The organism is Streptomyces sp. NPDC041124 (assembly GCF_055592385.1).
Genome location: NZ_JBVIYR010000013.1, coordinates 56,707 through 172,049 on the forward strand (window position 1 = coordinate 56,707; position 115,343 = coordinate 172,049).

General features: G+C 72.7%; 91 protein-coding genes and 6 pseudogenes (2 of these 97 only partly in view). 63 read left to right on the plus strand and 34 right to left on the minus strand.

Translation table 11 applies throughout. The features are described from left to right. The 4 genes and pseudogenes from ACZ6A9_RS29330 to ACZ6A9_RS29345 form a co-directional block, all read left to right on the plus strand. Positions 1-264, plus strand: the 3' portion of a protein-coding gene (locus ACZ6A9_RS29330; RefSeq protein ID WP_468991423.1) for an XRE family transcriptional regulator. 528 nt of this gene lie to the left of the window's left edge; 264 of the gene's 792 nt are visible here — the last part of the coding sequence; its start codon lies off the left edge, out of view; it ends in the stop codon at positions 262-264. Positions 265-275: 11 nt separating this feature from the next. Next, positions 276-1,106: a DUF6207 family protein gene (locus ACZ6A9_RS29335; protein WP_468991428.1), complete on the plus strand. Its 831-nt coding sequence runs from the start codon at positions 276-278 to the stop codon at positions 1,104-1,106. 263 nt (positions 1,107-1,369) lie between these two features. After that, positions 1,370-1,664: pseudogene (locus tag ACZ6A9_RS29340) on the plus strand (hypothetical protein). Continuing rightward, positions 1,661-2,339 (plus strand): annotated as a pseudogene (locus ACZ6A9_RS29345) (nucleotidyl transferase AbiEii/AbiGii toxin family protein). Before ACZ6A9_RS29340 ends, ACZ6A9_RS29345 begins: the two co-directional pseudogenes overlap by 4 nt. A gap of 391 nt (positions 2,340-2,730) precedes the next feature. Here the strand turns inward: ACZ6A9_RS29345 and ACZ6A9_RS29350 are convergent. Continuing rightward, the gene (locus ACZ6A9_RS29350; protein ID WP_053637133.1) at positions 2,731-3,201 is read right to left on the minus strand and encodes a nuclear transport factor 2 family protein; all 471 of its coding nucleotides are present in this window, start codon (positions 3,199-3,201) and stop codon (positions 2,731-2,733) included. Positions 3,202-3,360: 159 nt separating this feature from the next. On the opposite strand from ACZ6A9_RS29350, the gene ACZ6A9_RS29355 reads away from it, so the two are divergent. The 3 genes from ACZ6A9_RS29355 to ACZ6A9_RS29365 all read left to right on the plus strand — a co-directional run bounded on the left by ACZ6A9_RS29355 (position 3,361) and on the right by ACZ6A9_RS29365 (position 5,108). Further along, positions 3,361-3,804, plus strand: coding sequence for an Rrf2 family transcriptional regulator (locus tag ACZ6A9_RS29355; protein WP_228967424.1), 444 nt, complete (start codon positions 3,361-3,363; stop codon positions 3,802-3,804). Between the two features lie 449 nt (positions 3,805-4,253). After that, positions 4,254-4,829 carry a hypothetical protein gene (locus ACZ6A9_RS29360; protein WP_468991432.1) on the plus strand — a complete coding sequence of 192 codons (576 nt, stop codon included), beginning with the start codon at positions 4,254-4,256 and terminating at the stop codon, positions 4,827-4,829. A 108-nt stretch (positions 4,830-4,937) separates the two neighbouring features. Beyond that, positions 4,938-5,108, plus strand: a complete 171-nt coding sequence (locus tag ACZ6A9_RS29365; RefSeq protein WP_468991435.1) for a hypothetical protein — start codon at positions 4,938-4,940, stop codon at positions 5,106-5,108. 53 nt (positions 5,109-5,161) lie between these two features. On the opposite strand, the gene ACZ6A9_RS29370 is transcribed toward ACZ6A9_RS29365, so the two are convergent. After that, the gene (locus ACZ6A9_RS29370) at positions 5,162-5,677 is read right to left on the minus strand and encodes a hypothetical protein (RefSeq protein WP_468991437.1); all 516 of its coding nucleotides are present in this window, start codon (positions 5,675-5,677) and stop codon (positions 5,162-5,164) included. Positions 5,678-5,738: 61 nt separating this feature from the next. Between ACZ6A9_RS29370 and ACZ6A9_RS29375 the strand changes: the two genes are divergently transcribed. Next, positions 5,739-6,509, plus strand: coding sequence for a transposase (locus ACZ6A9_RS29375; RefSeq protein WP_468991440.1), 771 nt, complete (start codon positions 5,739-5,741; stop codon positions 6,507-6,509). Between the two features lie 671 nt (positions 6,510-7,180). Then, complete coding sequence (locus ACZ6A9_RS29380) at positions 7,181-7,630, plus strand: nuclear transport factor 2 family protein (protein WP_468991443.1); 450 nt, start codon at positions 7,181-7,183, stop codon at positions 7,628-7,630. Between the two features lie 150 nt (positions 7,631-7,780). On the opposite strand, the pseudogene ACZ6A9_RS29385 reads toward ACZ6A9_RS29380, so the two are convergent. Continuing rightward, positions 7,781-7,981: pseudogene (locus tag ACZ6A9_RS29385) on the minus strand (hypothetical protein); the annotation flags it as partial. Between ACZ6A9_RS29385 and ACZ6A9_RS29390 the strand changes: the two are divergent. After that, a complete protein-coding gene (locus ACZ6A9_RS29390; RefSeq protein ID WP_468991445.1) occupies positions 7,887-8,204 on the plus strand; it encodes a hypothetical protein in 318 nt (105 codons plus the stop codon). The pseudogene ACZ6A9_RS29385 and the gene ACZ6A9_RS29390 sit on opposite strands and share 95 nt — an antisense overlap. 1,192 nt (positions 8,205-9,396) lie before the next feature. Here ACZ6A9_RS29390 and ACZ6A9_RS29395 read toward each other — a convergent pair. Continuing rightward, positions 9,397-10,341, minus strand: coding sequence for a C40 family peptidase (locus ACZ6A9_RS29395; RefSeq protein ID WP_468991447.1), 945 nt, complete (start codon positions 10,339-10,341; stop codon positions 9,397-9,399). 418 nt (positions 10,342-10,759) lie between these two features. Between ACZ6A9_RS29395 and ACZ6A9_RS29400 the strand changes: the two genes are divergently transcribed. The 4 genes from ACZ6A9_RS29400 (at position 10,760) to ACZ6A9_RS29415 (ending at position 12,965) form a co-directional block, all read left to right on the plus strand. Beyond that, positions 10,760-11,293 (plus strand): hypothetical protein, encoded by a 534-nt coding sequence (locus ACZ6A9_RS29400; protein ID WP_468991450.1) that lies wholly within the window; start codon positions 10,760-10,762, stop codon positions 11,291-11,293. Positions 11,294-11,349: 56 nt separating this feature from the next. Then, positions 11,350-11,871, plus strand: coding sequence for a hypothetical protein (locus ACZ6A9_RS29405; RefSeq protein ID WP_468991452.1), 522 nt, complete (start codon positions 11,350-11,352; stop codon positions 11,869-11,871). A gap of 536 nt (positions 11,872-12,407) precedes the next feature. After that, complete coding sequence (locus tag ACZ6A9_RS29410; protein WP_468991455.1) at positions 12,408-12,740, plus strand: Tn3 family transposase; 333 nt, start codon at positions 12,408-12,410, stop codon at positions 12,738-12,740. 84 nt (positions 12,741-12,824) lie between these two features. Next, a complete protein-coding gene (locus tag ACZ6A9_RS29415; RefSeq protein WP_468991458.1) occupies positions 12,825-12,965 on the plus strand; it encodes a hypothetical protein in 141 nt (46 codons plus the stop codon). 391 nt (positions 12,966-13,356) lie between these two features. Here the strand turns inward: ACZ6A9_RS29415 and ACZ6A9_RS29420 are convergent, their stop codons facing one another. Then, entirely contained in the window at positions 13,357-13,716 is a 360-nt protein-coding gene (locus ACZ6A9_RS29420; protein ID WP_468991461.1) for a hypothetical protein, read from the minus strand. Positions 13,717-13,991: 275 nt separating this feature from the next. Here ACZ6A9_RS29420 and ACZ6A9_RS29425 point away from each other — a divergent pair, with 275 nt between their 5' ends. Together ACZ6A9_RS29425 and ACZ6A9_RS29430 are read left to right on the plus strand one after the other, a co-directional pair. Then, complete coding sequence (locus ACZ6A9_RS29425; protein WP_468991463.1) at positions 13,992-14,918, plus strand: helix-turn-helix domain-containing protein; 927 nt, start codon at positions 13,992-13,994, stop codon at positions 14,916-14,918. Between the two features lie 30 nt (positions 14,919-14,948). Then, positions 14,949-15,134: pseudogene (locus tag ACZ6A9_RS29430) on the plus strand (IS110 family transposase); the annotation flags it as partial. Positions 15,135-15,397: 263 nt separating this feature from the next. Here ACZ6A9_RS29430 and ACZ6A9_RS29435 read toward each other — a convergent pair. Together ACZ6A9_RS29435 and ACZ6A9_RS29440 are read right to left on the minus strand one after the other, a co-directional pair. Next, positions 15,398-15,985 carry a hypothetical protein gene (locus ACZ6A9_RS29435; RefSeq protein ID WP_468991466.1) on the minus strand — a complete coding sequence of 196 codons (588 nt, stop codon included), beginning with the start codon at positions 15,983-15,985 and terminating at the stop codon, positions 15,398-15,400. 48 nt (positions 15,986-16,033) lie between these two features. After that, on the minus strand, positions 16,034-16,363 hold the full coding sequence (locus ACZ6A9_RS29440) for a toll/interleukin-1 receptor domain-containing protein (protein ID WP_468991470.1): 330 nt from the start codon (positions 16,361-16,363) through the stop codon (positions 16,034-16,036). A 60-nt stretch (positions 16,364-16,423) separates the two neighbouring features. Between ACZ6A9_RS29440 and ACZ6A9_RS29445 the strand changes: the two are divergent. After that, a pseudogene (locus ACZ6A9_RS29445) lies at positions 16,424-16,972 on the plus strand (Tn3 family transposase); the annotation flags it as partial. A gap of 152 nt (positions 16,973-17,124) precedes the next feature. Here ACZ6A9_RS29445 and ACZ6A9_RS29450 read toward each other — a convergent pair. The 3 genes from ACZ6A9_RS29450 to ACZ6A9_RS29460 form a co-directional block, all read right to left on the minus strand. Beyond that, a complete protein-coding gene (locus ACZ6A9_RS29450) occupies positions 17,125-20,649 on the minus strand; it encodes a HelD family protein (protein WP_468991473.1) in 3,525 nt (1,174 codons plus the stop codon). Between the two features lie 762 nt (positions 20,650-21,411). Further along, a complete protein-coding gene (locus ACZ6A9_RS29455; RefSeq protein ID WP_468991476.1) occupies positions 21,412-21,582 on the minus strand; it encodes a transposase family protein in 171 nt (56 codons plus the stop codon). A 99-nt stretch (positions 21,583-21,681) separates the two neighbouring features. Continuing rightward, positions 21,682-22,083 (minus strand): Crp/Fnr family transcriptional regulator, encoded by a 402-nt coding sequence (locus tag ACZ6A9_RS29460; RefSeq protein ID WP_468991733.1) that lies wholly within the window; start codon positions 22,081-22,083, stop codon positions 21,682-21,684. 255 nt (positions 22,084-22,338) lie between these two features. Between ACZ6A9_RS29460 and ACZ6A9_RS29465 the strand changes: the two genes are divergently transcribed. Next, positions 22,339-23,214: a universal stress protein gene (locus ACZ6A9_RS29465; RefSeq protein ID WP_468991478.1), complete on the plus strand. Its 876-nt coding sequence runs from the start codon at positions 22,339-22,341 to the stop codon at positions 23,212-23,214. A 235-nt stretch (positions 23,215-23,449) separates the two neighbouring features. After that, positions 23,450-23,752, plus strand: a complete 303-nt coding sequence (locus ACZ6A9_RS29470) for a DUF1540 domain-containing protein (protein ID WP_468991483.1) — start codon at positions 23,450-23,452, stop codon at positions 23,750-23,752. 51 nt (positions 23,753-23,803) lie between these two features. On the opposite strand, the gene fdhF is transcribed toward ACZ6A9_RS29470, so the two are convergent. From fdhF to ACZ6A9_RS29490, 4 genes are all read right to left on the minus strand, one after another. Then, positions 23,804-26,491, minus strand: coding sequence for a formate dehydrogenase subunit alpha (gene fdhF / locus ACZ6A9_RS29475; RefSeq protein WP_468991485.1), 2,688 nt, complete (start codon positions 26,489-26,491; stop codon positions 23,804-23,806). Then, a complete protein-coding gene (locus tag ACZ6A9_RS29480; RefSeq protein WP_468991488.1) occupies positions 26,488-27,651 on the minus strand; it encodes an NADH-ubiquinone oxidoreductase-F iron-sulfur binding region domain-containing protein in 1,164 nt (387 codons plus the stop codon). The genes fdhF and ACZ6A9_RS29480 overlap by 4 nt, the downstream gene beginning before the upstream one ends. A 138-nt stretch (positions 27,652-27,789) precedes the next feature. Next, on the minus strand, positions 27,790-28,173 hold the full coding sequence (locus tag ACZ6A9_RS29485; protein ID WP_468991490.1) for an NAD(P)H-dependent oxidoreductase subunit E: 384 nt from the start codon (positions 28,171-28,173) through the stop codon (positions 27,790-27,792). Between the two features lie 368 nt (positions 28,174-28,541). After that, positions 28,542-28,901 carry an STAS domain-containing protein gene (locus ACZ6A9_RS29490; RefSeq protein ID WP_468991492.1) on the minus strand — a complete coding sequence of 120 codons (360 nt, stop codon included), beginning with the start codon at positions 28,899-28,901 and terminating at the stop codon, positions 28,542-28,544. A gap of 525 nt (positions 28,902-29,426) precedes the next feature. Here ACZ6A9_RS29490 and ACZ6A9_RS29495 point away from each other — a divergent pair. The 7 genes from ACZ6A9_RS29495 to ACZ6A9_RS29525 all read left to right on the plus strand — a co-directional run bounded on the left by ACZ6A9_RS29495 (position 29,427) and on the right by ACZ6A9_RS29525 (position 38,526). Further along, on the plus strand, positions 29,427-33,575 hold the full coding sequence (locus ACZ6A9_RS29495) for a SpoIIE family protein phosphatase (protein WP_468991495.1): 4,149 nt from the start codon (positions 29,427-29,429) through the stop codon (positions 33,573-33,575). Beyond that, positions 33,575-33,862, plus strand: coding sequence for an STAS domain-containing protein (locus tag ACZ6A9_RS29500; RefSeq protein ID WP_468991499.1), 288 nt, complete (start codon positions 33,575-33,577; stop codon positions 33,860-33,862). The genes ACZ6A9_RS29495 and ACZ6A9_RS29500 overlap by 1 nt, the downstream gene beginning before the upstream one ends. Before the next feature lie 213 nt (positions 33,863-34,075). Next, a complete protein-coding gene (locus ACZ6A9_RS29505) occupies positions 34,076-35,788 on the plus strand; it encodes a PP2C family protein-serine/threonine phosphatase (RefSeq protein ID WP_468991502.1) in 1,713 nt (570 codons plus the stop codon). A 103-nt stretch (positions 35,789-35,891) separates the two neighbouring features. Next, complete coding sequence (locus ACZ6A9_RS29510; RefSeq protein ID WP_468991505.1) at positions 35,892-36,440, plus strand: gas vesicle protein; 549 nt, start codon at positions 35,892-35,894, stop codon at positions 36,438-36,440. Between the two features lie 34 nt (positions 36,441-36,474). Next, complete coding sequence (locus ACZ6A9_RS29515) at positions 36,475-37,362, plus strand: gas vesicle protein (protein WP_468991507.1); 888 nt, start codon at positions 36,475-36,477, stop codon at positions 37,360-37,362. A gap of 49 nt (positions 37,363-37,411) precedes the next feature. Further along, entirely contained in the window at positions 37,412-37,726 is a 315-nt protein-coding gene (locus ACZ6A9_RS29520) for a gas vesicle protein K (protein ID WP_468991509.1), read from the plus strand. Continuing rightward, the gene (locus ACZ6A9_RS29525; RefSeq protein ID WP_468991514.1) at positions 37,723-38,526 is read left to right on the plus strand and encodes a GvpL/GvpF family gas vesicle protein; all 804 of its coding nucleotides are present in this window, start codon (positions 37,723-37,725) and stop codon (positions 38,524-38,526) included. Before ACZ6A9_RS29520 ends, ACZ6A9_RS29525 begins: the two co-directional genes overlap by 4 nt. Before the next feature lie 122 nt (positions 38,527-38,648). Here ACZ6A9_RS29525 and ACZ6A9_RS29530 read toward each other — a convergent pair whose 3' ends face one another. Next, on the minus strand, positions 38,649-39,479 hold the full coding sequence (locus tag ACZ6A9_RS29530; protein ID WP_468991517.1) for an alpha/beta fold hydrolase: 831 nt from the start codon (positions 39,477-39,479) through the stop codon (positions 38,649-38,651). Positions 39,480-39,648: 169 nt separating this feature from the next. Between ACZ6A9_RS29530 and ACZ6A9_RS29535 the strand changes: the two genes are divergently transcribed. After that, on the plus strand, positions 39,649-40,251 hold the full coding sequence (locus ACZ6A9_RS29535; RefSeq protein ID WP_468991519.1) for a DUF998 domain-containing protein: 603 nt from the start codon (positions 39,649-39,651) through the stop codon (positions 40,249-40,251). A gap of 71 nt (positions 40,252-40,322) precedes the next feature. On the opposite strand, the gene ACZ6A9_RS29540 is transcribed toward ACZ6A9_RS29535, so the two are convergent. Then, a complete protein-coding gene (locus ACZ6A9_RS29540) occupies positions 40,323-41,639 on the minus strand; it encodes a tetratricopeptide repeat protein (RefSeq protein ID WP_468991523.1) in 1,317 nt (438 codons plus the stop codon). A 156-nt stretch (positions 41,640-41,795) separates the two neighbouring features. Between ACZ6A9_RS29540 and ACZ6A9_RS29545 the strand changes: the two genes are divergently transcribed. Next, the gene (locus tag ACZ6A9_RS29545; RefSeq protein WP_468991525.1) at positions 41,796-42,278 is read left to right on the plus strand and encodes a DUF4396 domain-containing protein; all 483 of its coding nucleotides are present in this window, start codon (positions 41,796-41,798) and stop codon (positions 42,276-42,278) included. 10 nt (positions 42,279-42,288) lie between these two features. On the opposite strand, the gene ACZ6A9_RS29550 is transcribed toward ACZ6A9_RS29545, so the two are convergent. Further along, positions 42,289-42,522: a hypothetical protein gene (locus ACZ6A9_RS29550; RefSeq protein ID WP_228968864.1), complete on the minus strand. Its 234-nt coding sequence runs from the start codon at positions 42,520-42,522 to the stop codon at positions 42,289-42,291. A gap of 219 nt (positions 42,523-42,741) precedes the next feature. Here ACZ6A9_RS29550 and ACZ6A9_RS29555 point away from each other — a divergent pair, with 219 nt between their 5' ends. From ACZ6A9_RS29555 to ACZ6A9_RS29575, 5 genes are read left to right on the plus strand one after another with little or no spacing between them, the layout of a single operon-like run. After that, complete coding sequence (locus tag ACZ6A9_RS29555; RefSeq protein ID WP_468991531.1) at positions 42,742-43,596, plus strand: DUF4132 domain-containing protein; 855 nt, start codon at positions 42,742-42,744, stop codon at positions 43,594-43,596. Next, positions 43,593-48,632: a hypothetical protein gene (locus ACZ6A9_RS29560; protein WP_468991538.1), complete on the plus strand. Its 5,040-nt coding sequence runs from the start codon at positions 43,593-43,595 to the stop codon at positions 48,630-48,632. The genes ACZ6A9_RS29555 and ACZ6A9_RS29560 overlap by 4 nt, the downstream gene beginning before the upstream one ends. 35 nt (positions 48,633-48,667) lie before the next feature. Continuing rightward, the gene (locus ACZ6A9_RS29565) at positions 48,668-49,837 is read left to right on the plus strand and encodes an ATP-binding protein (RefSeq protein WP_468991543.1); all 1,170 of its coding nucleotides are present in this window, start codon (positions 48,668-48,670) and stop codon (positions 49,835-49,837) included. Positions 49,838-49,842: 5 nt separating this feature from the next. Then, complete coding sequence (locus ACZ6A9_RS29570) at positions 49,843-53,553, plus strand: DUF5682 family protein (protein WP_468991547.1); 3,711 nt, start codon at positions 49,843-49,845, stop codon at positions 53,551-53,553. Then, complete coding sequence (locus ACZ6A9_RS29575; RefSeq protein ID WP_468991550.1) at positions 53,550-55,310, plus strand: hypothetical protein; 1,761 nt, start codon at positions 53,550-53,552, stop codon at positions 55,308-55,310. Before ACZ6A9_RS29570 ends, ACZ6A9_RS29575 begins: the two co-directional genes overlap by 4 nt. A gap of 11 nt (positions 55,311-55,321) precedes the next feature. Here ACZ6A9_RS29575 and ACZ6A9_RS29580 read toward each other — a convergent pair whose 3' ends face one another. Then, positions 55,322-56,188: an AraC family transcriptional regulator gene (locus ACZ6A9_RS29580; RefSeq protein ID WP_468991552.1), complete on the minus strand. Its 867-nt coding sequence runs from the start codon at positions 56,186-56,188 to the stop codon at positions 55,322-55,324. A gap of 309 nt (positions 56,189-56,497) precedes the next feature. On the opposite strand from ACZ6A9_RS29580, the gene ACZ6A9_RS29585 reads away from it, so the two are divergent. From ACZ6A9_RS29585 to ACZ6A9_RS29605, 5 genes are all read left to right on the plus strand, one after another. Then, positions 56,498-56,947: a ribosomal maturation YjgA family protein gene (locus tag ACZ6A9_RS29585; RefSeq protein WP_468991555.1), complete on the plus strand. Its 450-nt coding sequence runs from the start codon at positions 56,498-56,500 to the stop codon at positions 56,945-56,947. Between the two features lie 123 nt (positions 56,948-57,070). Continuing rightward, a complete protein-coding gene (locus tag ACZ6A9_RS29590; protein WP_468991557.1) occupies positions 57,071-58,255 on the plus strand; it encodes an FAD-dependent oxidoreductase in 1,185 nt (394 codons plus the stop codon). A 61-nt stretch (positions 58,256-58,316) separates the two neighbouring features. Continuing rightward, positions 58,317-58,532, plus strand: a complete 216-nt coding sequence (locus tag ACZ6A9_RS29595) for a hypothetical protein (RefSeq protein ID WP_468991560.1) — start codon at positions 58,317-58,319, stop codon at positions 58,530-58,532. A gap of 87 nt (positions 58,533-58,619) precedes the next feature. Beyond that, on the plus strand, positions 58,620-59,663 hold the full coding sequence (locus tag ACZ6A9_RS29600) for a P1 family peptidase (protein ID WP_468991563.1): 1,044 nt from the start codon (positions 58,620-58,622) through the stop codon (positions 59,661-59,663). A 368-nt stretch (positions 59,664-60,031) separates the two neighbouring features. Further along, positions 60,032-60,469 carry an OsmC family protein gene (locus ACZ6A9_RS29605; protein WP_468991569.1) on the plus strand — a complete coding sequence of 146 codons (438 nt, stop codon included), beginning with the start codon at positions 60,032-60,034 and terminating at the stop codon, positions 60,467-60,469. An 89-nt stretch (positions 60,470-60,558) separates the two neighbouring features. On the opposite strand, the gene ACZ6A9_RS29610 is transcribed toward ACZ6A9_RS29605, so the two are convergent. Continuing rightward, entirely contained in the window at positions 60,559-61,176 is a 618-nt protein-coding gene (locus tag ACZ6A9_RS29610; RefSeq protein ID WP_468991574.1) for a TOPRIM nucleotidyl transferase/hydrolase domain-containing protein, read from the minus strand. A 166-nt stretch (positions 61,177-61,342) separates the two neighbouring features. Here ACZ6A9_RS29610 and ACZ6A9_RS29615 point away from each other — a divergent pair, with 166 nt between their 5' ends. The 4 genes from ACZ6A9_RS29615 to ACZ6A9_RS29630 all read left to right on the plus strand — a co-directional run bounded on the left by ACZ6A9_RS29615 (position 61,343) and on the right by ACZ6A9_RS29630 (position 63,850). Continuing rightward, positions 61,343-62,221, plus strand: coding sequence for a class I SAM-dependent methyltransferase (locus ACZ6A9_RS29615; RefSeq protein ID WP_468991577.1), 879 nt, complete (start codon positions 61,343-61,345; stop codon positions 62,219-62,221). Positions 62,222-62,317: 96 nt separating this feature from the next. After that, on the plus strand, positions 62,318-62,482 hold the full coding sequence (rpmG, locus tag ACZ6A9_RS29620) for a 50S ribosomal protein L33 (protein WP_189559932.1): 165 nt from the start codon (positions 62,318-62,320) through the stop codon (positions 62,480-62,482). A 41-nt stretch (positions 62,483-62,523) separates the two neighbouring features. Beyond that, positions 62,524-62,646, plus strand: coding sequence for a type B 50S ribosomal protein L36 (gene ykgO, locus ACZ6A9_RS29625; protein WP_468991583.1), 123 nt, complete (start codon positions 62,524-62,526; stop codon positions 62,644-62,646). Between the two features lie 139 nt (positions 62,647-62,785). Beyond that, positions 62,786-63,850: an NAD(+)/NADH kinase gene (locus ACZ6A9_RS29630; protein ID WP_468991736.1), complete on the plus strand. Its 1,065-nt coding sequence runs from the start codon at positions 62,786-62,788 to the stop codon at positions 63,848-63,850. A gap of 64 nt (positions 63,851-63,914) precedes the next feature. Here ACZ6A9_RS29630 and ACZ6A9_RS29635 read toward each other — a convergent pair whose 3' ends face one another. The 6 genes from ACZ6A9_RS29635 to ACZ6A9_RS29660 all read right to left on the minus strand — a co-directional run bounded on the left by ACZ6A9_RS29635 (position 63,915) and on the right by ACZ6A9_RS29660 (position 72,177). Next, complete coding sequence (locus ACZ6A9_RS29635) at positions 63,915-65,465, minus strand: FAD-dependent oxidoreductase (RefSeq protein WP_468991586.1); 1,551 nt, start codon at positions 65,463-65,465, stop codon at positions 63,915-63,917. 53 nt (positions 65,466-65,518) lie between these two features. Beyond that, complete coding sequence (locus ACZ6A9_RS29640; RefSeq protein ID WP_468991590.1) at positions 65,519-66,433, minus strand: AurF N-oxygenase family protein; 915 nt, start codon at positions 66,431-66,433, stop codon at positions 65,519-65,521. Positions 66,434-66,631: 198 nt separating this feature from the next. Beyond that, positions 66,632-68,206: a mucoidy inhibitor MuiA family protein gene (locus tag ACZ6A9_RS29645; protein WP_468991594.1), complete on the minus strand. Its 1,575-nt coding sequence runs from the start codon at positions 68,204-68,206 to the stop codon at positions 66,632-66,634. A 5-nt stretch (positions 68,207-68,211) separates the two neighbouring features. Continuing rightward, positions 68,212-70,272, minus strand: coding sequence for a DUF4139 domain-containing protein (locus ACZ6A9_RS29650; protein ID WP_468991598.1), 2,061 nt, complete (start codon positions 70,270-70,272; stop codon positions 68,212-68,214). 201 nt (positions 70,273-70,473) lie between these two features. Beyond that, positions 70,474-70,758 carry a hypothetical protein gene (locus ACZ6A9_RS29655; protein ID WP_468991599.1) on the minus strand — a complete coding sequence of 95 codons (285 nt, stop codon included), beginning with the start codon at positions 70,756-70,758 and terminating at the stop codon, positions 70,474-70,476. Positions 70,759-71,763: 1,005 nt separating this feature from the next. Continuing rightward, on the minus strand, positions 71,764-72,177 hold the full coding sequence (locus ACZ6A9_RS29660) for a DUF4190 domain-containing protein (protein WP_468991602.1): 414 nt from the start codon (positions 72,175-72,177) through the stop codon (positions 71,764-71,766). A 227-nt stretch (positions 72,178-72,404) separates the two neighbouring features. Between ACZ6A9_RS29660 and ACZ6A9_RS29665 the strand changes: the two genes are divergently transcribed. After that, positions 72,405-72,779 carry an ASCH domain-containing protein gene (locus tag ACZ6A9_RS29665; RefSeq protein ID WP_468991605.1) on the plus strand — a complete coding sequence of 125 codons (375 nt, stop codon included), beginning with the start codon at positions 72,405-72,407 and terminating at the stop codon, positions 72,777-72,779. 79 nt (positions 72,780-72,858) lie between these two features. Here ACZ6A9_RS29665 and ACZ6A9_RS29670 read toward each other — a convergent pair whose 3' ends face one another. Then, positions 72,859-73,299: a DoxX family protein gene (locus ACZ6A9_RS29670; RefSeq protein ID WP_468991608.1), complete on the minus strand. Its 441-nt coding sequence runs from the start codon at positions 73,297-73,299 to the stop codon at positions 72,859-72,861. Between the two features lie 401 nt (positions 73,300-73,700). On the opposite strand from ACZ6A9_RS29670, the gene ACZ6A9_RS29675 reads away from it, so the two are divergent. The 7 genes and pseudogenes from ACZ6A9_RS29675 (at position 73,701) to ACZ6A9_RS29705 (ending at position 83,871) form a co-directional block, all read left to right on the plus strand. After that, positions 73,701-74,777, plus strand: coding sequence for a hypothetical protein (locus ACZ6A9_RS29675; RefSeq protein ID WP_468991613.1), 1,077 nt, complete (start codon positions 73,701-73,703; stop codon positions 74,775-74,777). Positions 74,778-75,510: 733 nt separating this feature from the next. After that, positions 75,511-78,372 (plus strand): lectin, encoded by a 2,862-nt coding sequence (locus tag ACZ6A9_RS29680; protein WP_468991615.1) that lies wholly within the window; start codon positions 75,511-75,513, stop codon positions 78,370-78,372. Positions 78,373-78,389: 17 nt separating this feature from the next. Next, entirely contained in the window at positions 78,390-80,147 is a 1,758-nt protein-coding gene (locus tag ACZ6A9_RS29685) for a lectin (RefSeq protein ID WP_468991618.1), read from the plus strand. A gap of 421 nt (positions 80,148-80,568) precedes the next feature. Then, positions 80,569-81,135 (plus strand): hypothetical protein, encoded by a 567-nt coding sequence (locus ACZ6A9_RS29690; RefSeq protein ID WP_468991620.1) that lies wholly within the window; start codon positions 80,569-80,571, stop codon positions 81,133-81,135. 128 nt (positions 81,136-81,263) lie between these two features. After that, positions 81,264-81,506, plus strand: a complete 243-nt coding sequence (locus ACZ6A9_RS29695; protein WP_190101217.1) for a DUF6411 family protein — start codon at positions 81,264-81,266, stop codon at positions 81,504-81,506. 76 nt (positions 81,507-81,582) lie between these two features. Next, positions 81,583-82,540: pseudogene (locus ACZ6A9_RS29700) on the plus strand (DUF1152 domain-containing protein); the annotation flags it as partial. Between the two features lie 140 nt (positions 82,541-82,680). Next, positions 82,681-83,871: a serine hydrolase domain-containing protein gene (locus ACZ6A9_RS29705; RefSeq protein WP_468991624.1), complete on the plus strand. Its 1,191-nt coding sequence runs from the start codon at positions 82,681-82,683 to the stop codon at positions 83,869-83,871. A gap of 48 nt (positions 83,872-83,919) precedes the next feature. On the opposite strand, the gene ACZ6A9_RS29710 is transcribed toward ACZ6A9_RS29705, so the two are convergent. After that, a complete protein-coding gene (locus ACZ6A9_RS29710) occupies positions 83,920-92,100 on the minus strand; it encodes a type I polyketide synthase (RefSeq protein ID WP_468991626.1) in 8,181 nt (2,726 codons plus the stop codon). Between the two features lie 232 nt (positions 92,101-92,332). Here ACZ6A9_RS29710 and ACZ6A9_RS29715 point away from each other — a divergent pair, with 232 nt between their 5' ends. Further along, positions 92,333-94,768, plus strand: coding sequence for a phosphocholine-specific phospholipase C (locus ACZ6A9_RS29715; protein ID WP_468991629.1), 2,436 nt, complete (start codon positions 92,333-92,335; stop codon positions 94,766-94,768). Between the two features lie 275 nt (positions 94,769-95,043). After that, entirely contained in the window at positions 95,044-96,267 is a 1,224-nt protein-coding gene (locus tag ACZ6A9_RS29720; RefSeq protein WP_468991632.1) for an MFS transporter, read from the plus strand. Between the two features lie 59 nt (positions 96,268-96,326). On the opposite strand, the gene ACZ6A9_RS29725 is transcribed toward ACZ6A9_RS29720, so the two are convergent. Continuing rightward, on the minus strand, positions 96,327-96,827 hold the full coding sequence (locus tag ACZ6A9_RS29725) for a GNAT family N-acetyltransferase (RefSeq protein ID WP_468991637.1): 501 nt from the start codon (positions 96,825-96,827) through the stop codon (positions 96,327-96,329). Between the two features lie 354 nt (positions 96,828-97,181). Here ACZ6A9_RS29725 and ACZ6A9_RS29730 point away from each other — a divergent pair, with 354 nt between their 5' ends. Together ACZ6A9_RS29730 and ACZ6A9_RS29735 are read left to right on the plus strand one after the other, a co-directional pair. After that, positions 97,182-97,655, plus strand: a complete 474-nt coding sequence (locus ACZ6A9_RS29730) for an SRPBCC family protein (protein WP_468991640.1) — start codon at positions 97,182-97,184, stop codon at positions 97,653-97,655. 210 nt (positions 97,656-97,865) lie between these two features. After that, complete coding sequence (locus ACZ6A9_RS29735) at positions 97,866-98,444, plus strand: dihydrofolate reductase family protein (RefSeq protein ID WP_468991644.1); 579 nt, start codon at positions 97,866-97,868, stop codon at positions 98,442-98,444. Here the strand turns inward: ACZ6A9_RS29735 and ACZ6A9_RS29740 are convergent. Further along, complete coding sequence (locus ACZ6A9_RS29740; protein ID WP_468991647.1) at positions 98,426-99,136, minus strand: helix-turn-helix domain-containing protein; 711 nt, start codon at positions 99,134-99,136, stop codon at positions 98,426-98,428. The two genes, ACZ6A9_RS29735 and ACZ6A9_RS29740, sit on opposite strands and share 19 nt — an antisense overlap. A 92-nt stretch (positions 99,137-99,228) precedes the next feature. Further along, positions 99,229-100,011: an HAD family hydrolase gene (locus ACZ6A9_RS29745; RefSeq protein WP_468991651.1), complete on the minus strand. Its 783-nt coding sequence runs from the start codon at positions 100,009-100,011 to the stop codon at positions 99,229-99,231. A gap of 523 nt (positions 100,012-100,534) precedes the next feature. Here ACZ6A9_RS29745 and ACZ6A9_RS29750 point away from each other — a divergent pair. The 3 genes from ACZ6A9_RS29750 to ACZ6A9_RS29760 all read left to right on the plus strand — a co-directional run bounded on the left by ACZ6A9_RS29750 (position 100,535) and on the right by ACZ6A9_RS29760 (position 102,508). Further along, complete coding sequence (locus ACZ6A9_RS29750; protein WP_468991653.1) at positions 100,535-101,317, plus strand: ScbR family autoregulator-binding transcription factor; 783 nt, start codon at positions 100,535-100,537, stop codon at positions 101,315-101,317. Between the two features lie 77 nt (positions 101,318-101,394). After that, entirely contained in the window at positions 101,395-101,862 is a 468-nt protein-coding gene (locus ACZ6A9_RS29755) for an SAM-dependent methyltransferase (protein ID WP_468991657.1), read from the plus strand. Positions 101,863-102,142: 280 nt separating this feature from the next. After that, positions 102,143-102,508, plus strand: coding sequence for a transglycosylase family protein (locus ACZ6A9_RS29760; protein ID WP_468991660.1), 366 nt, complete (start codon positions 102,143-102,145; stop codon positions 102,506-102,508). A gap of 86 nt (positions 102,509-102,594) precedes the next feature. Here the strand turns inward: ACZ6A9_RS29760 and ACZ6A9_RS29765 are convergent, their stop codons facing one another. Beyond that, positions 102,595-103,173: a GNAT family N-acetyltransferase gene (locus ACZ6A9_RS29765; RefSeq protein ID WP_468991666.1), complete on the minus strand. Its 579-nt coding sequence runs from the start codon at positions 103,171-103,173 to the stop codon at positions 102,595-102,597. A 265-nt stretch (positions 103,174-103,438) separates the two neighbouring features. Between ACZ6A9_RS29765 and ACZ6A9_RS29770 the strand changes: the two genes are divergently transcribed. From ACZ6A9_RS29770 to ACZ6A9_RS29780, 3 genes are all read left to right on the plus strand, one after another. Continuing rightward, a complete protein-coding gene (locus tag ACZ6A9_RS29770) occupies positions 103,439-104,872 on the plus strand; it encodes a serine/threonine-protein kinase (protein ID WP_468991669.1) in 1,434 nt (477 codons plus the stop codon). Between the two features lie 148 nt (positions 104,873-105,020). Beyond that, on the plus strand, positions 105,021-106,073 hold the full coding sequence (locus ACZ6A9_RS29775; RefSeq protein WP_468991671.1) for a PP2C family protein-serine/threonine phosphatase: 1,053 nt from the start codon (positions 105,021-105,023) through the stop codon (positions 106,071-106,073). A 286-nt stretch (positions 106,074-106,359) separates the two neighbouring features. Continuing rightward, complete coding sequence (locus ACZ6A9_RS29780) at positions 106,360-106,620, plus strand: HU family DNA-binding protein (RefSeq protein ID WP_468991674.1); 261 nt, start codon at positions 106,360-106,362, stop codon at positions 106,618-106,620. Positions 106,621-106,648: 28 nt separating this feature from the next. Here the strand turns inward: ACZ6A9_RS29780 and ACZ6A9_RS29785 are convergent, their stop codons facing one another. Beyond that, positions 106,649-107,227, minus strand: coding sequence for a Dps family protein (locus ACZ6A9_RS29785; protein ID WP_468991677.1), 579 nt, complete (start codon positions 107,225-107,227; stop codon positions 106,649-106,651). Positions 107,228-107,506: 279 nt separating this feature from the next. Between ACZ6A9_RS29785 and ACZ6A9_RS29790 the strand changes: the two genes are divergently transcribed. Further along, positions 107,507-108,385 (plus strand): ABC transporter substrate-binding protein, encoded by an 879-nt coding sequence (locus ACZ6A9_RS29790; protein ID WP_468991679.1) that lies wholly within the window; start codon positions 107,507-107,509, stop codon positions 108,383-108,385. 55 nt (positions 108,386-108,440) lie between these two features. On the opposite strand, the gene ACZ6A9_RS29795 is transcribed toward ACZ6A9_RS29790, so the two are convergent. Both ACZ6A9_RS29795 and ACZ6A9_RS29800 read right to left on the minus strand, forming a co-directional pair. Beyond that, complete coding sequence (locus ACZ6A9_RS29795) at positions 108,441-111,224, minus strand: SpoIIE family protein phosphatase (RefSeq protein WP_468991682.1); 2,784 nt, start codon at positions 111,222-111,224, stop codon at positions 108,441-108,443. A 404-nt stretch (positions 111,225-111,628) separates the two neighbouring features. After that, a complete protein-coding gene (locus ACZ6A9_RS29800) occupies positions 111,629-113,674 on the minus strand; it encodes an AfsR/SARP family transcriptional regulator (RefSeq protein WP_468991686.1) in 2,046 nt (681 codons plus the stop codon). A 169-nt stretch (positions 113,675-113,843) separates the two neighbouring features. Here ACZ6A9_RS29800 and ACZ6A9_RS29805 point away from each other — a divergent pair, with 169 nt between their 5' ends. Beyond that, positions 113,844-114,725: an alpha/beta hydrolase gene (locus tag ACZ6A9_RS29805; RefSeq protein WP_468991689.1), complete on the plus strand. Its 882-nt coding sequence runs from the start codon at positions 113,844-113,846 to the stop codon at positions 114,723-114,725. Between the two features lie 234 nt (positions 114,726-114,959). Further along, positions 114,960-115,343: the 5' portion of a dirigent protein gene (locus tag ACZ6A9_RS29810; RefSeq protein ID WP_468991692.1), read on the plus strand. 234 nt of this gene lie beyond the right edge of the window; the window shows 384 of its 618 coding nt (coding positions 1-384); its start codon is at positions 114,960-114,962; its stop codon lies beyond the right edge, outside the window.

The following is a 115,343-nucleotide window of genomic DNA, read 5'->3' on the forward strand; positions in this document are numbered from 1 at the left end:
GCCGTCTTCTCCACCCGCGAGATCCGCGCCGGCCAGGACCCCGGGCACATGATCGCCCTGTCCGAACTGGTCGATCTCTTCGACGCCATCAGCCGCCTGCCCGACGACCAGATGGACGTCGCCGTCCTGCACTACCTGTGCGGCATCCCCGACCAGCGCATCCCCCACGTCCTCGGGCTGAGCCCCGCCATCGCCCACGCCGTCGACCACCACGCCCGCGCCACCGTCGAGGCCCTCCTCGACGCCCCCGACACCCGGGAGTGACCCCGCCCGCCATGTCTGCCATCGACCAGCTCCTCGCCCGAGCCCGCCTGCACCACCATCCCGACGTCCCCGACGACACCGTCCCCCACGACGACGGCACCTGCCCCGACCACCTCCCGGCCGCCCCCCTGCCCGCCGGCCCCGACCACACCGACCGGGCCGCGGCCCGGCAACTCCACACGCTGTGCGAAACTGCGGTCACCGCTCTCACCCCCGACGTCCTGGCCTTCCTCACCGACCAGGTCCCCGACCACCACAGCGCCTGGCTCCTGGGCTGTGCCCTCCACCTCGCGGGCATCGAGGACGGCGCCCGCTTCTGGTGGCAGTACGCCGCCGGCGACGGCCACCCCCCGGCCTGCTACACCCTCTCCCTGCACCACCGCGTCCGCGGCGAACAGCACGCCGCCGCCTTCTACGCCCAGCAGACCGGCCTCGACCTCACCCCGGAGGCCGGGGCGTCGGAACCCCTCACCGTCGCCGGCACATGCCCGCCCGCGGACATCCGCTTCGACGCCGGACTCCCCACCGTGCTCCGCATCCTCAGCGAACTCGCCGCCCCGGGCCGCCGCCACCGGCCCCACCGCATCGACGCCCTGACCAACTACGTCGCCGACGCCGTCACCCCCCACTACGACCGCCACCCGAACATCGAACTGCCCGTCCCCGAACCCCGGTTCGCCGACAGGATCGACTTCCTCCTCAACACCAAACCACCGTGGAAGGCCCGCACCCGCGCCCCTCGCGCCACCGCACCCGCCCTGCCCGTCCGCACGGACCACGACCGGAACGAAGACTCCCGGGCATGGCCGTCCTGCGCACATCGAGGCGCAGCCGAGTCCTGACCCGGGACACCGGCCGCGCGGCAGCGGGACGATCGCGCTCCGCCGTGCAGTCAGGCCAGGTCAAAGGGCTGATCGGGACTGTGAAGGCATGGCGCGCAATCCGCACGGACGATGTACCTCGACCCTCGCGTCCGGTACCGGGTCCGGCGCGGCCTTCGACGGACCCGATGGACGGAGGGATAATGCCGGGCATGGACCCGTTGCACCACCGCTCGCTCGAACCCTCCGCCGCAGAGGTGCCGCGTGCCCGGTAAGCGGGCCGTCTGCCCGGCCGCCTGGACGAGCTGACCGGACCGGCGCACGGGTGGGCGGGTCGAGCTCCCGCTGCATGTGGCCTGGTCCGGCCTGCGCGCGTACGACCTCGACCGGCCGCGTCAGCGGATGAGCTACCGGACCGTCCTGGCCGAGGGACGGCGCCAGGACCTCCTCGCCTTCCTGAACCGGGACCTGCTCGCCTCCCAGTGGCCCGCGCTGCGCACCCTGATCAGCAGGCACATCCGTGATGTGTGGGAGGACGCCTTCCCCGAGCTCGCCCGTGAGGCGTCCGCCGCCGCGTGAACCTCAGCGACCTGCACCGCCGTCTCCTGTCCGACGTCCTCGCCGTCGGCACGGCCTACCCGCTGGTCAATCACCGGCGGATACGCCGTCCGGGCGCACGGGCTGGTAGACCGGCTCAGCCAGGACCTCGAAGTCGCCACGGAGAACCCCGTCCCCATGGCGGACATCGCCGAGCATCTGCGCCGGGCACTGACCGAACGAGGCTGGCGCGTGACGGTGATCGACGTCGACCCGCTGTCGGCACGCCTCGTGGCGGCCGACCCGGACACCGGCGAGGACTGCGAGGTGGACGTCCTCAAGGAGAACCTGTGGGCCACACCGCTCACCACCGAGTACGGACCGGTCCTCGCCCTCGACGACGTGATCGGCACCAAGGTCCGCGCCCTCGCCGACCGCGGCGCGGTCCGCGACCTGATCGACGTCCACGCCGCCTCCGCCCACCACACGGCCACCGAGCTCGAGCGGCTGGGCGAAAGGCACGGCCGCGACGAGTTCCGCCGCCAGGACCTGCGTGACCGCCTGGCCGGCGCCGAGTGGTACGACGACGAGGAGTTCGCCTCCTACGGCCTCACCGGGGAGCCGATCACGAAGCTCAGGGCATGGGCCCAGCAGTGGACGAGCGACCTCGACCAGCGGCTGGGCGAGGACGAGGACGAAGACCTTCAGGACACCTGAAGGCGGCAGAAGGGTCTGCTCGTGATCGTCACGGACTCATGGCAGGCCGAGCCCTCCGTGATCCGTGCACGCGTGGAACTTGTCCACGGTCAGCGTCGGATGCGCAGGGCTCGGCGGCATGGGGGAGGGTGGTCCGGCCCCGCGTACCTCGATGATCTTTGGGGTGGGGTCTCGTCGCAGCCGTGTGTCTCGTGGAGGCGGGCCCGGAGAACGTCACTCCATGTGGGTCGTTGCCCTACCTGCCGGCCAGGGCTGCTGATACTCGATGAGTCGGCCTGCCGGGTCGTGTCGGCGGTTGGGTGCGAACAACAACTTTGTTCAAGAAGCAGCGCCGGGTATGCGGCCCGAAGAAGGGAGTGTCTTGTCGCATACTCGGCGCTGACCGGCAGAGTTACGCCGTCGTGGCTGCTGTCTCGGTGGCTTCGACTGCGGACTTGAAGTCAGGGTGAACCCCGATTTGATCAAGCCACACGCTCATCGAGTTGTAGCAATTGAACCTTTCGATCTTTCCGTCACGGAGGTACCAGAGGTCCGCCGCCGGCACGTCGATCCGGTTGCCGGTCGGTGGGATCTCGCCGACCGGAGTCGGAAACCCTCCGAGATGCGTGCCCTGGATTCGCAACTCGACGGCGACGACATCACCGAACGCATGTACCTCGAGCAGCTCACGGTGTACATCGGGGAACGAGCGGGCGAGGCCCGCGATCACCTGAGGGATCTGCTCTCCGCGGAAACTCTGCGAGGTCGACATGTCGTTGAACGACCCGTCCTCGGTGAACAAGGCCAGGAAACCGTCACCGTCGAGAACGTTCCCCTCCGCGAGCCGGTAAGCCTCGCGAATGGTCTTTTCGTTACTTTCCATTCCTGTTCTCCTTCGAGTTCGCAACACGCTCACGATCCGCGCTTGTCTTTGATCGACCTCCTGCTGTCGTAACGATAGCCGTTACGACAACGCAGTCGCAACCTTCACTGTTGCGACTGCGCTGTCGTAACATGGAGCGTTGCGACCGGAGGAGGGATCATGAGCGCCAACAGCAGGCTGACCATTGCCGCCCATGCGCTGGCCTGGATCGGTCTCTATCAGCGCCAGGGCCATGAGGTCGCCACCTCCGAGCAGATCGCGACCAGCGCGAACACCAACCCCGTGGTGATCAGACGGCTGCTCGGCGAGCTGCGCAGGGCAGGGCTCGTGGAGTCCCGGCGGGGCGCGGGCGCGGGATGGTCGCTGGCGCGCGAGCTCGGGTCGATCACCCTGCTCGACGTGTACGAGGCAGTGGAACCCGGCCCGCTGTTCGCGATGCACCGCACCACCCCGGACCAGGGATGCGTGGTGGGTCACGGCATCCAGCCGGCAATGCGGGGCATCTACCAGGACATCGAGGAGACCCTGAGACACGAACTGGCCCGCGTCACGCTCGAGAAGGTACTCAGGGACGTACTCGCGGCACCTCGCCAGCCTCTCTGATCAGCTGGCGACCCCGTGCGAACCGCAGGGTTCGGCGTGGGTCCTGCCCACCGGGGCGGAGTGACGTGAGCGTGGAGATGGAACCCCGCGCCGAACGCGTTGGATCCGCCGCCGGAACAGACGGCGGGCGCAGGCGAGCTCACCGCGGACCAGGCCGTGCTCGTCCAGCGGCTCTACGACGACGAGCGGGAGAAGACCGTCCAGCAGATCCCCGACAGATTCGGCGTGCCCCGTTTCACGGTGCACGGACACCTCGACAAGCCCAGACCGTCCCCCGTCAGGCCCAGAAGGCTGCGACCGCCCACCCAGCCGGACAGCCGGACAGACCATCAGCTGCCGCACTTCCTCAGGCCCCGGGTTCCTCCGGTGACGTCGAGTTGAGAACAAGAGCCCAGTTCGTTTCCCCCAAGAGCATGGTCAACGCCTGGTCTCGGAACGAGGATGCAGGCATGTCATCTGAACTGCTGACTGGGGCCGTGGGCCTTCTTGGAGCGGCCCTCGGCGCCGCCGGTGCAGTGTGGGCCGGATCGGTGACCGCCAAGTCGCAACGCCAACAGACGCGGGACCAACTCGAGGCAACCCAAACGCGGTGGGTGTTGGACAACAAGCGCGACGCTTACATGCAGCTTCTGACGCGAGCCTCCATGTGGCAGTCCGCCTCCTGGGAGCTCTTCAACAGCCTCTGCAACGGTATCGGCGAGGAGGAGAAGGCCGAGATCCATCGCCGAAAGCATGGATGCTGGCAGGAGTTTGCCGCAACGTCGACAGCAGCCAAGGTGTTCACGACAGACACAGACGTCCAGGCGGCAACGCGTCGGATGCAAGACGCTCTCCTCGCCCTTGACCGGGTGTCTGAGGATTGGTACCGCGGGACGGGGCACGGCGGGCGGGATAGCCGCGCAGAAGCCTTCCGTGCCAGAAGTCACGAGTGCGAAGTCGTGACCGCCTCTCTCGCGGAGAGAATCGAGGCCGCCCTGAATCTGTCAACGACCAGGCCAAGATCCGGGGCGCCGAACACCCGATGAGTAACTCACCCCATCAGGCGAGGCAAGCACATCACCTACGTCCGCCCAGGCCGGAGGCACCTGGAGGCGGTACCCCTCCGGAGATCACCTGCAGTCACCAGTGGCGACATGATCACCCTCGGCCCGATCGCCCGCACGGCCGCAGACCTGGACGTCCCCCTGGACGTGATCGCCGCCCCGGCCCCCGCCGACGCCGCCGCCTGGAGGATCGACCTCCCGGCCCCGAAGTTCACCAGCCTGCGCCAGTACCGCATCGGCATCTGGGCAGATGACGACTAAGGGTTGTCCCGTAAACCCGAGGAGTTGCGCCACGGCCCTCTGGGCAGGGGGTCTCAGGCTTGGTCGTGGCTCGCTGAGGCACTGTGATCACGCTGCTGGGTGCTGGACGACTTCCGCCACTGGTCCACCACGTCGTCCACTTCGTCCAGGGCAGGATCGCGGCTTCCGCTGGGCGCGTAGGCCGGTGACCGGTCAGCGCGTAGTGGCAGATGTGCGCAGTACCAGGCCCGGCGGGCACCGGCTATCTCTGCGGGCGTGCCCGTGCGGAGGTAGCCGAGCAGTGCTGTCATGACCTTGCGGCGCCCGAATGCGTAGAGCGCCGGCTCGACGAACCAGCGGCAGAAGCTTGGGTCCGGGTCGTAGACAGCAGCGGCCATCAGCGGATCGAAGAACTCCTCGGGCAGGGTGGCGCGTTCCAGCAGTGGCCTTCGTGCGGCTCCGGCCAGGTGCCGGGCACGTCGGTCTTCAGGCACGTCGGCCGCAGCCTCAAGGTGCAGCAAACGGGCCACTTCGGCTGCGCATGCAAGAAATGTACGTGTGGATGCCTCGTGGCGGTCACCTTCGCTCATGGCAGGATTCTCGACCACGGGCCTGAGCAGAAGTGGTCGCATGGGGCGAGATGATCTCGATGTGGCTGGTGTGATTACGGCGTCGGAGCCGTCTTGGATAGCCGCGTTCTCCGGGCTGAGTCCGCGTGCCTTCGGGAAGCTGGTGACGGTGCTGCGCCGCGCAGGTGCGGACACGGCCCGCAAGGGCCGGCCGTGGAGCCTTCCGCTGGAAGACCGGACCCTGCTGGTCACCGCCTACTGGCGTACGAACCTGACCATGCAGCAGCTCGCTCCGCTGTTCGGGGTCTCGAAGTCGGCGGCGGACCGGATCATCGACGACCTGGGGCCGATGCTCGCGCTCCAGCCCCGTAAGCGGTTCGCGAAGGACACCGTGCTCATCGTGGACGGCACCCTGGTCCCCACCCGGGATCACAGCGTCGCCGAGCGGTCGAAGAACTACCGGTACTCCACCAATCACCAGGTCGTCATCGATGCCGACACCCGCCTGATCGTCGTGGTCGGCCGGTCGCTCGCCGGGAACCGCAATGACTGCAAAGCGTGGGAGGAATCCGGCGCCAAGGCCGCCGTCGGCAAGACCACCACGATCGCCGACGGCGGATACCCGGGTACCGGCCTGGTCATCCCGCACCGCCGCAAGCGCGGCCAGAGCGAACTTTCCGACTGGAAGGAAGAACACAACAAGTCCCACAAGCAGGTTCGGGCCCGGGTCGAGCACGTCTTCGCCCGCATGAAGACCTGGAAGATCCTCCGCGACTGCCGTCTCAAAGGCGACGGCGTCCACAACGCCATGCTCGGCATCGCCCGGATGCACAACCTTGCCCTCGCCGGGTAGGCCGGCGGGCCACGGCGACCGAGCATGCCCGAGGTGACTCGAAGATCATTTACGGGACAGCCCTTACTGCCGCGTCGACTCCGCGACCCGCGGCCTTCTCGGCCAGTCGCCCGGCTCGTCCGCGACGCCGGCGCCACCGTCGACGACAACTCCCCGCCCGTCGACCTCGCCACCAGCGACCACCTGTCCCAGCGGCTGATGTACGCCACCGCGGCCGCATCCGCCGGCGACGAGGCCTTCGCCGCCGACTGCGAGGCCGCCGACGCGCTCCCGACGAGACCCCAGCGTCCTCTACCTCAAGTCATGCACCAAGCGGCATCGCGACTGGGCGCGCGCCGACGAGGACCGCCAGAAGCTCCGCGGTCAGTGGGGGTGGTCTCGGTGCGCGGAGTGGACGCCACGCACCTGTTCCTGACCGACACCGTGCGCTGATCATGCCACGGCCCCGTCGGAGCGGGGCCAGCCTTGCAGAGAGTCGCAAATATGGATGATCTTTCACATAAAGGCATGACCAGACGTGACGTTGACGCTCCGGGGTGATGGATCATGCAGAACAGGCCCGAGGCAGCCGCACGCGCCGCCGCTTAGGGCGTGTGGAAGTGCCGACCGCGCGGCACAACGATGTCTGATTGCCGCCAGCAAGGTCCTGCTGTGGTGCTCATGCTGGCGGCATGACGATGTCATCCACTACGGAGTCAGCAACAGTTCTCACCGGCATGTATGCGGCTGAGGCGGAGTACCTGGCGGCGGGAGGCCCTGGCGAGGCTTCGTTCGACCTGCTCGCTCCCTTCTTTGCGCCGGATGTCGAGCTGCATCAAGCAGATGCTCTGCCCTATGGAGGCATTTGGCGTGGGCACAAGGGCATGGCGCAGTTCTTCCTCATGATGGGAGAGGTGTGGGAGTCGTTCGACATGGTGGAGCAGGAGTTCCTTGCCACCGGTGAGACCGCGGTCGTGCTCACACAGGTCCGTGCTCGCGCTCGCGCGACCGGCCGTGAACTCAGCTTCCCGATTCTGCAGGCGATCACGGTCAAGGACGGGCGGATCACCGAGGTCCGTCCGTTCTACTGGGACACGCGGGCTATCGCCGACGCCTGCGCGGTGCCGACACCGACAGACTGAGGTCGACGGCAAACGCTGGTCACAGCCACTCGATGAGGACTGCCACCAGCACGGTCGCCTCGTAACGGACGGCAAGCTTGTCATGGTCGCCTTGATGCCGCGTCTTCGCAGGTAGGCCCGGTTACGGTGGGAGTCGTACGCCTTGTCGGCCCGCACCCGGTCCGGTCGCCTACGGGGCCGACCGGAACCGATGCGCGGGACCCGGATCGCGTCCAGGACCGACTCGAACTGCGGAAAGTCGCCTCGCTGCCCGGCCGTGATCAGCACCGACAGAGGCTTCTGCCCCTGCTCGACGGCAATGCCGCCGGGCGGCTCCCTTTGCAGATCCCCCGCGAAGGTCGACAACGGCATCGCCGCCACCCGCGACGACGGCATCCGGGGCACCCTCCACCTCGACTCCTACGACGGGAAGCCCGAACTGCGCGCCGAGGGCACGTGTATGCGCTACCGGCACAACTACGGCGACGCATACGACTACATGGACGACGACAACGGAGACGGAACGATCGACGCGTACGAGCAGCCGAACTGGCCAGTGACGGGCGTTCTAAACTGCCGGATGTTCGAGCTCTGAATGGCATCGATCCCGGGGGGCCAGGGTGGACGGGGGACAGCCGCAGCCACATGAGGCTGCGGACGCTGCGCAGTTCGTCGCGGCAATGCGGCAGTTACGGCAGTGGGCGCACGTGAGTTACCGCGAGCTGGAACGGCGGGCCGAGGCTGCTGGAGATGTGCTCCCGCGCGCCACACTCGCCGGTGCGTTGAGCCGGGAGGAGCTCCCCCGGGAGGAGTTGCTGGCTGCCTTCGTCCGGGCCTGCGGCGGGGACCGAAGCACCGTCGAGGCGTGGGTGGGTGTCCGCAAGCGGCTGGCTGTCGACTCCGAGCGGCGTACTTCCGTGGTCGAGGCGTCCGGACTTCCGGCCGTGGCTGAGCCTTCTGCCCGCAGGCGGCCCGCAGGCGGCCTGGAGCCGCACGCTGTGCGGCGACAGGCTCCGCACGACGGCTCGCTCGATGGCCCGGGTGAGCCGGGTGGGGCGAGTACCGGCATACCGGGGACAGAAGACGGGGAGCCCCGTCCCGGCGGGACGGGCACGGAGGCTGCACAACCGGCTGCCGCCGACCGGGCGGAGACGGTGGTCTCGGCAGAGGCCGAGACCGAGGCGGACACCGGCACTGCTGAAACAAGTACGGCTGTGTCGCAGGAGGAGACGGCGGCTGCAGGGGCAGAAGCGGACACCTCGTCGGTGGGGCCGGAGGGTGCTGAGCGCCACCCCGCCCGCCGGCGCGGTCCGATCCTCGTCGCCGCCCTGGCTGTTCTCCTTTCGGCCGGCGTGACCGGGATCGTCCTGGCTCCCGATGACGGCTCCGGTGATCCGCACACGCCCCCGGCCGGCCCGACTGTCGTCGTCACGGTCTCTCCGTCGGAAACGTCCGGCCGGAACCCGGACAGCACCGCCTCCGGCCCGGCGGCCGAGCCCGTCGGCAAGGACACGTCCGCACCAGGGGCCACCCGGCAGGCCCCGCTGCCCACTCCGTCCAGGAGCACGGCCCGGCCCGGTGAGCCCGAGCCGCAGCGGACCTCGCGGCAGCGGGAGTCGACGCCGTACGAACCATCGTCTCCCTACGAACCGCCTCCGCCTCCCTACGATCCCTACGAACCGCCTCCGTCGTCGACCCCGCCCGCCCAGGGCGGTGATCCCTTCCCCGAAGAGACCTGCTGGGACGTCACCAACGACTGTGTCTGACCGGACCGTCATGGGCCGGTCCTACGCTGCGATGTGGCGGTAGCCGACGACCTGTGAGGCCGGCGGCAGCGGTGCGACGGTGACCGTGCTGCCGGAGCGAGGGGCGTGGATGACCTTGCCGTCACCGATGTAGAGGGCGACGTGGCCGCCGCCGTAGCTGATCACCAGGTCGCCGGGGACGAGGTGCGGGCGGGTGGTGGCGTTGCCGGCGTGGATCTGCCGCCAGGTGGTCCGCGGGATGCTCACACCGGCGGCTTTCCACGACTGCATGATCAGGCCGGAGCAGTCGTAACCGTTCGGGCCGGTCGCACCCCAGATGTAGGGCTTTCCGATCTGCGCCTTGGCGAAGGCGACCGCCGCCGCGGCGCGTCCCTTCGCGGCGGGTCGTTGGCTCTTGGGGGGCGTCTTCTTGCCCGATGAGTTCTCGCGGGAGGTGTCCTTGCCGGACCTGTCGGGCGAAGGACGCTTCGCGGGGGCGGGCCCGGACCGCTTTGGGGACGTGATGCCGGCGGCCGCGGCTCCGGGCGCCAGGTGCAGGGTGTCACCGGCGTAGATGAGGGTCGACTGGCCCAGGTCGTTGAGGCGTTGCAGTTCCTTGACCGTGGTGTCGTGACGCTCGGCCAGGGCGAAGAGTGTGTCGCCGGGCCGCAGTACCACTGCCTTGGGCGCAGCGGATCCGGGGCTGGGCTCAGTCTGAGCGGGTGCCGGCGGCGGCGGTTCCGGCGCCTCCTCCACCAGCACCGATCGGTCGGGCGGCGAGGCAGTGGGAGAGGCCCCCTGCAGGCTGAGGACCGCGCCCAGGAGCACGCAGACGATCCCGGTCACGCCCAGGGCCAGCGCGGTCTGCGTGACCCGTACGGCCTTGCGCACTCCTGCCTGGGTGCGTGAGGGGCGGGCGTGTCTGCCGCGGGCCGGGCGAAGTGCCTTGCCGGCCCGGCGGAGGGCCGGCCGTATCTGCAGTGTCATCTCAAACTCCGTTCGCAGGTCACCGTGAGGGCTGGAACGGAGCCTTTTCCGGCTGTGGCTGTCCGGCAAGATCTCATGCCCTCCGGGACAGTCCGAGACGCGCCGGGACACCTCAAGACGCTGCTCCGGCGCCCTCGTGCGAGGCGCTCGGACGTGGGCTGACCTGGGCGGACACACCCGGACTGTCCGGGCCGCCTCCAGCCGTTGCCCACGGGGGCACCGCACCGGGACGCTCTTCACAGCCGACCGGCACAGGCTTGGCGCCCGGGTCGCAGACGACACGGTCATGCGCCCGCACCCCGCGGCCGTCCGCCGCGGAGGACTCCAGCCGGCCACGGCATCCGCCGGAGAGACCAGGGGGGCTCACCGCCCCTGTCTTCTCCCGCCTCTTCATCCAAGCGATCCAAGGAGCACTGGTGTGAACACTCCACGCGTCACCAAGGTCCGCGCTCTCGCCATCACCGCCGTCGGCGGACTGCTGGCCGGCGCCGTAGCCGTCCTCAGCCCCGCGCAGGCCACCGAAGACGCTCCGAGCTGCAAGCCCAAGCGCGTCACCGTCTACCCCGGGGAGAAGGTCCCCCCGCGCCTGCGCCTGGGCGAAGTGAACTTCGACGTGACCGTCTGCCCCACGGAAGACGCGGCCGGCTGGAGCACACAGGCCAGCGCCGCCACGAACGGGACGGGGAACACCGTCGGCTACCTCCTCGAGTCGGCCGCACTGCGGGTCAATTCCACGGCCGAGAACAGCAAGCGCCAGACCGCCACGTACACCGGCAGCTTCACCGTGAAGGACTGTGTTCCCGTCACCCTGTGGCCCTGCACCCGCACGCACAGGGTCGACGTGGGATTCGCCCTCATCGCCTACAAGAAGAGCGGCAAGGTCAGCATCGTCTACGGCGGCGGCATCAAGAGCACGATGCCGCTCGGCATGGCCCTGTACCGCACCCCGTGAACCTGCGCACACCTCACCCGGACACACTTCCGCCCTGCTCACCTCGGAGGACATTCGTGCGAATCAAACGCCTTGCCACCGCCACCGCAGCCTGCGGCCTCATCGTCGGCGCGATCGCCACCGCGACCAGCACCCAGGGGACCGCGGCCCCCACCCACAGCACCGCCGCCTGCGAGAACGCGCAGGTCACCCTCTACCCCGGCTCGCTGCTCTCGCCCCGCTACGGCGAATGGAACATGAACGTCCTGGCCTGCCCCACCAAGAGCCCGAGCACCTGGACGAAGACCTCGAGCATCGAACTCAACGCCACCGCGTCCAACCTCGGCCTGACCGTCGCCGAGGACTCCAAGCTCCGCATCACCGAAACCGGACAGAACAAGTGGAACCGGTTCGCCCGCTACGAAGCCACCTTCCAGTCACGCGCCTGCGTGCCCAAGGTGGGATGGCCGTGCAAGAGCCCCGGCACCTGGAAGGCCCGATTCACCGTCACCGTGGACAAGAGGAGCCACCAGGTGAAGGTCCACACACACCGAGGCAGCACGCCCGCCCACACCTACGTCCTGTGGCCCACCCCATAGCCTGGACAGGCCCGCAGAGCCGGCCGAAACAATAGCCGAGCAGGGCGCTGCCCCGGGCGCACATCGTCCGGGGCAGCGCCCTGCTGCGGCCGATGCTCCCTACAGCACGCCGAGCAGGGCGTTGTCCTCCTCGGCCCCGCGCCCGGTCCGGTCCAGCGGAAGGGCCCCGCGTCGGACGGCCGATGCGAGGGCCCTTGCGTTCCTCTGAGGTGTGGATTTTTACACCCGCGCGTCTCAGCGCCCCGGCCGATGGGGCAGCCACCTGGCCGGGCGCGTGCCAGCGTCGGGAAAGTGGTGCGGGGCCCTCACGCGTCGCCGCCCTTGTCGGCGAGCCAACGTTCGGCGGCCTCACCCGTGCCCACCGCGGCGATGGCGGTCACTTCGAGCTGCTCGGCCTCGCTCCACTTCCGCACTGCCACGCGGGCCATCTCCTCGTAGCCGGGTGTGAGTAGTTGCGGAACAGGATGTAGCGCTGAGAATGATCATGGCTGCTACCACAGGGAACGCCGCTGGTAGGGACCTTCGGGGAAAGATCGTTGAGCGGGTGCGGGGGCAAGGACGGTGCGCTGACCGGCCCGGACAAGGAGCACGCCGAGACCTCGATACTCGCCCTGCATCTGCTCCAGTCCGCGCTCGTGCACGTCAACACGCTTCTGGTCCAGCAGATCCTCGCCGAACCGGCCTGGGCGAAGAAGCTCTCGGCCGAGGACCGGCGCGGGCTGACCACGCTGTTCTGGTCGAACACCAAACCGTACGGCACCTTCCGCCTGGAGATGGACAAGCGGCTCGACCTCGCGCCCTCGCTGTCCGTGCCCCGCCTCCGCACCTCAGCGGACGCCGTCGGCCAGGTCCTGGCGGAGCCGCGGTAAACCCCATGCTGACGGGCCGGCGCATCTACAGCGCCGAGCGCGCCGACGTCGACGGAGCGGGGCGTCGGCCACGAGGTCTTGCACATGTACGCCACCGGCCACACCACCACCCGCACGCCGATGGATGAGGGGGACTGGCCCGAAGGGCTCGATCTGTGGCACCCGGTGTTCGACTTCGACGAGTATGGCCGTGCCGTTGTCGGCCCCGGTGTCCTATTTCCCTGACCCACGGTGCAAAGTAGCGGCCCCTCCTGCTGACGCCCCGTTTCCTTGTAGTCGAGCCCTTCATGTTGGGCAGCGCGAGCGAATGGCGGGGGGCCGGGGGAACAGACATGCGCGGGAGTGGGCGCCGGAAGATGTGGTGGTGTGCTGGACGCCGGCGGGCTGTGACTTGGACCTGGTGGCGAACAAGTCCGGACGGACCCGACCCGGCTTCGTGCTGATGCTGATGTTTTTTGAGCCGGAGAGCAGGTTCCCCCAGTTCGTCGAGGAGTTCCCGCAGGCAGTTGGCCCTCTCTCTTTGAACATGGTGAAGCCCCCGCCTGCTGAATCGCGGACGGGGGCGCTGCGGTAGTAAGCCGAGGACTGGGCGCGGCCCGCAGCTCGTGCCGGGGCCTCAGCAGTCGGCGCGGAGGCTGTAGACGGGATTCCAGTCGCCCCTGACAGGACCGTAGTTGGCTGGCGTCGTGTAAATCAGGGTGCCGCTCGAGCCGAACATTTTGACCCTGCCGTTCCCGGGAAGGCGGTTGTTCCAGTATCCGCCCCCGCTCCAGGGCATGCTCGCGGACATACCGCAGTACAGGACGAGGCTGCCGCCACTATCGCTGGTCGCGCAGAACGCGCCGGACACGGTGCACGATGCCGCCACCGCGCGGCTGGTGTTGGGGTTGTCGGTCGCGATGGCGCTGGTGGCGGTGCCCGCCAGCACAGCGGCCGAGGCGGCGAGGATTGAGACTGCATTGCGTATCTTACGCATGTATGCCTACTTTCACGTTGGTCCGGATGCCGGTCCTGGCCTTGCTTTGAGGTTGCGTGCTCAGCTACGGGGCGGACGGTCAGCGGATCGCCCCACAGCGCCCGCCCCCCTTCAGTCAGCCAGTGCCTTGGCCAGGGGCGTTGTCGAGTTCTGGCTGACATCCCGGCCTGATCTTGTCTTCACCGGCCGGTTGTTCGGCAACAGACTGCTGGCGGGACTAGTCGGGCGGCTTGTACGAATGCGCACCGACACGCAACGAGGTGTGTCCGAGCGCAATGCTGGTGACGGGAGCCGAGTTGGCGGGAACGAGGAGTGAACGGGTGGTCCGGCTGGCGCCGGACTGGCTGCGTGCCCACGTCGTGAGCTATATGGGCTTTGAAATCCCGAAAGTCCAAGGGTGGCCCAGGGTCTCGTTGCCCGCAGCGACCGTGACACTTGTCCTGGGGTGGGGCGATCCACTGACCGTACTGGCCGGACGCGGCCAGGGAACACAGGCGAGCACCTGGCGCGCGCTACTCGCCGGACTGCACACCACGGCCACTCTGAGCTCATACTCCGGGTCGGCACACACCGCGCTGGTGGAGCTCACCCCACTGGGGGCATACCGCTTCCTCGGCGTCCCCCTCCACCACCTGACCGACGTCCTGGTCGACCCCGACGCGGTCCTCGGCTCCGGCTGGTCCGCCCGCATCACCGGCCGGCTGGCTGCCGCCGAGGATTGGGCCGGACGCTGGACGGTACTCGACGACGCCCTCACCCGACGATTAGCCGCCGGTCCTCTGCCCTCATCGGTCGTCGCACACGCCTGGAAACATCTGCGCACCTCCCACGGCACCGTCACCATGCGCGAACTCGCACAAACCACCGGCCGCGGCAACCGAAGACTCCAGATGCTCTTTCGCGAGCAGATCGGCCTCCCGCCCAAAACAGCCGCCCGGATCCTGCGCTTCCAGCACGCCCTCACCCTGCCTACCGGCGAAGGAGAATCGTTCGCCCACACTGCCGCCCAGTGCGGCTACCACGACCAAGCCCACCTCATCCGCGACTTCCGCGCATTCGCCGGCCTCACCCCCACCCAGCTCCGCGCATTGACCGCTCACGCTGCCCCCGGCGGAGATCCCATCGCCCACGGACGTCTCACCGGCATCATCGCAACCGACACCATCGAACCAGGCCAAGGACTAGCCTCGGTCCCTTCGTAACGACCCGCCAGCGAACCAGCGGACGGCTACCTGGACCTGACCGACGAGGTCACCGCGGAGCTGACCATGACGGTCGGCTTCGACCAGGACCTCGCCGGCGAGGCCAACCGCACCTCCAACCGCATCCGCGGCCTGCTCACCCAGTTCCACCCCAGCCTGGAACGCGTCCTCGGCCCGCGCCGGGACCATCCGGCAGTGACCAGGCTCCTCGAGCGGACCCACACCCGGTACTCCACCGCCTCCACCCCGCCGTCCTCGAGGTCCCGGTACGACGGCAGCCCCACCAGGTACAGCCAGCCTGTCTCGGTCTGCTGCCGTCTCCACAGCCGCGCGACGACCTCTTGCTCCGGATGACTGAGCACCGGGTCGGCGGGCAGCACGACCCCCACTGGCACCGGGTCGGCTGCGTCGTCGGAGGGTGTGGTCACGGCTCCACGGTAAGCGCCTGCCACCCCTCGAAGGCCCGGTTACGCGTCGGGTCAGTCGGTTGTGGGCGGGCCGATGTGTAAGGACCAGTCGCCGGTGTATTCGTCCAGGTCGATCCGCAAGGGCTCCAGAGCGTCGGCGTCGTGGACGTCGGCCCGGATGATGCGGCCGGTGCCCAGGTGCAGGGAGACCCGAAGCTGTCGGCCTATCCGGTTGGGCACCTCCAGCCCGATGAGCGGCAGCGACACCATGGAGCCGGCCTTGAGGACCAACGGCAGCTCAATGCGCTCAGCCTCGCTCCCGACCTGCACCGGCGCCCCGAAGTGCACCGCCGGGTTGAACAGCACCTGGATACGCCGGGCCCGCTTCCACCCCACGCGCCGGACGGCTCGCAGCTTCCACACCGCCCGCTTCAGGCGATGCCCGGGGATGTCACGCCATACGGAGTAGCCGACGATCGTCACGTCCAGGCGGCCGACGTTCGAGACGTCGGTGCGCACCCACCACCGGCCTTCCCGCTTGAGTCGGGTGGAGAAGACCTCCACCCGGCCGCCTGTGAGGCGGTGGCTCCACATCTGCCAGCCCAGGCCGCTGGCCCCGGTGATGGCACCGAAGATCGCCAGCGCATTCGTCCAGTTCATGATCGGAGCGTAGGAACCCTCACCACAGCCGTCCGGCGGTCAGCCGAATCAGGCCCGTTCCCGGCGAAATCTGTCCGCGCCCCGCATAAATGCCGCCACCAGCGCTGTCTGCCTGGTCCGGCAAAACTGGATCGGCCGGAGCTCCTCGAGGCCGGAGATCTTGACGGCCGCGGTGGTCAGTCCGTCCAGGAGGACGGGCACCACGAGCAGGGGCGCGCCGAGGGCCCTGCGCCACATGAGGATGTTGACCTCGCGCCGCACCCAGGAGGACTTCAGCGCCTTCTCGTTGAGAAGGACGACGGCTGCGTCACAGCGCGCGAGCCAGTGCCCGATCTCCGGGCGCCACTCATTGCCCGGCGGGATGGCGGACTGGTCCACCAACGGGGCGTGATTCTCCCCTACGCGCTCCTCCTCCGACGATGACGCTGCCACCGTGAGGCCGCCGCCGCGCTGCTGGATGAGCTGTTGCCGCCCGGGGACGACGAGGCGGAAGCCGAGATGCGGCGCCTGCTGGCCACCCGCTTCAACACGGTCCGCCCGTCCTGTCCCTGCTCGGCGAGTCCTCCGCGCTCGGCGCGGCCTCCGGCGGGGCGCGGGTGCTGGCGGCGGTGGAGCGGCTGCCCGCCTTGGCCCGGCGGAAGGTGAAGGTCAAGCCGCTGCTGCCGCGTGAGATCGACGGCAAGCTCGTGCCGCCGGCGTGGAAGCGGGCGGTGTTCTCCAACCTCGACCTGCCCGAAGGGGCGGTGGACCGCGACGCGTACGTGGTCTGTGTGCTGGAGCAGCTGTACCGAGCGCTGAACCGTCGGGACGTGTTCGCCTCGCCGTCGAACCGCTGGTCCGACCCGCGGGCGCAGCTGCTGGACGGCAAGGAATGGGAGGCCGTCGCCGAGGACGTCCTGCACGGCCTGAGCCTGGACGAGCCGGTCACCGAACACCTCGCCGGGCGGGTGCGGGCGCTGGACTGCGTGGCAGCTGATGGCCGAACGCCGAACTCGAAGTCCGCACCCCCGCCGAACGCGGCCCCGGCCACGCCTGTGAGATGGGGACGACCATCGACGCCGCCGTACCCGAGGCCACCACGAAGCCCACGAGAGCGGGGTACGCCCGGTGCAGCACCGCCCAGCAGGAACTCGGTGGTGTCAGGCCTGGCCGGGATCGAGGCCGAGGGCGGTTTCGGTGTCCTGTCCGCCCCAGCCCTGCGGGGTGCGCCACAGGGCGTGGACGCCGAAGACGTCGTGGACGGTGGCGGCCGACCAGTCCTCGGCGGGCGGCTGGGACAGCACCAGGTAGAGGCGGTCGGCGGTCGCCGGCAGGGTGTGGTTGACCTCGTGGAGGCGGGCCGCTCCCGAGCGCAGGTCGGTGTACGTGGACAGGCCGGCGCCCAGGACCTCGTAGAGGAAGCGGCCGTGCTCGGTGGTGCAGCTGACGTCGACGACCGGTGAGTCGGCCTTCGGCTGCCGGTCGGCTCGCAGCAGGGCCGCCATCAGCTCGAAGCGCACCGCCTCATGGGTCTTGCAGGTGCGGTCCGCCGCGGCTGAGGTCTCCAGGAACCGGAGCAGGTCCGTGTTCTGCCCGGCCGTTGGTTCTGACGTCGGTGCGATGGTGCCGACGGGGGTGCTGGGCATGGGGTGGTTCTCCTCCGGTTCGAGCTGCTCGGGCTGCTCGGGCTGCTGTGGCGGTGCGGACGGTTCGGTCCGCTCGGACGGTGCGGGCTCGAGGGACTGCGCGGCGGGTTCGGTGTCCCGGACTTCCTCCACCCGACGTGCCGCGAGGCGCTGTTCCAGAGTCCGGCGCGCCTCGGCCAGGGCCTCGGCCCAGCCGCTGCGCTGCAGCTCCGCCCGGAACCGGTCCAGGTCGGGGGCGTTCGAGGCGAGTGCGCGGTTGGTGTTCGCGGCGAGGTCCCGCAACAGGCCCAGGCGGCTGCGGTCCGGGGAGCCGAGGACCCGCCAGACGTCCAGCCAGTCGTGCTGGTCCAGACGCAGGCAGCGGTTGGCCATGCCCTTGAGTTCCGACAGCCGGACCCGGGCATCGTCCGGGACGTCGCCGTCGGCCAGGTCCCCGACGACGGTGAGCGCGTCCACGTACCGCTCTGCCATGGTGGGCGAGATGGGCCTGCGCCCGCGCTCGTCGACGGTGACGAAGGTGACGTTGGAGGCGTGGCGCAGGACCCAGGCGTCCACCTCCGCCCCGCTCCGGGGAGGTGTGGAGCCGTGGCGCACGGCCAGAAGCAGCGGGCGGTCCGTGGCGGGCGAGACCGCCTCGACCTTGTAGTTGCCGCCGGTGGTGTGGCCGACCACGCGGACCTTGATGTCGGTGCCGACTTCGGGGACGTTCCCCGCCGCCGTGGCCGCTCCGGCGGCACTGCCGGTCACCTCGCCGGTGCCGGCGGACGGCTGTTCCGCGCAGCCCGCGGTGTCGGTGTTCGTGAGGGCCTCCGGGAGCGGTGCGGTGTGCAGGACGGTCAAGGTCTGGGTGCTGCGGGTCAGCGCGATGTAGAGCTGGCGCAGGCCGGCCGGGCCGCGAGCGGCGATGATGGCGGGTTCCACCACGAGGACGTGGTCGTACTCCATGCCCTTGGCCTGGGCGGCGGCCAGCACGGACACCGCCTCGCGTTCTGGCTGCGTGAGGCCGTCCGCCTCGTCGAGGTGGCGGGCGATCTCGTCGAGCCAGCCGGAGTCGTCGGGGACGATGACGGCCACCGAGCGCAGGGTCTGCCCGTCGCTGCTGCCGAGGAGGCGGACGGCCTGGGTGACGGTGTCGTCCAGGAGCCGCCACGGTTCGGTCGCGATGGTCCGGACAGCACCGTCGCCGGCCTCGCGCACCGCCTGCGGGTACGGCAGTGAGGGGGCGACCGTGCGGGCCAGCGGCGCGACGAACTCCATGATCTCGGCGGGCACACGGTAGCTGGTGGTCAGTTCGGCCACGCGCCAGTCACCGTGGTCGGACAGCAGAGTGCCCAGTTCCTCCCAGTCCGTATGCTCACGCGGGCCGGTGGCCTGGGCGAGGTCGCCGAGGACGGTCATGGAACCGCCCCGCGCGACGCGCCGGCGCAGGGTGCGGGCCTGCATGGGGGTCAGGTCCTGGGCCTCGTCGACGACGATGTGGCCGTAGCGGCGCGGGGTCTCGCCGGCGATGAGGTACCGCAGCTCCTCGAGCAGGACGAGATCGTCCAGGGTCCACGGGTCGTCGTCGGCGGTGGCGGCGCGAGGGCGGTGCAGGGCGGCCCGCTCCTCGTCGTCGAGGTGGTCCTCGGCGCAGGCGCGCAGCAGGTCGGACGAGTCGTAGAGACTGCGCAGGGCCTCCAGGGCACCGGGCGAGGGCCAGACGCGGTCGAGGAGGCGTTCGACCTTGCGGTTGCGTTCCAGGCTGCGGCGGATCGTGCCGTCCGCGCCGCGGCGCGGGGCGACGGCGACGAGCTCGGCCAGAAGGCGGTCGACGAGCAGGCTGCGGAAACGGTCGCGGCGCTCGCGGTGAGCACCGTCGCCGCCGCGTGCCTGCTCGAACAGGGCGAGGACCTGGGAGCGCGGCACGCGCAGGGTGGTGCTGCCGGCGGTGACGGTGAACGTCGACTCGTCGCCCTCGAAGGAGGGAGCGGTGAGGAGGGCGTCGAGAGCCTCGGGACGGCACTCGCGCTCGACCCGCCGTCGCAGGACGGCCGCCATGCGCTCGTCGGACTTCACCAGCCGTGCTCGCGGGGTGTCGGTGCCGAGGACCTCGCCCTCCCACAGGCGGGTCAGCTGGACGGTGTTGACGTCGCGGGTGCCAAGGGTGGGCAGCAACTGACCGACGTAGTCGAGGAATCGCTGGTGGGGGCCGATGACGAGGATGTCCGAGGCCGTGAAGTGCTCGTTGTTGACCAGCCAGGTCACGCGATGCAGGCCGACCGCGGACTTGCCGGTGCCCGGTCCGCCCTGCACGACGAGGATGTCGGTCGGTGAACCCGTGACCAGAACCATCTGGTCACGGCGGATCGTCTCCACGATGTCCCGCATCCGGCCACTGCGCGAACGCTGCAGTTCGCGCAGGAGGAAGTCGTCCGGCTGCAGGGGCTTGCGGCGCTGCGTACGGGCGATGCCGGCAGGAGTGCGGGCCGGCGGGCGCCCCCCGCGCTTCGCGGTGCCCGGCCGCCCAGCGGTGGCGGCGTCGTCGGCGGCCGGCCGCGGCGCGGGAACGAGCCCGGCGCCGGGGGCGGCTTCGGAAACGGCGCCGGCGAGTGCTCCGGGCACGGCGATCTCGTCGGAGTAGTCCTCGACGACACGTTCCGCGCAGCGCAGCCGCCGCCGCAGGACGACGTCGCCCGGCGTCTCCTGCTGTGCCTCGAGCCACTTGGTGGCCATGTCGCTGGTCCAGAGCACGACGACGGTGTCGCGGGTTCGGACGTCGGAGACGGACCGCCGGCCCACGTACCAGGGCCGGGGCTCGCCGCCGGGCTCCTCCGGCGCGTCGACGCGGGCGAAGACCAGCGACTCGCCCCGGAGGTTGCCGTAGGCCGCTGCCCGCTGCTCCGTGTCCTTCCGGTTGGCGATGCCGTCCTTGCCACTGGCCGACGCCGTGGCGGCCGCTGTCCCGTTCATCTCGGCCAGCCGCGCCTCGTAACAGGCGTACGCGTGGTCCACCGCCTTCTGCTCGAGGGCGATGACGTCGTCGCGTGTGATGGTGCCCATGTGCTTCCCCTCCCTTGCGGCGCCCCGCAGGACGCCGCCACGGGCATACGCCCGTCCCCGACGACATGCCTATCAGAGATCGGAGGGTGACAAATGGTCCTGGCCCCATCGAGGGGCCAGTTTCCGCACCAGCTCCCCGACGTCCACCCGCCGGACGCGGACCTGGTCGTAGGCGGGACCGCTCTCGTATTGGTCGTGGGGGCATCCCAGGCACAGGTGCGGTCAGGCCGGCGGTGACGGCGGTCCGGGTGGGTCAGAATCCACCCGGCGACGGTCCGCGGCGACGGCGGTCGGGCTGCCGGTGCGGTCGGGGAGGCACCGCTCCGCGGCTTCGCCGAGGTTGCGCCAGAGGTGGGAACGGCCGGCATTCTGGACGGCGGTGGGTGCCCCGATGCTGGCGCCCTCTGTGAAGAACGGAGCACGGTCACGGCAGCGACCTCGATCCCCGGGCGTTCGGCCAGCCAGGCCGCGACCGTGGCCGCCTCGCGATCCGGCAGCAAGTCAACCGGTCGGCGTCTCCCGACATCGACCAGGACGGTCCCGTGGACACGCCCCTTGCGCATCGCGTACTCGTCGACGCCGACCACCCTCGGAGTCCGCGGCTGAGGCTCCGGGAGCGCATCGACCCGTCGCAGGACTTGTTCCGGCTGGCTCTCGCCCAGAGGACGTCGGCCAACCGGGCACCGGCGCGGCCGGCTACCGCGAGGCCGACCTCGGCCGGCGCCGACCGCATTCGTTCGGTCCGCTGGCTGTGTCGGCGGGTCAGGCTGTGACCTGCTCGACGAACGTCCGCCGCTCGCATGAGGTGTCCTCGCACGTGAACCGGCGGACCCGCAGCCGCAGCACCACCCGCCGCCCTGCCACGGGAAGATCGGCGGGAAACCGCGGGTAGGAACGGTAGGAACCGTGTACCCGCGGCGGTGGCAGCGTCATCGTCGGGGGAGGAGCGCGTAGGGGCGCAGGGGGACGCCGATCACCTGGAGGACGAGCGTGCGGTGTGCGGCGTGCAGGGTGCCGCCTCGTCTCGCCTCCTCAGGGCACCTCGCCGGCGCCGTGAGGTGCGTACAGGTCGAGCAGTCGCACCCGGGCGGACCTGAGCCGGCGCGCGATCACGCCGACGACATAGGTGAGCAGCGCGTGATCCAGCTCCGGGTCGTCCTCGCACAGCGCACGGACCGCGGCCGCGTCGTACTCGTAGGCGCGTACCGGGCTGGCGGCCCGGGCCCCCAGGTGCCAGTCATAAGGAGGGATCAGCCAGGACCAGCCCAGCAGTTCCCCGGCGCCGATGGTTCCGACGACCGCCGCGCGGCGGCCGGGCACGTGCACGTCGAGGGCGACGGTGCCCGTGTGCACGATCCAGAAGCGGTCGGCCCTTCCGCCCTCGTCGAAGATGCGCTCGTCGGTGGCGAACGACACCTCGCGGGCGAGGGGCATGAGTCGGTCACGGTGTTCCTTGGTCAGTGCGCCGAAGACGCCGCTTCTGGCAACCACGATCGCCTTCCCTTCACCAGGACCTCCGAAGCGCCCCGTTCCTCGTCGGCCGTACCACTCCACGATCGTCGCAAATCGGTACAGTGCAACCCGGGCCGGGCTCCTTGACGTGTCCCTGTGTCGCGACGCGACCCGTGCGGTGCGACGGTATGGACAGGGACGTCGAGGCAGTGGCCGGGCAGGAAGGTGGTGGAGACCGTGGAACTCCCGCTGATCGTGGGTGTCGACGGATCGGATTCCAGCCTGGAGGCCGTCGACTGGGCCGTGGACGAGGCTGCCCGCCGCGGGCTGCCCCTGCGGCTGGTCCACGCCTCCTTGTGGGAGCGGTACGAGGGAGGTCTCCCGTCCTTCCGGACGGACCGTCCGGCCGAAGAGGTCATGGCCGAACACATCGCCGCGTCCTGCGCGGAACGCGCCCGGCTGCGCAACCCGGAGCTGAAGGTGTCGAGCGACGTACTGCCCGACGACGCCGTGTCCGCGCTCCTGCACGCGGCTCACGAAGCCTCCGCCCTGGTCACCGGCTCCCGCGGCCGCGGAGGCATCGCCGGCATGCTGCTGGGATCGGTGAGCCTCACGGTGGCCGCCCGTGCCGAGTGCCCGGTGGTCGTGGTGCGCGGCGGAAAGCCGAACCGGGAGGGGTCCTTCGGCCGGGTGGTGGTCGGCGTCGGCGACTCCGCGGAAGGTACGGCCGCCATGCGGTTCGCCATCCGCGAGGCGCAGGCACGCGGCTGCGGCCTGCACGCCGTCAGGGCCTGGCGCCGCCCCGCCCACGAGCACGCGGACCACCCCTTGCTCGCGGACGACGCCGCCGGTTCCGGGCAGGAGCGCGCCTCCGCCCTCCTCACCGACGCGCTGCGCGACGCCGCAGGGAACCACCCGCCGGTCGAAGTGCGCCGTCAGGTGGTCGAAGGCCCCGCCCACAAGGCGCTCCTGGACGCCTCCTCCGAGGCCGACCTGGTGGTCGTGGGGGCGCGCGGGCGCCACGGTCACGTCGGTCTGCAACTCGGCAGGGTGGCTCACGCCCTGCTGCATCACGCCGAGTGCCCGGTGGCGGTCGTCCCCCGACGGGACTGAACCGACGTGCGCCCCGTGCCGACGTGCGCCGCTGCCGGGCATCGCGGACAGTGGAAGAGTCAGGGAGCGTTCCCGCGTGCCTCACCGGGCTCGCACGGGACGTGGACGAGCTGAGGTGCCGGTCCGGCGAGCCGGAGCTGTGACCGCTCACGGTGGTGGCGTGACATGTCGCCCCGGAGGGCCGCTACCGCGGCGACCGGTCCGCACGACACCTCGAGAGAAAGCAGGCCCCCTCATGGCAGCCACACCCGTCATGCAACTGCCGGTCATCAGCGAATGCGCGGCCGAGGGCTGCGCCTACAACCACGACCACACCTGCCACGCCGTGGCGATCACCGTGGGAGACCTCAGCAGTCCCGTCTGCGACACGTTCATGGGCTCCGACCTGGAGGGCGGCGAGCCGTCCGTCACCGGCCGGGTCGGCGCGTGCAAGATGGCCGACTGCCGGCACAACACCGGGCTGGAGTGCCACGCCCCGTCCATCACCGTCGGTTACGAGCAGGAGCAGGTCGACTGCCTGACCTACGCGCGGACCTGAGGGAGCGTCCGGCGTTCCCGGTCGACCGCCGCGGCACGGTCGGCCGCCTCGTCACGACGCGGCCACTCGGACCGCCGTGACCTTGTACTCCGGGCAGGACGTGACGGTGTCCGTGACGTCGGACGTCAGGCGGTTCACCCCGCTCGCGGGGAAGTGGAAGGAGCAGAAGACCTGCCCGGGGGCCGTCTGCTCACTGACGCGGACCACCAGCCGGGCCCGGCCGTGCCGGCTCTCCACGGTGACGCCCTGGCCGTCCCGCAGTCCGTACCGGCCCGCGTCGTCGGCGTGAAGGTCCAGGAAGTCGACCGGATCGAGCGCCAGGTTGCCGCCGCGCCGCGTCATGCTCCCGGAGTTGTAGTGCGCCCAGCGCCGCCCGGTCACCAGGACCAGCGGGTAGGCGTCGTCGGGCTGTTCGCCGGGCGGGAGGTAGGGGGCGGCGGCCAGGTGGGCCCGCCCGTCCGGTGTCACGAAGCGCTCCGCATACAGCTTGGCCTCTCCGGGCCCGTGCGGGGAGGGGCAGGGCCACGGCACGGAGCCTTCCCGGTCCAGGCGCTCGTGGGAGAGCCCGGCGAAGACGGGCGCGACCCGGCCGCACTCGGCGAGGGCGTCGGCGGGAGTCGGGCAGCCCAGGCCGACTCCCATGGCCCCGGCGACGGAGTGGAGGATGTCGAAGTCGGTGCGGGCCTGCCCCGGCGGGGGCACGGCGGGGCGGACCCGCTGGAACCGGCGGTCGAAGTTGACGAAGGTGCCGTCCTTCTCCAGCCAGGACGCGGCGGGCAGGACGACATCGGCGTGCCGGGCGGTTGCGGACAGGAACAGTTCGCTGCAGACGACGAGCGGGCAGGCGTCCAGGGCCCGGGCCACCTGGGTGGCGTCGGGGTCGGTCGCGCAGACGTCCTCGCCCACGATCCACAGGGCGCGCAGCCCGCCGGCCCGCGCGGCGGCGAACATGTCCGGGATGCGCAGCCCGGGCCGCGCCGGGACCGGTACGCCCCACACGGCCTCGGCCCGCGAGCGGGCGGCGGCGTCGGTGACCTTGCCGTACCCGGGCAGGAGATCCGGCAGGGCACCCATGTCCGAGGCGCCCTGGACGTTGTTCTGGCCGCGCAGCGGGTTGACGCCGTAGCCGCGGTCGGTGCCCACCGCGCCCCGCAGGATCGCCAGGTTCGACAGGGACCGCACCCCGTCCGTGCCGTGGAGGTGCTCGGTCACGCCGAGGCCGTAGACGATGGCCGGCCGCCCGGCCCTGCCGTAGAGGCGGGCGGCGGCGACCAGGTCCGCGGCCGGCACACCGGTGAGCTCCGCGACCCGGTCGGGCGGGTAGTCGGCCAGCAGCCCGGTGAGTTCCGGCAGCCCGGTGGCCCGCTCGCGCAGGAACTCCTCGTCGGTGAGCCCTTCGGCGAGCAGGACGTGGGCGAGGCCGTGGAAGAGCGCCACGTTGGTGCCGGGACGCGGTCGCAGGTGCACGTCGGCGTGCAGGGCGAGGCCCACGGCACGTGGATCGGCGACGACCAGCCGGGCTCCGCGCAGGACCTGCCGCAGCAGCCGGGCTCCGACCACCGGGTGGGCCTCGACGGGATTGGCCCCCACCACCAGCAGGCAGTCGGAGCGCTCCACGTCGTCGAAGGTGTCGGTGCCGCCGGAGAGCCCGAAGGAAGCGGTGAGGCCGGCGGCGGAGGGAGAGTGGCAGACGCGGGAGCAGTTGTCGACGTTGTTCGTCCCGACGGCGACCCGCAGGAACTTCTGTACGAGGTAGTTCTCCTCGTTGGTGGCGCGGGCCGAGGAGATCACCGCCACGGAGTCCGGGCCGCCCGCCTCGACGGCGGCCCGCAGGCCCCGGGCGACGTGGGCCAGCGCCTCGTCCCAGCCGACCGGCTCCAGCACACCGTCGCGTCGCAGCAGGGGCCGGGTGAGCCGTTCCGGGGAGGTGCGGAAACCGTGGGAGAAGCGGCCCTTCACACACGCGTGGCCGCGATTGACCGGGCCGTCCCGGGCGGGCAGCACCGCCGTGACCTCACCGTCCCGCGCGATCACGTCGAGGGCGCAGCCCACGCCGCAGTAGCCGCACGTGGTACGCGTCCGGCCCTCCGCCGGGAGGTACGCGGAGGTGAGCCCGCGCGCCGGTCCCGGCTGGCTGATCGCCCCCGTGGGGCAGGTGTCCACGCAGCCGCCGCAGGCCACGCAGTCCGACTCGGCCCAGGGCCCGCCGGTGCCCGGGGCCACGACCGTGCCACCACCCCGGCCGACCAGGGTGAGGGCGAAGGTGCCCTGCACCTCGGAGCACATCCGTACGCACCGGCCGCAGGCGATGCACAGATCCCGGTCCAGGTGGACGTACGGGTGGGAGTCGTCCCCACCCCGGCCCCCGGCACCGTGTGCCGCCTCCGGGCCGATGCCCAGGGACCGGCAGACACGGGCCAGTTCGCCGGGGCCGCCGTCGGCGAGGGCCCGGGGCGGCAGCGCGGAGACGATGACCTCCACCGCGTCCCGGCGCAGCCGGACCACGTCGTCGTCGCCGGTGTCCACACGCATGCCGGGTGCGGCCGGAGTGACACAGGCTGCCACGACGCGCCCCTCGGCCCGCACCACACACGTACGGCACGACCCGGCGGGACTGAGCCGGTCGTCGGAGCAGAGCGCGGGCAACTCGATGCCGACCGCCCGCACCGCCGTGAGCAGGGACGACTCCTCGGGCACCGTGACGCCGGAGCCGTCGACCTCGATCACGATGCCGTTCATGGCCGCCACCCCGGGAGCCGGTCCCCGTAGGCGCGGGCCAGGCTGTGCACGGCGGGCGGGATCCGCCGCCCGAAGGCACACAGGCTCGCCCCGGTGAGGACCCGCGCCAGCCGCTCCCACTCCTGGCCCGGCGGGGCGCCGGCGCGGGCCCACTCCAGACCCCGGTGCGAGCCGACGCGGCACGGCGAGCACGCGCCGCAGCTCTCGGCGGCGGCGAACTCCCACACGTGACGCAGCACGTCCTGCGGCGCCACCCGTTCGTCGAAGGCGACGAGCCCGGCGTGTCCGAGGGCGGTGCCCCGGGCCGACAGCGCCGTCTCCGACAGCGGCACGTCCAGCGCGTCGGCGCTGAGGAAGCCGCCCAGCGGCCCGCCGACCTGGAGCGCCGTCAGTTCGGCGCCGTCCCGCAGACCGCCTCCCAGCCCGGTGACGATCCGCCGCACCGGTGTGCCCAGCTCGACCTCGTAGCAACCCGGCCGGGCGAAGCGCTCCGAGAGGCAGACCAGCTTGGTTCCCGTCTCGCCGGACGTACCGCGCCGGGCGTATGTCCGGCCGCCGCGCCGGACGATCCAGGGGACGGCCGCCAGGGTCTCGACGTTGTTGACCACGGTCGGCGCGTTCCACAGGCCGTGCTCGGTCGGGTACGGCGGGCGGGGCCGGGCGCATCCGCGACCGCCCTCCAGCCCCGCGACGAGAGCGGTCTCCTCACCGGCGACGTAGGAGCCGGCGCCCTCGACGACGTCGATGTCCAGCGAGGTGGCCGTCCCGTGCACCGACGTCCCGAGATGCCCGTCCGCGTACGCCCGGCGCACCGCCTCCCGCATCCGCGCCAGGGCGGCCGGGTACTCGGAGCGCACCAGCACGAGACCCCGGCCTGCCCCGCACGCGAAACAGGCCAGGGCCAGGCCCTCCAGGACACGGCCCGGGTCGGCCTCCATCAGCAGCCGGTCGGCGTACGAACCCGGATCGCCTTCGTCGCCGTTGGCGACCACCACGGTCCCGGGTGCGCGGCCCGCCGCCTCCCATTTCGCCGCCACGCGGAATCCGGCACCGCCCCGCCCTCGCAGTCCGGACGCCGCCACCTCCCGGTGAACCTCCTCCGGAGTACCCGACGACACCGTCCCCGGCCACACCTGCCACGCCGGGTCACCGGAGAGCACACCGCCCAGCAGGACCGGGTCACCGGTGTCGTCGACCGCCGGGATGTCCGGCGCGCGCGGTGGCTCCCGCCCGGCGATCTGAGCCGGGAGGCTCCCCCCGGTGCACGGCGCGTCGCCGTCGAGCGCCGCGGGTCCCGCCTAGCAGTAGCCCAGACAGCGGACGGTCTGCAGCGACACGTCGCCGCGCGGTGAGGCGGTGTGCGCGGCGACACCCAGCTCACGCTCCACCTCCGCGAGGTGCCCTCCGCCCCCTGCGGCGAAGCACGCCGTCGCGGTGCACACCCGCACGTGGCGGTCGCCGTGCGGGGCGGAGAGGTCCGCGTAGTAGGTGGCGGGGCCCAGCGCGGCGGCAGCAGGCAGTCCGACCCGGGAAGCGACAGCCGGTGCCCAGTCCTCGGGGCCGTCCCGCGTTCCGGCCCTGGTCTCGGCCAGCGACTCGAGCAACCGGTCGCCCGGCCGCCCACGCCGGCCCGCCAGCGCCCGGAAGGCGTCGTACGGACGGGCGGAGCGGATGAACGCCATGCCTTCATCGTGGGGGAGGGCGCACGGGACCGCAGCCGGAGGGACCGGTACGGGCGGGCATCGGCGTCGACGGCCTCCCGGCCGGCGGGAAGTCACCGCGGCGACGACACCCCCGCGACCTGCGAGCTGAGGGCCGGGCGTCCCTCGGTGACCGGTCACGCTGACGGCGGTCGGAGGCGACCGATCCGTCCGGGACGGACCTCGCCCTCCTCGCCTCCGCGGGCCGGGGTCGTGGGCGGGATCTGCGGAATCGGCGGCGACACACCGCGGACAGGCGCCCCGGGAACCTGCGGCTGACCAGCGGGCCTGCTCACCGGCGAGCCCGAGGGGCGGAACGCCCCGTGTGCGTCACACGGCCGGCGGTCTCCTCAACTCCGCAGTGAGGAGACCGCGGTCTCCACGTCGGCGTGGAAGGTGAAGACCTGATCGAGGCCGACCACCTGGAAGAGCCGCTCCAGATCGGAGTTGGCACCCGCCAGGACGAAGGGCGCGCCCGTGGCCTGGGACCGCTGGTACGCGGTGATGAACACCGTGATGCCCGTGGAGTCGCAGTACGTCATCGCGGACAGATCGAGGATCAGGCCGCGGTCGTCGGACTGCGCCTCACCGACGGCCCCCGCCAGGACGGGGGCGGAGTGGTGGTCGAGCTCGCCCGCCACTGCCAGGACGTGTGGACCGGAGGTAGCCTGGCGGGGCGTCACGGTCAGAAGGTCGTCCGAGTCGGTCACTGGTTCTCCTCGATGCGGTGCTGGCGGTGCGCGGCTACACACAGGGCGGAAGGTGCGGCGTCCTCGCCGGCACCTGCCGGACGACGACGGGGACCCGGACAGTCCGTAGCGGCTCGGCCGCCGATCCCCCGACAGCCCCGAGCCGGGCGTCGGCGGGAGCATCCGCCCGGGCGCCGGGGGCGCCCGGCGACGCGGAGCGGCTGATGCGGTCCTGCCGGGTCCCCCCGCCGCGCGGCAAAGACGCGGAAGGTCGCCCGAGGCGTGCCGTCATCCCTTGTCCCCGCTCGTGGTGCTCGCAATCCGCTCCGCCCGCGCAGTGGTGCCCGACCGGTTGGCCGTATCCTACGGAATCGGCACCATGGACGGGACGGTGCCCCCGGGCGCCGTCGACGATGCCGACACCGGCCGGCCTGGCGTCCCTGCCCGTGCACCGCCCCCGGACGGCGGTGCCGGTCCGCCGGCCGACACCGAACCGGCCGGCCCCGGGGCGCGGCGGCCGGACGGACGCGAGTGAAAGGGTGACCATTGGGGCGTTCGGGAGACGCTGCGCACGAGTGCGCCGCAGTGGCCGGCGCGGACGTGTTCGCGGCCGACGATGAGGTCGGCGGACATCTGGGACTGGTCGACTGGTCGGCCACTCCGCTGGGACCGCCGCGGGAGTGGCCGCAGAGCCTGCGGACCGCGGTGAGCATCCTGCTGTCGTCGCGGTTCTCCATGTGGATGGCGTGGGGCCCGGAACTGACGTTCTTCTGCAACGCCGCCTACCGGCGCGACACGCTGGGTGCCAAGTACCCGTGGGCGCTGGGACGGCCGGCGAGCGAGGTGTGGCGGGAGATCTGGGACGACATCGGTCCCCGGATCGACACCGTCATGACCACCGGAAGGGCCACCTGGGACGAAGGGCTGCTGCTGTTCCTGGAACGGTCCGGTTACACGGAGGAGACCTACCACACCTTCAGCTACAGCCCGCTGCGTGACGACTCCGGCACGGTGGTCGGCATGCTCTGTGTGGTCAGCGAGGAGACCGAGCGCGTCATCGGCGAACGGCGCATGGCGACCCTGCGCGACCTCGGCTCCGACCCCAGCGTGGTGCGCACCGAGCAGGAGGTGCTGGCGTTCACCGACAGGCAGCTGGACCGCAACAGGCGGGACCTGCCCTTCACGCTGACCTACCTGCTCCAGCCCGACGGCTCCGCACGCCTGGCGGGTACCACCGGCCTCCCCGCGGGGCACCCAGCGGCTCCCGGGACGTCACCGGCCGACGGCTCCGGTGTCTGGCCGGCCGCGGCGCCGGCGAACGGCGAGTCCGTGCTGGTGCCGCTCGACCGCCCTCCCTTCACCGCGCTGCCGCCTGGAGACCGGTCCGAGTCGCCCACTCAGGCCCTGGTGCTGCCCTTGCTGCGGCAGGGTGGCGCGCCGTACGGGTTCCTCGTCGCCGGACTGAACCGGTACCGGGAGCTGGACGACGCCTACCGCGGCTTCCTCGAACTCGCGGCCGGTCATCTCGCGGCAGGTATCGCCAGCGCTCGCAGCTACCAGACCCAACAGCGGCGAGCCGAGGAACTGGCTGAACTGGACCGGGCCAAGACCACGTTCTTCTCCAACATCAGCCACGAGCTGCGCACCCCCCTCGCCCTGATCATGGGACCGACCGAAGAACTGCTCGCCCGGTTCCCGCAGTCCGGTTCACCCGTGCGCGGGGAACTCGAGGTCATCCACCGCAACGGACTGCGGCTGGGCAAGCTCGTCAACTCCCTGCTGGACTTCTCCCGCATCGAGGCGGGCCGGATGCAGGCCCGCTACGAGTCCTCGGACCTGTCCCGGGTCACGGCCGACCTGGCCAGCGTCTTCAGATCCGCCGTCGAGAAAGCCGGCCTCGAGTTCCGCGTCGACTGTCCCGCGCTCCCCGAGGCGGTGTACATCGACCGCGGCATGTGGGAGAAGGTGATCCTCAACCTGCTGAGCAACGCGCTCAAGTTCACCTTCGACGGCTTCATCTCCGTCAGCGCGCGCGCCGAGGACGGGCATGCCGTGATCACCCTCGCCGACACCGGCATCGGCGTGGCGCGCGAAGAGATGCCGCGGCTGTTCGAACGATTCCACCGCATCGAGAACGCACGATCCCGCTCCCACGAGGGCAGCGGCATCGGGCTGGCCCTGGTGAAGGAACTCATCGACCTCCACGGCGGCACGATCACCGCCCACAGCACCCAGGGGGAGGGCACCTCCTTCACCATCCGCCTGCCGTTCGGCGCCGACCACCTGGACCCCGACGCCCTGGTGCCCGCCGGGGAGAGCCGGGGACCGTCGGCCGCGGAGCCGTATGTGCAGGAGGCGCTGCGCTGGCTGCCGGACGAGGCCCCCGGCGACGTACGCCCCGTGACGACGGCCGCCGACGCGTCGGGGTACCCCGACGGGCCCGCCCGCGTGCTGGTCGCCGACGACAACGCCGACATGCGTGCCTACCTGGCACGCCTCCTGGGCGGCACCGGATACCGGGTGGAGACCGTCGAGGACGGGCTCGAGGCGTTGCGGGCGGTTCGTGCCGACGCACCCGACCTGGTGATCAGCGACGTGATGATGCCCGGCCTCGACGGCCTCGGGTTCGTGACCGCCCTGCGCTCCGATCCGCGGACCGCTTCGATTCCGGTGGTGCTGCTGTCCGCCCGGGCCGGGGAGGAGGCGTCCATTCAAGGACTGCAGGCCGGAGCCGACGACTATCTCGTCAAGCCCTTCGCCGCGGCCGAACTGCTCGCCCGGGTACGGGCCAACGTCGAGCTGGCCCGTCTCCGCAACCACCAGGCGCGCTGGCGCACCGCGCTGGTCGACTCGTTGCAGGAGGCGTTCTTCGTCTGTGACGAGGCGGGGGCCGTCATCGAGATCAACGCGGCTTTCACCGACATCCTCGGCTACGCCCCCGACGGCCTGCCCTACGAGCCGGTCCACCCGTGGTGGCCCGACGCCGCCACCGACCCCGACGCCCACGGTCAGGTCTCCGAAGCCTTCGCCCTGCTGGTGGGCAACCCCAAGGGTTCCTACACCATCCCCGTCACCCACCAGGAAGGGCACCGGCTGTGGGTGACGGCCAACTTCAACCAGGCGCAGGACCCGGACACCGGACGTCGAGTGACCGTCGGCACCTTCCGTGACGTCACCGCCGAGCACTACGCCATCCAGCGGGAGAGCGCCCAGGCGGCCCTGGGCATGTGGCTCACCCGGGCGTCCAGCCTGTCCGACGCGCTGGAGGGCACCCTGACGGAACTGAAGAACCTCTGGCGTGCCGACCGCGTGCTCGCCGTCGTGTCGACGCCGGACGGCGTGCCGCTCCTGAGGTCCACCGACGCCGGCCTCAAGTGGGAGGACCTGTCGGCGGAAGAGCGGGGCAAGGTCACCGGCTGGTTCGACCGGCCGTCGCTCACTCCGCTGCAGGACGCCGCCGGAGCGGGCATCACGCTCGACCACCCGGACGGTCCGATGGTGGTCTGGATCGATTTCGGGACGCGGCGTCCGTTCACCGGCGAGGATCAGCTGCTGCTGTCCCTGCTGGCCGGGCAGCTCTCCCAGGGACTGGCCCGCGCGCACCAGATCGACCAGCAGCGTGAGACCGCCCTCGCCCTGCAGCGCGCCATCCTCGGCCCGGCCGGTCTCCCCGAGGGCTTCGCCGTCCGCTACGAACCCGCGACCCCGCCCCTGGAGGTCGGCGGCGACTGGTACGACACCGTCGCCCTTCCCGACGGCCGGATCGGCATCGTGGTCGGCGACTGCGTCGGGCGAGGTCTGGGAGCGGCCACCGTCATGGGACAACTGCGCAGCGCGTGCCGTGCCCTGCTGCTGCAGGACTCGGGTCCCGCCCAGACCCTGATGGCCCTGGACCACTTCGCGGACGGGATCTCCGGAGCGAGGTGCACCACCGTCTTCTGCGGCGTCCTCGACCCCGGTACCGGCCTGCTGACCTACTCCAGTGCGGGACACCCGCCTGGAGTCCTCGCCCTCGCCGACGGCACCACCCGCCTGCTCGACGAAGGACGGTCCGTACCGCTGGCGGTGCGGCCGGGCGCGACCCGCCCCGAGGGCAGCTGCACCGTCCCGGCCCGGGCCACGCTCCTGCTCTACACCGACGGGCTCGTGGAGCGCAGGCGGCGCCCGCTGACGGCCGGCATCGACCAGGCGGGCGAAGCCGTCCACGCCGGCCGCGATGCCGCCGTCGACGACCTCGCCGACCAAGTCATGATCCGGCTGACCCCTCCCGACGGCTACGACGACGATGTGGCGTTGCTCCTCTATCGGCGCCCGGCGCCACTGGACGTGGCCTTCCCCGCCGAATCCGCTCAGCTCGCTCCGGTACGCAAGGCCCTGCGCAACTGGCTGGACCAGTGCGAACTCCCTCGGCACACCCTGCAGAACATCCTGGTGGCGGCGGGCGAAGCCTGCGCCAACGCCATCGAGCACGGTCATCGGGAAGCTCCCGGTGCTCCCGTCCGGCTGCGTGCCGAGGCCCGGGCCGGCGGTCTGCGCCTGACCGTCGCCGACTCCGGACGGTGGAAGACGCCCCAGCCCGGGGTCGGCACCCACCGAGGCCGTGGGGTGGCGTTGATGCGCGCTCTGATGCAACAGGTCACCATCACTTCCGGTGCGACCGGCACCACCGTCGACATGCACACGAGGATCGCCTGATGACCACACCGCTCACCCTCACGTCCGGTCGACGGGCCGACGGCACGGCTCTGTTGACGGTGGCCGGCGAGATCGACATGAGCAACGTCGAGGAGCTGGCCACGGCCATCGACACCACCGAGGGGCCACTGGTGCTCGATCTGACCGCCGTCGAGTACCTCGACAGCGCCGGTCTGAGCGTTCTCTTCCGGTACACCGACCGCATAGAACTCGTCGTCACGCCGCTGCTGGCGCCGGTGCTGGAGATCACCGGACTAGCCGACCTGACGACGGTGCACGGCCTGTGATGACCCTGTCCCGGACCGGCCCACCCGGTGGGGTCTGCCCGCGCACCGTCGTCGGTGCCTGCCGTCGACCCGGACCGGGCCTCTCATCCCGACCCGGGGCATGTGATGATCTGATCGGTGCTCCTTCCATGGCTTCTTCGAGATCGGCCGGGCGTCCGGGGCGATGAACTCCTTCGGCGGGCTATCGTCCCGACCGAGGGGTGAGGAGAAGGCATGGCGGTCGACAGCACTGACTCAGGCGATGAACAAGGCCTCGCGGCGCCCGGCACGGCGATCGGGGAGATGCTGGGCCTTCTCGGCACGGGCGCCTACGCCGTCGACGCACGCGGCTGCATCGTGGCCGTCAACGCGGAGGGCGAGCGGTCCCTGGGCCGGCCCGCCGCGGAACTCCTCGGGCAGGACGCGCACGACGTGCTGCACCGCAACGCCCGCGGCGAAGCGTTTCCCCGGGCGCAGTGCCGCATGCGCCCGGCCTTCATGGCCGGCCGTCCCGCCCAGGCCGCCGCGGAATGGTTCGAACGGGGAGACGGGACACTGCTCCCCGTCTCCTGGACGATCGTTCCCTGCGGCGTCGGTGACGGCGACACCACTCTCGTCCTGTTCATCCCCAGGGACGACCCCGCCGGGCTCGCCGATCAGCCACCGAGCGACGGCACTCTGAACGAGCTGGAGAGACTCGCGCTGCTGGCCGAGGTGACCACACAACTGACCTCGACCCTGTCCGTCGACGAGGCGCTGCAGCGCCTGTTGTCGCTCCTCCTGCCCCGGCTGGCGGACTGGGCGGTGATCGACCTGATCAACGAGCACGGCGAGGTGTGGCGCACCAAGGTCGTCCACGCCGAGAACGAAACCCTGACGCACCATCGGGGGCTCGAGGGCCCGATGACGCCCGTGTCGCCCGCGTCGCAGATGCCGCTGTCACGGGCCCTGCGCGGCGTGGCCTCCACGATCACCGAAGCACGGGTGTACGAGGGGGCGCTCGACACCGGTATCGCCGTCGAGCAGCACCGGCTGTTCGAGGCGACGAACATGCACTCGGCGGCCATCGCGCCGATCCGGGGCCTGCGTGACGTCCTCGGTGCCCTGACGCTGGGCCGCTCCGAACGACCCGAGAAGTTCAGCGCCACCGATCTGGCGCTCGTGGAGGACATCACGCGGCGCGCCGGCCTGGCGCTGGACAACGCCCGCCTCTACCAACGGCAGCGCAAAGTGGCGGAAACCATGCAGCGGTACCTGTTGCCGCAGCTTCCGCGCGTGGCGGGGCTGGAGATGACGGCCCGCTACCTGCCCGCGCCGGACGCCTCCCACGTGGGCGGCGACTGGTACGACGCCTTCCCGCTCACCGACCATGCCACCGCCCTGGCCATCGGTGACGTCTCGGGGCACGACCTCGACGCCGCGGCGGGCATGGCCCAGGTGCGCAACGTACTGCGCGCCTACGCCTGGTCGCAGAAGGAACCCCCCAGCCGTGTCGTCGAACGCGTGGACCGGGCGGTGCTGAGCATCACGGACGTCCCCATGGCCACGCTTGTGTTCGGCACCCTCGCCCGGCGCGACGACGGAGCCTGGGAGCTCGAGTGGACCAACGCGGGCCACCCTCCGCCGTTGTTGATCACTCGCGAGGGTGTGACCCGGTACCTCGCGGGAGGCAACAGCATGCTCCTGGGCACCGGCACCCATCCACCGCGCTCGGACACCTCGGACGTGCTCCCGCCCGGCTCCACCCTGCTGCTGTACACCGACGGCCTCATCGAGTCCCCCCGCCACTCCATCGACGACGGCCTGGAGCGGTTGCGCCGGCAAGCCGCCGCCCTGGTGCACCGCCCGCTGGAGGTCTTCACCGACGAACTGCTCAGCAGGGTCCGGCCGGCCGAGAACGACGACGACATCGCCCTTCTCGCCCTGCGCCTGGGCACACCTTCCTGAGTCCGGACGGTGAACGCGGCGGGTGGCCCTCCGCCGCGCAACCCGGCCGATCACCGGACCGGCTGAGGGGTGTGAACGGCGGGAGAGGGGTTAGGCGGCTGGAATGAGCACCTACTCCGGAACGCCGAGCGAGCGGGGCTTCCCCGCCCCGGCCGCCGCACGCGACCCGTCCGCCCGCGCGACGCCCGCTGTGGCGGCCGCGCCCATGCAGCCGCGGCGCGACGGCGACGGCAGCCTCGCGCACGTCGTGGAGACACTGCTGGACAAGGGCCTGGTGTTGAACGCCGACATCATGGTCTCGGTGGCCGGGGTCGAACTGCTGGGCATCCGGCTGCGCGCGGCGCTCGCCTCGTTCGAGACGGCGGCCCGCTACGGGCTTGAGTTCCCGTCCGGCACGGACACGGAAACCGCCGCGTGGCGCGAGACCAGGGAGGAGAAGGACACCTGCCCGGCGTGCGGGAAGCGCGCTCCCGTCGAGCAGTTGCTCAACCAGTGGTGTCCTTGGTGCGGCTGGCGCAGCGCACAGGCGCGGTTGCGGGACGGCTCCGGCGAGACCGAGCTGACGGGCCGTCGGGCCGACGGCGCGGGCGGTGGCGCGGATGCCGAACTGCCGGCCGGGCGCGAGCGGGAGACCGGGCGACGTGGCGACTGACAGACCCCCGATGCGGCCCACCCGGGAGCCGAGAGTGACCCTGGACGACCTGGTGGAGGTCGTCCTCAACAAGGGCGCGGTGCTGCACCTGGACCTCATCGTCGCCGTGGCCGACATCCCGCTGATCGGCGTCTCGATCCGGGCGGCCGTGGCCGGAATGGAGACGATGCTGGAGTACGGCATGATGCGTGACTGGGACGAGGCCACCCGCGCCTGGGCCGAGCGTTCGGTCGTCCGCCGCGCCCTCGACCTGCGCGAGGACGAGGGTGTCGTCCGCCGCATGAGCGGCGGTCACCTGCTGACCGAGGGTGTCTACCACGGCTGGCGGCCCGGCACCGTCTACCTCACCGATCAGCGCCTTGTCGTCCTGCGCGCGGAACCGCGGGAGATCCTCTGGCAGACCGAGCTGTCCGGCGTGCGCGGCGTGCGTCTGAAGCCGGAGCGGACGGTGGGGGGCGAGGAGCGCTCGCGTCTGGAGCTGACCCTGGCGGACGGTCGGAGGGAACTGCTCTCCGCCAAGGAACCCGAGACCCTGTGCGACCTGATCACCCGGGCCTGCGCCGGGCGGCTCGCGCCCGCGCTCGCGCCCGGGCGCGTCACCGACGAGGAGCCCCCGCTCGCCGAGGGGCACCTGTGGTATCAGGAGCCGCGCAGATCGGGCCCGGTGTGGCGTGGTGGGAACGCGCGCCTGACGGCCGGCGGACTGACCTGGAAGTCCCCGCTGGACGCCCGGCCCGCACTGGTGCTGGCGACGGACGACCTGGCCGAGGTGCGGCGGGTGCCCGGACACGGACCCGCCGGGGAAGGCAGCGTCCTGGTGGTGACCACCACCGCCGGTGAGGAGGTGCGGCTCGCCGCCGACGACCCCGGCCTGTGGGTGCGGCGGCTGGAAGCCGCCCGACCGGTGGTGGTGGCCGGATGAACCGCGTGCGGACGAGCCCGGCGGACCGCCGGGAGAGGGGAGACGCGACATGCCGCTGACCGTGGACGAGAAGAGCCTCAAGCACGGAGTGCTGTCCCTGGTGGTCACCTTGGTGGAGGTCATCCAGGAGGCCCTGGACCGTCAGGCGATGCGCCGCATCGACGGCGGTGACCTGAACCCGGAGGAGGCCGAGCGTCTGGCCGACGCCCTGCTGGAACTGGACGAGGCGATGGAACAGATCAAGGAGGACCACGGCATCGTCGGCTCCGTCGCCGACCTGCACCGCGGTCTGGACGACGTGGTCGACGACGTGGTCGACAAGCTGGTCAACCCCCGGCGCTGGGCGGAGGAGGCCGGTCGATGAGCGAGCACAGCGCGCTGTACGTGTACGCCCTGCTGCCGCACCGTGAGGGCGCGGCCGACGGCGTCACGGGGCTCGACGGGCGCCCGGTGCGCCTGATCGGCGTCCCCGGCACCGGCGTCGCCGCGCTCGTGCACGACGCCGCGCCGGCCCCCTTCCAGGGCGGTGACGAGCAGGTGCGCCGCTGGGTGGCGGAACAGAGCAGTGCGGTCACCACCGTCTGGGAACGCGTCGGCGGCCTCCTGCCGATGACCTTCAACGTCCTGGTCGCCGCCGACACCGAGTCCGGCCGGAGTGCCGAGCAGAGCCTGGAGGACTGGATCAGGGAAGAGCGGGACGACATCACCGGCCGGCTCGAGGCGCTGGCGGGACGCTGCGAACTGAGGGTCGAGATCACCCTGGACCGAGCGGCCGTCGCCGGTGGCGACCCGGTGGCCGGCACAGCGGCCGACGACGGTGACAACAGGTCCCCCGGCATGCGCAGACTGCTCGCCAAGCAGCGGGAGCAGCGCGCGCGGAACGCGGCCGGCGAGGTCGCCGACGCGCTGCACGCCTGGATCCGCCGCCGCCTGCTGGCCGTCGCCGACGACCTCCTCGACCGCGACTTCAACCAGCGCACCGCCGACGAGACGGGTGTCCTGTCCGCGGCCCTGCTCGTCCGCCACGAGGACATCGACGCCGTCGGCGCCGTCCTGAGCGACGTGCAGACGGGACGGCCGGAACTGCGCATCCGCTTCCTGGGCCCCTGGCCTCCGTACTCCTTCGCCGACACCCGGCAGGAGGAGCCCGCGGAGCACGTCTGAACCGGCGCGGCGCGCGGTGGAGCACAGGTGGACCGCCGCCTGCCCGGGCCAGGGGCCGGGCCCGAGACCTCCGTGGCGGCCTGCGGACTGCCGAAGAGGAACACGCGGCGGGAGCGGCGGCGCTACGCCTGCAGGAATTCCAGGATGTCCCGGTTGAGGACGTCCGGATGGGTCGCCGGCATGCCGTGCGGAAATCCTTCGTACGTCTTGAGGGTGCCGTGCTTCAGCAGGTCGGCCGACAGCGGCGCCGAGTTGGCGTAGGGCACGATCTGGTCGTCGGTGCCGTGCGCCACGAGGACCGGGACGTCGATGACCTTCAGGTCCTCGGTGAAGTCGGTCTCGGAGAAGGCCTTGACGCACTCGTAGTGGGCGTTGGCCGCCCCTGCCATCCCCTGCCGCCACCAGTTGTCGATCAGCCCTTGGGAGACGTCCGCGCCGGGCCGGTTGAAACCGTAGAACGGGCCCGACGGCAAGTCCAGGTAGAACTGCGAACGGTTGGCGGCGAGGGCGGCCCGGAGCTCGTCGAACACCTCGATCGGCACACCGCCCGGATTGCTGTCCGACTGGACCATGACGGGCGGAACCGCGCCCAGGAGGACCGCCTTGCCGACCCTGCCCCGCCCGGCGCGCGCCACGTAACGCGTGACCTCGCCGCCGCCCGTCGAGTGCCCGATGTGCACGGCGTCGCGCAGATCGAGGGCGTCCGTCAACACGGCCACGTCGGCGGCGTAGGTGTCCATCTCGTGGCCGGTGGGTGACTGGCCGGAGCGGCCGTGCCCGCGCCGGTCGTGGGCGATCACCCGGTACCCCTGGGCGAGGAAGAACAGCATCTGGTTGTCCCAGTCGTCGCTGCTCAGTGGCCAGCCGTGGTGGAAGACGACGGGCGTGGCGTCGCGTGGACCCCAGTCCTTGTAGAAGATGGCCGTGCCGTCAGGAGTGGTGACCGTGCCCATGGTTGATCCTTCCGCGTGAAGGGCTGAAGGTCTCGCACGCGCGCCCCGCAGACCACGGCAAACGCACCCACATCACCCTACGCTCCCGTCGGCCATGCCTCATCTCGGATCAGGTCCGGACGTATGTGTGCGGAATCTGAGAACACGCGGGGCGTTCTATGGTGGTTCGATGCCGATTGTTCCCCGATGGGTCCTGCTCTCGTCCGGGTGTGCGCCGGCGCTGCTGATCGCGGGATGGGTGATCGCGGCGTCGCTGGAGGGTCCCGCGTACGACCCCGTCACTCAGACGATCAGCGTCCTGGCGGCGTACGGGGCCGCGGGATTCTGGATCATGACCGGCGCGCTCTTCGCCCTGGGTGTCTGCCATCTGCTCACCGCATGGGGACTGCGGGCGGCGGCGGCCGCCGGACGCCTGGCCCTGGCCGGCGGGGGAGTGGCGGCACTGGTGGTGGCGCTCGTCCCGGTACCGAGCAGCGGTGGCTCCCTGCGGCACGGTTCGGTGGCCGTCGTCGGATTCGTACTCCTGGCCGTGTGGCCGGTGCTGGCCGTCGACGGCGGGAGTGCCGCCCCGTGGGCGCTCAGGCCCGCCCCCGCGTGCGCGGCGACCGCCGTGATGGCCGCCGGCGCGGTCTGGTTCCTGATCGAGATGCACCTCGACGGTGCGGCCGGTGTGGCGGAACGGGTGGTGACGGCCGTTCAGTCCGTCTGGCCCTTCGTGGTCGTCACCTCCTGCGTGCGCCACTGCCGGGGCCGCGACAGGTCGCCGGGATGAGGTGGGCGGGTGCGACAGCGGGCACGGGTTCCGACCCGTCCCGCCGCGCGACCCTGGCGGCTGACGCGCGCTCAGAGGAACCGTGAGCCGGCCACCGGACCGGCGGAGCGCAGGCGGGCCCGTTCCCCGCGCAGCCAGGTGCCGCATACCGCCGAGACGAAGTCCGTGAGGCCTTCGACGGGGTCCGCGGGAGTTCGCCCGTCGCCCTCGTCCGGCGTCGGGTCCGCGCCCACGATCTCTGCGGCGATCACCCCCTCGGGGCGCACGTCGGGCTCCCCGCGCTCCACACCCCCATCGGCGCTCCGCCGCAGGCCGGCCGCCCACGGGGCCACCGCCGACTGGTGCAGCAGCGTGACACTGTCGGCCGTGACGCCCGGCGGGTCGGTCCAGCAGCTGGCGTGCTCGTGCAGCACCTGACCCGGCGTCCGGTCCCGGAGTTCTTCCAGGATCCGCGGGCCCTCCGCCTCGCGGGCGGTCGCTTTGAGGTCGTGGGCGACGACGACGGTGTGTTCCCGGCCGGGCTCGTAGGGCTCGGCCGGGAGATCCAGTACGCCGGCGGCCGCCAGGCCCAGGATCCTGCTGCCGCGGTCCGGCAGCAGCGACACCGAACGGGGACGTACGTCCGCGGCCCCCAGTACGGACCACAGCCGCAGCAGACCGAGCAGGCACTGGCCGTGCGTGTCTTGGATCCAGCCGTACCGGCCGTTCATCCCCGCGTCGTACCCGTACGGGGAGAGGGTGCCGAGCACCGTGCCGCCCATCACGTACTGCCAGCCCCGCAGGTCCGTGGGGTCCAGAGGGCCGGCCTCTCCGGCGCTCGCGGCGCGCCGCAGGACGCGGTCCTGCCGGTCGCGCGCGCCGAGCCAGACGGCGTCCCGCGGGTCGGGCAGCAGCGCGTGCTGACGCCGTGCCAGCGCCAGATCACCGGCCAGGACGGCGTTGTGGACCAGCAGGTAACGGTCGGGCCAGTCGTCGAGGCCGCTCTCGTGCGCCAGCAGCGCGTCGGCGGCTTCACGGTGCCGGCCCTCGTCCTCGTAGGCGGAGACCAGTTCCCGCAGTACCGCGGGGGAGCCCTGCGACAGGCGCAGGGCCTCGCTGAGGGCGGGTATCGCCAGGTAGGACACGCCGCGCTCCACACAGGCGTACCCGTAGTCGTACAGCGCGCCGGGCCGGCCCGGGTGCGCGGCCAGCGCCCCGGCCGCCTTGTCCAGGTCGTCGAACCCGGCGGTCCTCGCGGCACGGCCGACGACGAGGGCGACCTCCGCGAGGGGCGCCGTGGCGGCCTGCCGCAGCCGGCGCAGCGCGCCGGGTACGTCGTCGGTGTCGAGGCACTCCCATGCTTCGGCCAGTTCCGGGGAGGCGGGGCGGCGGTTTGTGCGCGAGAACATGAGCCGCATCCTCTCCGCCGGCCGGCGGAGCCCTCAACCGGTTTCTCCGCCGCGCCGCCGCCGGGCGCCACCGCGGGTGAGGACGCCCGGTCTCCCAGGGAAGGACCCGAAAGGGGAATATACCCCCCAGGGGTATAGGTTTACGGCCGTGACCCGATGCGTACCCGCCAAGCGAAGGGGATGACGGGAATGACCCAGCACCACGGCGCGTCCTGGCCGACGGCGGTGAAGGCGACGCTGCACTGCCTGACCGGCTGTGCCATCGGCGAGATCCTGGGCATGGTCATCGGCACCGCACTGCTGTGGGGCAACGTGCCGACCATGGTCCTCGCGATCTCCCTCGCCTTCCTCTTCGGCTATTCCTTCACCCTCTTCGCCGTCCTGCGCTCGGGTCTGTCCCTCAAGGCCGCGATCAAGGTGGCGCTGGCCGCGGACACGGTCTCCATCGCGGTGATGGAACTGGTCGACAACGCGATCATCGCGCTGACCCCGGGCGCGATGGACGCGCACCTGTCCGACGGACTGTTCTGGTCGGCGCTGCTCGGCGGCTTCGCCGTCGCGTTCGTGATCACCACGCCGGTCAACAAGTGGATGATCGGCCGCGGCAAGGGCCACGCCGTCGTCCACGCCCACCACTGACCACCAGGGACTAATCCTGCGTGCCGCCCGCACCGCCCTCACTGCCGATGACACGGCGGGCCGCCTCCGCCTCGGCAGCGGGCGGTGACAGCTCGTCCAGGGAGTCGAGCGCGGTGTCGGCCTCCAGTTCCCGCTCCCACGCGGCAGCGAGCCGCTCCTGCTCCGCACGCGGTCTGCCGCTGACGGCCTCCCGGTGCTCCGGGTCCAGAGCCGTCAGGAATCGTCCGACCGGGTCCGTGGGCATGCCGTGCTCCTCGTCGCTGGGAAGGGGCCGTCGTCACCCAGGATGGCCAGGGCACCGGTGAACGGCCTCCCGACACGGCGCCCGACCACCCCGATGGCCCTGCCCGCCCGGCCGGGGAACCGGGACGTCCGCACCCGCGTCCGTCAGGGCCGGGACCCGATGTCAGAGCCCTGTTCTAAGGTTCCCGTCACTTGATCATTGTGAATGCGGGAGGCACACATGGGGTGGGTGTCGGCCGGCGGCTACGAAGTCGCCCTCGACGACGGCAAGGTGGTGTGCCGCAACGCGGCCGGACGGCGGCTGAAGTCCGTACCGGCGAAGATCGCCGACGATCCCGCGGTGGTGGGGCTGCGGCAGCTCGTCGAGTGGCTCGAGCGGCACGAGCGGCAGTGCCTCGCCGACGTGGAGCGGTGGATGGTGCGCTCCCTGCCGGTGCCCTTCGCCGTCCTGGCCCGGGTGTGGCCCGACCCGGCCTGGCAGGCCGCCCTGCGCGACACGGTCGTCACGGGAGCGGACGGCGTGGTGGCCGGGTTCCTGCGGGACGCCGACCCCGAGCGCGGGCTCGGCATCGTCGACCTCGACGGCGACACCGTCCGGATCACCCCCGGTCTGGTCCGCCTCCCGCACCCGGTGCTGCTCGACGACCTCGAGGACCTGCGCGAGTTCGCCGTCGAGATCGGCATCGAGCAGCGCGCCCAGCAGCTCTTCCGCGAAGTGTGGCACCGGCCCGCGTCCCCCGGCACCGAGGCCGCCTCCGTCGAGGACTACGCGGGCGGCGCCTTCAAGGAACTGAGGTTCCTGCACGGCCGCGCGGCCCAGCTGGGTTACCGCGTACGCGGCGGTCACGCCGTGTGCTCCGTGCTGGAGGACGGCCGCGGCGTCGAGGCCCGCGTGTGGGTCGGCGACTACGACGGCTACGCGGAGACGGAGACCGGCCCGCTGGTCTTCACCGACACCGCGGGCCGGGCACTGAAGCTCGCTCAGGTCGGTCCGGTGGCCTGGTCGGAGGGCATGCGCATGGCGGCCGCGCTGTACGCCGGACGCGACATCGAGGACGAGGAGCGTGCGGCGTGACGACGTACGAGTACGACGGCATCACCTTCGACGAGGCCACCTCGGCCGCCCTGCTCGACGGGGGCGCCGTGCTGCCCCCGGGCGTCACCGACCGCGAGGACGCCGACGTCCTCACCGCCCGCACCTACACCCACACCGCGCTCGGCGAGCGGAAGGTCGTACGGCTCGTGCCCGGCACCCTCGGCGACGCCGAGGACCTCGCCCTGGACTTCCTGGGCCTGGCCAGGGAGCCCGAGACCCGCGAGGTCGGACAGGTGCGCCGGGAAACCCTCGGCTTCCCCGCCTGGGCACTCGTCAACGACCCGGCGAACGGACACCACGCGCTGGCGCTCGTACGGGACGTCGAGCGGCTCGCCCGGCAGGCCAAGTCCCGCCCCGGCACCGCCAAGGAGGGCTTCGAGGCGCTCGGCGAACAGCTCGGCCGGGCCGTCCCGCACTTCCTGCCCACCTTCTACGAACAGGCCGCCCGCGTCTTCCTCCAGCACGAGAACACCACCTACGCCGCGGCCTTCTTCGGCAAGGCCCGCGACGCGGAGCGGGTGCACGCGCTGACCGTCGACGAGGAGCGGCAGCGCGCCGTGTTCCTGGAGTTCGCCTTCGCCGGCGCACTGACGGTCAAGGCCCTCAAGGAACACGTCAAGGCCCTCGCGGCACGGCTCACCCCCGCCGAGGCATGGGCGCAGTTCCGGCAGCTGACCGTGGAGCGCTGCGCCGCCGGCATGCCGCCGTACGCTTCCCTGCCCCAGGACGCGCGCACCCTGATCAAGGCGGCCGGACTGGACCGGATCACCGAGGAGTGCGCCCTCGTCGCGGACCTGCTCGCATCACCCGCGGCCGTGCGCGCCCCCGCGTCCTTCTGGAACACCTACCGCGCGACGCTCGTCGTCCTGGCCGAGCGGCAGCCGGCCGTCCGGGCCCGGCTGCTGGAGATCATGCCCGTCGGCCTCGGCCGCTCCCCGAAGGACGACGAGTTCTGGCTGGCGCTGCTCGCCGAGACCGGAGCAGACCGGCTGCTGACCGGATCGGCCGACGCCGCGGACGGGACCGACGCGGCGGACTGGCTCACCCGCTGGGCACTGCACCGCAAGCACGGCGGCACGTTCAGCGACCGCTCGCCCGCCACCCTCGCCCTCGTCGGGCGCATGGCCCCCCGCCTGCGCGCCGACGGCCGCCCCGTGGACCTCTTCACCGGCCGGTGGCACGCCGGCGCCGACCTGGACCTGCTGGACCTGTGCGTCGCCGAGGACATTCCGCTGACCCGGCCCGGCACCGGCACGGACGTCCACCTCGGCCTCGGCCGGTGGATGGAGGACACCCGCACCGGCCGCCGTGACCTGACGGCCACGGCGGCGGACCCGTACGGGCGGCGCCTGCTCTACGACGCCGTCGGCGACCTGAACCGCCGGCGGGCCGGCACCGCCCTGCTGGAGAAGACCGCCGGCCATCCCGTGCTCGCCGGGGTGCTCCGCGAGTGGCTGGACGACGCCGCCGCCGAACTGGACGGCGCCGCCGGCCTCGCGAGCGCCCGCGCCGCGCTCGAACGGCTCCGACCCTTCCGGACGGTCGCCGCCAGGATCAGCCCGCGGGCCGTCGCCCGGGCCGCCGCGCTCGACGTCGCACCGCTGCTCGGCAACACCCTGCGCGCCGGCATCCCGGACGAACTGGGCTGGCCCGCCCTCGAAGAGGCCGTGCTCCGGCTCCAGGCCGAGACCCGGCGCGACGGCGACGACACCCTCGCCGTCGAGGAGTCCTGGCCGTTCCTCATCCTCTCCCGCAGGCACAAGGCGATCGTGGTGGGACCGCGGGACATCGTCCTCGAACACGATCTGCGGCTGCCGGCCGGACTGGACCGCTGGCAGCGGCCCTCGTTCCGCTACACCGACGGTGAACTGCTCGTCATGTGGCGGGAGGGCGGCAAACAGCGCGGCTACTGGTCGGCCCGCCCGGCCGAGGTGTTCCCGCTCGGCGGTGAGAAGCTCCCCGCCTGGTACGGCAGCGGCGACGCGGGCGAGACCTCCATCCCGCTGCCGGACGGCGGCCGCGCCACCGGCGGCCGCACCCTGCGGGCAGGCGACACGGTCCTGCCGCCCCGCCGACCCGTCATCGGGGACGGCACCTCGTACTGGCGCCAGGGACGGCAGGGCCTGCGACAGGTGTGGCTCGAATACGACCCGGTGACCGGCACCCACGGCCGCGCCTCGCTGCCCGCGTTCCTGCGCTCCGGCATCCGCGACGGCGCCACCCTGCTCCAGCAGCACTGCACGGTGCTGCCCCTCCAGCCCGGCCTGGAGCACAGCCCGTTCGGCACCGACGGCACCGTCCTCGGCCGCTGGGTACGCACCGACGGCGAGGGCGACGAGGCCCGCACCGCCGTCGGCACGCCCGACGGCCGGACCATCACCCTCCCGGCGGACAACCGGATACCGGGCGTTCCGCTCGGCGCGGTGCGCCTGCCCGGCGGCGTCGAGCCCGTCGTCGCGACCCAGTACCGCCAGATCACCTGGTACACGACCGACCACAGCGCCGGCCTGCGGGAACTGGGCAGACTGACGCCGCTGCAACGCGGCGGCGAGTTCGCCGCCGGCACACCACTCGTCCCGCCGGCCGACTTCTGGCACGCCCTGCGCCCCCGCGACGAGAACGCCTCGGCGGCTCTGCGCGCGCTGAGCGACGAGCAGGCCCGGGAACTGCTGGGCGCGGGAGCCCGTGCGCTGGCCGAGCGGCAGGCCGAGATGGCGGCGGCCAAGCGCGCGAACGCGGACTCCGAGGGCGCAGCCGGCCGGACGACCGGCAACCCCCCGGTCCCGACCGCCGAGGAGGTCCTGCGCGCGGTCGTCTCCCGTTCCCTGCCCGCACTCACCCAGCCCCGGGTCCTCACCGGCGTCACCGCCCTCGTGCTCGCGGTGCTGCGACTCGCCGAGTCCGTCGCCTCCTTCGTCGAACCCCCGGCGGAGCGGCCCAGGACGCAACCCCAGCACGTCGCCGGCATGTTCGCCGACTACCGCCCCGAGGACGGCGACGACCAGACGCTGCGCGAGGCGACCGCGGGCCTCGCCGAGCAGCACGGCTGGTGGGGCGGCGGGCAGCGGTGGAGCGTGCTGCGCCAGATCCGCGCCGTCAACCACGTCCTGACCGGGAAGCCCGCCGAGGGCAGGGCCCTGCCCGCCGACGCCCGGCTCACCGGCACCGCCGACGGCTGGACCAGTGACGCGCGCACCGTCCCGGCCGAGGGCCCGGCGTGGCCGTCCCTGCTGGAGGCGCTGCGCCCGCTCGCCTACCGTGCCGCCTCACCCGCCCTGCCCCACGCGCACCGCAGGGCACTGCTGCTGCTCTTCGAGGCGATCACGGAGGGCCCGCTGGCCGCGCCCGGAGCCGTGCTGCGCGACGTCCTGCTGAGCGAGCCGCGCGGCAAGCGGGACCGCGCCGGTCAGGTGCTGCGCCGCGCCGGCCGCACCGTCGTCGTCCTCGGCTGCCAGAGCGTCGACCACCAGCACCAGCGCGTGAACTGGCTGGCCCTCGACCACGACCCGACCGGCGCGTTCGGCGCCGTCGCCCACTTCACCTCGGGACGCGAGACCCCGTACCCGCCGGTGTTCCCGGCCGAAGAACTGGCGGCGGTGACCGCGCTCGTCCGGGACAAGGGCCCCGCGCCCTGGCAGCCGGAAGCCCCCGCCGCCCTGTCCGCCGCCACGCGGGGCAGACTGGGACCGGTGCAGGCGGCCCTGCTCCTCGCCGGAAAGCCGCCCCAGCTGACCGAAGAGGTGAGCGCCACCACGGCCCTGAAACCACGGCAGAAGCAGCTGGGAGACGCACTGCTGAACTCCATCGCCCCCGGCGACAGGGCGGCCCTCGTCGGCGCCCTGCTGCCCCGGAACCCCGGTGACCTGTGGACCGCCGGACCGGACACGGACGCTGCGGGCCTGGTGTGGGCCGAGCGCCTCGACGGAGTCCTCCGGCTGCCCGAGGACCTGGTCGGAGATCTCTTCATGCCGGGACTGCCCACCGGAGCCGTCGAGGAGGTGCTCAACCCGCGCCGCACGCCCTGGCTCAGCCGCACCACCGTGCAGCGGCCCGACAAGGACGGCAACCTCGTCCCGGAGGACCCCCGTGCCCTGCCCGGACGGTACGACCTGACACGCGCCGTGTCCTCCCTGGCCGCACTCGCCTACTCGCTGCCCCACGGGCACCCCCTGCGGGCCGCGCTGCCCGAAGGACTCGCGGCGCTGCGCCGCCGCCTCGCGGACCCCGGGCTGCTGCTCGACCTGGACCTGGAGTGGACCGAGAAGGGCTCGTCGACCGCCCTGGAACTGCGCAAGGCGTACGGCCTGCCCGCCACCGGCGGCGCCGGCCCGGACGGTCTCACCCGCGTCGGCGAGGCCCTGGTCCTGCGCCCCTGGTACGGCGACCAGGAAGCCGTCCTGGTCCGCACCGCGGCTCTCGACCACGCCGACGACCCCGTGTTCGGGCTGGTCGAGGGACTGGTCGGCCCCGGACGCGGCGACGGCATGCGGGCACTGCGGACGATCCTCGACGACGGCCTCGCCCGCGCCGTGGCGGCCGGAACGGACCGGGAGGACCCCACGGGGTACGCCCACGATCCGTCCATCAGCGTGCCCGGACTGGTGGCCGAGGTCGCCTCGACCCTCGCACTGGGCGAGGACGCGGCGGGGCTCTACCTCCAACTGCTCGCCCTGCCCGACCCCACGGACCGCAACTGCGTCCGCCGGACCGGCTGGAGGCCCGCCCGGATGAAGAAGGCCCGCGCCGAACTGGCGGCGGCCGACGGGCTCGTCGTCGAGGCGAAGCGGGCCCGGGCCGGCCGCACCCTGTTCCTGCCCTGCGGCTGGCTGGACCTGAAGTCCCCCGCCCTGCCGGTGGAGATCTGGAAGCAGGGCCTCTACCCGCTGCGCGGCACCGCACCCGCGCTGCCCGTGCCCGAGCTGTTCACCCGCGCGTGGGAGCGCGTCCGCGCCGGTGACGCCCCGGCCTACGAAGAACTCGCCACCCGCGCCAACCGCAAGGGCCGCCGCCGATGACCACCGTCCACCCGCACCCGGAAGAACCCGCGCCGATGACCACCACCCTGTCCCCTTCCCCGGCCCGCCAGATCGTCCCGCCCGAGGACCGGTACGCGACCGAACTGGCCTTCCTCGCAGCCCTCGACGACGGTCCGCGCCCGCCCGCCTGGCGGCTCACCCCCCGAGCCGTCGTCACCTTCGTCATGGGCAGCGCCGGTGAGGCCCTGAAGCTCCCCGACGACGCGGAGGTCCCCGACGGCGTGCCACGGCGCCTGGTCGTCGAGGACAAGTTCGTCGGCGACCGGGCACTGGTCGAACGGTGCGTGGTGACCCTCGCGGGCGAGCGCGGACTGCTGCTCGTCGGCGAGCCCGGCACCGCCAAGTCGATGCTGTCGGAGCTGCTCTCCGCCGCCGTGTGCGGCACCAGCGGCCTCGTCGTCCAGGGCACCGCCGGCACCACCGAGGACCAGCTCAAGTACGGCTGGAACTACGCCCTGCTGCTGGCACAGGGCCCCTCCCGGCAGGCCCTCGTGCCCTCTCCCGTGCTGACCGCCATGTCCGGTGGCGCGGTCGCCCGCGTCGAGGAGATCACCCGCTGCCTGCCCGAAGTGCAGGACGCCCTGGTGTCGTTGCTCTCCGAACGGCGGATCGCCGTACCCGAACTCGCCGGCAGCGAGGACGCGCTGGCGCACGCGGCACCCGGATTCAACCTCATCGCCACCGCCAACCTCCGCGACAAGGGTGTCTCCGAGATGTCCGCGGCCCTCAAGCGCCGCTTCAACTTCGAGACGGTCGGCCCCATCGGTGACCTCGACGCGGAGACCGCACTGGTGCGCGGCCAGGCCCGGGCGTCCGTCGAGCGGGCCGGTGCGCCCTTCCAGGTCGACGACGCCGTGCTGGAGGCACTGGTCACCGCGTTCCGGGACCTGCGCGAAGGCCGGTCGGCGGAAGGCTGGGAGGTCGAGCGGCCCTCCACGGTGATGAGCACCGCGGAGGCGGTGTCCGTCGCCGGGGCGCTCGCCCTCGCCGCGGCGTACTTCCCCGGCGACCGCGACGTGCTCGGACTGCTGCCGGGGCACCTGCTCGGCGTGGTCCGCAAGGACGACCCGGCCGACGCCGCCCGGCTGCGCGGCTACTGGGACGGGCCCGTCCGGCGCCGCGCCGAACAGGGCTCCCCCACCTGGCGCACCCTGTGGGACCTGCGTACGGTCCTGGAGGGCTGACCGCCGTGTCCCTCTCCCACCGGGCCGCCCCGCAGGGCACGCCCGTCCCGCCCGACGAGGCGCTCGCCGCCCTCACCGACCCCTTCGCGCCCTGTCTCATCGGCGTGCGGCACCACGCGCCCTCGCTGGCCGCGGCCGTGCCCGCACTGCTGGACGAGGCGGAACCGGAGGTGCTGCTCGTCGAACTGCCCGCAGAGATGCAGCAGTGGCTGCCCTGGCTGGGCCACGAGGACACACGCGCGCCGGTCGCGCTCGCCGCCGCTCCCGCCGACGGGAGCGGCCGGGGACCGGCGTTCTACCCGTTCGCCGACTTCTCGCCCGAACTGGCCGCGGTGCGCTGGGCCGTCCGGCGCGGCGTGCCGGTGGTCGCCTGCGACCTGCCGCTCGCCGACCCTGCCTGGGCCGAAGGACGGCAGACCGCGGCGGCGGGGACGCCCGGGCCCGGGATCGCCACGGCCGTACGGGCCCGCCTGACGGGCCGCCCGGGGGAGGACCTCTGGGACCGGCTCGTCGAGGCGACCGCCCCCGGCTCCCCGCCCGAGGCGCTCCGCCGGGCCGCCCTGCTCACCGGGTGGGCCCTGCGCGAGGACGCGGCGGCCCGGGGCGGCGTGCCCGAGCTGGACCTGCGGCGCGAGCGCTGGATGCGGGCCCGGCTGGCCGAGGCCACCGCGGCGGGCGAGCGGGCCGCCGTGGTGGTGGGGGCCTTCCACGCCCCGGCGCTCCTGCGGCCGGAGGCGGGGGACGACACGGAACCGGACGCGGCGGCGCGGCGGTCCGGCTGGACCACCTCGCTGATCCCGTACACCTACGCGCTCCTCGACGAGCGGTCCGGCTACCCGGCCGGCATCCGCGACCCGGAGTGGCAGGACATGGTCCTGCGCGCGGCCGGCGACCCGGCGGCGCTCGAGGAGGCCCTGACCCGGGCCGCCGTACGCGTCTGCGCCGAGCTGCGCGGTCTCGGCCACCCTTCCGGGCCCGCCGACGCACGGGAGATCAGCCGGCTCGCCTCGGACCTCGCCCGGCTGCGCGGCCTGCCCGCTGCCGGCCGGGGCGAACTCGTCGAAGCCGTACAGACGGTGCTCGCGCAGGGCGAGCCGTACGGCCGGGGACGGGCCGTGGCGCGCGCGATGGAACGCGTCCTCGTCGGAACCCGCGACGGGCGTCCCGCCCCTCAGGCGCCGCGCAGCGGCCTGGCCCCCGCCGTCGAGGCCGAAGTGGCCCGGCTGGGACTGCCCGGCCCCGGGGCGGACGGCCCCGCACGCGACCTGCGGCTCGACCCGCTGCGCTCCGACCGCGACATGCGCCGTGAACTGCTGCTGCGCCGGCTGACGGTGTGCGGGGTGCCCTACGGGGAGGCCAAGGAGGTCGTCGGCGCGGGCGGCGCCGAGGCCCTCACCTCCCGGTGGGAGGTCCGCTGGACACCCGCGACCGCCGCGATGCTGACCGCGGCCGGCCTGCGCGGAGTCACCCCCGCGCAGGCCGCCGAAGGGGTACTGCGGGAACGGCGGCGCCAGGAGCTCGACGAGGGCGGGCCGACGGCGGCGCAGGCCCTCGAAGGACTCGGACGAGCGGCGGAGTGCGGCCTGACCGCGCTCGCCGGCGAACGGCTCGACGACGTCGCCGGCGTCCTGCCCGGGACCGGCACCCTGCCGGACCTCCTGGCCGGCCTGGCCCTGCTGGACCGGCTGCGGGCAGGCCATGTCCCCGGTCTCGGTCCCGACCCGGACAACGAGGTCCGGGCTGCCGCCGTCGCGGACCTGCTCACCGCGGCGGCGGTACGCCAGGTGGACGGCCTCACCGGATCCGAGGACCTGGCCGACGCCCACGCCCTGCTCGAACTGGCCCACCGCGCGGACCTGCTGGGCGGCATCCGGCTCACCGACGCCCTGCAGCGCCTGTCCGCGGACGGCTCCCCGATGATGCGCGGCGCCGCCGGCGCCGTACGCGTCCTGCTCGGCCACGAGGACGCGCGGGTCTTCGGCGCCCGCGTGGCCTCCTGGGTCGACGGGGCCACCGGCCCCGACTCCCGCGCCGCCCTCACCGCCCGGCTCGGCGGACTGCTGAGCGCCGCGGGCCCGCTCCTGGAGACGGCGGAACCGGCACTGGAACCCCTCCTCGCCCGGGTGACGGAGCTGCCCGACCGGGCCTTCCTCGACCGGCTGCCCGCGTTGCGCGGCGGTTTCGACACGCTGAGCCCCGCGGCCCGCGACCGCCTCTTCGCCACCGTCGAAGCGGGCCTCGGCACCCCGCACGTCGCCGACACCGCCGGCGTCGACCCGGTGGCCCTCGCCGCCTGGACCGAGGCGGACTTCGCGGCCCGCGAGAGGCTGCGCTCACTGCGCCTCCTGCCGCGTGCCGCCGCCGCGACCCCCACCCCGGACGGCCCGCCGGCCGGGTCCGGGACGGGCGACGGGGCACGGCCGGGGCCGGACGGCCACGCACGGCATGCCGCAGCCGGTACCGCGCGGCCCGGCCCGGACGCCCCGGCACCGGCCGGAGGACCGGAACCCGCGGTGCGATCCCGGCCCCGGTCCGGTGCGCCGTCCCGGCCGGGCGACACCACGGCCGGAGGCGTCGTCGAGGCCGTCGCGGGGCGGGGCGGGGCGCACTTCCTCGCCCCGGCCGACCGCTGGCGTCTCCTCCTCGGCCGCCGCACCGACGCGCTGCCGCGGTCCGCCGTACCGCTGGCGACCGCGCTGGACGAGCTGTACGGCAGCGGACGCGGCGAAGGCAGCCGCGGGAGTCTCGCCGGCCCCGGTCGCGGCGGCGGACGCCAGGCGCCGTACCCCGGGGTGCGCGAGTGGTCCAAGGAGCTGGCCGCGCTGTTCGGGCCGGGCATCCGCGAGGAGGTCCTGGCCGCGGCCGCCGCGTCCGGCCGCAGCGATGTCCTCACCGAACTGGACGCGGACGGGGTGCGCCCCTCGGTGGACCTGCTGCGCACCGTGCTGCGGCACGCGGGCGGCCTGCCCGAGGCCCGGCTGGCCGCACTGCGCCCGCTGGTCCGGAGCCTCGTCGAGGCGCTGACCCGGCAGCTGGCCACCCGTCTGCGCCCGGCCCTGCACGGCACCGCCCTGCCCCGCCCCAGCAGACGCCCCGGCGGGGGCCTGGACCTGCCCCGCACGCTGCGGGCCAACCTGGCGACCGCCCGCCGAGGCCCGGACGGCACGGTCCAGGTGATTCCCGAGCGCCCGGTCTTCCGCACCCGGGCGCGGCGGGCCGCCGACTGGCGGCTGGTCCTGGTCACCGACGTCTCGGGCTCCATGGAGGCGTCCACGGTGTGGGCGGCGCTGACCGCCTCCGTGCTGGCGGGGGTGCCGACGCTCTCCACCCACTTCCTGGCCTTCTCCACCGAGGTCATCGACCTCACCGGGCACGTGGACGACCCGCTGTCCCTGCTGCTGGAGGTCTCCGTCGGGGGCGGCACCCACATCGCCGCCGGACTGCGGCACGCGCGTGAACTCGTCACCGTGCCCTCCCGCACCCTCGTCGTGGTGGTCAGCGACTTCGAGGAGGGCTATCCGCTCGGCGGTCTGCTCGCCGAGGTGCGCGCGCTGGTCTCGGCCGGCTGCCACGTCCTGGGCTGCGCGAGCCTCGACGACACCGGCAGACCCCGCTACTCCACAGGGGTCGCCGGCCAACTGGTCGCCGCAGGGATGCCCGTCGCCGCCCTCAGTCCACTCGAACTCGCCCGCTGGGTAGGGGAGAAGATCGCATGAGCCCGGACCTGCCTCCGGTCGTCCCGTCCGTCACCGCCGAACTCGTCGCGGCGCTCCCGCCCCGGCTCCGCAAACGGCTGGACGCCGGCGTGACCAAGCTCCTGGCACGCCCCGCCACCCGGGACGGCGACACCGTGCGGATCGCCGTGGACGACGAGACCGATGTCGTCCTGCACGCGCCGGGCGGGGCGGTGACCGGTGCGGACGCGATCCGCTGCGGATGCCTGCTGGCCCCCGACTGCCTGCACCGCGCGGCGGCCGCCTCGGCGGCACCCGTCGCCGACGACACCCCCGTCCCGGGCCCCGCCGAAGACCCGGCCCCCAGCGAGGACACGGACACACCGGAGGAGACGGGAGAGACGGAGCCCGAGCGCACCACGCCCGCACAGCACACCGCCGCACGCGCGGTGTTCGACGCGGCCGCCGCCGTCCTGGAAGCCGGCGCCGACGGCGCGGGCGCCGTGCTCCAGGCGGAACTGCTGCACGCCGCGCACACCGCCCGACTCGCCGGCCTCCCGCGGGCCTCTGCGGCAGCGGTCTCCGTGGTGACCGCCGTCCGCGCGGCCCGCGCGGCCGACCCCGGATACCGGCTCGACGACCTCGCCGACTCCCTCACCGCCGTCCTCGACGTCGCCCACCGCGTCCCGCACGCCACCGGACCCGACCTGACCGGACTGCGCGGCACGGTCAGGCAGCCGTACCGCCCCGACGGGTCCCTGCGCCTCTACGGGCTCTTCTCCGAACCCGTCCTCACCGCCACCGGCTACGCGGGCGCGGTCACCTGGACGGCCGACGCCGAAGGACGCCTCTACACGGTGTCCGACGTGATGCCCGGCGGCCCCGCCCGGGCGACCGGCGCCGCCGACCGCGCCGTACGCATCGGGGACACCGCTCTGACCCACCGCGAACTGTCGCGCGCCGGGCTGGCCGTATCCGGCGCCACCGTCTCCCCGACGGGCCGCCTCGGTGCGGGCGCGGGCGTACGGGCGGTCCGCGCCTCCGGCGCCGCATGGCACGACGAACCGCTGGACCGGCTGTGGGCCGTACCCGCCGCCGACCAGGTCACCAGGGCCCTGAACGGCGGCCAGGACCTGCTGTTCCTGGAGGTGACCCTCACCGGCACGGTGCGGGAGACGACGGGCGACTGTCTGCTCGCCGACTGCGCGGGCGTCCCCCTGCGGCTGGCCGCCGCCCACGACGACCCGGCACTGCCCTACCGCGACAACCTCCGGCTGCTCGCCGCCGCCGGGGGCGTCCGGCTGCGGATCGTCGCACGCCTGACACCGGGACCGCACGCACGCGCCCTGCTCCTGGCCGCCACGCACCCCACCGACCCCGCGGCCCGTGTGGACCTGGGCCTGGACCGGCTCCAGCACGCCGACCTGCCCCTGGGCGCGCCCGCGCCACCGGCCGGGGCCGCCGCCGGCGGCGGCGGGGACGAGGCGCCGCTGCACCTGCTGCGCCGCCGGGTCCACCAGGCCGTGCCGGGAGGCCGCCGTGTGCTCGCCCTCGCCGGCGGCACGGCGGGCGACGCCGCCCGCCTGCGCCGCCTCGGCCTCGCCACCGCGGCCGACCTCCTCGACGATCTCCACACCGCCGCCGCGGACCGCTCCCGCGACGTCTTCGGGCGTCTGGTCCCGGCCGACACGGGCCGCTTCGCCCGGTCGTGGCTCGCCGCGGCCGTCTACACCGAGGTGGTCGAACAGGCCCTGTGCGTCCACGCCTGGGGAGGCGCCACCGGGCGGGCCACGGCCTGAACGACCGGACCTTAACGCTCCTCCCGCTCCACCGGGAGCCACAGCTTGGCATCGGCCTCGGTGCGGTCCGGCGACATCCGGGTGCGCAGGATCTCCGGTCCGGTCCGGCCGCGGTACGGGTTGGACGGGAACCACTCGGTGAACACGTCCCGCCACAGATGCTGGATGGCGTCCGGCACCGGTCCGGAGGCCGTGAACACCGCCCAGGTGCCGGCCGGCACGGGCAGTACGGCCGAGCCCTCGGGTGCCGGCGCCGAGGTGATCACTCCGTGGTAGTAGTCGAGTTCGGTGCCCTCGGCCCGGCTCGGGTCCAGGTCGTCGCAGACGGCGACGAGCCCCCGGGGCTCCTCGTCCGACAGCTCCTCCAGCTCTTCCAGAGCCTGCCGTCCGATGCCACGGACGAAGTCGATGATCGCCCGGTTCGGACCCAGGTGCACGAGGGGCACCCTGGCCCTCGGTCCGACCACGGTGAAGGCCGGCCTGTCCACTACGCGGTACCGCATGCTGTTGCTCCCTTCGACGGTGAGGCGGAAGGTCAGCCGGGGCTGGGAGACGAGCGCGGTGCCGGTGCGCCGGGCCTCGCCCGGACCCACGCCGTGCATGGCGCGGAACGCCCGCGCGAACGCCTCGCCCGAGCCGTAGCCGTACCGCACCGCGATCTCCAGCAGCGTGCCGCGTCCGGCGAGCACTTCGGCACCCGCGACGGTCAGCCGCCTGCGCCGTACGTATTCCGACAACGGCATCCCCGCGAGCGCGGAGAACATCCGGCGCAGGTGATACTCCGACGTCGCCGCCACGCCGGCCAGTTCGGCCACGTCCACGGGCTGGTCGAGACGGCGCTCGATGTGCTCCATCGTCAGGTTGAGCCGCTCCAGCACGCCCGGTCCCCTTCCTCTTTCGTGATCACCACGCTAGGCAGCCAGGACACCGCCGCACCCGACATCCTGTGCCCGATCGGATCGGGTCCGCGCGACCGCCGTCCCCGCCGGCCGTACGAGCCGGTTCCCGCCGCCGGTGTCCACCAGGGAGGTGCGCCGGTCCCCACGTTCACGGCCGCGCCGCGGAGACGACTCCGGCGCGGCCTCCTGCTCCATCCGCAGCAACGGCCAGGTGACGAGGTCGCGCGGGAGTTGCCGGTATGACGGGCGCCTGCGGCACGGGCGGCCCCGGTCAGCACAATGACGCCCATGACCTCCTCTCCCCTCATCCCCGACCACACCCCCGACCGCCCGGGACGCAGGCGCCTCACGGCGGCTGTGGCCGCGCTGGTGGTCATCGGCGCGGGACTGGGCCTGCGGGCCCTGGCGTCGGGGGACGTGGCGAAGTACGGCGGAGACGCCCTGTACACCGTCCTGATGCTCGCCCTCGTCGTCCTGGTGGCGCCCCGGACGACGCCGTCGGCCGCGGCCGGAGCGGCGCTGGCCGTCAGCTGGGGAGTGGAGTTGCTGCAACTCACCCCCGTACCCGGGGAACTCGCACAGCACAGCACCCTCGCTCGTCTGGTCCTCGGTTCCACCTTCAACGCACCCGACCTGTTCTGGTACGCGGCCGGCGCGGCCGCGGGCTGGCTCGCCATGAAGGTCGGTACAAAGCTGTGCCGCACCCCGCGCCTTGCCGAACCTATCGAATCTCGATAGGTTTCCATCGTGGTTCGATCGAGTCGCCGCCCCATGGTGAGCGTCCGAGCCGACCGGTGCCACGACGCGCCGCAGACGGCGCGCCCTCGTCGACCCGTGACCGACCCCGCAGGGAGCACAGTCATGCCCGCAGCAGCCCGCACACCCCACCGCCCCGCCCGCACGGCAGAGGCCGACGTCCTGGTGGTCGGGGCGGGGCTGGCCGGCCTGCACGTCGCCACCGTCCTCGCCCGCCAGGGCCACGACGTGCTCCTCGTCGACCGGCGGACCACCCTGGCCGGAGCGATCCGCACCACGGGGATCTTCGTGCGCAAGACACTCGACGACTTCCCGCTGCCCGGCGAACACCTCGGGCCGCCCATCCGGCGAGTCCTGCTCTACCCCCCGGGCATGCGACGTCCCGTCAGCCTGGTCAGCGACCGCGACGAGTACCGGGTGGGCGACATGGCACGGCTGTACGAAGCGGGGGCCGAGGCCGCGGTCGACGCCGGTGTCCGGCTGGCGTTGGGCACGCGGTACGCCGGCCGGCACGGCGACGCCTTCCGGCTGATCGGCCGTGACGGCCCCACCGAGGTCCGGGCCCGGTTCGTCGTCGGGGCCGACGGAGCGCGCTCGACCGTCGCCCGCGACCTCGGCCTCGACCGCAACCGCCATCTGCTGGTCGGAGCCGAAGAGGTCTTCGAGGTCCGTCCGAACGGCGAACCGCCCACCTTCCACTGCGTCCTCGACCCCGCGCTCGCCCCCGGATACCTCGCCTGGGTCGTGCACGACGGGCAGCACGCCCACGTCGGTACCGCCGGCTACGCCCACCGCTTCCCCGAAGGGGTGCGCCGGGCCGTGGCACGCTTCAGCGCCTCGGCACCCGGGCTGGCCGGAGCGGACCGTCCCGAACTGGTCGAGCGACGCGGAGGCCCCATACCCGTCGGCGGTGTACTGCGCCGCATCAGCTGCGCCGAAGGTCTCCTCGTGGGGGACGCGGCGGGCGCGGTCTCCCCACTCACCGCCGGCGGCCTGGACCCCTGCCTGCGCCTGTCGGACCTGGCCGCCCATGTCCTCGACGACGCGCTGACCGCCGGGAGACCGGGCGCGCTGGCCCACTACGACGGGGCCGGCCTGCGCGCCGCCTTCCGAGGGCGGCTGTCGCTGCGCAGAGGGCTGTCACACATCCGGACCCCGGCCGCGACGAACGCCGCGTTCACTCTGCTGCGCACACCGATGGGCCGGGCCGCGGCATCCCGCATCCTCTTCGGTGACCGCTCCTTCCCCGGCCGGCCCGCCGCCTCCCGCGTCCCGGTCGCACACCGGTGACAGCGGGGACACGGACCACCCCCCGCATGCGCGCCCACGACACCCCGTGCACGCTGGTGGCATGGCGAGCGACCAGCCCATCGTGATCTACCCGCCGGGCGACGACGGCGGCCGGCGCGTCCGCGCGGGGGCACGGTTCCTGGGGATGGCGTACGGGCTGCTGGACGTCGTGGAGTTCCTGCGCCTGGCCGGGCTGGAGGACGTCGACGACGCCTGGATGCGGCAGTCCGCGCTGGTCGAGTGGCGCGGCGGGGGCCCGGACACCTGGAGCGGGTGACCGGACTGTCGGTGCCGTCCGGCAGGGTGTTCACCCACCGTACCCGGCTTGATACCCCTTCCGGCACACATGTGTACCGTCCCCGGTATGGACCCCCGCCCCCGCGCCCGCGACCTCGGCATCGTCATCGGGCGCACGCCCGCCGGCCCGCTCGACGCGATCACGGACGTACCGGGCGTCCGGGTCGGCCACACCACGGTCCGGGACGCCGACGTGCACAGCGGAGTCACCGCCGTGGTGCCGGACGCGGTGGGCCCCGGCACACCGCTGCCTGCTGGGGTGTTCACGGGCAACGGCTACGGCAAACTCATCGGGACGACCCAGCTGACCGAACTCGGCACGCTGGAGACTCCGGTGCTGCTCACCTCGACCCTCTCGGCGTTCCGTGTCGCCGACGCCCTCGTCGGCTGGATGCTCCGGCGCCCCGGCTGCGAAGAGACACAGAGCCTCAACCCGGTCGTGGGGGAGTGCAACGACGGCTTCCTGTCCGACATCCGCTCCCGGCCCGTCCTCGAGGAGCACGTCCGGGCCGCCCTCGACGGAGCGTCCGGCGGACCGGTGCCCGAGGGCTGCGTCGGCGCGGGCACCGGCACCGTCGCCCTGGGATTCAAGGCCGGCATCGGCACGGCCTCGCGCACCCCGGACGTGGGGGACCGGCGCTTCACCGTCGGTGTCCTGGTGCAGGCGAACTTCGGCGGCACCCTGCGCGTACTCGGCCGCACCCTCACCCCCGGCTCCCTCGGGCTCGGACCGGACGTCGCGGCACCGGTCGCGGAGACGGGCTCCTGCATGATCGTGGTGGCCACGGACGCCCCGCTCGACGCCCGGCAGCTCACCCGGGTCGCCCGGCGGGCGGTGTTCGCCCTCGCACGCACCGGCGCCGCCTACAGCCACGGCAGCGGCGACTACGCCGTGGCCTTCGGTACACGCCCCGACCCCCGTGCGCCCGTCGCCGACACCGAACTGGGCGCGCTCTTCGAAGCGGTCCTCGACGGGGTGGAGGAGGCGGTGCTCAACAGCCTGCTGGCCGCGACGACGACCACGGGCGTGCACGGCCGGACCGTGCCCGCTCTCCCGGCGGACCTGTTGCTCGACGCCCTCGCCGCCCCCGCGGCCGGGAGCCCGGGATGACACGGTCCCGTGCGTCGGGAACCGGCCGCGGCCGCTCGGTCCCGTCGTCCCCGGGCCATCACCGTGCCGGGCCCGGGTTCGGCAGCTCCGGCGAGTCCAGGTGCGCCGCGGCCTCCGCCGGTCTCGCGCGGGTGCTCCGGTGCGAACAGCTCCTCGCCGTACCGGCCGCCCGGGGAACGTGAGCCGTCATGCCCGGGCCTCCTGGCGTGCGGCTGCGCGGTGCGCTGAGCACGCTCCCTCCCGGAGCGCCGCCTCCCACGGCCGGCGCGCCACCGCCCCGGGGCCGGGCCGCTCTCACCGTCTCACGGGCCGCGGGCGGCCGCGCGGGGCGACGGCCGGGCGCGTCGCGGCGCCGCTACTGTCGACCCATGAGTGAAGACACCCAGCGTTCCGTCCGCGTCGAGCGCACGGCCACCGGTCACTTCGTCGCCACCAACGCCCGCGGCGGCACCCTCCACTTCGGGACCGCCTCCGACGACGGGGGCACGGCGTTCACACCGGTCGAACTGCTGCTGGCCGCCATCGGGGGCTGCACGGCCGCGGACGTCGACGTGGCCACCGCCCGTCACGCGGAGCCCGACCGGTTCTCGGTGTCGGTGACGGGCGACAAGATCAGCGACGAGTTCGGCAACCGCATGACCAATCTCGTCGTCACCTTCGACGTGGCCTTCCCCGACGGCCAGGGCGCCGAGCGCGCCCGCGCCATCCTTCCCCGGGCCGTGCGGACGTCCCACGACCGGCTCTGCACGGTCAGCCGCACGATCGAGGCCGGCACGCCCGTCACGACGGTGATCGAGGACGCCTGACCGCCGACGCCGCGTGGTGGGCGGCCGGGGCCCGCCCGCGTCGGTGCCGGGTGCGGAGCGGGCTCGGACCGGGCGGCGTGCTGTGGCCTTCAGAGTCCGGCGAGCAGGCCCTCGAGCGGGGCGGGTACCTCCTGCGGGCCGAGCGCCTCGACGAGGACCCGGCCGTAGCGGATCTTGCGTCCCTTCTTCGTGCCGAGGAACCGCCGGAGTTGCCGCTGAGGCGCCCGGCCCTGCTGCGCGGGCTGCCGCAGGAAGGTCTGCAGGGCGCGGTCGTCGCCCTCGGCGCGGATGATCTCCTTCACCCGAGTCGTGCCCAACGCCTGGATCAGCGGGTCCTCCAGATCCGCCGCGCAGACGAAGAACCCCCGCTCGGGTGCCCCGGCCCGCTCCAGGCCACGGACGTAGTGGCCGTGTTCGGCCTCGTCGCACAGCCCCCTGAGCCGCAGGCCCAGTACGGGCGGCCCGACAAGGCCGGCGAACCGCCCGACGCTCATCGCACCGCCCATGGGAAGCACGCAGACACCCTCGGCCGCGAGGTCCCGGCCGCGCAGTGCGGCCAGCGCCTCGACCGCGGCCGCGTCGCTCAGCCCTTCGAGCAGGACGGCGGTCCGCACAGGGAGCTGTGCGGCCAGTTCCCGCGCCACGTCCGCCGAGGCGCCGGCCGCCCACGCGGTGACCGCCTCCCGGAACGCGCTCATGTCTGTCATGGGGCTAGTCTCCGCCGCCTTCCAGCGGGGGCGGTAGCGGGTTTCCGACGGGCGCCGTCGTCGCGCCCTCGGCGGCCTTGCGCGTTGCGCGGCTCGGCCGGCCATCGTCTTGCGCATCCCGGGAGGGCGCGGGCCCCACGCGGACGGCCCGCCTAGCGTCGTGGCCATGGACCACTCCACCCCGCAGCGGGTACCCCACCGTACGCAGCACGCCCACCCGCACGACACCGCGCACGCCATGGACGACCAGGCGGATTTCCTCGACATGGAAGCGGAGGTGCTCGCCGAGCACCTCGCGTCCATCACCGCCTGGCTGCCCCTCGGGGCCGATCCCCGCCACATCGTGGACCTCGGCTGTGGAACCGGAGCCGGCACCCTCGCCCTTCTCGGTCGCTTCCCGGCGGCCCGGCTCACCGCCGTCGACGCCTCGCCCGCGCACCTGCGCCGCCTGCGCCGGAAGACGGAGGCCGTCGGCGCCGGCGACCGCACCACCCTCGTCCACGCGGACCTCGACGCGACGGACTGGCCCGCCCTCGGCGCACCGGACCTGGTGTGGGCATCGGCCTCCCTGCACCACATGGCCGACCCCGACAGCACCCTGCGCAAGGTGTACGAGCTGCTCGCCCCGGGCGGACTGTTCGCCGTCGTCGAGCCGGCCGGCTTCCCCCGGTTCCTGCCCGGGGACGCCCCGGAAACCGCCCCCGGCCTCGAGGAGCGCTGCCACGCCCTGCTCGCCCACCACCACGCCGCACGCGTGCCCCATCGCGGCGCCGACTGGACGAGTGGACTGCGCGCGGCCGGTTTCACCGTCGACGACGAACGCACCCTCACGGTCGGAGTCGAACCCTCCCGCACCGAGGCGGTGGGCCGCTACGCGGTCAGCGGCTTGCGCCGCCTGCGCGACCGTGTGGCCTCGTCCCTCACGGCAGAGGACCTGACCGCTCTCGACGGACTGCTCGACACCGACGGACCGTACAGCCTCCTGCGCCGCGCCGACCTGAGCGTCCGCACCAAGATCACGGTCTGGGCCGCGCGCCGCCCCTGACCCCGGAACCGGAATACCCCGACCCGACCACGCCGTTGCAGAGACCGAACTGACATGCCTGAGTCAAAGATCGGGCAGCGGCGGAAGGAGCACCCCATGGCACGCAGCACCGCGCGGCCCGTCGTCAAGCTGAGGTCGACGGCCGGTACCGGCGTCACCTACGTGACGCGCAAGAGCCGGCTGAACGACCCCGACCGGCTCGTCCTGCGGAAGTACGACCCGGTCGCCGGAGGGCACGTCCTCTTCCGCGAAGAGCGGTGACCACCGTCCCCCGCCGTACCGTTCCGCGAAAGGAGACCGTGATGAAGGTGCGCGCGTCCCTGCGCTCGCTGAAGTCCAGGCCCGGCGCCCAGGTCGTGCGCCGGCGCGGCGTGACGTTCGTGATCAACAAGAAGGATCCGCGTTCCAAGGCCCGGCAGGGCTGATCGGCCACCGGCGTCACCCGGCGGCCCGGTACCGCGCCCGCGGAACCGGGCCGCTGCGGCGTGGTGCGGCGCGCCGGCGGCCCTCGCACGGGTCAGGATGGGGGCACAGCCGGTCGAGGCGGACGTCCAGGAGGCGCAGATGGCGGTGGGCCGGGTCGGCATGGTCGTGCACGGCGGACGTCCCGAGGCCGCGGAGGCGGCCCGCACGGTCCGGGCCTGGTGTGCCGAGCACGCCGTCCCCTGCAAGGACATCGACGTGTGGAACGACGGCGGGCGGCACAGCGCCCGGGAGGAAGTGGCGGCGGCCGGGGACCCCGACCTCGTCGTCACGCTCGGCGGGGACGGCACCTTCCTGCGCGGTGCCCGGCTGGCCGGCGCCATCGACGCTCTGGTGCTCGGAGTCGACCTCGGCCGGGTGGGTTTCCTGACCGAGGTGCCCATGGGCCTGGTACGCACGGCCCTGGACGCCGTGCACGAGGACCGGCTCGACGTGGAGCGGCGCATGCTGCTGACGATGCGTGCCTCCCGCCGCCTCGAGGTGCCCTCGGACATCGAAGCGCTGATGAGGTACGGCCGGGGCCCGCTCCTGCCCCCGACGAGCGTGCGCACCGACTGCGAGACGGGAGGCGAGTGGGGCATCCCGCTGGACGTGACCGCCCTCAACGACGTCGTGCTGGAGAAGCTCGCCCGGGACCGGCAGGTCTCGGTCGGTGTCTACATCGCCGGCCGGCTCCTGGCCTCGTACTCCGCCGACGCGCTGCTGGTGGCCACACCGACGGGCTCGACCGCCTACAGCTTCGCCGCCGGCGGCCCGGTGGTCTCGCCGGGCGCCGAGGCACTCGTCTTCACGCCCGTGGCGCCGCACATGACGTTCAACCGCTCCGTCGTCGCCGCCCCGGACGAGCCCGTCGGGCTGCGGGTGCTCGAACACTCGGGCCGCGCCGCGGTCAGCATCGACGGCCAGCTCCACGGTGTGATCGGTCCCGGGGACTGGCTCGGGGTGTACGCGTCGCCGCTCAAGCTGCGCGCCGCCCGGTTCGGCCCCATGGACTTCTACGGCCGCCTCCGTGAGCGGATGAACCTCACCGACGCCCCCGCGGCGGTGGCCGACGGCACACCGGCACCGCTCTGGCCGGTCACCGGCTCCCCACCGGGAGACCTGGCACATCTCGCCATGCCGCACCACCCGACCCCGGCCGGGTGACACGGAGGGCCCCCGACGTGCCCGGCACGTCGAGGGGCCCTCCGGCCCGCACGTACGGGCGGCGTCAGCGGCGCCGGCGGCGGCGGACCAGGCGGCGGAACGCCTTCGGGCCGGCGGCCGGTGCGGGCAGTGCGCCCGCCACCGCGTCGGCGAGCAGGGAGCCGACGGTCTCGGCCGCGCACGCGCGGTTGGCGCCGATCCCGCCCGACGGTCCGCGCTTGCTCCACCCCACGACGTACGTCCCCGGCCTGCCGCGCACCCGTCCGAGCTCGTTCGGGACGGTCCCGTTGGCCTCGTCGAACGGCAGCCCGGCCTGCGGGACCCCGCGGTAGCCGACCGCGCGCAGGACCAGGCCGGCGGGGATCTCCACCTCCCCGGTGCCGCCGGTGACGCGCACGGCGCGGGTGTGCTCGCCTCCGCACACCTCCACCGGGGCCGAGAGGAAACGGAACACGATGCGCCGCCGTCCCCGGACATCCGGCGGCAGGGACCAGTCGACGGCCCCGCGCGCCACATCCCGCAGCACCGCCGCCTTGTCCCCCGGCCCGGCGGCATCGACGGCCGGGCCGACGCGCGGATCGTGGTCGTCTACGAGCAGGTCCACCCCGGGAAGGTGCTTCAGGGCGAGCAGTTCGGACCGGGTGTACGCCGCTTCGCCCGGGCCGCGGCGGCCGAGCACCACCACCTCGCGCACCTTGCTGCGGCGCAGCTCCGCCAGCGCGTGGCCGGCGATCGCCGTGCCGGCCAGCGTGTCCGGGTCGGTGACCAGGATGCGGGCGACGTCGAGGGCGACGTTGCCGTTGCCGACCACGACGACACGCTCCGCCGACAGGTCGACGGCGTCCGGGGCGGCCTCGGGATGCGCGTTGTACCAGGCGACGAAGGCGGTGGCAGAGACACAGCCGGGCAGTTCCTCGCCGGGGATGCCGAGCCGACGGTCGGTGGCCGCGCCCACCGCGTAGATCACCGCGTCGTGGTGGGCGGCGAGCTCCTCCGCCGTGATGTGGACGCCCACGTCGAGACCCAGGTGCGTCCGCACCCGCGGATGGGTGTGGAACCGGGCGAAGGTCTCGCCCACCTTCTTGGTGGACGGATGGTCGGGTGCCACGCCGTACCGGACGAGTCCGCCGGCGACCGGGAGCCGGTCGATGAGGGTCACCTCGGCCCGTGTGTGCAGCAGCAGGTCCCTGGCGGCGTACATGCCGGCCGGTCCGGTGCCGACGATCGCGACCCGCAGCGGCCCGAAGTCCGAGGGCAGTACGCGGTCGAAGGACGGCTCGCCCCAGTCGTGGAAGTTCGGGCCCGGCCCCGCCGGATCGCCCGCGGAACTCTCCACCCGGTCCGGGGGATCCGGCGCCCCGCCGGGCTCGAAGTAGGCGGCGTTGATCCGTGCGTACTCCCGCTGCGTGGCGGGCAGCCGGTCGACGGGGAACACGGCGTCCACCGGACAGGCGTCGGCGCAGGCCCCGCAGTCGATGCAGCTTTTCGGGTCGATGTGCAGCATCTCCGTGCTGCCGAAGGCCCGTTCCTCGGGCGTGGGGTGAATGCAGTTGACCGGGCAGACGGACACGCAGGTGGCGTCGTTGCAGCAGGTCTGGGTGATCGCGAAGGCCATGGTCGTCCGCTCCGCTGAAGGCCGGGACAGGTGCAGGGGGATGGGCGCGGTCGTCAGACGAGGTGGGCGCGCCTGTAGAAGAAGAGCGCCGGCCGGGTGAGCAGACCCACCGAGGCCAGGAACTCCATCAGGCCCGAACAGCTCGCCCGCATCATCGACTTGTGGTGCTCGTTCGCCTTCGCCTCGCGCAGCGCGCGCTTCTCGTCCAGGCCGGCGTGGGCGTACACCTTCCGGTTCACCATGCTGGTGACGATCACGTACGCCGAGACGGAGATCAGGACGGCGTGGATCCGGCGGCGCAACCGTCCCGCCCGCGCCAGGTGCCGGCGCGTCTCGTCGCGGGCGAACTTCATGTGCCGCGACTCCTCGACGACATGGATGTTGTTGATGGTGCGGACGAACGGCACGACCCGCTCGTCGCGCATCCAGTCGCGCTGCATGACGTCCAGGACCTCCTCGGCCACCAGGATCGACGCGTACGCCGCCTCGCCGAAGGCGACGGTCTTGAAGAACCTGCCCAGTTCGAGCGCCGCCCGGTCCGGACGGTAGGCCGGGGCCCCGAGCTTCTTCGCGCCGCGGGCGAACATGATCGAGTGCCGGCACTCGTCGGCGATCTCGGTGAGCGCCCACTGCACGGTGTCGTCCGTCGGGTCCTTGGCGTAGATGTCCCGCAGCACCATCTGCTGCAGGATCATCTCGAACCAGATCCCGGTGCTGGCGACGGAGGCCGCCTCCTGGCGCGTCAGCGCCTTGCGCTGTGCCTCGCTCATCTCGTTCCAGTACGGCGTCCCGTAGAGCGTGCTCCACTCCGGGCTGGCGCCGTGGAAGTTCGTGTCGAGGGGGGTGTCCCAGTCGACCTCGGTGAGCGGGTCGTAGGAGAGCTGCGCGGACGAATCGAGCAGCCGCCGGGCCACACCGTCGTCCGAGGGATGGGTCCGGGCCTCCGGCTGAGAGGTGCTGCTGGCCATGCTGAGGGCTCCTCCGGGTCGAGACCATGCGCTATTACCACGGGTAACGGCCGCCGCTTGCTGACGAACTGTATAGCAAGACGGAGCGGCTTCCTACCCCTCGGTAGCGGAGGATCGCCAGGTCTCGGGAGGGCCGCGATCAGGAGCCCGCCCGCGCGGCGGGCCCCGCCGCGGACCACGGTCGCTTCCCTCACGCGGTCAAAGACCGGTGACCTTGCCGCTCGCCGACACCTCGTAGACCAGGGTGACCGCGCGCCGGCCACCCGGGCCCAGCGGGACGTCCCAGCGCACGATGCCGTCCTCGTCGACCGCGTCGGGCACGGGCGAGCAGGCGTCCCGGTGCAGCCGCACCTCCACAGCCGACACCTCGGAGACCGGGATGCGCTCCCGCAGGACGATCACCCGGTCGTCGTCGTCCCCGGGGGCGGAGAACCTGGACAGGTGCAGCCGGACGGTCCGGGTGAGGACGGTCCGCTGGCCCATCCCGGCGGTCTCACGGGTCTCCTCGGTCTGCCTCAGGACCCGGTGGTCGTCCCGGCCGCCGAAGGCCAGCTCGAAGGGGGCGCCCGGGGCGGTGAAGTCCAGGATGCCGCGTCCGCCGAAGCCGCTGCCGCCGATGAGGTCGACGGGCCCCGCGAGCAGTGCGTGACCGGACCGGTTGACGCACCGCACCACCTGGCTGACCAGCGGCGACAGTTCGGGCGAGCAGGTGTACTCACTGCGGGCGGCAGAGGTGAAGGAGGACAGCGGGACGCGGTGGGCGCGGCCGTCAGCCGGCACGGTGACCGGCGCGGGGGAGTGGAGGACCCGCACCTCCCCGCCGTCGTCCACTCCCGGCAGTCCGGGCACGGCGGCGGGACTGGGACCAAGGTCCGCGATGTCCTCCTCGCGCAGGCCGACATGGACGGTACGGCGCTCCGTGGCCGTGCGGTCCGTGAGCGTCAGCCGGTCCTCGCCGAGCCGCGGCGGTTCACCCGCCGACGCGGAGCGGGCGGTCGACAGGGTCAGCCGTACGTCCGGCCAGTCCTCGCCGGTGCGCTGCCAGACGATCGCGTCCGTCTCCAGGGTGAGCTCCCGGCCGTCGAGCACGGCCCGGTAGGCGGGCCGCCACAGGGCGCACGGGGTGAGATGGCTCAGACGCAACTCGGCCCGCCCGTCGGCCGGGGCGTGGACGGTCAGCTCGATGTGGCCGGTCAGCTCCGCGGGCTGCGTCCCGAAGAGATCCAACGACCGCTGGGCGTCGGAGAGTTCGCCGGCGACGCCGGCCAGCCCGGCCTCCACCGCGCGCAGCCGCTCACCGCAGGAGTCGCGTGCGCCGTCGACCCGGTCCAGCTCCCGGTTCCAGCGCTCCCGCTCGGGCTCTCCGCAGCCGGCACCCTCGGCGATGTCCCGCAGCAGGTCGGCGGCCACACGGCCCAGCAGTTCGACACGGGCTCGCAGCCGGTCACGGCGCCGCTCCAGGACCGACCGCTCCTCCTCCAGGGCCCTCACCCGCCGGCGCAGCGCGGAGTCGTCGCCGGCGGGCCCCGGCCCGCGCGGGGTCCAGGTGCGGACGAGCCGCACGTCGAGCACGGTCGCCGGGTGGCCGCCGGTCAGTTCGGCCTGGAGGGTATGGTCCACGGCGAGCGCGCTGACCGGTCCGAGGCGCAGGCGCCGGGTGCCGGCCCGCAGATCGAGCACGGCGGTCCGCTCCACGTGGGCGCGGTCCTCCGTGCAGGTGACGGCGGTGACGGGAAGAGCGATCAGCGGGATCGGCTCCGGTGACGTAGACATGGCTGTCAGCTCCTGCGGTTGCCGCCAGTGAGGGCCTTGCCGGCCGGGATCCGGATCACGTAGCCGCCGTCGCGGACGGCGGTGCCACCGGGGGGCAGTTCCACCCGCCACAGCCGGGTGCCCGGCGCGTGCCGCTCCGGCGCGCCGTCGCTCCCAGGCGCCGTCCAGTCGGCCCGTTCCTCGATCCGGACGTCCGCGTCGGACGTCACGGGCACCCGCTCGCGCACCTCCACGCGGACGGGAACGGCGAGCCGGTTGGCCAGCTCCACGTGAACCCCGTGGTCGAGCACGGTGACGTTGTTGCGCAGCCCCGACGTCGACTCGCGCAGACTCGTACGACGGGTGACCGCCACGGCCTCGGCAGGTCCCAGCCCCACCCGGCACACACCGCCCGGTGCGAGTGTGGGCAAGGAGGTGGTCAGCAGGTACTCCTCGTCCACGGTCACCTCCACCGGACCGGCGAGCAGTGCCTGCGCCGTGGCGTTGGAGAGCATCAGCGTCGCGTACACGGTCTGCTCCACGGACGGCACACAGAGGTACTCGGTGCGCAGGCCCACCGGGATCTCGCCGACCGTGACGGTGTGCCAGGTGCCGTCCGAAGGGATGTCCGCCGGAGCGGCGGCATCGAACCGGTGGTCGAAGGAACCGGCGGACTCCCGGGGCCGGACGGCGTGCCCGGGAAGGGGAAGCGCGGCCACCGCTTCGGCGCGGCGGCGGTACTCGACGGCCACCGGGTCGAAACCGGAGCCGGGGAACAGCCGGCCCCGGCGGCCCTCCGGTTCCTCCGGGCCGCACAGGACGAGCGCGGTGTAGTCGAGCTCCGCGGTCTGCGGTCGTGGCGGCCCCGCCGTGGGCGGCGGTGGGGGGAGGAAGCCCGAGGACGCCGCGGGCCGCGGTGCTGCCGCCCCGGGAGCGGCGGGGACGCGTGCGGGCCCGCCGCCGGTACGCGGTCCGGCCTGTGTCCGGGGCTCGGCCGCAGACGTGGGAGCACCGCTGCCGTAGGCCTGCGGAGAGTCGCCCTCCGCGCCGCCGGGGGCCGGTGGTGCTCCGTAGGCGACCGGTGCCGGCGGGGGAGGCGGGTGAGGCTGAGGCAGGGGAGCGGCAGGAGCGGCTGCCCCGGCGAGCGCGGGCACGGCGTCCGTAGCGGGCCGGGGGCCCGCCGTGTCGTAACCGGCGAAGAGCCCGCTCAGCCCTTCCGGGTGCGCGCGCCAGCCCGACGGCGCGGGCGCGGGCTGGCTGCGTCCGATGCGGACCGAGCGGAGGCGGGGCAGCTCCGTCGGGCGGCGCAGGTCCGCGGTGGCCAGGGCGACGCGGACTCCCGCCCAGTCCTCGCCGGTGCGCTGGGCCACCGACGCCCGCAGCGACAGACGCCCGGTGTCGCCGCCCTGACGGTACGTCAGTCGGTAGGCCGGTACCCAGACGGCACCGGGCACCCCGTACTCCACCTCCACCTCCACTTCCCCTTCGCCGTCCAGCGTCAGGACCGCACCGAACGAGGTGGCCACATGGGCCGGGGGCGCGTCGGTGGAGGCACGGGAGAGCCTGTCCACCGCGACGGTGAGCTCGTGCTCGACCCGGCGCAGCTCCTCCTCCAGTGCGCCGAGCCGGCTGTGCAGCACGGTCAGGCGCTCGTCGACGAAGTCGGCGAGCGCCAGCCACGCGTCGACGGGTGTGCGGCGGTGCGGGTCGTCCCGCTTGCGGGCCGGCGGCACCGGACGCAGCGCGCCGATCTCCTCGATCAGGGTCAGCTGCCGGTCCCGGCGCCCCCGAGCGGCCGCGCAGTCCTCGCGCAGACGCTCCACCTCGCGCAGCAACACGTCCTGGCGGCCGCTGTCCTGGGGCTCGGCCTCGACCTCCACCCGGGCCTCGGTGACCCGCACCCCGGACGTGCCGACGACGCGGGCCCGCAGCGAGTCACGGTCCAGCGACCGGGGAAGTCCCGCCACCCGGACCCGTCCGTCCGCCGGCACCGTGCCCCGGGCCAGACGGCGGCAGAGCGCGCCCTGCGCGTACACCACCACCGAGTCGAGCGCCGACTCCCACACCGGGACCGTCCCAGCCGCCATGTGTTCCCCCACCCAGCCGTCTGCGTGCCGAGGGCAGCCTACGCCGTGCGCACCACGTCCGCCGGGTGCGGTACGGGCCCGCGGATGCCGGCCGGCGCCCGTGCGCCGGGCCGTCCCCGTATCACACCGTCGGAGGACGGGCGCGAGACCCGCGCCGCCCCGGAGGCGGCACCGTCCCGACCGCCGCCGCTCCGGCCCGGCTCACCAGACCAGACACCAGTAGGTGCCGTGGTGTCCGATACCGATCCTGCCGTCGCGCGGGAGCAGGAGGGGGTCGGGCCGGCCCGCGGCCGCCATGGAACAGGCGGGATCTCCGACCGTTTCGTCGCCGGCCATGCGCCGGGCGGCGGCCGTCGCGGCCTGCGAGGTGTACCACTCGGTGGCGCCCGCCTCGCGGCTGTCCGCTGTCGGTGCCGGGGTCGTGTGCCGGTCAGGGGGTGACGCCGGTGCGGACGTCGGTGCGTGCGGCGTCGGCGTGGACGTCACGGCGGGAGGCGGTGGTACGGCATGCGAGGGGACCGGTCGTGACGTCGGTGTCGGCGGTGCCGGGGGCCGCGTGGGTGGTGCCGAGGGCTTCGCCGCCCCGGACGGCGCCGGGGACCGGGGCTTCGCGGACCGGCCCGGGGCCCGCGGTGCGGCGGACGGCTTGGGCGGTTCGGGCCGTACCGACGTGTCCGGGGGTTCGGAGCGCGTGGGTCGCGCCGACGCGGCCGGGGATTCGGGTTGCGCGGGTCGTGCGGGGGAGTCGGGCCGCGGGGACCCGGCCGGTGGCCGGGGCTTCTCGGGCCGGGCAGCCGATGGCGCCCGTGTCGCGGGGGTCCGTGGCACGTGGCCGGCCGACGCACCGGTCGCGGGTGGACGGGGCTCCGGTTCACGGCCGCCCGGTGCCGTTCCGGCCGTCGGCCTCTGGCCCGGCGGTACCGGCTGAGCCGTCGGCCTGTCGAGGGGCGGCGCCGGCTCGGCCGTCGGCAGCTGTCCGGGCGGCACCGGCTGTGGCGACGGCGCCTGTCCTGGGGGCTCCGGCCGGGGCGGCAGGCCCGGCGGTACCGGCTGACGAGACCGGGACGTCGGCTCGGGCAGCAGCGTGCCCGGCGGCGTCTGCCGCTGCGTGCCCGGCGGTTTCGTTACGAAGGTCCACGACGGCAGCGGGTTCAGCGTCGGCAACGACAGGTCGGCCGACGCCGAGGGCGTCGGGCTGGGCGTGCCGTCGTCCTGCGCGACCCACACCCACACCCCGACGCCGCCGAGGAGGAGCACGGCGGCACCGCCTGCGACCCAGGGGGCCCGCCGGGGTGGGCGTCGGTGACGATTCATGGTCTCACTGTCCTACGCGACACGCCGAGGCGCCCGTCGCGTCGTCCGGAAGGTCCGCTGCCCGCCCCCATTTCCGCCACCCGTACGGGTGACGCGCCGGGTTCTGCGGCAGCCGGCCTTCGGCTGGGCAGAACCCGGCGCGTCACCGGTCGTCACCGCCCGGCCGCCCGGATCCGGTCAGTTGTTCATGTCCCGGTCGAAGTCCTCGGCGCACGCGTCTCGTTCGCTCTTCGTGTCGGCGTGCTGGACACAGTCGTCGAAGTCCTTGAACTCGTCCGAATTGAGGATCGACGCACCGATGGCGAGGATCACGCCGGACGCGATGAGGCCCAGCGCGCCGAGCACCGCGCCGACGATCGACATCACGCCGTGCGGGGCCCGGCCGCCCCGGGCCCGGCGTGCGCCGATGATGCCGAAGACGAGTGCCAGCAGGCCGAGTACCACACCGCCGAAGACGGTCCAGAAGAGGAGGATCGCCAGGATGCCGAGGACGAGCGCGGCGACAGCCAGTCCGTTGCCCCGTCTCCTGCCCGTGGCAGGGTCCGTCGGCACGGAGTCGGTTCGCGTCGGCGGGTGTTCCGGGAAAGACATGTCGTCACCCTCATCTCAGTGTGTGTGCGGGCCAGTTGCCGTACGGGCCGATTGCCCCGATACAGACGGTGAATGCCTCTCTGCCGGACCGCGGTGAACCCGTGCGCACCCGCGGGCCGCCGCCGACGGTGACGGCGCGATAATGACCGGCCCGGAGGACTCGTCCTCCGCGTGCGATCGAGTGAGGTGAATGAGCAGTGTGGCCACGGGTCGACGGTATGCGCGCCATGGAACTGGGCACTCCGGGCGGGCTGAGGGCCCGCCTGAACTCCCTGGTACTGGCCGGGCGGAAGACGGCGACGACCGGTCTGCTGGCCGAGTACGCCGAGGAGACGGAGGGCCTCGAGTACGTGGGGGAGCGGCTGGCGCTCCTGGACGACGACGGCCGTGCCGTCGCCACGCTCGAGATCACCGGCGTGCGGCGGACGTCCTTCGGCGAGATCACCTGGGAGCACGCCCTGGCCGAGGGCGAGGGCGATGCCACGCTCGAGGAGTGGCGCGACGGCCACCGTCGCTTCTGGGAGCGTGAGGGCACCCCGGTGGACGACTCCACTCCGGTCGTGTGTCTGGCCTTCCGGGTCGTGGCGCCGGCTGCCCGGTAGGCGCCCTGCGCGGTGTGCGCGGGTCAGCCTGGGACACCGAAGCGGGCCGGCAGCCTGCGGCCAGCCGTCCCACGCCTGGTCAGCGGGTCTGTCCGGGGGTGGCCGCCGAGGTGGTGTCGCCGCGCCGGAGCAGACCGGACAGGCTCAGGGAGCCCGGCCCGAAGAAGACCAGAAGGAGGAAGCCCCAGCAGAACAGTGCCGGGGCCAGACCGCCGTTCTGCAGGGGGAACAGGCCGTCCTGCTGGTGTTCGGTGAAGTAGGCGAAGGCCATGGCACCCGAGCTGAGGAAGGCGGCGCCACGGGTAGCGACGCCGAGGAGGACGAGGCCTCCGCACACGAGCTCGATCACGCCGGCGTACCAGAACGGCCAGTCACCTGTGGGGCTGGCCTCCCTGTCCAGGACGCCGAACAGAGTGGCGGCGCCCTCGCTGGCGAACAGCAGGCCGACGGCGATGCGGAACAGACCCAGAACGAGAGGTTGATGGCCGGCGAGCCGGTCGCTCAGGCGGGCGGTGCTCATCGCTGGGTACTCCTCGGGACGGGTCGGTACGACGCACAGGGCCGCGCGGGCGTGCGGCCGTCTGCTCTTCAGTACGCGCGCCGTGCTCCGACGGTTCAGCCGGGCACGGCCCAGCGAAGGATCCGGCTGCCGGGAGGGCGACGAGGTGCCTGGACCCCGCCGCCTCGATGGCCCGTCATGACGCTGTCATGACGACTACGCCGCCGGCGTCGCCTTCACCGGCCGCACCGGTTCCGCACGCGCACACCGGACGCCCTCGACTGCCGCGCACTGCGCCGGCGCGTCCGGGAGGGCCGCGCCGGCACCTCCCTCACCCGTGCGGACGGCGCCTGAATCGCACAGAGCCGCACAGGGGAACACAATGGGACGAAAGATGCGGCGACCTCGTGGGGAGCGCGGTGATGCACGACAACGCCGGGGACGATGAGGCACCCGTCGAGACGGACGACGAGTACACCGGGCCCACGCAGGACGACGAGGAACCGGAGTACTACGACGAGGAGTACGCGGACACGGCACCTCCCGGAGAAGAGACGGCCGGCGGGCCGCCCGCGGCGACCGGTGCGAGCCCCGACGTCTTCCTCGACGTGCCCCTCCTGAAGGTCGACGAGATCGACCTGGACGTCGAGGACCTGCGGGCGCACGTGTCGTTGCAGGCGGAGGTGCTGGATCTGCTGAAGCTGAACGTGGGCGCCGACGTCACGCTCGGCCGGGTGCACCTGGGGATCTCCGGTGTGGAGGCGCAGGCCCAGCTCAGGGTGCGTCTCGACAACGTCGCGCTGATCATCAACCGGGTGCTCACCACGCTCGACCGCAACCCGGAACTGCTGCGGGAACTGGCTCAGGGAGTCGGATCCGCCGTACGGGACGTGGGCGGCGGAGCCCGCCAGGCGGTGGGTGAGCTCGGCACGGGCGCCGGAGCAGCCGTCCGGGACGTGGGCCGGGGCGCCGGTACGGCGGTGGAGGATGTCGGGCGTGGCGCCGGTACGGCGGTGGAGGATGTCGGGCGTGGCGCCGGTACGGCGGTGGAGGATGTCGGGCGTGGCGCCGGTACGGTCGCGGAGGACGTCGGCCGTGGCGCGGGCGCTGCGGTGCGGGACGTGGGCAGCGGCGCCGGGCGGACGGTTGAGGAGGCCGGTGGTGAGGTGGGCCGGACCGTCGGAAGGACCGGTGAGGCGGCCACCCGCGCCGCCCGAGGCGTGGCCGGCGAGGCCGACGAGGTGACCGGAACGGCACGCCGGACGGCGGACGAGGGAGCTGACGCCGTCGCGGACGTCGTGCCCGCCGGGGACGACAACGCGAGTGAAACCGGGCAGGTCCGACGGACTGCGCCGCGCCGGACCGCGGACCGGGACCGGAGTGCGCCCTCCCGGGGCCGAGCGACTGCCCGGCCCCGTCGCGTGCGGGGCGAGGACGGCAAGATGCCTCCGCGCGCCGGTCGCCACCGCACCGGCGAGGAGCCGCAGGAGCCGCCCTGAACGGAGGCCACGGGACCACCGCACCCGCCTCCGGACATCTCGTTCGGGGCGACGGTCCACTCCGATCGGCTCCGCTTCACCGAGCAGCCCAGGACGTCCGTCCGCTTCCCCGGCACCGGGGAACGCCGGTCGACGAGCCACAGCGACCGCACCCACCTCCCCGACAGGGTCTGCCCCGGTCAGGAGTACCGCGACGCCACCGTTGTGTATCGCCTGTCGAGCCGGCTCACCGGAGGGCCGGAAGGTGAACGGAACGGCGCAGGGGGCACGCACGCATGACCGGACCGCGAGGCGTGCCGGGCGCACTCCGACCGATGCGACCAAGGCTTCCGTGCGCGACGGGCAGGTAACTCCGGCGCCAGAAGCGACCCTCGTGAGGAACCTCGCGCACCTCGGCGCCCACAACACCTCCACCGCCTGGTGGGTCCTCGCAGCCCGGGGCCGCGAGGGGTCCTGATCGGCTGCCTCGCATCCTTCCACAGGCCCCCGTGGGCCGAGCTGCCCTGACCTGACGTCTCACCCAGGCACTTTGTCCCCGCCGTGGAAGAAGTTGCGGGAACGAACGCCGAAGGGGTTACGCGTTCGGTCGAGGCCCGCTAACTTCCTTGAGAAGAACCGGTCATGAGCCCGATCGGGCTGAACCGACCGGTGCTCGACGGCGCGACGGCGCGCGCCCAGACTCCTCACGGCAGGTCCCCGGACCGCCGCAACCCCCCATGACCAGGAGATCTCTGTGCGCACGAGACCGCTTGGACACAGACGTGTCCGCACGCTGCTGACGGCCGTGGCCTGTGCGACGGGCCTGGCGCTGCCCATGGTCCCCGCCACCGCCGCTCCGACAACCGCCCCGGCCGGACCGGGCGCCGCCGGGGCCGCGGCAGCCGAGGACTTCCAGCCGGTCACCCTCGCCAAGGGCGTCGCCGAAATGGGCGAACCCATGACACTGGCCGTCCTGCCGGACCGCACGGTGCTGCACACCTCGCGTGACGGCACACTGCGGCGCACGGACGCGTCCGGCACGACCACCGTGGCGGGCAGGCTGGACGTCTACAGCCATGACGAGGAGGGCCTCCAGGGCGTCGCGGCCGACCCCGCCTTCTCCTCCAACCGCTTCGTCTACCTCTACTACGCACCCAGGTCGAGCACACCGGCCGGTGACGCCTCCGCTGACGGATCCCCCTCCGACTTCACCCCGTTCGACGGCGTCAACCGGCTGTCCCGCTTCGTCCTGAAGGCCGACGGCACACTGGACCCGGGAAGCGAGAGGAAGATCCTCGACGTGCCCGCCTCCCGCGGCCTGTGCTGCCACGTCGGCGGCGACATCGACTTCGACGCGGCGGGCAACCTCTACCTCTCCACGGGCGACGACACCAACCCCTTCGCCTCCGACGGCTACACCCCCATCGACGAGCGCACCTCGCGCAATCCCGCCTACGACGCACAGCGTTCCGCCGGCAACACCAACGACCTGCGCGGCAAGATACTCCGCATCAAGGTCAACGCCGACGCCACCTACAGCATCCCCACGGGCAATCTCTTCGCGCCCGGCACCGCGAGGACCCGCCCCGAGATCTACGCGATGGGCTTCCGCAACCCCTTCCGGATGAGCGTGGACAAGGCGACGGGCACCGTGTACGTCGGTGACTACGGCCCCGACGCCGGAACCGCCAACCCCTCCCGCGGCCCCGCCGGACAGGTCGAGTTCAACCGGGTCACCCGGGCCGGCAACTTCGGCTGGCCCTACTGCACGGGCGACAACGACGCCTACACCGACCGTGACTTCGCCACCGGCGCCCCTGGCCCGGCCTTCGACTGCGCGGCGCCGAAGAACACCTCACCCCGCAACACCGGCCTGACCGACCTGCCCCCCGCCCAGCCCGCCTGGATCCCCTACGACGGCGGCTCCGTCCCCGAGTTCGGCAACGGCTCCGAGTCACCCATGGGCGGACCGGTCTACCGCCACGACGCCGCCTCCACCTCCGAGGTGAAGTTTCCGGCCGAGTACGACGGCGACTTCTTCGCCGGCGAGTTCGGCCGCCGCTGGATCAAACGGATCGCGGCCGGCGGCGACGGAACCGTGCAGTCCATCAACCCCTTCCCCTGGACCGGCACCCAGGTGATGGACATGGCCTTCGGCCCGGACGGCGCCCTCTACGTCCTCGACTACGGCACCGGCTACTTCAACGGCGACGCCAACTCCGCCCTGTACCGCATCGAGCACGTGACCGGCGGGCGCGCCCCCGTCGCCCAGGCGAGGGCGGACACCACCTCCGGCACGGCCCCCCTCACCGTCGCCTTCTCCTCGGCCGGCACCTCGGACCCCGACGGCGACCCCCTCACCCACACCTGGACCTTCGGCGACGGAGCCACCTCCACCGCCGCCGGCCCCTCCCACACCTACACCACCAACGGCCAGTACACGGCCACCCTCAAGGTCACCGACCCCTCCGGCAGGTCCGCCACAGCCTCCGTGCAGATCACCGTCGGCAACACCGCCCCGACCGTACGCATCGACGCACCCGCCGACGGACGGATCCACGACTTCGGCGACGCCATCCCCTTCCGGGTCACCGTCACCGACCCGGAGGACGCGACCATCGACTGCGCCCGGGTGAAGGTCACCTTCGTCATCGGCCACGACAGCCACGGACACCCGCAGACCTCCGCCACCGGCTGCACCGGCATCCTGCGGACCCTGGCGGACGGCGAACACGACCCCAACGCCAACATCTTCGGCGTCGTCGACGCCGAGTACACCGACAAGGGCGCCGGCGGCCAGCCCGCGCTCACCACCCACGACCAGCACATCACCCAGCCCAGCCGCCGCCAGGCCGAGCACTACGGCGACTCCGCCGGCGTCGCGGTCATCAACCACACCCCCGCCCACGGCGGCAGGACCGTCGGCGACATCCACAACGGCGACTGGATCTCCTTCACGCCCTACAGCCTCGACGACGCCACGGGCTTCACCGCCCGCGTCTCCTCCGGCGGCAGCGGCGGCACCCTCGAGGTCCGCGCCGGCTCACCGGCCGGCACCCTGCTCGGCACGGCCACCGTCCCGGTCACCGGCGGCTGGGAAACCTTCCAGGACGTCACCACGTCCCTCAGCGGCGTCCCGGCGTCACCCACCACCCTGTACCTCGTCTTCAAGGGCGGCGCCGGAGCCCTGTACGACGTGGACGAGTTCTCCCTCAGCACCACCACCTCCGACCCTCGCGTGGGTGAGGTGAGGGGGGTCGGTGGGAAGTGTCTGGATGTGTCCGGTGGGGCGAGTGCGGACGGGACGCAGGTGCAGATCTGGTCGTGCAACTCGACGGCGGCGCAGCGGTGGAGTGTGGCGGGTGACGGTTCGCTGAGGGCGCTGGGCAGGTGTCTGGACGTGTCCGGTGGGGCGAGTGCGGACGGGACGCGGGTGCAGATGTGGACGTGCAACGGGACGGGGGCGCAGAGGTGGGCGGCGCAGCCGGACGGCACGGTGCGCAATCCGCAGTCGGGCAAGTGCCTGGACGCCTCGGGCGGTACGTGGAACGACGGGACGCCGGTCCACCTGTGGACCTGCCACACCGGACCCAACCAGAAATGGACCCTGCCGTAGGAAGGAGGCGACCCACGATGCGCACCCCGCTCAAGACGGCGCTCGCCCTGTGCACCGCCGCCCTGCTCAGCCTGACACCCCAGGCCACGGCTCAGCCCGGCGCCGCACCGGCGCCCCAGACCCCACCCCGGGCCCCACTCACCGCGGCGGCCGACCCCGCCTACCGCGTCCTCGTCTTCTCCCGGACGGCCGGCTACCGCCACGCCTCCATCGACGAAGGCATCACGGCCCTGCGCGACCTCGGCACGGCGAACAACTTCTCCGTCACCGCCACCGAGGACCCGGCGGCCTTCACCACCACCAACCTCGCCCAGTACCGGGCCGTGGTCTTCCTCTCGACCACCGGCGACGTCCTCGGCCCCGCCCAGCAGACCGCCTTCGAGCAGTACCTCGGCGCGGGCGGCGGATACGTCGGCATCCACGCGGCCGCCGACACCGAGTACGACTGGCCGTTCTACGAGGGGCTCGCCGGCGCCCTCTTCCAGTCCCATCCCGCCATCCAGCCCGCCACCGTCACCGTCGAGGACCGGGCACACGACGCCACCGCACATCTCCGGGGCACCTGGCAGCGCACCGACGAGTGGTACAACTACCGCACCAACCCCCGCGCCACCGCCCACGTCCTGGCATCGCTCGACGAATCCAGCTACTCCGGCGGCACCATGTCCGGGGACCACCCGATCGCCTGGTGCAAGGACTACGCCGGTGGCCGCGCCTTCTACACCGGAGGCGGTCACACCGAGGAGTCCTACACCGACCCCGCCTTCCGAAGGCACCTGCTCGGCGGCATCCGCTGGGCCGCCGGCACCACCCGGGCCGACTGCCGCCCGGAGACCGGCTACACGCCCCTGTTCGACGGGACGTCCACCACCGGCTGGAAGCAGGCCGGGCCCGGCGGCTTCACCCTGACCGACGGCACCCTCACCTCGCACGGCGGACTGGGCATGCTCTGGTACGACGCCGAGGAGTTCACCGGCGACTACTCGCTGAAACTGGACTGGAAACTGCACGGCGACGACAACTCCGGTGTCTTCGTGGGCTTTCCCGCCTCCGACGACCCGTGGTCCGCGGTGGACAACGGCTACGAGATCCAGATCGACGCCACCGACGCCGCCGACCGCACCACGGGAGCCGTGTACGGATTCCGGTCCGCCGACCTGGCCGCGCGGGACGCCGCGCTGAATCCGCCGGGGGAGTGGAACACCTACGAGATCCGCGTCACGGGTGAGCGGCTGGAGATCTTCCTCAACGGCCGGAAGATCAACGACTTCACCAACACCGACCCGGCGCGCAGCCTGCGGCAGGGCCACATCGGCCTGCAGAACCACGGTGACGGTGACGAGACCTCCTTCCGCAACATCCGGATCAAACAGTCCGCCTCTCCCTCCGACCCTCGCGTGGGTGAGGTGAGGGGGGTCGGTGGGAAGTGTCTGGATGTGTCCGGTGGGGCGAGTGCGGACGGGACGCAGGTGCAGATCTGGTCGTGCAACTCGACGGCGGCGCAGCGGTGGAGTGTGGCGGGTGACGGTTCGCTGAGGGCGCTGGGCAGGTGTCTGGACGTGTCCGGTGGGGCGAGTGCGGACGGGACGCGGGTGCAGATGTGGACGTGCAACGGGACGGGGGCGCAGAGGTGGGCGGCGCAGCCGGACGGCACGGTGCGCAATCCGCAGTCGGGCAAGTGCCTGGACGCCTCGGGCGGTACGTGGAACGACGGGACGCCGGTCCACCTGTGGACCTGCCACACCGGACCCAACCAGAAATGGACCCTGCCCTGATACCCGCCGCGGCCTCGGGACAGGGAGTACCGCGTAACGCGACGAGCACGTGATCGAAAGTGATGGGGGAGCGCGCACGACCTGACCGGAGCGGCGCCATCCGGTCCGGCTGGATGCGGCACCTCGGGCCGGCGCCCTCCGCCCCGATCCCCCATCACCTCCGGCCCCCCACGGCGCCGCGGCTCGGCCCGCTGTCCCGCGGAGCGGGCATGAGTACTCGGTTCGAGGTCGTCGTCGACGTCGACCGGCCCGTCGAGAACGTCTTCGCCCCACCTCGCCGACAGGCGCCACGACCCGGAGTCCGGTCCTCGGGTGCTGGAGGACGAGAAGAGCTCCGACGGCGCCACCCACGGGAGCCCGGAATGATCTGACGGCCCGTCGGTGAACCCCGGGGCGCGGGGTATCCGGGGTGGACACAGGTATGTCGTCCATCCTCGAGGGGGTACGCGTCGTGGGCGCCTTCAAACGCCGGCTCGACCGCAGTCTGACCGCCCAGGCGGTCCTGGTCTTCGCCGTGGGAGTGGGAGTCACGGCTCTGCTCCGCAGGGACGAGGCCCCGGCCTTGTGGCTGATCCAGGGCGGGCTCTACGCCGCCGTCGCCGTCACGTTCCTGGCTCTGCAGCGCCGTCGGCTCGGCCGCGCGGTGGGGGCCGACGCGGGTGAGATCGCCCGCCTCAACCGGGGGGTCCGGCACCGGGAGGTGCCCGCGGAGCCCGAGAAGCGGGAGGCGATGCGCCGGCTGGTCGACGTGCAGCTGCGGCAGATGGAAGGGGCCCGCCGGTGGATGCCCTACTGGTTCGCGGCCATGGGCTTCCTCGCGGTGGCCGTGGTCGTTCTCGGCGTCGTGACCGGGACGCTGGTCCTTCCGGCGGTCACCGCGCTCGCCGTGATCGGGCTCTGCGCCTGGGTCCTGTGGATGCGCAGGCGCTCGCTGGACCGCCTCCACCACATGCGCTCGGCTCTGGCCGGTGGGAGTGAGCGGGCGTGAGGTGAGGGCCGCCGTCCCGGATCCGGCGCAGGCAGTCCGCGGCGCGGACGCGTGTCCCCGGAAGAACGGGGAACGAGGTGCCACACGAGCGTGCCGGTACGGCACCCCGACTTCACCAGGAGGCCCCCATGATGGTCGTCGGCATCATCGCTGTCTGCGTGGTCATCGCTGTCCTCGCCTTCCTCCTCCCGCGGTTCTCGCGGCACCCCCAGAACGGAACGCAACGCACCCTCGGTGCCGGCTCCCGGGCCGGCTCCAAGGCTCCGGGCCCGCTCGGCCGTCTGTTCAGCAAGCCCTTCCGGTCCAGCTCGCGGGCCGTCTCCCGCAGCGGCTCCGCGGGCCGGCGGGCACGTGGCAAGCTGCCGTTCTGACACGGGCGCGCCCGCGCGCCGACCTTCCCGCCGACCCGAGGAAATCCGTCGACCCGGCTGCGAAACGTACATGACAATGGCGCCGTCTCTCCACACCAACCCGCTCTTCGACCGGCTCGCCGACTCCGAACGGATCCTCGTGGCGGGCGCCGGCGGCGGATTCGACATCTACTCCGGCCTGCCGCTGGCGCTCTCCCTCCTCCACCAGGGCAAGGACGTGTACCTGGCGAACCTGTCCTTCAGCGCACTGGCCGGACTGGCCGCCGAGGACTGGGCCGCCGACGACCTGGCCGTCGTCACCCCCGGTCCGCCCCGCACCAGAGCTACTTCCCCGAGCGGACCCTCGCCCAGTGGCTGCAACGGCTCGGCTACCCGGCGACCGTGTACGCCTTCCCGCAGACCGGCGTACGCCCGCTGCGCGCGGCGTACCGGGCACTGATCGACCTGCACGGCATCGATGCCGTGGTCCTGGTCGACGGGGGACAGACATCCTGCTGCGCGGCGACGAAACGGGCCTCGGCACACCGGAGGAGGACCTCACCAGCGTGGCGGCCCCGGCCGCGCTGGACGGCGTACCCCACCGCCTCGTGGTGTCGGTCGGGTTCGGAGTGGACGCCCACCACGGCGTCAACCACGTGCAGGTGCTGGAGAACATCGCCGCCCTGGAACGCGACGGCGCCTACCTCGGCGCGTTCTCGCTCTCACGCGCCACCCGGGAAGGCGCACTGTATCTGGACGCGGTGGCGCACGCGCACCAGCACGCCCCCGACCGTCCCAGCATCGTGAACGGCTCCGTCGCGGCAGCCGTACGCGGCTCGTTCGGCGACGTCCGCTTCACCGACCGCACCCGCGGCAGCGAGTTGTTCGTCAACCCGCTGATGTCGCTGTACTTCGCTTTCGACCTGCCGGGCCTGGCCGCCCGGTGCCTCTACCTGGACCGCATCGAGGACACCCATCTGATGCGTCAAGTCCACTCTCGTATAGCGGAGTTCCGCGAGGACACGGTGGCCCGGCCGCCGCGCGCCTTCCCCCACCAGCGGCCGCCCGCGGCATGGTGGGGCAGGCTGTACCCCCACTGGCCTGCTGGCCCCATCGTGCGGCAGAGGGCTTCTCCCTAGGTTGGGAGCACACCGGATCGACCCCGTGCCACCGACCTGCAAGGAGCCGGACGACCATGGCAACAGCCACCAAGCCCCGCCCCCGCGGCCACCGCGTCGTGACCACCGTCCTGGTCACCGCACTCGCCGGCCTCGGCCTGATGACACCGGCGGCCGGATCGACCGCGACCGACCCGGCTGCCGACACCTTGCACCGGCAGACGGACGCCGTCCAGCGGACGGGGGCCGTGGGCGTGCTCGCCCGGTCGACCGGCCCGCAGGGGGCCCGCCACGCCACCGCCGGCGTCTCCGACCGCAGGACGGGCCGCCCGGCGCACCCCGACGACAAGTTCCGGATCGCCAGTACCACCAAGACCTTCGTCGCCACGGTCGTCCTGCAACTGGTCGGCGAGGGGCGTCTGTCACTGGACGACACGGTCGAGGAACTGCTGCCGGGAGTGGTGTCGGGCAACGGCAACGACGGAAACCGCATCACCGTCCGGCAGTTGCTGAACCACACCAGCGGCCTGTTCAACTACACCGCGGACTTTCCCCTGCTCTCCGACGCCGCGGCATTCCGCGCAGGACGTTTCGACACCTGGACGGACACCCAGCTCGTGGCCATCGCGATGCGGCACGCGCCGAACTTCGCGCCCGGCACCGAGTGGGAGTACTCCAACACCAACTACACCCTCGCCGGGATGATCATCGAGAGGACGACCGGGCGCAGTTGGCAGCGTGAGGTGACACGCCGCATCATCCACCCCCTGGGCCTGCGTGACACCTACGCGCCCGTCACCGACCCCCGCATCCCGGGCCGGCACCTGCGGGGCTACTCGGCGTTCGGCGGAAGCTCACCGATCGACGTCACCCTGTTCAATCCGAGCGGAGCGGGCGCGGCCGGCGGTATGATCAGCAACACCGCCGACCTGACCAGGTTCTACTCGGCGCTGATGAAGGGCAAGCTGCTCGGGCCCGCCCAACTGGCCGAGATGAGGACGACCGTACGGGCCGAGGAACTGGACGACCTCTGGCCCGGAGCACGCTACGGCCTCGGCCTCATGCGGGTCGACCTCACCTGCGGAGGCAGCTACTACGGCCACGCCGGGGACATCCCCGGCTACATGACCCGCAACGGTGTCAGCGCGGACGGCCGGCACGTGGTCGTCGTCGAGGCCACCGGCGACGGCTCCGCCCCGGACCTGGACACCATGCAGGCCGCGAACACCCTGATCGACGGGCAGTTGTGCGCCACCGGACGCACGTGACGTTCCCCGTCCCGCAGCGGTCGCCCAAGGACCGCTGCGGGACCCGGTTCACGACTCCAGCCAGCAGTGGACGGTGAGCGCGGTGGTACGCGCGTGTTCCTCCAGGACGGTGAAGTGGTCGCCCGGGACGGTCACTTCGGTGTGCGGCAGACCCCACGGCGGGGCAGCCTCCACGCCGGGCAGCGGATCCCGGGCCCGGACGAACAGCGTGGGGGCGGCGAGCCGGTCCGGCTTCCAGCCTGCGAAGAGACCGACATGGCCGGCCATCGCGGTGAGCCGGTCCGCGTCGGCCGAGGAGAACTCCGCCGCCCGCCGCAGCATGTCCGACGTCATCGCGGAGAGCGCCTGCTCACGGTCGTCCGTCCCGCTCGGATAGGTGTCCACCAGGACGACGGCGGCCGGCGCGGAGCCCTCGGCGGCCAGCCGCTCGGCCACGGCCTGCGCCACCCACCCGCCGGCCGACCGGCCGAGCAGCACCGGCGCCGCGCCGCCCGCGAGCGCGCGGACGGCGGCGGTCTGCGCGGTGACGAAGGCGTCCAGTGTGCCCGGCAGGGCCTCCCCGGCCCCGAACCCCTGATACCGCACCGCCGAGACCGGCCGCAGGTCCCGCAGTCCGGTACCGAAGCGCGCGTACTCCTGGGGTCCGGAGAGCGCGCTGAGGGCGGGGAAGCAGATCAGCCGGGCCCCGCCCGTACCGCCCGGCGCCAGCGAGAGGGGTATGAGCGCCGCACCGGCGGCCCCGGCGTCGTCGAAGACCGGGCGCAGCCGTGCGGCGATGGTGAGCAGTGCCATGCCGTCCCAGGTACGGCCCCGGGCACAGGCGGTGCGGAAGAGCTCCCCGAGGGAATCCGGCACGCTGCCCTTCGCCCCGGCCTGACCGGCCGTCCCCGACCGCGGCACGGGGACCTCGGCGCTCGTGGCGGAGCCTGCGCAGTCGCCGCGGCGGCCGGCGGGAGGGGCCCCTTCCGGGGTACCGGAGGACGGGCCGGGAGCCGCCTCCCGCGTGTACCGCTCCGCCAGTTCCGCGGCGACCGCGCGAGGTGTCGGGAAGTCGAACAGCAGCGTGGACGGCAGTGCCAGCCCCGTCGACGCCGCGAGCAGGTTGCGCAGGTCGACCGCCGCCAGCGAATCGAGCCCCAGATCGGCCAGCAGATCGTCCGCGGCGACCGCGCCTGCCCCCTCCGGATGACCCAGGACCGAAGCCGCCCGGGCCCGTACCTCCTCGAGCAGCAGCGCCGCGCGCTCCCCTGGGGAAGCGGCCGCCAGCCGTCGGGTGGAGCGGTCCCCGCCCCCACCCGCACCAGGCACCCGGCGAGGACGCTCCGCGGGTTCGCCGGCGCCCAGCACCGCCGCGTCGAAGCGGGCCGCCACCACCACCGGGTCCCCACCCGCCACGGCGGCGTCGAAGAGCGCCAGTCCCTCCTCGGCCCCCAGCGGAGTGAAGCCGGAGCGGGCCATCCGCCGCCGGTCGGCGTCGCCGAGGTGGGCGGTCATCCCGTCGCTCTGCTGCCAGGGCCCCCAGGCGATCGACGTACCGGCCAGACCGAGCCGGCCGCGGTGCCGGGCCAGCGCGTCCAGCACACTGTTGGCCGCCGCGTAGGTGGCCTGTCCGGCGGAGCCGAAGGTGCCCGCCACCGAGGAGAACAGCGCGAACACCGCCAGATCGCTTCCCCGGGTCAGTTCGTGCAGGGCGAGGGCGGCGTCCGCCTTGGGCCGCAGCACCCGGCGCAGACGGTCCGCCGTCAGCGCCGGGACGATGCCGTCGTCCAGCACCGCCGCGGCGTGCACCACCCCGGTCAGCGGATGGGCCGCGGGTACGGAGTCGAGCAGGGCGGCGAGCGCCGTGCGGTCCGCGACGTCGACGGCCCGCACGACGACCCGCACACCCGACTCGCCCAGCCCGGCGACGAGTTCTCGCACTCCCGGCGCGTCCTGCCCGCGCCGGCCGGCGAGCAGCAGATGCCGCACTCCATGGGCGGTGACCAGGTGGCGGGCCACCAGCAGGCCCAGGGAACCAGTGCCCCCGGTGACCAGTACGGTGCCCTCGGGATCCAGCCGCCGGGGCCGCTTCTCCTGCGGCGTCCCGTTCACCCGGACGAGCCGCGGCGCGTACGCCGTTCCCCGCCGCACGGCCGTCTCCGGCGCCGTGGCGGCCAGGAGGGAGGGCAGCACACGCCAGGACTCGGCGTGATCGTCCACGTCGATCAGGGCGAAACGGCCCGGATTCTCCCTCTCGGCCGAACGGACCAGCCCCCACACCGCCGCATGGGCCGGTACCCGCTCCTCGCCGAGGCGGCCGGTGCCGCCGGCCGGACCGTCCTCGACCGGGTCGACGGCGCCGCAGGTGACGAGGACGAGACGCGAGCCCGCCAGGCGTGGTTCGGCGAGCCACTCCCGCACCAGTCGCAGGGCCCGCTCGGCCGCCCACCGGCACTCCGCGGCCGGATCGTCCGCGTCACCCGCCCGCTCCGGCGGCCCCAACGGTGCTACCACCACGGCCGGCGAACCCCCGCCCGCCGCTGCCGGGCCCGCGTACACGGGAACACCCGATCCCGAAGGCGCGAGCACATCCACCAGCCGTGTGCCGGACGCCCCCAGGACACCCCACCGGGGCACCGGCAGGGGCCCGGACGGCACCGGCACCGGCACCCACACCGTCCGGTGCAGACCTCCGGTGACGGCATCCGCGGCGGGCGGCAGGACCGGAAGCGGCCGCAGCGTCAGCGCACGCACCGACGCCACCGGCACGCCCGACTCGTCGGACAGCTCCACAGCGGCCCGCCCGTCCGGCCCGGGAACGACCCGGACCCGCAGCACGTGCGCGCCGGCGGAGTGCAGGCGGACCCCGTCGAAGGCGAACGGCAAGGACACCCCGCCTCCGTCGGCGTCATCGGGGCGCGCCGTGCGGCCGTCGAGCGCCAGGACGTGCAGAGCCGCGTCCAGCAGCGCGGGATGCAGCAGGAACCCCGGGCCGTCGTCCTCCGCGGCCGCGGCCCGGGCGGCCTCGGGCAGTGCCACCTCGGCCAACAGTTCCTCCCCGCACCGCCAGGCCCCGCGCAGGCCCCGGAAAGCGGGGCCGTAGCCCAGCCCGATCCCCGTGAGCACCTCGTAGGGATCCGCGTCCGGCCCGCCGGCGGTCAGCGGCACCGCGCCCGGCGGCGGCCAGGGCGCCCCGGTCCCGGTGACACCAGGTGAGTGCTCCGGTGACGGCCGCACGGGCGCGAGGGTTCCTGAGGCGTGCCGCCGCCAGGGACGGTCGCCGGCCGCCGGGTGAGGCCGGGTGTGGAAGAGCACGGCCCGCCGTCCTGCCCCGTCCGGTCCGGACACCTTGACCTGCAACTCGACGGAACCGTCCGGGGGCAGTGGCACGGGCGTGGTGAGGACGAGTTCGTCCAGGAGGGGCGCGCCCACCGACGCACCCGCGTGCAGGGCCATCTCCACGAAGGCGGTCGCCGGCAGCAGGACCGACTCCGCCACCTCGTGATCGGCGAGCCAGGGCCGCTCGGGCACGGAGAGGATCCCGCCCAGCAGCAGCCCGCCGTCCTCGGCCGTCGCCGTGTGCGACGACAGGAAGGGGTGCTGGTGCGCCGCGGTGTCCGGTCCGGCCGTCGCGTCCGGCGGCGTGGCGTCCAGCCAGTACCGCCCGCGCCGGAAGGCGTACGTGGGCAGCGGGACGCGCCGCCCGCCCCGTCCCGCGAAGCAGGTCTCCCAGTCGACCGGCACGCCGTGGGCGTACAGCGCGGCGACGGTGTCGGTCAGGGTGTCCGCCTCGGGCCGCGCCCCGCGCAGCGCCGGTACGACCAGCGGCGCGGTGTCCGCGGGAAGGCAGTCGCGTACCAGCCCGGCCAGCACCCCCCGCGGGCCCAGCTCGACGAAGTGCGCCGCCCCCCGCTCCCGGAGGCGCGCCACCGTATCGGCGAACCGGACCGGACGGCGGACATGCTGCACCCAGAACTCCGGGTTGGCCACTTCCTCCTCGGTGGCCTGCCGTCCCGGTACGGCGGTGACCAGACCGAGCCGTGGCGTGGCGAAGGACAACCCCCGCAGGACCTCCGCGAAGCCGTCCAGCATCGGTTCCATGCACGCGGAGTGGAAGGCGTGGCTCACCCGCAGCGGCGTCGTGGAGCAGCCCCGCTCCCGGAAGTACGCGACCGTCTCCCACACCGCGGCCTCGTCCCCCGAGACGACCACCGAGCCAGGCGTGTTGACGGCGGCGACCTCCACCACGCGCCCCGTCCCGGCGATCCGGGCGGCCACCCCGGCGACCTCGTCCTCACCGGCGGTCACGGAGGCCATCGCGCCACCCGGCGGCAGCGCGTCCATCAGCCTGCCCCGGGCCTCCACCAGCCTGCAGGCGTCCGGGAGGGACAGGACACCGGCGACATGCGCCGCGGTCACCTCGCCCACCGAGTGTCCGGCGACCAGGTCCGGACGGACGCCCCAGGCCTCGAACTGCCGGAACAGGGACGTTCCCAGGGCGAAGAGCGCGGGCTGCGCGAACCGGGTCGTGTGCACCAGGGCGCCCCTACCGGAGCCCGGCCCGGCGAACACGACGTCGCGCAGCGGCACCGGCAGCAGGGGATCGAGCAGGGCACAGATGTCGTCGAACGACCTTGCGAAGACCGGGTGTCGGTCCGGGGAAGCGTACAACTCCCCGCCCATTCCGAGGTGTTGGCTGCCCTGCCCGGTGAAGAGGAAGGCCGTCGTCGCCTGCCCGCGGGCGACGCCCGCACGTACGCCCGGCGCGTCTCCGCCCTCCGCCACCGCCCGCAGGGACGTGAGCAGTTCGGCACGGTCCCGGGCCACCAGCACGGCACGGTGCTCGAACACCGACCGGGTGGTGGCGAGTGAGTAGCCGATGTCCGCCGGGGTCACCTCCGGATCGCCGGACACCCGCTCGTGCAGCCGCCGTGCCTGGTCCCGCAGACCGGGCCCGCTCTTGGCCGACACGGCGACGGGCACCGCTGCCCGCACCGGCCCGTCGAAGGGGGCGCTCACCGTCCCGTCGACCGTGCCGGACACCCGAGGCGGCGTCGTGGCATCCGCCGGGGGTTCCTCCAGCACCACGTGCGCGTTGGTGCCGCTGATGCCGAAGGACGACACCGCCGCCCGGCGCGGACGTCCCGTCCTCGGCCAGGGCACCGCCCGGCGCAGCAGCTCCAGCCGCCCCGACGACCAGTCGACCCGGCCGGTCGGCTCGTCCGCGTGCAGTGTGCGCGGCAGCATGCCGTGGGCCATCGCCAGCACCGTCTTGATCACCCCCGTCACGCCGGCGGCGGCCTGGGTGTGGCCGATGTTCGACTTCACCGAGCCCAGCAGGAGCGGGCGCTCGCGTTCCCCGCTCCCGTACGTCGCCAGGAACGCCTCCGCCTCGATGACATCGCCCAGCCGTGTGCCGGTGCCGTGGGCCTCCACCGCGTCGACGTCGTCCGGGGACAGCCCGGCGTCCGCCAGGGCCTGCCGGATCACCCGCTGCTGAGCCGGGCCGTGCGGTGCCGTCAGGCCGTTGCTCGCCCCGTCCTGGTTCACCGCCGAGCCGCGCACCACGGCCAGCACCGGCAGCCCGGCGCGGCGCGCCTCGGACAACCGGCTCAGCAGCAGCATCCCGGCGCCCTCGGCCCACCCCGTGCCGTCGGCGGACGCCGCGAACGCCTTGCAGCGGCCGTCCGGGGCCAGCGCCCGCTGCCGGCTGAACTCCACGAACGAGGAGGGCCCCGACATCACCGTGGCCCCGCCTGCCAGCGCGAACGAGCACTCGCCCCGGCGCAGCGCCTGGGCCGCCAGGTGCAGTGCAACCAAGGACGACGAGCACGCCGTGTCGACCGTGAGGGCCGGACCCTCCAGACCGAAGGTGTAGGCGATGCGTCCGGACGCGACGCTCCCGGCGCTGCCGAGGCCGATATAGCCCTCCACGTGCTCGGGCACCCGCGTCAGACGCTGGGCGTAGTCGCTGTACATCAGACCGGCGTACACCCCGGTCGGCGAGCCGCGCAGCGTGCCGGGGACGACACCGGCGTGCTCGAACGCCTCCCACGCCACTTCCAGGAGCAGCCGGTGCTGCGGATCCATCGCCAGCGCCTCGCGCGGGGAGATGCCGAAGAAACCGGGGTCGAAGCGGTCCACCCCGGACAGGAAACCCCCCTCGCGCACATACGTCCGGCCGGGCCGCCCGGGGTCCGGGTCGTACAGCGCCCGGGTGTCCCAGCCCCGGTCGGTGGGGAACGGACCGATCGCGTCCGTCCCGTCCGCCACCAGCCGCCACAGCTCCGCGGGGGAGCTCACCCCGCCGGGAGCACGGCACGCCATCCCGACGATCACCACCGGATCGTCGCCCGGCCGTGCCGCGCCACCGGGCGGGACCACCGCACCGGACGGTGAGCCGGCGCTCCGTGAACGAAGGTGGGCGGCGAGGGCGGCGGCCGTGGGGAAGTCGAAGGCGACGGCCTCGGACAGCGGCAGACCGGTCGCCGCCGACAAACGCTCCCGCAGCGCCGTCGCCGCCAGGGAGTCCATGCCCAGGTCGCGCAGTGCCGTCTCCGGCTCCACCGCCTCCGCCGCGCAACCGAGCACGGCGGCCGCCTCGCGCCGCACCAGGTCCCGCAGGTCCTGCGCCGGCTCCCCGGCCGCCCCCGCGCCAAGCTCCCGCGCGGGCAGGCCCGCCAGGGCGGGGCGCCGCACCTTCCCGGAGGAGGTACGCGGAATGCCGTCCACCTCGTACAGCTGGGCCGGCACCTTGACGGCGGACAGTTCCGCCCGGCAGGCGGCGAGGAGCGCCCCCCTGTCCAGTGCGCCACCGCCCGGCTCGGCAACCAGGTAACCGACCGGCACCTCCCCGAACTCGGGATGCGGGCGCCCGGCCACCGCCGCGTCCGCCACGGAGGGTAGCCGCCGCAGCACCGCCTCCACCTCGAAGGGGTGGATGTTCACCCCGCCGCGCACGATCAGCTCACTCACCCGTCCGGTGATCACGATGTCGCCGGATTCCTCGATCCGCGCCAGGTCACCGGTGCGGAACCACCCGTCGCGCAGCACCGCGGCGGTCTCCTCAGGCCTGTCGTGGTAGCCGGCCATCACCCCGGGACCGCTCACCCACAACTCGCCCTCCCCGGTGTCCCGTCCGTCCGCGCCGCCCCCGACCCGTACCCGGGTGCCGGACAGCACCCGGCCGCACGACGCGGCCGTCGCCGTGTCGCCCGGCGCCGCCATCGTCACCGGGCCCGCCTCGGTGCTGCCGTAGTGCTCCAGGAAGGGAGCGCGGCAGACGCTCTCGAAGGACTTCCGGAACTCCGGCCCGGCCGAAGCGCCCGCGCTGAGGCAACCGCGGAGCGCCGGCGTACCGAGACCGCGGACGCCCCCGCCCCGCTCCCGTTCACCGCGGACCGCGTCGAGCAGCGCCGAGTAGGTCGTCGGCACCCCGCCGAGGAGGGTGAAGGGATCGTCGGTGCGGCGCAGTTCACCGAGTACCCCCGCCACCGAGAACCGTGGCAGGAGCAGGGCGCTCGCCCCGGTCGCCGTCACACCGAGAAGGCAGACCACCTGGCTCAGGGCGTGGTGGAGCGGCAACGGCCACAGCAGCCGGTCCCGTGGTGACAGCCCGAGGACGCCGACGAGACCGGAGGCGACCGGTGCGAGACGGTTGCGCTGGGTGGACAGAACGCCCTTGGGGGCGCCCGAGGACCCCGACGTGTACAGCAGCCAGGCCACCTCGTCCAGCCCGAGGTCGTCCCGGGCCGGCAGCCCCGGCCCGGCACCCGCCAGCTCCTCGTACCGCACCGCGACGTCCCCCGCCGCGATCCCGCCCGACGGCGTGCCGGGGTTGCCGTCCTCCTCACCGCCGTCGGCCACCACCACGGTCAGGCCGGGACGGGACGACACCTCCAGCCGACGGGCCGGCCGTGTCTCGTCGGTGACGAGCACCCGCGCACCGCAGTCGTCCAGGAGACGGGCCAGTTCCGGTCCGGAGGCACCGGGATCCAGCGGCACGCCCACCCCGCTCGCCCGGACGACGGCGAGCATGCTCTCGACCGCCTCGACGCGGTTGCCGAGCAGGATCGCCACCCGCTCGCCCCGTGCCACGCCGAGCCGCGCCAGGTGACCGGCCAGCCGCCCGGTCCTGACCTCCAGGTCCCGGTAGGTGACCTTCCCGCGACGGTCCGCGAAGGCCACCTTGTCCCCGAGCCGCCGGGCATGCTCCCGCAGCGACACAGGCAGCGGCCTGATGATGTCCATGTCCGTACCCACCCGCTCGAACCCTCCCCTGTGAACCCCTTGTTGAGGATGCCGGGACGGTCCGACGGGTTCCGGATCCCCTGGGGTGAGAGCCCGCGGACCGGACGGACAGGCCCGCCCCGGGAGGCCGGGACCACCGGCAGCGGAACGGTGGATGCCATCCGGTGAACGGCCGGCGAAAACCCGTCCCGCGGCCTTCTGCCGCCGGGCGGACGGCCGTACCGTCCCCGGCATGTCTGACGTTTCCCGCCGCACGGTCCTCGGCACTCTCACCGGTGGGGCCGCGTTCTCCTTCCTGCCCTCGTCACTGCACGAGGCGATGGCCGCGCCGATGCCGCGGGGCGGCCTGCGTGCCGTGGAGCACGTGATCGTCCTGATGCAGGAGAACCGCTCCTTCGACCACTACTTCGGGACGCTGAGGGGTGTGCGCGGTTTCGGCGACCGTACGCCGCTGCGTCTCCCGTCGGGGGCGGGCGTCTTCGAGCAGCCGCGGCCCGGCGGCGGTGTGGTGCTGCCGTTCTCGGCGCGCCGTGCGGCGGTGGACGCGGGCCGACCGGAGAGCGACATCCAGTACCTCGGCGCGCTCGCGCACGGCTTCGACGACGCCAACCAGGCGCGGTCCAACGGCTGGTGGAACGACTGGGTCGCCGCCAAAACGCAGAGCACCATGGCCTTCTACGACCGCGCGGACATCCCCCTCCAGTACGAACTGGCCGACCGTTTCACCCTCTGCGACTCCTACTTCTGCTCGGTGTACGGCTCGACCAACCCCAACCGCAACTACCTGTGGACCGGCACCACCGGCCACGAGCCGGACGGGGGAGGGCGGGCCGTGACCAACGCCGCCTACGCCCACGACCACGCCGGCTACACCTGGACGACGTACCCCGAACGCCTGGAGGCCGCCGGTGTCTCCTGGCAGATCTACCAGGAGTGGGACAACTTCACCGACAACGCGGTGGAGTACTTCCGGCCATGGAAGGAGATCGGCCGGAAGATCCTCGCGCATGTCACCGCCCGGTACGCCACCACCGAGCAGTTCTACGACAGCCTGCTGCGCAAGACGCCCGGACAGCGCACGAGTGAACTGGCCGAGTTCCAGCGGGGCGTCGACGCGCTGACCGACGCCGAGCGCCGGCTTTTCCTGCGCGGCGCCCACCGCTCAGAGCCCGGCTCACTCGTCCGCCGGATCCGTTCCGACATCGACAACGGCACCCTGCCACAGGTCAGTTGGATCGTTCCGACGGCGGCACTGTCCGAACACCCCAGCAGTTCCACCCCGGCCGGCAGCGCCAACCTGGTCCACGACCTCCTCGACGCCGTCGCCGGCGACCCCAAAACCTGGTCGAAGACGGTGTTGTTCATCAACTTCGACGAGAACGACGGCTACTTCGACCACGTGCCGGCACCGGTCGCGCCACGACCGGCCTCCGGCAACGACGACGACTGGTACGACGGCCGCCCGGTCGGCCCCGGCCCGCGCGTCCCGATGACGATCGTCTCGCCCTGGACGGTGGGCGGCTTCGTCAGCTCCCAGGCGTTCGACCACACGTCGGTCATCCGGTTCCTGGAGCGGTGGACCGGTGTCCGGGAGCCCAACATCAGCGCCTGGCGCAGGAGCGTGTTCGGCGACCTGACCACCGCCTTCGACTTCCAGGGGAGCCACCGGCAGCCTGAGGTGGAGCGGCCCGGCCCGGTACCGGCTCCGGTGGGCCGCTGGAACCCCGTACCACCGAAGGACCAGTCGCTGCCCGGCCAGGAGCCCGGGACCCGCCGCACCCGCCCGTCCCCGTACCGGCTGTCCGTGCGTCCCGCCGTCACCCGTACCGGTGTGCGCCTCCGGCTCGCCAACGACGGAACCACCGGCGCCTGTTTCACCGCCTACCCCGCGGACGGAACCGCCCCGCGCGCCTGGACCGTCGCCGCACGCGGAAGAGCCACCCACACGGTCGAGCACGGCGGTGACGGCTACGACCTCCAGGTGCACGGGCCCGGCTGGTCCCTGTGGGAGCTGCGCGGCACCGGCGTCGGTGCCGAGGCCCACCTGGCGGATCGTCCCGCCGCCGGCCGGCTGCGGATCGTGTGCTCCAACCCGTCCTCCACCACCCGAAGGCTCCTCGTCGGTGAGACGGTGCACTCCGGCGGGCCCGGCGACCGCGTGCACACCGTCACCCTCCGGCCCGGAACGTCCCGCACCGTGCGGTTGCGCCCCGCGGGCCACGGCTGGTACGACCTCGCGGTCGTCGACCGGGACGACCCGCTGTTCCTGCGCCGCATGACCGGCCGCACACCCCACGACCGTCCCGGTGTCACCGACCCGGCGACCGGCACACCCCCCGCGTTGACCGTCACCGTCACCCTGCCCTCCCGAGGCGTACCGTTCACCCAGGGCGGCCCGGCCGACGTCGTCGTCACGCTGCGGAACCACACCGGCAGCCGGCTCGAGAACCTCTCCGCCGCACTGACCGCCCCCTCCGGCTGGACGGTCGAACGGACCGGTACCGCCCCCTCGAAGCTCGCGGCCGGAGCGTCGGCCGACGTGCGCCACACGGTCACCCCGTCCCGCGACGCCACCGCGGGCCGGCTGGTCGCCGTCGCGCACGCCCGGGGCGCCGGACTGCTCAGACTCGCCGACGCGCACGTGCTCACCGAGGTCACCCCCGCCTGACCGCCCCGGCCCACCCTGCTCGTCCGCGACCACACCGACGTCCCCGAACCGGGCAAGCGGAAGCTGCACGCCGTCGACATCGAGTACAGGGAGAAGACCACCTCGGTCACCTGCCCGAGAGCACCGACGAACTCTCGGGCGTCGTCTCCGGCCACTGACATCCAGCCGTCCTCCTCCCGATTCCGGCCCTCACCCGGCCGACACACACCATCACGGCCGGGTGAGGGTTGGATGGCTCCGGCCGCGGAACGGACGAACGGCGAGGGGTGCAGTACATGAGCAACGAGCGACGGCTGGGGCGGCAGTTCGCGTGGCTCTGGGCAGCACACGGCACCAGCGCCCTCGGCGCGTGGCTCGCCTTCGGCGCGTTCCCCCTGATCGCCATCCAGGTGCTGCACGCGGGCCCGGCCGAGGTCGCCGCCCTCTCCAGTGTGGGAACCGCCGTGGGCGCGGCCGCGGCGGTTCCGCTCGGCCAGTGGGCGGAGTTCCGCCGCAAACGCCAGGTGATGATCGCGACCGATGTGGTGAGGTGCGTGGCGCTGCTCACGGTCCCCACCGCGTTCGCGCTCGGCGTCCTCACGTTCTCCCAGCTCCTGCTGGTCTCGGCCGTGATCGCGGCAGCCGACATCACCTTCCGTGCCGCCTCCGGCGCATACCTGAAAACACTCCTGCCGGCCGAGGACCTGCTCGTCGCCAACGCCCGCTTGGAGTCCACCACGTGGACGGTCACCATCGTCGGGCCACCGCTGGGCGGCGCGGCGATCGGCCTGCTCGGTCCGGTGGCGACCGTGGTGGCCGATGCCGTCAGCTTCCTGCTGTCCGCCCTCGGCATCCGCGCCATCGGAGACAAGGAGCCGCAGCCCGTACGCCGGACGACGGCACACCCGCGCCCCGGAGACCTCCTCGACGGCTGGCGCTACATCCTCGCCGACCCGGCGCTGCGACCGCTCTTCCTCAACACCACCGTGTTCAACGGCCTGGTGATGGCCACCTCGCCCCTGCTGGCCGTCCTGATGCTGGGCCCGCTCGGGTTCGCCCCCTGGCAGTACGGCCTCGCCTTCGCCGTGCCCTCGATCGGCGGGCTGCTCGGAGCCCGCCTGGCCCGGCCGCTCGCCACCCGGTTCGGACAGCATCGCGTCCTGGTCGCCGCCGGGGCGCTGCGCGCCGTGTGGCCCGTCGGCCTGGCCTTCGTCGGCCCGGGCACCGGCGGTCTGCTGCTGGTGATCGGCGTCGAGTTCGCCCTCGTCTTCTCCTGCGGCCTCTTCAACCCCCTGTGCGCCACCCGCCGCCTGCGGTGCACCCCCACCGAGCGCGTCTCCCGCACGCTCACGGCCTGGACGGTGACGACCAGAGCCGCGACCGCACTCCTGACCGCCCTCTGGGGCATCGGGGGCAGCCTGCTCGGTCCACGCGCAGCCATCGCCCTGGCAGGGCTGTTCCTGCTGGCGACCCCGCTCCTGCTGCTCCAGTCCCGCCCGGCCGCACCCGTGCACACCTGACCGGCGCGCTCACCCAGGTGCCGTTCCCCGTCGCTCCGCCCGGCGCGCGTCGCCCCCGCTCACGGCAGATCGGGCAGTTTCGACCACTCGTCCCAGGAGATGTCCCGGCCGATGAAGCGCGGCCGCTCGAAGGGCCAGTCCTCCGTGATCCAGTGCGGTACGAACGCGTCCAGAGCCCGCTCGAGCCCACCGCCGACCTCCTCGTCCACCACCCACCACGAGATCTCGGCGTCGGCCCCCCGCTTCTCCGGAGGGTCGATGTAGACGCACCCACGCAAGGCGGTGCGGTCCTCGGTCTCGATCGTGTAGTTGAAGGATTCGTGAGCCTCGATCTCCGCCGCGTGCCGCTCCAGATCGGCGAGGTTCGCCTCGTACGACATCGTGGCAGGCGGCCAGGCCCACGCGGGGCCGAAGATCGACCACAGGCGCTCCCGCGAACCCATCACCGCCGGATAGTCCAACGGCGCGTCGGCACCACGGATCGGCCGCAGTCGGTGGCCTCCGCCGTCGGGTATCCCGACGTGCGGTGGATGGACGAAATCAGGGGGCAGCCAGTTCATGGACGCGAGCCAACCATGCCGGAAGAACGCCACGCAAAGGATTTCGCCGTCCCGGCACACGGGCCGCACCGGCCGACGCGTCACCGGGCGCCGCGGGTCCCCCTGGGCGCTGGAACAGATCGTCGTCGGGCTCGTACGTCCCCCACAGGAACCGGTAGGCGTCCACCACGTTCCGGGACAGTCCCGTCCCGAAGTCCCCACCACTCAGCGGCTCCCCACGGGGGAGGACCCCGCACGGCCGGAACGCGGGACCTTTCACCGCGGACATCGCGGGTACCCGACGCCGTGCACACGCACGGAAGGCCGGCCCGTCCCTCGTGGCCGGCCCCACGGAGAACGCATCAGGAGGGATCGATGAGCACGGTCAAGGACGCGGTCGACGTGGAAGTCCCGCTCCGCAGGGCGTACGACCAGTGGACGCAGTTCGAGGACTTCCCCCGCTTCATGGAGGGCGTGGAGGAGGTCAGGCAGCTCGACGAGCGGCACAACCACTGGGTCACCAGCATCGGTGGGGTGCGGCGCGAGTTCGACACGGAGATCGTCGACCAGCTCGTGGACGACCGGATCACCTGGCGGAGCGTCGACGGCGAGACCCGGCAGCGCGGCTCGGTGAGGTTCGAACCGCTGGACGACACGCACACCCGCGTGGAACTCACGATGGAGGTCGAGCCGACCGGCGTCGCCGAGAAGGGTGCCGACGCCCTCGGCCTCATCGGCCGACGGGTCAAGGGGGACCTGGGCCGCTTCAAGGACTACGTGGAGAGCGGCGGCACCACCGGCGGCTGGCGGGGACGCATCCGCCCGGAGGACCCGGGCGCCGCTCACTGAGACCCCCGGCCCCCTTGCGCGGGCAACCACCAACGGGCCGGCTCCACGCGTCAGCGGGAGCCGGCCCGTTCGCGTCCCGCAAGTGCCCAGGCCACCTGTTCGCAGGCGTGCGCGTTCGCTCGCACCGGCTGTCGTTTTCGTCCAAGACGGGTCCCGGTGCCGCCGCCTAGGGTGGAACCGGCAGCTCACGGAGTACGAGGAGACAGCACCATGCGTGACCTGGTCTACACCGGTTTCATGTCGCTCGACGGGGTCGTGGACTCGCCCGGCGGCGGACCGGGGGAGGAGCACCGCAGCGGCGGCTGGGTGTTCAAGTACCTCGAGTTCGTCCCGGAGGCATGGTCGCTCAAGGGCGAGGAGCTCACCGACACGACGGCACTGATGTTCGGCCGCCGCAGTTACGAGGCGTTCGCGCGAGTCTGGCCCGGCTCGGAGGACCACGCCGACTACAAGGAACTGCCCAAGTACGTGGTGTCGTCCACGCTGACGGACGACGCGCTCGTCGACGGATGGGGGCCCACGACGATCCTGCGCTCGACCGAGGACGTCGCCGCGCTCAAGGACAGCGAGGGCGGTGCGATCTTCCTTCACGGAAGCGCGGAACTGGCCAGGCGGCTGTCGGACGCCGGCCTGATCGACCAGTACAACCTGCTCGTCTTCCCCGTGCTCCTCGGCGCCGGCAAGAGCCTGTTCGGCCGGGCCGACCGCGACAAGCAGATGCTCACGCTGCGGGAGTCGGAGAGCTACTCGAACGGCATCATGAAGCTGATCTACGGCGTCGAGCGCTGAAGCACATCGAGGGCGATCGCGCCGCCGGTGCCGTCACGCAGTTGCCCGGCGGTGCGTCCGACATAGCAGCGCAACGCCCGGGCCAGGTGTGGCTCGTCGAAGTAGCCCTGGCCGGCGGCGACATCGGCGGCCGGGGTGCCGGCAGCCAGCAACTCCGCCGCCGTGCGGACCCGCTCGATCTGCCTGATGCCGCCTCGCGTCAGCCCCGTCGCGGCCCGGAACCGCCGTTCGACCGTGCGCCCTGAGGCAGCCGGGCGATGACCTCGCAGCACCTGGGCGACGAGCGGGTCACGGACCACGATCCCTGCCTTGACGAGACGCCCGACCAGGGTTTCGGCATCGTCGGGGCCGGGCGTCGGCCAGCGCGCGCCGTCCAGCCGGAACGTCCGCCGCGTGGTGTCGGCGAGGCCGATGCCACCGTCGACCAACGCCGGCGTGGGTACCGCCCGCAATGACGTTCCCACGGCGAAGTCGATACCCGTGAACGTCGCGCCCTCCGGTACCGGCGCCGTCCCGGTCCGGGTCTCGGGTCCGGTGACACCCGCGTGGGCCCTTCCGTCCTGCTCCCAGAACACCAGACCCAGGCGCACCCCCGCGACGGAGGTCATCGCCGTGACCTGCTCGCTCGTGCATGTCCACACCGTGTCGACCCATGGCGAGTCGGAGCGTCGCGTCTCGAACAGCAGTCCCACGGGACGCAGGATAACGACTCGTCGACGGCGCTGCCTACCTGAACGCCGGCACCGCGGGCCGAGGGACAACGGCGACATCGCGGCCTGAACCCCTAGTGCGAATCGCGGCGTTCCTGATCCTGTCCGGCGCCCGGTGACGACGCGTGCAGCCAGCCCCGCACCCACCTCAGCACCTCCTGCCGATCGAGAGCCGTGACCCAGGCATCGGCATGCCCGGTGTTTCCACCGTCCGGCAGCGGGCCCACGCCGAGCACCCGTAGGCCGGCACGCCACGCCGACTCGATCCCCGTGAGGGAGTCCTCGACGGCCAGTGCGGCTTCCGGGAGGACCCCGCACAGACGTGCCGCCGTGGTGTACACATCGGGCCACGGCTTGGGCCGCACCACCTCCGGCCGCGTGCCGTCCTCCTCCCGCCTCGGTCCGGCCGGCCCAGGTGGCACCGTGGGGACGACGACGTGGCGGAAGTGCCGTAGCAGTCCGGCGCGGCCGAGGGTCTCCTCCACCACCTCCAGCGGGCAGTTGCTGGCCACGGCCAGCGGCAGCCGTCCGGAGAGGAGGCGCACGAAGTCGGAGGCGCCGGGCATCGTCAGCGGGGCCTCAGCCACCAGGGACAGGAAATGTCCGAGCAGCGCCGAGGTCAGCTCCGCGGCCAGTTCGGGCTTGTTCGTCTCCTCGGCCATTAAGCGCCCGCAGTCGATGTAGTGCACGCCTTTGGCGCGCTCGGCGAACCCCGGCGGAGGCAGCAGCCCGAACTCGCGGAAGGCACGGTTACGCGCATCCTGCCAATGACTTTCCGTGTCCATCAGCGTGCCGTCGCAGTCGAAGACGACCGCTTCGGGCGACCAGTTGGACAGGGCCTGGGGCATCGGCGTCATGGTGGCCTCCTGGGAGGTGAGAAGGCGGTCACGTCGTGGGACCGCGAGAGGTGAGGGGTGTGACCCCGAGGGCGGGCCGCAGGGGAAGTCAGCGTCCTTCAGCCGTTTCCACCGACGAAACGGCTCGTCCTTCCGGGCATCAGACGCAAAGAGAAAACATCGCGATGGATACGATATTTAGGCCCGGAATGGCGGTGCAATCACCACTTCGAGGACTCGACCGGCAGCCGGTCGAGGTGTAAGCGGTCACCGCGGTCGGCCGCCCCCGGATTCCCGATGCGGCACCACGAGTGCCTGCACAGAGCCGAATTCCGGCATATCCGTGCGACAAGAAGTGGCGGCGTCGACATCGGCGACGACTTCGGCCGGCGAACCAGGAACGGCACCCAGGAAGCCAATTTCCACTCGTGGGTGTTCAGATTCGAAAGAAATGCGCAATCACCGCGCGAGGCCGACGATTCATTGCTCCCGGCGTACGCGGGCGCACTACATTTTGGGTCGTTCACTACGAAGCCGAGCTGAGGTGCACGAGATCTTGCAGGAACGGGCCAGAGCAACCCGCAGATCCCTCCTGGAGGCAGCCGCCTGCCTCTTCGCCCAGCAGGGTTACGCGGGCACGAGCGTCAACGACATAAGCGCCCGGTCCGGACGAACCAGCGGGTCCGTCTACTTCCACTACGCCAGCAAGGAAGGCATCGCCCTGGCCGTCGTCCAGGACGGCTTCGCTACCTGGCCAAGCCTCGTCACGCAGTACGGAGACCAGAGTGTCCCGCCACTGGAGCGCCTCGTCGCGCTGAGCCACGAGATCGCCCGCGCCCTCGCCGAAGACTCCCTCACGCGGGCGGGTGCCCGCCTGTGGGCGGAGCGCCACACCATCAATGCGGATCTTCCCGACCCCTTCGTGCTCTGGACGACCGCAGCCACACGGCTGCTCGCCCAGGCCCGGGCCGGGGGACAGTTGGCCGCGGATGTCCGTCCGGCCCCCACCGCCCGCACCCTGGTCCGGGCCTTCTTCGGATTCTGCACCCTCACCGAGGCACTGGAGGGCCCGCACGCCCTCACCGGCCGCCTCTCCGACTGGTGGCGGCTGGTCTTGCCCTCGCTCCAACGGGACCCGCGCTGCCGTCAGCTCCCACCGCGGCCGGCACCCGCCCCCCTCACCTCCGGCAGCAATCCGCCCGCCCCGGAACCGTTCCTGCAGGCGCCGACCACCGAAGAAGGGCTGACCGTCCGCCCCACGGAAGACGACACGGACCGCGCGGCGGCCGCCCGGGGCCCCCTTCCCGCACCCGCTGACCGGCAGTGACCCGGCTCGTCCCACGCGACGCTTCCGGCGGCGCCTACCCGATACCGCCGTGAGGCGGGCGAGGATAACCTCTGACCATGCCGAGCTTCGAGATCACGCCGATAGGTACGGTCAGGAACAAGCGCACGGACATCCAGCACACGGACAACTGGGGAGCCGTCCGCAGCACGATCACCATCGACGAGCGCTTCGGTGAGGCCTGCCTCCAGGGTCTGGAGGACTTCTCCCACGTGGAGGTCCTCTTCGTCTTCGACCAGTTCCCGGAACTCGACGACTACCGTGAACCCCGCCCGTACCGTGGTCGTTCCGACCTCCCGCCCGTCGGCATCTTCGCCGGACGTGGCCCCCGCAGACCCAATCGCATCGGTGTGACGTCCTGCGCCGTCGAATCCGTCCAGGGCCGCGAACTCACAGTGCTGGGCCTCGACGCGGTCTCCGGCACCCCGGTCATCGACCTGAAGCCGGCCCTGCGGGAGTTCCACCCGGTCAACGTCACGCAGCCCGAATGGGTCAGCCGCCTGATGTCGGAGTACTTCCAGCCGTAGAAGCAGGACCTCCCGGGCCGGGAACGCCTTTGCCCCCGGCGGTCATGACGTGCCCTTCGACGTGCGCCTCCACCCCTGAAGGCGTCCTCGCTCGACAGAACCGTCCATCAGCCGTGGGGAAGCGGGGAAGCGGCCGCCTCCACTGAGGTGCGACGCACGGTCTCAGTAACGGACTGCCCGGTTCCCGTTCACCCGGTTCCGCGTCTTCTGTCGCTCGTCCGGTGTAGGGAGGCGGCTGCCGGCATGGTGCCGTCCGCTTCCGTGTCGTAACAGTATGTCCATGACGTGCAGCGACAACGCGTATGCGAAGAGCGAGAGCAAGATGTCCCGTGCCCGGGTCCGTGCTGCCCTGGTGGTCCTGTGCACCGTGGCTGCTCTCGGCACGGCCACGCAGGCGGCGGCTGCGCAGCCGTCTGCTCCGAGAACCGACTGGGACGCCATCGCCGCGTGCGAATCCAGCGGCGACTGGCAGGCGAACACCGGTAATGGCCACTACGGCGGCCTGCAGTTCACCCAGTCCAGCTGGGAGGCGGCTGGTGGACTCAAGTACGCCCCTCGCGCCGACCTGGCCACCCGGGCGGAGCAGATCGCCGTGGCCGAACGCCTGGCAGACCTCCAGGGCATGTCGGCCTGGTCCTGCGCCTGAACCCACGACGGAACGTGCGGAGCTGATGGCGGCAGCCCGGAAAGCTGCGGCCGTCAGCTCTCACCACGGGTGCCGACGGACGGACCTCAGTGGGTGGGAAGCGGCTCGGACGCCGGCTGCCACTCCCGCCTGAGCAGCCCGTAGACCCACGAGTCCGAGACGTCGCCGTTGACGACACAGTCCTCCCGCAACGTGCCCTCACGTACGAAGCCGAGCTTCTCCAGCACGCGGGCAGAAGCCACATTGCGCGTATCGGCCTCGGCTTGGACGCGATTCAGGTCCAGCGTGTCGAACGCCCACCCCAGCAGAGCGCGCGCAGCCTCGGTCGCGTAGCCCCGGCCCCACGCCGCACTGTCGTAGCAGTAGCCGAGCGACGCGCTGCGGAAGTCCGGATTCCAGCTGTTCAGGGTGCACCAGCCGACGAACGCCCCGTCGGAGACACGCTCCACGGCCCACCGTGCCCCGGTGCCCTCCTGCTCCATCCGTCGGCAAGCAGTGATGAACTGCTCGGCGCGCGAGCGTTCGGTCCACGGTGGCGAGTCCCAGTAACGCAGGATGTGGGCGCTGCTCTGCAACGCGAAGAGGTCGTTCGCATCCGCGTCGTCGAAGGCACGCAGTAGAAGGCGAGTGGTGTGCAACAAGGGGGTGGGCAGCGACACCCGCATCTTCCCTCCCTGGTCGATGGCCGACCCATCAGACCGCCAATGCGGTTCACTTGCAACGGATTTGTGTGGTCCCGCTGACAGCCGCTCCGGACCGGCAGAGCAAGCCATAGGCGGCAGACGCGACATCAAGCCGCATATCACCCTCTGGTCACCCTCCCCATCGGTACACCCAGGCGTTGCCCGTCCTCATGCGGGTACGTGTGTCCGGCACCCCGTGGGCAACGAGTGCCTGTAGGGATACCTCTTCGAAGCAGTGGGAGATGAAATGAGGCTCCGCGAGTCGGCCGTGGCATTGGCCTCCCGGTATACAGCCGACGTGCTGGCCGGGCGGTACCGCCTGGACGCGTTCATCGGCTCGGGCGGTGCCGCCGACGTCCACCGGGGTTTCGACCTGCGTCTGCGACGACCGGTGGCCGTCAAGGTCTTCCGGCCCGGCGCCGATGGCGACATGGAGGCACGCTTCCGAAGTGAAGCGGTCATCCTGGCCAGGCTGCAGCATCCGGGGCTCGTCACCGTCTACGACGCCGGGCGGCACCACAACCGCGCCTACCTGGTCATGCAGCTGATCGAAGGCCCCACGCTGAAAGGCCGCATCGCCGACGGCCCCTTGTCCCCCGGTGAGACAGCCGCTCTCGGCGCGGGTCTCGCAGGCGCTCTGGCCCACGCGCATGAAGCGGACGTCGTGCACCGTGACGTGAAGCCGTCCAACATCCTGCTGGATCCGTCCGGGCATCCTCACCTGACCGACTTCGGTATATCCCGGCTGATCGACGCCACCACCCACACGACCACGGGCACGCTCATCGGCACGGCCGCCTATCTGTCCCCCGAGCAGGTACTCGGCCGGCCCGTCAGCCAGGCAGTCGACATCTACGCACTCGGTCTCGTCCTCCTCGAATGCCTCACCGGCAGGCTCGAGTACGGCGGCGGCCCCCTGGAAGCCGCGATCGCACGACTGCACCGTCCTCCCGAGCTGCCCCACTCCCTGCCCGAGGACTTCGCCCAGCTGCTGCGGACCATGACCGCCCTGGACGACTCGAGCCGCCCGTCGGCACACGAGTGCGCTCGCGCACTGACCGCTCTCCGCGGTCCGGCACGGCCCGTATCCGTCCCCTCTGCCGCCCGCCCGCTGAGCGTCGCACCGAATCCGCGACCGGCCCGGGACGCCGAGCCCACGCACCGGAACCGGTTGCCCGCGGTCAGCCCGACCGGGCCGGGAACCACGGCCTCGCGGCGCCACGCCCTCGTTGCCGGCGGAGCTGCCGCACTCGCCGCCGTCCTGACTGCGGCCTTCGCCGTGTCCGACAGCGCTACCCACCGAGGAAACGGTGAGGGAGCGACGCAGGCCGCCAGCCGCCCCTCCGCGCCGGCCGACCCACCGCCCGCCGCCGAGAGGAAGGACGCCACACCTGTGGCGCCCTCGTCGACCCTGCCCGACGCCCCGGCCGAGACTCCCCGCGCACTGCCGGGACGCGATTCCCGTTCCGTCGCGGCGGCGCACCCGAGCCCGGAGCCGACCAGCGATGCGACCGCACCCCGCAGCGATGTCCCAGCGCCGCAACCCGAGCCGAGCGGTCCTCGGGGCGGTCTGCCCAGGAGCTCCTCCGGTCCGCGAGACGAGACCGGACCGCAGGCCTCCCGCACACAACACGGCAAGCCCGAGACGCCCGGTGAGAACCGCAACTGGGCGCGGCCGTGACGCTTTCGTGCCCCGGGGGTGACCGCGGGACGTGACCACCCGCGCTGCCGCGGACCGATGCCCGAATCATCCGGATAAGATTCCGTTTGTGATCAGGTCAGGAAGGCTTCGGCGCCGCCACCGTCCCCGCGGCGGCCAGCAGGAAGCCGTGCTGCTGTCACCCGTGCTCGTCACCGTCCTCATCACCGGTCTGGCTGCCTCCACCCCGAGGGAGATCGCCTTCAGCCGCCTGCTGCCCGCGGCCCCCGCCCTCGCCGCCGCGCTGTGGCCCGTGCTTCCGACGGTGCTGCTGGGGACGTTCTGCCTGCTGGTCATGATCGGCCTCAGCTTCATCTACTCCGATCTCGGGACGCCGTACACGGCCGCCGCGATCGTCGCCGTCACCTTGGCGGCGGCGTACGCGAGCCACCTGCGCCTCCAGCGTGAGGAGACACTCTTCCAAGTCCGGCTCGTCGCCGACGCCGCTCAGAAGGTGCTGCTGCGGCCGCTCCCGAACCGAATCCGCAGCATCGAGATCGAGTCGCTGTATCTGGCGGCCCAGGAGCAGGCACGGATCGGAGGCGACTTCTACGAGGTCGCCGACACGCCGTACGGCGTCCGGCTGCTCATCGGCGACGTACGCGGCAAGGGGCTGTCGGCGGTGGGAGCCGCCTCCGCAGTGATCAACTGCTTCCGGGAGAACGCGTACGACCAGCCCGATCTCAGGGCCGTCATCGGCCGGATCCAGATCACCGTCTCCCGGTACAGCGCCAGTGTCCCCGCCGACGACCAGGCGGAGCACTTCGCCACCGCTCTGGTCGCCGAGATCCCGCCCGGCGGCACGCACATCAGCATCCTCAACTGTGGGCATCCACCTCCGGTGTTCCTGCGCGGCGGGGAGGTCCAGGTCCTTGAACCCACCCTCGCCTCGACCCCCCTCAACCTCTCCGCCCTCCTGGGCGACCACTACCACGTGGACACCGTCGCCTTCGCGCCGGGCGACCAGATGCTGCTCTACACCGACGGCGTGACGGAGACACGCGACCGGGCCGGCGAGTTCTTCCCGCTGGCCGACTGGGCGCGACTGCACAACCAGGCGCCGCCCCGTGAACTGCTGGACCGGCTCCACGCGGACCTGTTCCACTACGCGCGCGGACGGCTCGACGACGACATCGCGGCCCTCGCCGTGCGCTTCGGGCACACCGGCGTTCTGGAGCCTTGACATCCTCGCCGCAGTGAACGGGCGCCGGACGCTGATGCGCCCGTACCCGGTTGTCCGGGGGAGATGCGTGCCCCCGAGCGGACCTGCCCGCTGGCGGGGCTGTCGCGATCGGGATGGAGTGGGCGATGTGCCCGCCGCCCCCGGGGGAGTCGTCGGGCGGGGCCCCCGCCCGGTCGCCGCCGTGCCTGGACCGGAGCGGTCGCCACCCGCCCTCCCGGACGGGTCGGCGAGCGATGAGATGCGGCGACGGGAAGACCGTCACACACTGACCCGTAAGGGGAACCTCATGGACAAGAACGCCCTGGTCGAGGCCGCCGCACGCCGAACCGCCGAAACGGATCGGCAGCTGGCGGCGGAGCAGGTGGAACGGGTGATCGACGCGCTCTTCGGCACGGTGGAGCACCCCGGCGTGATCGCCGAGGGTCTCAAGAGGGGCGAGACCGTGACGGTCATGGGCTTCGGTGCCTTCCAGCTCGACGACAACGACCGCGCCACCCTGCGGCCGGGCCAGGCACTCAACGAATACGTCAGCGGCCTGGTCGGCTGACCCTCGGCGCATCCTGTTCGCGTCCCGGTCAGGGCTGCTCGCGCGCCTGTTCCGCCGCCTGTCCTGCGGCGCCGCTCTCCGTGGTGGCGCCGCGGGTGCTGAGACTGCCGCCGCTGGACTCCAGGTGGGCGCGTACGAACCACTGGAACAGCTCCAGACCCCGCAGTTGCTCGATGAGCATGTCCTGGGTGACCGGGTCGGACGTCTCGGTGGCCTGCATGACCTCGCGATGGTCCTTGATGACACCCGTGTAGACGAGGTCCAGGGCTCCGAGATGCTCGATGGCTTCGGCCCGGCCGATCGAGTAGTCGTTCCAGGTGCGCTCGTCGACCAGGGCACCAGGGGTTCCCTTGGGCTCGCCGCCGAGGGTGGAGATCCGCTCGGCGATGTCGTCGGTCATGGACCGCACCTCGTCCACCTGAGGGTCGAGCATCTCGTGGACCGCGATGAAGTGCGGGCCGACTACGTTCCAGTGGATGTGCTTCAACGTCAGGTGAAGATCGTTGAGCGCGTGCAGGCGCAGCTGCAGCATCGCCACGATACGGCTGCTGTCCTGCGTGCTCATTCCCGGCACGGTGTACGAAAGGCCGGAACCCTGTGAGGGCACGGTGCTCCTCCTCTGTTCGTCATACGGGGCGTTGAACACAAGAGCAGGCCCGGGGCGGTCCGTCGCGTGGCCGCGCCCGGCAGTCCGCCACTGTCACCGGAGCGGAGCACCCCGCCGGGTGCCTGGTCCTCGCGGCAGCCCGTCCCTCACCGCCGGCCGTACGGCGGGACGGGCGACCGGACCCCGCGCCGCGAAGCTCTGCCGCACGGCTCAGGCGGTCGTATGGTTCGTGGTGATTTATGGTGGCGTCAGGAGCATGTCCCTACCGGAGGTGCAATGATGCGCGCCGCGGCAGCGATCGTCTCCACGGCTGTCAGTGTGGTGCTCATCGCCATGATCCCGGCGTGCGACCAGGGCGGGTCGGAGCCGTCGAACGTCCAGTACGGTGATTGCCCGATCTCGGGACAATACGGCGAGTTCGACCTGTCACCCGAGACGGCGGGCGCCCTCACGGTCAGGACGACCCTGCCCGCGCCCGGCTGGTGGAACGGCGACACGCCGGACTCCGTCACCAGTGGGTACGAATACTGCATGGCGGCCAATATCGCCCACCGGTCCGGACTCGACCGGGTGACGGTGGAGGACACCCCCTTCCCGGAGATCGTGTCCGGCCGGACCAAGGACTTCGACCTGGCCCTGGCCCAGATCACGATCACCCCGGAACGGAGGAGGGCCGCCGACTTCTCCCGGCCCTACCTCTCCTCGACGCTGGGACTGCTGATCAGGGACGGCGAGGCGATCGACGAGGACAACGTCCGCGACGTCCGCATCGGGGTGGCCGAGGGCACCACCGGCGAGGAGTTCGTCGCGAGCCGCCTCAAGCCGACCAAGCCCGTGACCGCGTTCGCCAACGACCCCGAGATGGTCACGGCGCTGGAGGAGGGGCGGATCGACGCGGTCGTCCACGACACGACGATCCTGCTGGCGTATCCCCAGAAGAAGGAGGACAGGGTGCGCCTCGTGGGCCAGTACAGGACCGGCCAGAGTTACGGCGCCCTGTACCCGAAGGGGTCACCCGACAAAGAGGAACTGGACCGCATCATCAAGCAGCTGATCGACGACGGCACGCTCGCCAAACTGTCGGCCGTCTATCTCGGGGCCGCCTTCGGCCAGGATCCGGTGAAGATCCCGTACCTCACCGTCGACGACGGCTCCTGAACGCGCCGGGAGCGCGCCCCAGTGAACCGAGCGCCGGTTCCGTGACCGCCCCACCTCACAGGTCCACCGCCAGAAGACCGCTCAGATCCCCGGCGGCACCGGCGTCCAGTGCCTGCTCCGCCCATATGATCTTGCCTCTGTCGGTGTACCGGGTACCCCAGCGGCGCGACAGTTGTGCCACGAGGAACAGGCCACGGCCCCCTTCGTCGGTGGTGGCCGCGCGGCGCAGGTGCGGCGAGGTGCTGGTGCCGTCGCTGACCTCGCAGATCAGGCTGTCACTGTCGCGCAGCAGCCGCAGGCTGATCGGACTCGCTCCGTAACGGATGGCGTTCGTCACGAGTTCGCTGAGGATCAGCTCGGTCGTGAAGGCGGTCTCGCCGAGCCCCCAGGACTCCAGCCTGCCGGTGGCCTCGGCCCGGATCCGGGAGACGGCGGCGGGGTCGTCGGGGACGTCCCACTCCCTGACCTGGGCAGGGTCGAGCAGCCGGGTGCGTGCGACCAGCAAGGCGATGTCGTCGCTCGATCCGTCGCGCAGCATCGCGTCGAGCACCGCGCGGCAGGTGTCGTCCGGGGTGGCTCCGTCCGTACGCAGCAGTGCCTCCCTCAGAATGCCGAGCCCGAGGTCGATGTCACGGCCCCGTGCCTCGACCAGCCCGTCGGTGTACAGGACCAGTCGGCTGCCGGCGGCCAGCCGGAGGTCGGCCGTCTCGACCGGCAGACCTCCTCCCACGCCAAGTGGCGGGGCGACGGGGATGTCGGGGAAGCTCACGGAGCCGTCGGGCGACACCAGCGCCGGACCGGGGTGGCCGGCCCGGGCGACAACACACCGCCCGGAGACCGGATCGTAGACGGCGTAGAGGCAGGTGGCACCGGTGACGGCCTCGGTGTTCCCCTCGGCTGCCGCGTCCTGGTCGATCCGGGTGATCACGTCGTCCAGGTGCGCGAGAAGCTCGTCCGGAGACAGGTCCAGGGAGGCGAAGTTGTGGACCGCGGTTCTCAGGCGACCCATCGTCGCGGCGGCGTGCAGACCGTGTCCGACGACGTCGCCGACCACCAGGGCGACCCGTGCTCCGGGCAGCGGGATGACGTCGTACCAGTCGCCGCCCACCCCCGCCTGGGCGGGAAGATACCGGTGCCCGACCTCCAAGGCGGACAGCTGGGGGAGTGTGCCCGGCAGCAGGCTGCGCTGGAGGGTGACAGCCGTGGTGTGCTCGCGGGTGTAGCGGCGCGCGTTGTCGATGCACACGGCTGCCCGTGCGGCGAGTTCCTCGGCGGGGGAGAGGTCGTCCGGCTCGAAGGGGTCCTGCTCCGAACGCCAGAACTCCACGACGCCCAGCCATTGGCCTCGAGCCTGGAGCGGCACGGAGATCATGGAATGGATGCCGTATTCGATGACCTTCCTGGTCTGCTCGGGGTCCTGGGCACGCCAGCCGTCGGCCATGGCGAGGTGCGGCACCAGGACCGGCCGACCGGTGGTCACACCTACGGACACGGGGTTGCCGGACACGTAGCGCAAGGGCGTCCCGACAGGGTCGAGGGGCGCATCCTCCCGGATGCCCGCGGCCGCGATGCGGCGCATCTCCCTGGGCATCCCCGTCGGTTCGTCACCGAGCAGCACGGGCTCGACCAGTTCCACGGTGGCGAAGTCGGCGAAGCGCGGCACCGCCACCTCGGTGAGCTCCTCGGCGGTGCGTTTCATGTCGAGGGTCGTCCCGATCCGCGTGCTTGCCTCATGGAGCAGTTGCAGGCGCCCGCCCGCCACCTCCGCTCGGCCCGCGAGGGCCCGCAGCTCCGTGGTGTCCCGCAGGGTGGCGACGACACCCCCCTTCGGACCCACCGGTCGCAGGCTGACCGCGAGCAGGAGGTCCCCGGCGAGGAACACCTTGTCCGTGACCGCCCGGCCCGACTCCAGCAACCCGGCCAGGGCCGGGCTCAGCCCGAGTGCGGTGACCGGCCTGCCCTCGGCCTCCGGCGGCAGCGCGAGCAGCCGGCGCGCCTCGTCGTTGACCAGCAGCAGCTTCCCGTCGCCGTCTGTGATGATCACGCCTTCGCGCACCGCGTGCAGTACCGCGTCGTGATGCTCGTACATGCGGGTCATCTCCACCGGCAACAGACCTCGGGTCTGGCGCCGCAAACGCCCGGTGACCAGGGCCGACCCGCCTGCGGCCAGGAGCAGCGCGACACCGCCGGCGGCGAAGAGCACCGGAAGCTGGTGCTGCACCACACTGGTCACCTTGTCCACCGTGACCCCCACGGTGACGAGGCCGACCGCGGTCCCCTCCTCGTCGAAGACGGCCACCGTCGAGTCGACCGCCTTTCCCAGACTGCTGTCGAAAGTGGTCTGGTGGGGCTCACCTTCGAGCGCCTCGCCGTAAGGGGCGGAGACGTGCTCCCCGATCTGCTCCGGGTCCGGGTGGGTCCAGCGGAATCCGTAGGGGCTCAGCGCCACGACATAGTCCACGCCGGTCTTCTTGCGCACTTCCTCGGCATGGGGCTGGAGCGCCGCCGTCGGGTCGTCGCTCTGCATCGCCTCCGCCGTGCCCGGTGCTTGTGCGAACGACTCAGCCGCCACCAGCGAACGATCACCGGCCTCTCGCAGCGCGCTGTTGCGGTCCTGGATCACGAGCGCCACCACGGCCGTGACGACGAGCAGCAGGACGACCGCCAGTTGCAGCAGGAAGACCTGACCGGCGACGCTGCGCGGATTGAGCAGGGACAGGACACGCCGGCCGGCCGAGCCCTGATGCCCCTGCGGGCCCGCGGCTCCCGGCTGCCCGGCCTTCGGCGGTCCCCGGTCGTCCCGTCGGCCCACCGGGACGTATTGCCGAAGCTTGCCCATTTGTCCAGTATCAGTGACCCACCCGGTGAGCGCGGCTCAGGACGGCCTGCCGGTCTGTGCTGCGGTGAGCAGGGAGCATGTCCGCCCGGACCCGTCGGCAGACAGGGCACGGCAGTCCGGCGCCGGCCCGACAGGCCCCGGTCCATGGGCTTGCAGCGTCGGTGATGGACTTCAGGTGCCCGACCGGGGCCAGCCCGATCGGCCCACCTGGGGAACGCCTGCCGAGGCCAGGTTCGCCTGCCGATCTCTCCCTCGCCGCATGACTGCGCAGGCCCGGGCATCGCTCCGACCTGCAGTCCCCACAGGCGCGGGGACGACAACGCGTCGACGTCCTCGGGACTGGATAAGGCGGCGCAACCCCCCCCGCAAGGGTGAGGACGACTACCACGATCGCCGGGCCCCTGTCATTCGTTGCCGTCGGTGGCCGGCTCGCCGGCGGAGGCGTGCACCTCGAGTGCCGCGTCGGCGGCGGCCAGGTGGCGGGTGACGGGGCCGAAGGAGACCAGCCCGCTGCCCGCTCCTGCGTACTCGGTTTCGGCAGCGGCGAGTTCTCCCCGGGCGCGACGCAGGACCGGCAGGTGCCCCACGGACGCCGCGGCCCGGGCGAGTACACACCACAGAGCCTCCTGGAGGAGGTCGTGCGGGGGCCGGGGCACGGTCGTCAGCGCCTGACGCGCCTCGGCGGTGGCGCCCGAGGCGGCCAGTAGCAGGGGGTCGAGCCAGGGCCGGTACGGACCCGGGTCCAGGTCGGCGAAGTCGCCGGGATCCGGCAGGGCGTCGCCCCGCATGACGGGAACCAGCGCGACGAGGGCCGCGGCTCCCCGGGTCAGGCCGGGCATGCCGCAGTCGGCTGTCTCCGCCAGGACGTGTGCGTACCGGCGACGGGCGGTGGGCCAGCCTTCGGTCTCGCAGGTGCGCAGCGCCCGGTACCAGGTGGTGAAGACGCCGGCGAGCGGCCGTTCGTTTCGGTGCGCGAGCCGGTCGATCTCCTCGGCTTCGGTGTCCGCTTCCGTGAAGTCGCCGAGGCCGGCGAGCGCCTGGAGGCGAACGATGCGGCCCAGTACCTCGTGCCCGGGGATGTGGTGGTCGACGGCCAGCCGGGTCAGTTCTGTGCCAAGGGCGTCCCGGCGGGCGGCCGACCCGCAGTCGGCGAACGCCTGCATGAAGGCTCCGTTGAGGGCGAACGCGAGGAGGGCGGGGTCGCCGAGGCGACGAGCGAGCCGGACGGCCTCCTCGGCGGCGCGCTGGGCGCGCAGCCGCCAGGGCTCGGTGGCGGGGGCGCCGGCGGCCCGGGGAAGCGAGGCGTCCGCGGCGGCGTCGCCCCGGGACTCGACCGCCACGACGGACAGCAGCCGGGCGCGCAGGGCGGGCGGCCCTTCAGGGCCGAGCCGGGCGGCGGCACGGGCTGCCGCCCGGGACAGTTCCCCGGCGCCCTCAGGGTCGTCGGCGCGAGTCCACACCGCCGGGACGTCGTAGGAGCCGATGATCCGGGCGGCCAGTTCCGGGTCGCCGGTCGTCTCGGCCGCCGCGACCAGGTCCCGCCGGTGCCGGTGTGCCTCCTCCAGGCCGTCGGGGCCGGTCACCGCGAGATCGCGCAGCAGGCCGGCGGTGGCGTGCAGCCGGGCCCGGGACCGGGCGGGCACCGACCGGCCCCAGGAGGCCGCCGCCCGGTCCCAGACGCTGTCGGCCACCCCGGCCGGTTCGGCCGCGGAGTGTGCCGCCGAGCTGAGAAGGCGTGCCTCGGTCCGCGCCAGAGCGTCCCCGCCTCCGCCGAGGGCCTCACGGGCCTGGGCCACTGCCCGCAGGGCCTCGCCGCGCTGCCCGGCACGCTCGAGCGCGGTGGCCAGCAGCACCCAGCCGTCCTCCCGGCCGGGGTGGGCGGCGACATGGGCTCGCAGATCGGCGACCGCGTCCCGGGCGGCGCCGGTCGCCAGCAGGGTGTCGGCACGCCGCTCGACCGCGTCGAGCCGCATCGCCTCCAGCCGCACCCGCTCGGCGGCGGCCCACGCGGCAGCGGGGAAATCGGCGAGCACCGGCCCCCGCCAGCAGGCGAGCGCCTCGTCCCACAGGGCGACCGCCACGTGCGGCGGCGCCTGCCCGGCCCGCGCGGCGGCGTCCTCGAACCGCCGGGCGTCCACCGCCTCACGGCTCGCCCGTAGTGCGTAACCGGGGCCGTCGGTGACCAGCAGGCGGGACGGCTGCCGGGGCGGGCGTCCTGGTTCCAGGGCGCGGCGCAGCGCCGCCACGAAAGTGCGAACAGCGCCGACCGCGCCCGCCGGAGCCCCGTCCTCCCACAAGTCGGCCACCAGCCGGCCGACCGGCACCACCCGGCCCCGTGCGATCAGCAGCCGGCCGAGCACCTCCCGGTGGCGGGGCGCACCGAGCGGGAGCGGCGACCCGTCGGCATCCCAGGCGGCCACCGGACCCAGCAGTCCGAATTCCACACCCACGGCAGGGTCCTTTCGCGGGCGGCCCGGCGCCCGCGGGTACCGCATGTCCACTCATCGATCGCTGATCCGGGGCCCGCACCCTGGGTGACGTCCCCGGACGACCCGGACCACCGAGGCCGGAGGCCGGAACGTCCACTCTGCCACGAACCCACGAACCACAGGAGTCACTGTGACAGCCCTGAGCATCCCCGGATTCACCGAGCACCGCGCGACCGTCGACGACGGCGTCACTCTGAACGCCGCCGTCGGCGGCGCGGGCGCCCCGGTCGTCCTGCTGCACGGTTTCCCGCAGACCCACCTGATGTGGCGGCACGTCGCCGCCGACCTCGCCGCCGACCACACCGTCATCTGCCCCGACCTGCGCGGCTACGGCGCCAGCGACAAGCCCGCAGAGACCGGCCCCGACGTCTACTCCAAGCGGACCATGGCCCGGGACGTCGTACGCCTCGCCGCAGAACTGGGCCACGACCGCTTCACCCTGGCCGGCCACGATCGCGGCGCCCTGGTCGCGTTCCGCGCCGCCATGGACCACCCGGACACCGTCACCCGGGCCCTGTTCCTCGACGTCCTGCCGACCCTCGACATGTGGGACGCGCTGCGCGGAGTGAACGGCGCGGTCGGCTTCCACCTCTACCTGATGGCCCAGGCCCCCGGCCTGCCTGAGGAGATGATCCAGGGGGCCGCCGACACCTTCTTCGGCTACTTCCTCGACGCCTGGACCAAGGACCCGGACGCCCTCCCCGCCGACGTCCGCGCTCACTACCTCGCCGCCTCCGCGGCAGCCGTGCCCTCCGTCGTCGCCGACTACCGCGCCTCAGCCGGCGTGGACGTCGACCACGACAGCGCCGACAAGGACGCGGGCAACAGGTTGGCCATGCCGGTGACCGTCCTCCAGCAGGACTGGGGCGCCGCCCTCGGATACCACGCCCAGGGCCTGTGGAGCGCCTGGACCGACGATCTGGAGCACCGTACGGTGTCCTGCGGCCACTTCATGGCCGAGGAGGATCCCCAGCTGATCGCCGACGAGATCAGGGCGCTCGCCGCCCGCTGAACGGGTCCGCCGACGCACCCCTCCCTCCTGTTGCGCGAGGCCAGGACGGAGAAAGAAGGGTGGCGTTCGTCCGCGTGCCCTGACGGACCCGCCACCCGCAAGGCCTCTCCTCCTCCCCCAGGGAGATGCACCCTAACGGCCCCATTGCCGTCCTTCTGCCGAGCACGTCGCCACGGCCGTCATTAACGTTTCCGCCAGACGGAGGGCCCGTCATCCACACTCACGGAGGCGACCATGGGCTTCGCCGGCCGACCCTTCATATTCTCCGCCGTTGCGGTTCTCGGCTGTTCTGCGGGGCTCACCCTCATCGGGCCCGCGTCGGCCGATGTGGTCCCCTCGCAGACAGCTCCGGCCGCGGCCCCCCGCCCTGACGACGACTCCTCGGCGAAGAGCCGCACCCTCCACGTGGAAGCTCGGCTGCTCGTCGGCGAAGAGCTCGATCTGGGGGCGGCGGGCCGCAGTGCCGGCGACCAGTTCGTCTTCAGCGGAAACCTGACGTCGACCGAGGGGCGCGAGGAACGCGTCGTCGGGCGCTTCGGTGGCTTCTGTGTCATCACCGACCTCGAACGCAACGCGGGACAGTGCGCGTCGACCGCGGTGCTGCCGGAAGGCCAGATC

Bases quoted from the DNA above. Each gene is read 5' to 3' on its own strand.
- ACZ6A9_RS29510 (WP_468991505.1), top strand. From the start codon at position 35,892: ATGAGCACCTACTCCGGAACGCCGAGCGAGCGGGGCTTCCCCGCCCCG.
- fdhF (WP_468991485.1), bottom strand. From the start codon at position 26,491: ATGAACGGCATCGTGATCGAGGTCGACGGCTCCGGCGTCACGGTGCCC.
- ACZ6A9_RS29665 (WP_468991605.1), top strand. From the start codon at position 72,405: ATGGAACTGGGCACTCCGGGCGGGCTGAGGGCCCGCCTGAACTCCCTG.
- ACZ6A9_RS29540 (WP_468991523.1), bottom strand. From the start codon at position 41,639: ATGTTCTCGCGCACAAACCGCCGCCCCGCCTCCCCGGAACTGGCCGAA.
- ACZ6A9_RS29725 (WP_468991637.1), bottom strand. From the start codon at position 96,827: ATGAACTGGCTGCCCCCTGATTTCGTCCATCCACCGCACGTCGGGATA.
- ACZ6A9_RS29360 (WP_468991432.1), top strand. From the start codon at position 4,254: ATGTCATCTGAACTGCTGACTGGGGCCGTGGGCCTTCTTGGAGCGGCC.
- ACZ6A9_RS29770 (WP_468991669.1), top strand. From the start codon at position 103,439: ATGAGGCTCCGCGAGTCGGCCGTGGCATTGGCCTCCCGGTATACAGCC.
- ACZ6A9_RS29365 (WP_468991435.1), top strand. From the start codon at position 4,938: ATGATCACCCTCGGCCCGATCGCCCGCACGGCCGCAGACCTGGACGTC.
- ACZ6A9_RS29470 (WP_468991483.1), top strand. From the start codon at position 23,450: ATGGCAGCCACACCCGTCATGCAACTGCCGGTCATCAGCGAATGCGCG.
- ACZ6A9_RS29505 (WP_468991502.1), top strand. From the start codon at position 34,076: ATGGCGGTCGACAGCACTGACTCAGGCGATGAACAAGGCCTCGCGGCG.
- ACZ6A9_RS29660 (WP_468991602.1), bottom strand. From the start codon at position 72,177: ATGTCTTTCCCGGAACACCCGCCGACGCGAACCGACTCCGTGCCGACG.
- ACZ6A9_RS29730 (WP_468991640.1), top strand. From the start codon at position 97,182: ATGAGCACGGTCAAGGACGCGGTCGACGTGGAAGTCCCGCTCCGCAGG.
- ACZ6A9_RS29790 (WP_468991679.1), top strand. From the start codon at position 107,507: ATGCGCGCCGCGGCAGCGATCGTCTCCACGGCTGTCAGTGTGGTGCTC.
- ACZ6A9_RS29575 (WP_468991550.1), top strand. From the start codon at position 53,550: ATGAGCCCGGACCTGCCTCCGGTCGTCCCGTCCGTCACCGCCGAACTC.
- ACZ6A9_RS29755 (WP_468991657.1), top strand. From the start codon at position 101,395: ATGCCGAGCTTCGAGATCACGCCGATAGGTACGGTCAGGAACAAGCGC.
- ACZ6A9_RS29695 (WP_190101217.1), top strand. From the start codon at position 81,264: ATGATGGTCGTCGGCATCATCGCTGTCTGCGTGGTCATCGCTGTCCTC.
- ACZ6A9_RS29720 (WP_468991632.1), top strand. From the start codon at position 95,044: ATGAGCAACGAGCGACGGCTGGGGCGGCAGTTCGCGTGGCTCTGGGCA.
- ACZ6A9_RS29590 (WP_468991557.1), top strand. From the start codon at position 57,071: ATGCCCGCAGCAGCCCGCACACCCCACCGCCCCGCCCGCACGGCAGAG.
- ACZ6A9_RS29715 (WP_468991629.1), top strand. From the start codon at position 92,333: ATGTCTGACGTTTCCCGCCGCACGGTCCTCGGCACTCTCACCGGTGGG.
- ACZ6A9_RS29500 (WP_468991499.1), top strand. From the start codon at position 33,575: ATGACCACACCGCTCACCCTCACGTCCGGTCGACGGGCCGACGGCACG.
- ACZ6A9_RS29555 (WP_468991531.1), top strand. From the start codon at position 42,742: ATGGGGTGGGTGTCGGCCGGCGGCTACGAAGTCGCCCTCGACGACGGC.
- ACZ6A9_RS29605 (WP_468991569.1), top strand. From the start codon at position 60,032: ATGAGTGAAGACACCCAGCGTTCCGTCCGCGTCGAGCGCACGGCCACC.
- ACZ6A9_RS29795 (WP_468991682.1), bottom strand. From the start codon at position 111,224: ATGGGCAAGCTTCGGCAATACGTCCCGGTGGGCCGACGGGACGACCGG.
- ACZ6A9_RS29610 (WP_468991574.1), bottom strand. From the start codon at position 61,176: ATGACAGACATGAGCGCGTTCCGGGAGGCGGTCACCGCGTGGGCGGCC.
- ACZ6A9_RS29545 (WP_468991525.1), top strand. From the start codon at position 41,796: ATGCGTACCCGCCAAGCGAAGGGGATGACGGGAATGACCCAGCACCAC.
- ACZ6A9_RS29530 (WP_468991517.1), bottom strand. From the start codon at position 39,479: ATGGGCACGGTCACCACTCCTGACGGCACGGCCATCTTCTACAAGGAC.
- ACZ6A9_RS29535 (WP_468991519.1), top strand. From the start codon at position 39,649: ATGCCGATTGTTCCCCGATGGGTCCTGCTCTCGTCCGGGTGTGCGCCG.
- ACZ6A9_RS29635 (WP_468991586.1), bottom strand. From the start codon at position 65,465: ATGGCCTTCGCGATCACCCAGACCTGCTGCAACGACGCCACCTGCGTG.
- ACZ6A9_RS29615 (WP_468991577.1), top strand. From the start codon at position 61,343: ATGGACCACTCCACCCCGCAGCGGGTACCCCACCGTACGCAGCACGCC.
- rpmG (WP_189559932.1), top strand. From the start codon at position 62,318: ATGGCACGCAGCACCGCGCGGCCCGTCGTCAAGCTGAGGTCGACGGCC.
- ACZ6A9_RS29650 (WP_468991598.1), bottom strand. From the start codon at position 70,272: ATGGCGGCTGGGACGGTCCCGGTGTGGGAGTCGGCGCTCGACTCGGTG.
- ACZ6A9_RS29630 (WP_468991736.1), top strand. From the start codon at position 62,786: ATGGCGGTGGGCCGGGTCGGCATGGTCGTGCACGGCGGACGTCCCGAG.
- ACZ6A9_RS29415 (WP_468991458.1), top strand. From the start codon at position 12,825: ATGTACGCCACCGGCCACACCACCACCCGCACGCCGATGGATGAGGGG.
- ACZ6A9_RS29670 (WP_468991608.1), bottom strand. From the start codon at position 73,299: ATGAGCACCGCCCGCCTGAGCGACCGGCTCGCCGGCCATCAACCTCTC.
- ykgO (WP_468991583.1), top strand. From the start codon at position 62,524: ATGAAGGTGCGCGCGTCCCTGCGCTCGCTGAAGTCCAGGCCCGGCGCC.
- ACZ6A9_RS29460 (WP_468991733.1), bottom strand. From the start codon at position 22,083: ATGCCCCTCGCCCGCGAGGTGTCGTTCGCCACCGACGAGCGCATCTTC.
- ACZ6A9_RS29355 (WP_228967424.1), top strand. From the start codon at position 3,361: ATGAGCGCCAACAGCAGGCTGACCATTGCCGCCCATGCGCTGGCCTGG.
- ACZ6A9_RS29600 (WP_468991563.1), top strand. From the start codon at position 58,620: ATGGACCCCCGCCCCCGCGCCCGCGACCTCGGCATCGTCATCGGGCGC.
- ACZ6A9_RS29780 (WP_468991674.1), top strand. From the start codon at position 106,360: ATGGACAAGAACGCCCTGGTCGAGGCCGCCGCACGCCGAACCGCCGAA.
- ACZ6A9_RS29435 (WP_468991466.1), bottom strand. From the start codon at position 15,985: ATGAACTGGACGAATGCGCTGGCGATCTTCGGTGCCATCACCGGGGCC.
- ACZ6A9_RS29350 (WP_053637133.1), bottom strand. From the start codon at position 3,201: ATGGAAAGTAACGAAAAGACCATTCGCGAGGCTTACCGGCTCGCGGAG.
- ACZ6A9_RS29380 (WP_468991443.1), top strand. From the start codon at position 7,181: ATGACGATGTCATCCACTACGGAGTCAGCAACAGTTCTCACCGGCATG.
- ACZ6A9_RS29450 (WP_468991473.1), bottom strand. From the start codon at position 20,649: ATGGGCACCATCACACGCGACGACGTCATCGCCCTCGAGCAGAAGGCG.
- ACZ6A9_RS29370 (WP_468991437.1), bottom strand. From the start codon at position 5,677: ATGAGCGAAGGTGACCGCCACGAGGCATCCACACGTACATTTCTTGCA.
- ACZ6A9_RS29565 (WP_468991543.1), top strand. From the start codon at position 48,668: ATGACCACCACCCTGTCCCCTTCCCCGGCCCGCCAGATCGTCCCGCCC.
- ACZ6A9_RS29485 (WP_468991490.1), bottom strand. From the start codon at position 28,173: ATGGCGTTCATCCGCTCCGCCCGTCCGTACGACGCCTTCCGGGCGCTG.
- ACZ6A9_RS29455 (WP_468991476.1), bottom strand. From the start codon at position 21,582: ATGACGCTGCCACCGCCGCGGGTACACGGTTCCTACCGTTCCTACCCG.
- ACZ6A9_RS29520 (WP_468991509.1), top strand. From the start codon at position 37,412: ATGCCGCTGACCGTGGACGAGAAGAGCCTCAAGCACGGAGTGCTGTCC.
- ACZ6A9_RS29645 (WP_468991594.1), bottom strand. From the start codon at position 68,206: ATGTCTACGTCACCGGAGCCGATCCCGCTGATCGCTCTTCCCGTCACC.
- ACZ6A9_RS29335 (WP_468991428.1), top strand. From the start codon at position 276: ATGTCTGCCATCGACCAGCTCCTCGCCCGAGCCCGCCTGCACCACCAT.
- ACZ6A9_RS29765 (WP_468991666.1), bottom strand. From the start codon at position 103,173: ATGCGGGTGTCGCTGCCCACCCCCTTGTTGCACACCACTCGCCTTCTA.
- ACZ6A9_RS29675 (WP_468991613.1), top strand. From the start codon at position 73,701: ATGCACGACAACGCCGGGGACGATGAGGCACCCGTCGAGACGGACGAC.
- ACZ6A9_RS29745 (WP_468991651.1), bottom strand. From the start codon at position 100,011: ATGACGCCGATGCCCCAGGCCCTGTCCAACTGGTCGCCCGAAGCGGTC.
- ACZ6A9_RS29705 (WP_468991624.1), top strand. From the start codon at position 82,681: ATGGCAACAGCCACCAAGCCCCGCCCCCGCGGCCACCGCGTCGTGACC.
- ACZ6A9_RS29425 (WP_468991463.1), top strand. From the start codon at position 13,992: ATGCTGGTGACGGGAGCCGAGTTGGCGGGAACGAGGAGTGAACGGGTG.
- ACZ6A9_RS29395 (WP_468991447.1), bottom strand. From the start codon at position 10,341: ATGACACTGCAGATACGGCCGGCCCTCCGCCGGGCCGGCAAGGCACTT.
- ACZ6A9_RS29640 (WP_468991590.1), bottom strand. From the start codon at position 66,433: ATGGCCAGCAGCACCTCTCAGCCGGAGGCCCGGACCCATCCCTCGGAC.
- ACZ6A9_RS29760 (WP_468991660.1), top strand. From the start codon at position 102,143: ATGACGTGCAGCGACAACGCGTATGCGAAGAGCGAGAGCAAGATGTCC.
- ACZ6A9_RS29690 (WP_468991620.1), top strand. From the start codon at position 80,569: ATGTCGTCCATCCTCGAGGGGGTACGCGTCGTGGGCGCCTTCAAACGC.
- ACZ6A9_RS29710 (WP_468991626.1), bottom strand. From the start codon at position 92,100: ATGGACATCATCAGGCCGCTGCCTGTGTCGCTGCGGGAGCATGCCCGG.
- ACZ6A9_RS29685 (WP_468991618.1), top strand. From the start codon at position 78,390: ATGCGCACCCCGCTCAAGACGGCGCTCGCCCTGTGCACCGCCGCCCTG.
- ACZ6A9_RS29420 (WP_468991461.1), bottom strand. From the start codon at position 13,716: ATGCGTAAGATACGCAATGCAGTCTCAATCCTCGCCGCCTCGGCCGCT.
- ACZ6A9_RS29735 (WP_468991644.1), top strand. From the start codon at position 97,866: ATGCGTGACCTGGTCTACACCGGTTTCATGTCGCTCGACGGGGTCGTG.
- ACZ6A9_RS29550 (WP_228968864.1), bottom strand. From the start codon at position 42,522: ATGCCCACGGACCCGGTCGGACGATTCCTGACGGCTCTGGACCCGGAG.
- ACZ6A9_RS29595 (WP_468991560.1), top strand. From the start codon at position 58,317: ATGGCGAGCGACCAGCCCATCGTGATCTACCCGCCGGGCGACGACGGC.
- ACZ6A9_RS29585 (WP_468991555.1), top strand. From the start codon at position 56,498: ATGACCTCCTCTCCCCTCATCCCCGACCACACCCCCGACCGCCCGGGA.
- ACZ6A9_RS29525 (WP_468991514.1), top strand. From the start codon at position 37,723: ATGAGCGAGCACAGCGCGCTGTACGTGTACGCCCTGCTGCCGCACCGT.